Source organism: Mycolicibacter acidiphilus (assembly GCF_018455725.1).
Lineage (GTDB): Bacteria > Actinomycetota > Actinomycetes > Mycobacteriales > Mycobacteriaceae > Mycobacterium > Mycobacterium acidiphilum.
In genome coordinates, this window is sequence record NZ_JAHCLR010000010.1 from 1 (window position 1) to 100,695 (window position 100,695).

Genomic DNA, 100,695 nt, shown 5'->3' on the forward strand with positions numbered 1-100,695 from the left:
CGGGGGCGGCGTCGCCTCCGGCACCGGCGGGGACGGCGGCACCGGCGGCTCCAGCGGCACCGGCAACGGCGGGGTCGGCGGCACCGGCGGTACCGGCGGTGCCGGCGAGAACGGCGCGAACGGCGAGTCGAGCCTCCGGACCGGTGGCAACCCGACGAACGGCACCGCCGCCACCGGCACCGCGGGCACCGGCGGCAAGGGCGGAACCGGCGGCAGCAGCAGCACCGGGGTCGGCGGTGCGGGTGGCACCGGCGGCACCGGCGGTCAAGGCGGCACCGGCGGCAGCGGTGGGGACTCCAGCTTCCAGCTCGGAGGCACCGGCGCGGCGGGCGCCACCGGCGGCACCGGCGGCGACGGCGGGGCGGGCGGCACCGGTGGCGCCGGTCTCGGCAACAACGGCGACGGCGGCGCCGGCGGGCAGGGCGGCAGTGGTGGCGGTGGCGGACTCGGTCAAGCCGGCGGCACGGCCGGGAACGGCGGCACCGGCGGTGTCGGCGGCTCGCCCGGCACCGGTGGCCTTGTCGGCACCGGTCACGGTGGCGCCGGCGGCCAGGGCGGCACCGGCGGCGGCGGCGGAGACAGCACTGTCGGCACCGGCACCACCGGCGGCACCGGCGGGACCGGCGGGACCGGCGGGTCCGCCACGGCACCTGACGGCGGTGACGGCGGCCAGGGCGGCACCGGCGGAACCGGTGGCACAGGCGCCCTGGGCGACGGTGGCAACGGCGGGACCGGCGGCGACGGTGGAAACGGCGTCGCCGGCGGTACCGGCGGCAAGGGTGGCGACGGCGGCAGCCCCGGCATAGCCGGCCAGAGCGGGCCAGGCACTCCCGGCAAATCCGGTTCCCCCGGAACGCCCCCGCCCAGCCCGTAAGTTCGTCGGCTGATTACCGGCTTTCGGCTGGCCCACCGGCTATCGGTTGGGCCGGCTCACGCCGGTGTCACGCCAGGGTGACGCCGGCCTCCGCCTGCGGCTTGAGGTCGGGGAACCACAGTGCGATCTCGCGGGCCGCGGACTCCGGCGAATCCGAGCCGTGCACCAGGTTGAACTGGGTCTCCAGGCCGAAGTCGCCCCGGATGGTGCCCGGCGTGGCCTTGGCCACCGGGTCGGTCCCACCGGCGAGCTGGCGGAACGCCTCGATCGCCCGCGGGCCCTCCACCACCGCGGCCAGCACCGGCCCGGAGGTGATGAACTCCAGCAGCGACGCGAAGAACGCCTTGCCCTCGTGCTCGCCGTAGTGCTGCCGAGCCACCGCCTGCGGCACCGGCCGCAGCTCCAGGGCGGCCAGCGTCAGGCCCTTCTTCTCGATCCGGCTGATGATCTCGCCCACCAGCCGTCGCTCGACACCATCCGGCTTGATCAGCACCAAAGTCCGCTCAGTCACGGGCGACAGCGTACCTAACCCACTAGTGGGTCGGTGGACCCTGGCGGCGCAACACTTCGGAGCGGAAATAGGCGATCAGCGCCCACACCGCGGTGAACACCACGCCCATCACCCCGACACCCGGATAGACCAGGAATCCGGCGACCAGCACCAGCTGCAACCCCACGTTCGCCCAGATCGCCCAGGACCGGCCCTGCAAGCCCATCAGCAGCACCAACGCGACCACGAACCCGAGCAGGTAGATCAGGGCCGTCGGGGTCAACCCGCCGCCGACCCGGTCGACCACCGGCAGCGCCAGCAGCACGGTGATCGCCTCGAGGATCAGCGTCGCGGCCATCACGCCGCGGAAGCCGCGCCACGGGTCGGGCGCCGGGCCGCTCATGCGGGCTCCTTGCCGAACAGGCTGCGGGCCGCACCGGCGGTGACCACCGAGCCGGTGACCACGATGCCGGTGCCGGAGGACAGCTGCCCCTCCGTGCTGTCCGCATCGGCCTGGTCGACCAGTGCGGTCGCGGTGTCAATAGCGTCCTCCAGGGTCTCGGTGGTGATCACCCGATCCTCACCGAAGAAGCGCAGCGCCTTCGCAGTGAGGATTTCGACGTCCAGTGCGCGCGGAGAACCGTTGTGGGTGACCACGATTCGGTCGAACACCGGCTCCAGGGCGGACAGGATGCCGTCGACGTCCTTGTCGCCGAGGACGCTGACGACCCCGACCAGGAACCGGAAGCCGAACTCCTCGGTGAGCGCCTGCGCCAGTGCAGCCGCCCCGGCGGGGTTGTGCGCGGCGTCGATGAACACCGTCGGCGAGGACCGCATCCGCTCCAGCCGCCCGGGACTGCGCACCGCCGCGAAGCCGGCGCGCACCGTGTCGACGTCGAGTTGACGGTCCGCGCCGGCGCCGAAGAACGCTTCGACGGCCGCCAGCGCCAGCACCGCGTTGTGGGCCTGGTGTTCGCCGTGCAGCGGCAGGAAGACATCCGGGTAGACCCCGCCGAGCCCCTGCAGTTCCAGCAGTTGGCCGCCGATCGCCAGGCGCCGGTCCAGCACCGCGAACTCCGAGTTCTCCCGGGCCACCGCGGCGTCGGCGCGCACCGTCTCCGCGAGCAGCACCTCCATCGCCTCCGGTGCCTGAGCGGCGATCACCGCGACGGTGTCGGGCTGGCCCTCCTCGGCGCGGTGGATGATGCCGGCCTTCTCCGCGGCGATGCCGGCGAGGTCGGCGCCGAGGTATTCGACGTGGTCGATACCGATTCCGGTGATGACGGCGACCGGTGCGGCGACGACGTTGGTGGCGTCCCAGCGGCCGCCCATCCCGGTCTCGACGACGGCGACATCGACGGGGGCGTCGGCGAACGCCGCGAACGCCATTGCGGTCAGCACCTCGAACTTGCTCATCGCCGGGCCGCCGTCAGCTTGGGAGGACGCGTCGACCAGCTGCACGAACGGTTCGATCTCCCGGTAGGTCTCGACGTATTTCGCGGGGCTGAGCGGTTCGCCGTCGATCGCGATGCGCTCGGTCGCCGACTGCAGGTGCGGGCTGGTGGTGCGGCCGGTGCGGCGGCTGAACGCCGTCAGCAGCGCGTCGATCATCCGCACCACCGACGTCTTGCCGTTGGTGCCGGCGACGTGGATCGACGGGTAGCTGCGCTGCGGGGAGCCCAGCAGGTCCAGCAGCGCGACGATGCGGGTCAGGCTCGGTTCGATCTGGGTCTCACCCCAGCGGGCGTCGAGCAGGTGCTCGACCTGCAGCAGTGCCGCGATCTCGTCCGGCGTCGGCGGGGCGACGTCGACGGGTTCGTCGGTCATGCCAGGCCCGCAAGGCGTGCGGTGATCCGGGCCACCTCGTCGGTAGCCAACTGCTGACGGGCCCGGATCTTGGCGACGACGTCATCGGGCGCCTTGCCCAGGAACGCCTCGTTGCCGAGCTTCGCCGAGGTCGCGGTGAGTTCCTTCTCGGCAGCGGCCAGATCCTTCTCCAACCGGCGCCGCTCGGCGGCGACGTCGACGGTGCCGGAAGTGTCGAGTTCCACGACGACGGTGCCACCGGCCAGGCGCACCTCGACCGTCGCCGACGGCGTGAACTCCGGTCCCGGCTCGGTCAGCCACGCCTGCGAGGCCACCGCGGCCACCTGGGTGGTCAGGTCGGCGGCGTCGACGCCGGAGAGCCGCGCCGGGACCCGCTGCCGGTCCCGCAGGCCCTGGTCGCTGCGGAACCGGCGTACCTCGGTGACCAGTTTCTGCATGTCGGTGATCCGTTGCGCCGCAACCTGATCTGGGGCGAACCCAGACGGCACCGGCCAGTCGGCGATCACCAGCGACTCCGCCCCGGTGAGCTCCTGCCACAGGGTCTCGGTGACGAACGGGATGACCGGGTGCAGCAGCCGCAGCAGGGTGTCGAGCACCGCAGCCAGCACCGCGGTGGTGTGCTGCCTCCCCTCCCCCAGTTGCGTCTTCGCCAACTCGACGTACCAGTCGCAGAACTCATCCCAGGCGAAGTGGTACAGCGCCTCGCAGGCGCGGCCGAACTCGTAGCCGTCGAACGCCGAATCCACTTCGGCGCGAACCTGTTCCAGCCGACCCAGAATCCACCGGTCAGCGTCGGTCAGCTCGCCGGGCTCCGGCAGCGGCGCCGGCCGTGCCCCGTTCATCAGCGCGAACCGGGTGGCGTTGAACAGCTTGGTGACGAAGTTCCGCGACGCCCGGGCGTGGTCCTCGCCGATCGACAGGTCACCGCCGGGCGCAGCACCGCGGGCCAGGGTGAACCGCAGCGCGTCGGCGCCGAACGTCTCCACCCAGTCCAGCGGGTCGATGCCGTTACCGCGTGACTTGCTCATCTTGCGGCCGTGCTCGTCCCGGATCAGCCCGTGCAGGAAGACGTTGTCGAACGGCACCTTCCCGCCGTGCAGGACGGGATCGTCGGCCACGAAGGTGCCGAACATCATCATCCGGGCCACCCAGAAGAACAGGATGTCGTAGCCGGTCACCAAAACCGTGGTGGGATAGAACTTCTCCAGTTCCGGTGTGGCGTCCGGCCAGCCCATCGTGGAGAACGGCCACAGTGCCGAGGAGAACCAGGTGTCGAGCACATCCGGGTCCTGCTCCCAGCCCTGCGGCGGGGTCTCATCCGGTCCGACGCAGACCTTCTCACCGTCGGGGCCGTGCCAGATCGGGATGCGGTGCCCCCACCACAGCTGCCGGGAGATGCACCAGTCGTGCATGTCGTCGACCCAGGAGAACCAGCGCGGCTCCAGGCTTTTGGGGTGAATCACGGTGTCGCCGTCGCGCACCGCGTCACCGGCGGCCTTGGCCAGCGACTCGACGTTGACCCACCACTGCATCGACAGTCGCGGCTCGATCACCTCACCGCTGCGTTCGGAGTGCCCCACGCTGTGCAGATACGGCCGCTTCTCGGCGACGATGCGACCCTGCGCGGCCAGCGTCTCCCGAACCGCGACCCGGGCCTCGAAGCGGTCCATCCCGTCGAATTGCGTTCCGGTACCCACGATCCGGGCCTTGGTGTCGAGGATCGTCGGCATCGCCAACTGATGCCGCAACCCGATCTCGAAGTCGTTGGGGTCGTGCGCCGGCGTGACTTTGACTGCACCGGTGCCGAACTCGGGGTCGACGTGGGTGTCTGCGACGACGACGATCTCGCGGTCGCAGAACGGGTGCGGCAGACTCGTGCCGACCAGTGCCCGGTACCGCTCGTCATCGGGGTGCACCGCGATCGCGGTGTCGCCGAGCATGGTCTCCAGCCGGGTGGTGGCCACGACGATATGCGGTTCGGCGTCGTCCATCGAGCCGTACCGGAACGACACCAGCTCGCCTTCGATGTCCTCGTATTTCACCTCGAGGTCGCTGACGGCGGTCTCCAGCACCGGCGACCAGTTGACCAGGCGCTCGGCCTGGTAGATCAATCCGGCGTCGTAGAGGCGCTTGAAGATGGTGCGGACCGCCCGCGACAGGCCGTCGTCCATCGTGAACCGTTCACGGCTCCAGTCGACCCCGTCGCCGATCCGGCGCATCTGGGTGCCGATGGTGCCGCCGGACTCACGCTTCCAGTCCCACACCTGCTCGACGAAGCCCTCCCGGCCGAGGTCCTCCTTGGTCTGGCCCTCGGCGGCGAGTCGCCGTTCAACCACGCTCTGGGTGGCGATGCCGGCGTGATCCATGCCCGGCAGCCACAGCACCTCGTAGCCCTGCATCCGCTTGCGGCGGGTCAGGGCGTCCATCAGGGTGTGGTCGAGTGCGTGGCCCATGTGCAGGCTGCCCGTGACGTTGGGCGGCGGCAGCACGATCGAATAGCCGGGCTTGGCGCTGGTCGGGTCCGCGGTGAAGTAGCCGGCGTCAACCCAGCGCTGATAGATCGCGTCCTCGACCGCACCCGGCTCCCACGACTTGGGCAGGCTGTCGGCATTGGGGGCGCTGGGGGTGGCAGTCACCGGTCAATTCTAGGAACGCGCACCCCGGGAACGTGAAAGCCCCCGGACCGGAGGTCCGGGGGCGTCCACGCTATAGGTCCGACAGGGCCGGTCGGGGCTACTTCTTGCCGCCCAGCAGGCCGCCGAGGATCCCGCCGATCGCCTCGCCGGTCTTGCCGCCCAGTGCGTTGCCGAGGATGCTGCCCATCGACTTGTTGCCGCCGCCACCGCCGGACATCCCGCCAAGGATTCCGCCGAGGATGTCACCGAGGCCACCGCCGCCGGCCTGCTGCTGGGCGGGTTCGGAGCCGCCGCCGGACAGCTGCTTGCCGATGTAGGCCAGCACGATCGGCGCCAGGATCGGGAGCAGCTTCTTGACCAGGTCGTTGTTGCCGGCACCGGCGCCGGACAGCGCGGAGGCCACCTCACTGGTGTTGTTGCCGCCGAAGATCGTGGAGATCAGCTGCTGCCCCTCGGCGTTGTCGGCGGCGGGGGCGCTGTCCAGCAGCCCCTGGGCGGCGAAACCGCTGGCCGCGTTGCTGATCGTGTCGGCCTGGCCGGGGTCCTGAGCGTTGTGGCTCAGGCTGCCGAGCAGCACCGGCACCAGCGTCTGGATGGTGTTGGCGACCTCACCGGAGTCGGCGCCGAGCTGCTGTGCGATGTCCTGGATGGGGATCTGTGCGACGAGATCGTCAAAACCGGCCATGGTCTATTCGTCCACCTTCGTTGTGGGGATGCTGCCGGGGCAGCGGTCGAGGACGACATTAGTCGAAAACACCCCGACCGCACCGGCCGAATTCGTGCACCGATCAGCGCAGCCGGGAGACCTCGATCGTCACCCCGGCGGCGGGCAGTCGCGCCAGCAGCGCATCGCCCATCGCCGCGGCCGGGGTTAGTACGCCGTGCAGGTCGGACAGTTTGTCGCGGTCCAGCGCCAGCGTCAGCGCGCTCTCTCCCAGCAGCACCGAGGTCGCCTGGTAGCCGGGGTCGCCCTGCTGTGCGATCGTCGCCCGGTAGCGGGCGCCGGTCGTCGTCGTCGTGTAGGTCTCGGTGCGGTAGTAGCCGCGCTCGCGGCGGGTCTGGCTGGGGCCGGTTCCCGGTTTGGGCAGCACCTTCTCCACCAGCTGCTGCGGCAGCAGCCGGAAGAATCGGCCGCCGAGCCCGAAGACCACGTTGCCGACCCCGGTCACCAGGCCGGCCAGGGCCGGCGCGGCGGCCGACGACCCCATGCTCATGTACTCGCTGTAGCGGAAGTCGCGCCCGTACGCCCAGCCCAGCAGTCCGTTGCTGCGCCGCACGATGCGGGTGTTGTACGGGGCCATCACGAACCCGGCGGTCCAGACGCCGTCCAGTTCGGGGGCGATGTCCCGGCCGCGACGCCACGGCAGATCGGGTTGCGGGCCCAGGTCGGGCTCGGCGGGACGGTCGACGCTGAGGGTGTAGGGGTCGAGGATCTGACGGCGCGCCTCCGGGTCACTGGACGCCGTCCGCAGCACCTCGGTCATCGAGGCGATGGTGCCGCCGTAGAAGCCGCCGGAGAAGCTGCGCAGCACGAAGTCGGTGCCGACGAGTTCGCCGGCGTCCTCGTCGCGCGCCGTGCGGTACAGCACGTAGACGCTCAGGTCCGACGGAATGGAGTCGAAGCCGCAGGCATGCACGATCCGCGCACCGGTGTCGACGGCCTGCTTGTGGTGCAGGTCGGCGCTCTCCCGTACGAACATCGCCTCGCCGGCCAGGTCGACGTAGTCCGTGCCCGCCGCCGCACACGCCGCGACCAGTGGCAGCCCGTAGCGGGTATAGGGACCGACGGTGCTGATCACCACCCGGGTGCGCTCGGCCATCGCCGCCAGCGTCGCCGGCTGATCGGCGTCGGCGACCAGGATCGGCCAGTCCTGCGCGGCCGGGCCAAGCGTGTCGCGAACCGCCGTCAACCGGTCTGGTGAGCGGCCCGCCAATCCGATCCGGGCGCCGTTGCCGGCACGGGCCAGGTAGTGCGCGGTGAGCTTCCCGACGAATCCGGTTGCTCCGTACACCACGACGTCGAGTTCACGTGAGGGTTCGGCCATGGCGGTGACGCTACGCCGCAGACGACGAACGGCGCCGGGCTGATCGCCCGGCGCCGTCTCGTTGAGTGCTGAAGGTCAGCCGCGGCGACCGCAGACCGGCCACGCACCACGGCCCTGGCTGCGCAGGACGTTCTCGGCCACCCGGATCTGCTCCGACCGGCTGGCGTTGTGCGGCATGCCGCTGCCGCCGTTGGCCCGCCAGGTGCCCAGGTTGAACTGCAGACCGCCGTAGTACCCGTTACCGGTGTTGATCGCCCAGTTGCCGCCCGACTCGCAGGCCGCGACGGCGTCCCAGTTGATGCTGTCCGCGTTGGCGGTGGCGTCGGACAGTGCGACCGCACCGGTGACGACGGCGCCGGCGATCGCGGCCATGGTGAGGGTCTTGCGGACGTTCTTCAACGTTGTTCCTTTCGCTGTGCGCGCTCCGAAGTGCGCCCACAACGTGGGCTGGCGTTGCCTGGAGTCCAGGCGGGAGTGGTCTTCGAGACGTGCCCTCTAGGTCGGGCACGACAGCGGGAGCAGGATCTGCCAGCCGGGTCGACACCCGGCACCGCGAGGGCGATAGAGGCCGCCCGCGGCCCCGCTCACACGCGGTTCCGTGGATTCAATTTGTTTGCTCGATGTTCGAGCGATGCGAAACTTACGGAACCTTCAATGACGCGCGCAACCGCATGACGGACGCATATCACGGCGATCACGGAACGATTACAACGGCACTTTCTTGAATCTCAGCAGGTCAACAATAATGGTTAGCACAGCATCGTTTCACGGCCACCGCAGTCGTCCCGTGAGTCAGATCACCGGTATTTTGTGGCCTGGAGCACCTTTATCAATAGCGAAACGGGGGCGATCAATCCGATTCGCCGTACCGGATCACGTCATCCAAAAAGCAACACCAGTAACATCCGCCACGTAAACCCCAGGTCAAGCCTCATCGCATGCCTTGAGCTCAGTCAGCAGGACGGGTCGCGGCGACCACGCCGCATCCGCCCAAGCCACCCGCGATCGCCATCAGAAATTCCCCAACGTCCCACCCGAGCGTCGAACCGGAGAAATTAGTCGACAAATCAATCGGCCCGGCGGCGTCGATTATCGCCGGCGCACCGGCCGCGACCTCGTAGGCGACCGTGAATGTCCACCGCCACAACGTGTTTCGTGCCGTTCGTGGCATCCCGCGTCGCGAGCGCCCCCAACGACACCCGCATCGATGTCCATCCGATATCGCGGGAATATACGAATAGCCCGGAATTCAATTCGGACGCGATTACCTACGCAGGAACGTACCGATCAGAGATATTTGCTGACCACGAACGATTACCGGGTCAGGACAGACCGGCGAAACCGTCCGGCAGATCGTCCGGGAAGTTGAGGTTGGCCAGCGGCGCCGGATCCGTCAGCACGATCCGTTCGGTGTGGGCGGCGTCGACCAGCGCACCGACCCGGCGCTCACCGGCGGCGGCCAGTTCGGCAACGGTTTCGCCGAGGGCAGTGCGGTACACCCCGGCCAGGTAGTGGTCTCGGCCCGCATGGGGCAGCACGATGTCGGCGGTCGACTCCGCCAGGAGGTCGATCAACTCGGGTGTCAGAAACGGCATGTCGACGGCGCAGACGAAGGCCCGTGCCGCGCCCGCCCGGGCGGCGGCCCGCAGACCGAGCCCAAGCGCCGGCAGCGGTCCCAGCCCTGGCACCTCGTCGTACAGCACCTGCGCGGGCAGATCAGGCAGTTCCTGCCCGGGGGCGGCCACCACGAACAGCGGCGCACACCGCTGGCCCACGATCGCCACTAAGCGCTCGACCAGAGTCCGGCCGGCGATCCGCAGGGTGGCCTTGTCCCGGCCCATCCGGCGCGACGCGCCGCCGGCCAGGACTATCCCGGCCAGATTCCCGGCACGCATCGCACCGGAAGCCTCAGACGTCAGTCGACGGTCCAGGTGTCCTTGCCGCGCAGCAGCGCCTGCAGCGCGGCCATGTCGTGCGGCGCCGCGTCCCGAGCCTCGGCGAGCTGGGTGCGAGCCTGGTCGTCGTAGGTGGGCTTGCTGACCTTGCGGAAGATCCCCATCGGGAAGTGCGACAGGTCCTGCTCGGACAGCCGGGACAGCGCGAACGCGTACGACGAGTCCGCCAGCGTCGCGTCGTGCACGACGATCTGGTCGGTGCTCACGTTGGCCGTCTTGGCGACCTCCAGCCCGTGACCGGACCGGATCACGCAGTGCTCGCCCTCGGCGCCGAAGATGATCGGCTTGCCCTGCTCGACGTTGATGATGCGGTTCTCCTGGCCGTCCTTGCGGAGCAGGTCGAAGGAACCGTCGTTGAAGACCGGGCAGTCCTGCAGGATCTCGACCAGCGCGGACCCGCGGTGCTCCATCGCACCGCGCAGCACCTCAGTCAGCCCCTTGCGGTCGGAGTCCAGTGCCCGGCCGACGAACGTGGCCTCCGCACCGATCGCCAGTGACACCGGGTTGAACGGGTTGTCCAGCGAGCCGAACGGCGTCGACTTGGTGATCTTGCCGGTCTCCGACGTCGGCGAGTACTGCCCCTTGGTCAGGCCGTAGATCCGGTTGTTGAACAGCAGGATCGTGACGTTGAGGTTGCGGCGCAGGGTGTGGATCAGGTGGTTGCCGCCGATCGACAGCGCGTCGCCGTCACCGGTGATCAGGAACACCGACAGGTCCGGGCGGGCGGTCGCCAGTCCGGTCGCGAACGTCGGGCCGCGACCGTGGATCGAGTGCACCCCGTAGGTGTTCATGTAGTACGGGAACCGGCTGGAGCAGCCGATACCGCTGATGAACACCACGTTCTCCCGGCGAACGCCCAACTCCGGCAGGAAGTTGCGCATCGTGTTCAGGATCGCGTAGTCACCGCAGCCCGGGCACCAGCGCACCTCCTGGTTGGAGGTGAAGTCCTTGGCCTTCTGCGGCTCGTCGGTCTTCGGCACCTCGCTGATGGCGGTGAGGCCCAGATCCGTACCGACCAGAGAGTCGGCAACCGGTGTCGTCAGATCGGTCATGCGTTTGCTCCTGATTTACCGCCGATGATGGCTGCCGCGGCCCGGGCGAGGGTCGCCTTCTCGTTCTCCCGGTCGGCCAGGGTGCCGGCCAGCGCGTCGTCGATGATGCCCTCGACCTCGTCGGCCAGGAACGCCCGGCCGGCCACCTTGGTCACCGACTGGATGTCGACCAGGTACTTGCCGCGCAGCAGCAGCGCCAGCTGGCCCAGGTTCATCTCCGGCAGCACCACCTTCGGGTAGCGCCGCAGCACCTCACCGAGGTTCGCCGGGAACGGGTTGAGGTAGCGCAGGTGCGCCTGGGCGACCTTGACCCCGCCGCGGCGGGCCCGCCGGACCGCCTCAGCGATCGGGCCGTAGGAACTGCCCCAACCGAGCATCAGCAGCTCCGCGTCGCCGGTCGGGTCGTCGACCTCCAGGTCCGGGATCTCGATGCCGTCGATCTTGGCCTGCCGCAGCCGCACCATCAGGTCATGGTTGGCCGGCTCGTAGGAGATCTCGCCGGGGCCGTTGGACTTCTCCAGGCCGCCGATCCGGTGCTCCAGGCCGCGGGTGCCCGGGATGGCGAACTGGCGGGCCAGCGTCTCCGGGTCGCGCGCATACGGCTGGAACTCGCCCTCCGCCAAGTCCGCCGCCTCGGCGAGGTTGCGGTCGATGGGGGCGATCTCGCTGATGTCGGGGATCCGCCACGGCTCGGAGCCGTTGGCGATCGCACCGTCGGAGAGCACCAGCACCGGGGTCCGGTACTTCAGGGCGATCCGCGCGGCCTCGATGACGGTCCCGAAGCAGTCCGACGGGGTGCACGGTGCCAGCACCGCCACCGGTGACTCACCGTTGCGGCCGTACAGCGCCTGCATCAGGTCGGCCTGCTCGGTCTTGGTCGGCAGACCGGTCGACGGGCCGCCGCGCTGGACGTTGATCAGCAGCAGCGGCAGCTCGGTCATCACAGCCAGACCCAGGGCCTCGGCCTTCAGCGCCAGGCCCGGGCCCGAGGTGCTGGTGACGCCGAGCGCACCGCCGTAGGAGGCGCCGATCGCGGCACCGATGCCGGCGATCTCGTCCTCGGCCTGGATGCTCATGATGTTGAAGTTCTTGTGCTTGGACAGCTCGTGCAGGATGTCCGAGGCCGGCGTGATCGGGTACGTGCCGAGCACGACCTGGGTGTCGGCCAGCTGACCGGCGACGATGATCCCGTAGGCCATCGCGGTGTTCCCGGAGATCTGCCGGTACTCACCGGCCGGCAGCTTGGCCGGAGCGATCTCGTAAGTGGTGCCGAACGCCTCGGTCGTCTCGCCGTAGTTCCAGCCGGCCTTCAGCGCGAGCACGTTGGCGTCGGCGACATCGGGCTTCTTGGCGAACTTGGTGCGGATGAACTTCTCGCTCTGCTCGAGCTCACGGCCGTACATCCAGGACAGCAGGCCCAGCGCGAACATGTTCTTGGCCCGCGCGCCGTCCTTCTTGGTCGCGCCGATCGCCTCGACCGCGCCCAGCGTCAGCGACGTCATCGCCACCGGAACCACCTTGTAGTCCGAGAGCTCCTCGGTCTCCAGCGGGTTGGACTCGTAGCCGATCTTGGCCAGGTTGCGCTTGGTGAACTCGTCGGAGTTGACGATCAGCATCCCGCCGCGCGGCAGGTCGCCGATGTTGGCCTTCAGCGCGGCCGGGTTCATCGCCACCAGCACGTCCGGCCGGTCACCGGCGGTGAGGATGTCGAAGTCGGCGATCTGGATCTGGAACGACGAGACGCCCGGCAGGGTGCCCTGTGGTGCCCGGATCTCGGCCGGGTAGTTGGGCTGAGTGGCCAGGTCGTTGCCGAACAGCGCCGCCTCGGTGGTGAACCGGTCACCGGTGAGCTGCATACCGTCGCCGGAGTCCCCCGCGAAGCGGATGACGACCTTCTCAAGTTTCTGACGCTTGGCCGCCCCCGACCCGGCTCCGTTACCGCTCGGACCCACGTCTCCGCCTTCCATCGCTGTTGTCGCCCGGGGCCTCGCGCAGCGCGACTGGCACACCCGGAAGTTTTTCTGTCACTGGCGGTACCGATTATTGCATCGCTCTTAGGGTCTTTTTGACACCGGCCCGTACCAACTCATCGATGGCCGGCGGGAAAACACCTGGTTACGACTGCGATCACCACCGTACGCGACATCGAATGTGGTTTTCGTCACGTTTGGATCGCGCGAGTTTAAGAAAGTGAAGCCGCGCTAAGTGCGGGTCAGGCGCTCTTCTCGCGCCGCTCACCGCGGGCCGCCTTGCGCGGCACGATGGTCGGCAGCACGTTGTCCTGCACGGTCTCCTTGGTCACCACGACCTTGGCGACGTCGTTGCGGCTCGGGATGTCGTACATCACCGGCAGCAGGACCTCTTCCATGATCGCCCGCAGACCGCGCGCGCCGGTGCCCCGGTGGATGGCCTGGTCGGCGATGGCCTCCAGCGCATCGTCGGTGAACTCCAACTCCACGCCGTCCATCTCGAACAGCCGGGTGTACTGCTTGACCAGGGCGTTCTTCGGCTCGGACAGAATCTTCACCAGCGATTCCATGTCCAGGTTGGTCACCGAGGCCACCACCGGGAGCCGGCCGATGAACTCCGGGATCAGCCCGAACTTGATCAGGTCCTCCGGCATCACCTCGGCGAAGTGGTCGACGGTGTCGACCTCGGCCTTGGAGCGGACCTCGGCGCCGAAACCCAGACCGCGCTTGCCGACCCGGTCGGACACGATCTTCTCCAGCCCGGCGAACGCGCCGGCCACGATGAACAGCACGTTGGTGGTGTCGATCTGGATGAACTCCTGGTGCGGGTGCTTGCGGCCGCCCTGCGGTGGCACCGACGCCTGGGTGCCCTCCAGGATCTTCAGCAGCGCCTGCTGCACGCCCTCACCGGAGACGTCGCGGGTGATCGACGGGTTCTCGGACTTGCGGGCGATCTTGTCGACCTCGTCGATGTAGACGATGCCGGTCTCGGCGCGTTTGACGTCGTAGTCGGCGGCCTGGATCAGCTTGAGCAGGATGTTCTCGACGTCCTCGCCGACGTAGCCGGCTTCGGTGAGTGCCGTCGCATCCGCTATTGCAAACGGCACGTTGAGCATCTTCGCCAGCGTCTGGGCCAGGTAGGTCTTGCCGCAGCCGGTCGGGCCGAGCATCAGGATGTTCGACTTCATCAACTCGACCGACTCACCGGAGCGGGAGTCGCGGCTCTTCTCGCCGGCCTGGATCCGCTTGTAGTGGTTGTAGACGGCCACGGCCAGCGTGCGCTTGGCGGTGTCCTGGCCGATGACGTAGCCCTCCAGGAAGTCCCGGATCTCCATCGGCTTCGGCAGCTCGTCGAGCTTCACGTCGTCGGCGTCGGCGAGTTCCTCTTCGATGATCTCGTTGCACAGGTCGATGCACTCATCGCAGATGTAGACCCCGGGTCCCGCGATGAGCTTCTTGACCTGCTTCTGGCTCTTCCCGCAGAACGAGCACTTCAGCAGGTCCCCACCGTCTCCAATGCGCGCCATGTGCTGAGGACCTACTTCCTGTTCGCCGTCCGTCGCCGGGTGCCGGGATATCCCCCGACGCTACCTGTTCGCTTCGCTGCGAGGCGACCCTTAGGGCCGAATCGCGTTGTTGGTATTTGTTCTCCGGTGCTGGTGCCTGTCCGCCTCAGCAACATATCGCCTGACCATGCCGTACCCCCGCGTGACGCGCTGGCGCGGCTTCGGCGTGTTGTGACCGTTACCCGTGTTGCCGGCTCGCAGCCCTCTCGGAGCCCTACAGTTGCGGACGTGGGGTTTGCCGTGCCCGACGATACCGTGCCTGATGGGCCCGGAGCCGTGCTGATCAGCGATGGCGGTCTGGCCACCGAACTGGAGGCGCGCGGCTTCGATCTTTCCGATCCGCTGTGGTCGGCGCGCCTGCTCGTCGACGCACCCGAGGAGATCACCGCGGTGCACGCCGCGTTCTTCGCCGCCGGCGCCCAGATCGCCACCACGGCCAGCTATCAGGCGTCCTTCGACGGTTTCGCCGCCCGCGGGATCGGCCCGAGCACCGCCGCCGGACTGCTGTGCCGCAGTGTGGAACTGGCCCGCGCGGCCGTCCCGGTCGACGGCACCGAGTGCTGGGTGGCGGCCTCGATCGGCCCGTACGGCGCCGCCCGCACCGACGGCTCGGAGTACCGCGGCCGGTACGGGCTCTCGGTGCGGCAGTTGACGGACTGGCACCGCCCGCGGTTCGAGGTGCTGGCCGGCGCGGGCGCGGACGTGCTGGCCTGCGAGACCATCCCCGACGTCGACGAAGGGGCGGCGCTGGTGGAACTGATCGCCGGGCAGGACCTGCCGGCCTGGCTGAGTTACACCGTCCGCGGCACCGCGACCCGGGCGGGCCAGCCGCTGCGTGAGGCGTTCGCGGTGGCCGCCGAGGTGCCGCAGATCGTCGCGGTCGGGGTCAACTGCTGCGCTCCCCAGGATGTGCTGCCCGCGATCGAGATCGCCCGCGAGGTCACCGGTAAGCCGGTGGTCGTCTACCCCAACAGCGGGGAGGGCTGGCAGGGCGGGCACTGGGTCGGACCCAGGACATTCTCGGCGGCGCTGGTCACGGAGTGGATTGCCGCCGGTGCCCGCATCGTGGGCGGCTGCTGCCGGGTGTATCCGGCCGATATCGCCCGCATCGCCGAGCTGGTTTCGCCGAAGCTGTAGTCAGCGCGCAGAAGTGCGAGAAGGGTCCGCGCTAACTACAGGCTCGGCGGACCGATTCAGCTAGACCTGAGCCGACAGCTTCCGGTACTCCAGCACGGTGTCGATGATCCCGTACTCCTTGGCCTCGGCCGCGGTGAGGATCTTGTCCCGGTCGGTGTCCTTGCGGACCTGCTCGGGGTCCTTGCCGGTGTGACGGGCCAGCGTGCCCTCCATCAGGGTGCGCATCCGCTCGATCTCCGCGGCCTGGATCTCCAGGTCGGAGAACTGACCCTGGATCACCCCGGACAGCGACGGCTGGTGGATCAGCACCCGGGCGTTGGGCAGTGCCATCCGCTTGCCGGGCGTGCCGGCGGCCAGCAGGACCGCCGCGGCGGATGCGGCCTGGCCCAGGCAGACGGTCTGGATGTCGGCCCGGACGTACTGCATGGTGTCGTAGATCGCCATCAGCGAGGTGAAGCTGCCACCGGGCGAGTTGATGTACATGGTGATGTCGCGGTCCGGGTCCAGCGACTCCAGCACCAAAAGCTGCGCCATGATGTCGTTCGCCGAGGCGTCGTCGACCTGCACGCCGAGGAAGATGATGCGCTCCTCGAACAGCTTGTTGTAGGGGTTGGATTCCTTGACGCCCCAGCTGGAGTGCTCGACGAACGACGGCAGGATGTAGCGGGCCTGCGGTGCGGTTGCCCGCAAGATTTCCGGGGTCATTTTGCGGCTCCGTTGGTGTGGGCGCGGGTGATGATGTGGTCGACGAAGCCGTAGTCCAGTGCCTCGGGGGCGGTGAACCAGCGGTCCCGGTCGGAGTCGGCCTCGATGCGCTCGATGGTCTGGCCGGTGAACTCCGCGTTGAGCCGGAACATCTCCTTCTTGATGACCGCGAACTGCTCGGCCTGGATCGCGATGTCGGCGGCGCTGCCGGTCACCCCGCCGAGCGGCTGGTGCATCAGGATGCGGGCGTGCGGCAGGGCGTAACGCTTGCCCTTGGTGCCGGCGGCGAGCAGGAACTCGCCCATCGAGGCGGCCATGCCCATCGCGTAGGTGGCGATGTCGCACGGGGCCAGCACCATGGTGTCGTAGATCGCCATCCCGGCGCTGATCGAGCCGCCCGGGGAGTTGATGTACAGCGAGATGTCCTTGGTGGGGTCTTCGGCCGACAGCAGCAGGATCTGCGCGCAGAGCCGGTTGGCGATGTCGTCGTCGACCTGCGATCCCAGGAAGATGATCCGCTCTCGCAGTAGGCGCTCGTAGACCGAGTCGACGAGGTTCAGACCGGGTTGACTCATCAGTGGGACACCTGCTTTCTCAAAAGGTTCGTGTGCTGAGCTTCTTTTCCGTCGACCCTAGCCAACCGACGGCGCTGCGGGGGCTCCGCAGCGCCGTCGTTCGCTCACAGCGTCACTCGGCGTCGGCGTCGCCGCCCTCATCGCCCTCGTCGTCGCCCAGCGCCTCGGCGAGCTCCGCGGCCTCGTCCTCTACGGAGTCGTCACCGCCGCCGAAGAACTCGGCGGTGTCGATCTCGTTGCCGGCGGTGTCGGTGACCGTCGCCGCGCGCACCGCCGCCGCCAGCGACATGCCCCGGCGCACGTCGGCGAAGACCGCCGGCAGCTGGTTGTTCTGCTGCAGGAACTGCATCAGCTGCTGCGGCGCGATGCCGTACTGGCGGGCCATCAGCACCAGGTGCTGGGTGAGGTCGTTCTGGCCGACCTTGATCTCCAGGTCGTCGCCGAGCGCGTCCAGCAGCAGCTGGGTCTTCACCGACTTCTCGGCGTCGGCGCGGGTCTCGGTGTCGAACTGCGCACGCGACGAGCCCTGCTCCTCGAGCTGCTCGGCGAACTTGTTCTCGTCGTGGTCGACGGCGTGGATGGCGTTGTGCAGCGTGTTGTCGACGTGCGCCTGCACGACGGCCTCCGGCAGCGGCATCTCGACCTGCTCCAGCAGCGTCTCCAGCGCCGCCTCGCGGACCTTCTCGGCCTGCTGGATGCGCTTGATCCGGCCCACCTGCTCGGTGAGGTTCTCGCGCAGTTCGGCGATGGTGTCGAACTCGCTGGCGAGCTGGGCGAACTCGTCGTCGGCGTCGGGCAGTTCGCGCTCCTTGACCGACTGCACGACGACCGTCACCTCGGCGTCCTTGCCGGCGTGCGGCCCGGCGGCCAGCTTGGTGGTGAACACCTTGCTCTCGCCGGCGGACAGGCCGGTGATCGCCTCGTCGAGGCCGTCGATGAGCTGGCCGGAGCCGACCTCGTGGGACAGGCCCTCGGTGGCCGCCTCCGGGACCTCGTCGCCGTCGACGGTGGCGGACAGGTCGATCGAGACGAAGTCACCGTCGGCCGCGGCCCGCTCGACGCCCTTGAGGGTGCCGAACCGCGCCCGCAGCGCGTCCAGCTCGGAGTCGACCTCGTCGTCGCCGATCTCGATCGGGTCGACGCTGATCTTCAGCGCGGCCAGGTCGGGCAGCGTGATCTCCGGACGCACGTCGACCTCGGCGGTGAAGGTGATCTCCTGGCCGTCCTCGATCTTGGTGATCTCGATCTCGGGCTGGCCCAGCGGCTTGAGGTCCGAGCTGTTCACGGCCTCGCTGTAGCGGCCGGGCAGCACCTCGTTGACCATCTGCTCCAGCACCGCGGCACGACCCAGCCGTGCCTCGATCAGCTTGGCCGGGACCTTGCCGGGACGGAACCCGGGCATCCGGACCTGGCTGGCGAGCTGCTTGTAGGTCCGATCGAAGTCGGACTGCAGCTCGGTGAACGGCACCTCCACGTTGATGCGAACCCGGGTCGGGGTCAGCTGCTCGACGGTGCTCTTCACGGGCGTACTCCTCGGTGTCGTTAACTGCGGTCAGGCGTGCCGGTGCGACGCGCGCTGCTGGTCGGGGTGACAGGATTTGAACCTGCGGCCTTCCGCTCCCAAAGCGGATGCGCTACCAAGCTGCGCTACACCCCGCACGGACCAGGCGATCCTACGGCCCGCCGGCGACGGCGGGACAGCCGCCCGCACACCGCAGGCACTGAGGGGGTGCCAATTGGATTTGAGGTCAGCCGCGCCGGTACAGTCTGGCCTGGATATTGCGGGCGTAGCTCAATGGTAGAGCCCTAGTCTTCCAAACTAGCTACGCGGGTTCGATTCCCGTCGCCCGCTCAAATCGGGGGTTTTCCCTGGCAGGAAGGCATGCCATGGGCGGGATGCGCCACGTCCAGATCCATGGATCGTGCGCGCCCCGCTTCGACCGGGTTCGCCAGGAGTTCGAGCGGAACTTCACCGAACGCGGCGAGTTGGGTGCCGCCGTCGCGGTGTTCGTCGACGGCGAGCTCGTCGTCAATCTGTGGGGCGGCTGGGCCGACCCCGACGACGCCGCAAACCGGCGCCCCTGGGCCGAGGACACCCTCAGCACGGTGCTCTCCGGCAGCAAAGCCCTGACCAGCACCTGTGTACACCGCCTGGTCGAGGCCGGTGAACTGGACCTGCACGCGCCGGTGGCCCGCTACTGGCCGGAGTTCGGTCAGGCCGGCAAAGACGACATCACGCTCGCGATGGTGCTCACCCACCGCTCCGGGGTGATCGGACCGCGGCAGCCGATGCACTGGTGCGACGTCATGGACCGGGAACTGGTCCTGCAGCGGCTGGCGATCGCGGAACCCTGGTGGCAGCCCGGCAAGGCGCAGGGCTACCACATGACCACGTTCGGGTTCATCCTCGACGAGGTGTTCCGGCGGGCCACCGGCGGCAGCGTCGCCGACTACCTGCGCAGCGAGATCGCCGGCCCACTGGGCGCCGAGATCCACATCGGGGTGCCGCCCGATAAGCAGGCCCGGCAGTGCGCCGACCCGGTCGGCAAGCCGACGATCCGGGAGATGCTGGCCGAGGCCATCGCCCCCAAGCGGCCCACCTCACTGGAGGAGCACCCCAAGGCCGGCCTGGCGGTCGCGATGGGGTTCACCCCCGACGACGAGATCGCCACCAACGACCTGACGCTGTGGCGGCAGTTGGAGTTCCCCGGCACCAACGCGCAGGTGTCGGCGCTGGGGATGGCGACGTTCTACAACGCGCTGGCGCAGGAGAAGCTGCTCAGCCGCGCCCACATGGACAAGATCCGGGTGCTGCAGGGCGGCACCGAATCCGATCTGGTGCTCGGTCCGCGGGTGGCCGAGCACGGCTGGGGTATGGGCTACATGCTCAACGCACAGCGGGTCAACGGCCCCAACGCACGGATCTTCGGGCACGGCGGGCTGGGCGGGTCGTTCGCGTTCGTCGACCTGGAGCACCGGATCGGCTACGGGTACGTGATGAACCGGTTCGACCACTCCCAGGCCAACGCCGATCCGCGCAGCACCGTGCTGTCCAACGAGGTGTACCGGGCGCTCGGGGTGCGGGTGCGTAGCTAGCGCTGGCAGGACGGGCACCAGAACACGTTGCGGCCCTCCAACTCCGCGGTGTGCACGGTGGTCCCGCACAGCCGGCACGGGTCGCCGGCCCGGCGGTATACGTAGGTGCGCGGTTTACCGGGGGCGTACGCCGGGGCGCCGTGGTCGTCCTCCGAGCGGACGACGACGATGTTGCCGCGCTGCAGACCGACCTTCATCAGCGCCACCAGGTCGGTCCAGATCGCGGTGAAGTCGGCCTCGCTGAGTTTCGTGCCCGGCCGGTACGGGTCGATGCTGTGCCGGAACAGCACCTCGCTGCGGTAGATGTTGCCGGCACCGGCGATCACCTTCTGATCGAGGATCAGCGCGGCTATCGGCCTGCGGGACTTGATGATTCGCTGGTACGCCAAGCCCGGGTCGGCGTCGGCGCGCAGCGGGTCGGGCCCGAGACGCGCGATGACGTCGGCGACCTGCGCCTCGTCGAACACCTCGCACGCTGTCGGGCCGCGCAGGTCGGTGCCGAACTCGGTCCCGATCATCCGCATCCGCACCTGCCCCACCGGGTCGGGGGCGGCGCCGTCGTCGTCGGGCAGGAAGAACTCGGTGAAATGCCCGTAGATACCCAGGTGCACGTGCACGATCGGCCCGTCGGCGTAGCGGTGGAACAGGTGCTTACCCCAGGCGTCGGCCCGTTTGAGCACGAGTCCGTCGACGCGGGCCGCCTCGGTGGCGAACCGGCCCTGCGGGCTGGACACCGCGACCGGTGCCCCGGCGAAGCGGCGCTGATGCAACCGGGCCAGCCGGTGCAGGATGTGCCCCTCCGGCATGTCGGGTTGGGGTCAGGCGGGCGCGCCGGGCACCGGCGGCGCCTGGTGGGTGCGCTCGTAGTCCGCGAGGATGTCGATGCGCCGCTGGTGCCGCGGTGCCTCCGACCACGGGGTGGCCAGGAACGCGTCCACGATCGCCAGCGCCTCCTCGGTCGTGTGCATCCGCCCGCCGATGCCGATCAGCTGCGCGTTGTTGTGCTCGCGGGCCAGCTTGGCGGTCTCGACGCTCCATGCCAGCGCGCAGCGGGCCCCGGGGACTTTGTTCGCGGCGATCTGCTCGCCGTTACCCGACCCGCCCAGCACGATGCCCAGGCTGCCCGGGTCGGCCACCGTGCGCGCCGCCGCGGCGATGCAGAACGCCGGGTAGTCGTCGTCGGCGTCGTAGTCGTACGCCCCGCAGTCGATCGGCTCGTGGCCGGTCGCGGTGAGGTGTTCGATGATCTGCTTCTTGAATTCGTAGCCGGCGTGGTCGCCACCCAGGTAGACGCGCATGACCCCATCCTTTCATCCCGTTCAACCCGCCGGGCCCTCCCCCGTGACCTGGGGGTAGTCCCAGGTCACGGGGACTCCGGGTCAGTCGAACTCCGGGCCTTCGGTGCGGCCCCGCTTGAGCTCGAAGAAGTGCGGGTAGGACGCGAACGTCACCGAGGCATCCCAGAGCTTGCCGGCCTGCTCACCGCGCGGGATCCGGGACAGCACCGGCCCGAAGAACGCCACCCCGTTGACGTGGATGGTGGGGGTGCCGACGTCGGCGCCCACCGGGTCCATGCCCTCGTGGTGGCTCTTGCGCAGCGCGGCGTCGTAGGTGTCGACGTCGGCGGCGCCCGCCAGCTCGGCGGGCAGGCCCACCTCGGCGAGCGCGCCCTTGATGACGTCGGGGAAGTCCTTGTTGCCCTCGTTGTGGATGCGGGTGCCCATCGCGGTGTACAGCGGGGCGAGGACGTCGCTGCCGTGTGCCTGCTCGGCGGCGATCGCGACCCGCACCGGGCCCATCGCCTTCTTGAGTCCCTCGCGGTAGTCGTCGGAGAGATCGTCGCGACCCTCGTTGAGGACCGCCAGGCTCATCACATGGAAGCGGACCTCGATGTCACGGACCTTCTCCACCTCCAGAATCCAGCGCGAGGTGATCCAGCACCACGGGCACAGCGGGTCGAACCAGAAATCGGCGCGGGACTTCTCGGACATGGGGAATCCTCTCGATCGGTGATCGTCGTCGGGGGTCGTTGTCGGGGTCGTCGTCGAGGACAACTATGCCTGCTGACCCGATGTTCCCCGGCGGCTACTGTTGGCGGGCGTGGCCCTTCCTAACCTCACCCGCGACCAGGCCGCCGAGCGTGCCGCGCTGGTCACCGTCGACAACTACCGGATCGTCCTGGACCTGACCGACGGCGACGGCCGGCCCGGCGAGCGCACCTTCCGGTCCACCACGACGGTGACGTTCAGCGCGCTGCCCGGCGCCGACACCGTCATCGACATCGCCGCGGACGCCGTGCGCAGCGCGACCCTCAACGGCCGTGCCCTCGACGTGTCGGCGTACGACGAGTCGACCGGGATCGCGCTGACCGGACTGGCCGAGCGCAACGTCCTGGAGGTCGACGCCGACTGCCTGTACTCCAACACCGGTGAGGGTCTGCACCGGTTCGTCGACCCGGTCGACGACGAGGTGTATCTGTACTCGCAGTTCGAAACCGCCGACGCCAAGCGGATGTTCGCCTGTTTCGACCAGCCCGACCTCAAGGCCACCTTCGACGTCACCGTCACCGCGCCGCCGCACTGGCAGGTGATCTCCAACGGCGCCACGGCAAGTGCCGACGGCGGGGTGCACACCTTCGCCACCACCGCGAAGATGAGCACGTACCTGGTGGCGCTGATCGCCGGGCCGTACGCCCGCTGGGACGACGTCTACCGCGACGAGCACGGCGAGATTCCGCTGGGCCTGTTCTGCCGGGCGTCGCTGGCCGAGCACATGGACGCCGAGCGGCTGTTCACCGAAACCAAGCAGGGATTCGGCTTCTACCACAACAACTTCGGTGTGCCGTACGCCTTCGGCAAGTACGACCAATTGTTCGTCCCGGAGTTCAACGCCGGCGCGATGGAGAACGCCGGCGCGGTGACGTTCCTGGAGGACTACGTCTTCCGGTCCAAGGTGACCCGGGCGTCCTATGAGCGCCGCGCCGAGACCGTGCTGCACGAGATGGCGCACATGTGGTTCGGCGACCTGGTCACCATGCGGTGGTGGGACGACCTGTGGCTCAACGAGTCGTTCGCCACCTTCGCCTCGGTGCTGTGCCAAAGTGGCGCAACGGAATACACCAGTGCCTGGACGACGTTCGCCAACGCCGAGAAGTCCTGGGCATACCGGCAGGACCAGCTGCCGTCGACGCATCCGATCGCCGCGGACATTCCCGACCTGGCCGCCGTCGAGGTCAACTTCGACGGGATCACCTACGCCAAGGGCGCTTCGGTGCTCAAGCAGTTGGTGGCCTACGTCGGGCTGGAGCATTTCCTGGCCGGACTGCGGGACTACTTCGCCGCGCACGCGTTCGACAACGCCACCTTCGACGATCTGCTCGCAGCCCTGGAGAAGGCTTCGGGCCGTGACCTGTCCGGCTGGGGCCGGCAGTGGTTGAAGACGACCGGGCTGAACACGTTGCGGGCGGATTTCGACATCGACGACGACGGGCGTTTCACCCGGTTCGCGGTGGCACAGAGCGGCGCGGCGCCCGGTGCCGGCGAGACCCGCGTGCACCGGCTAGCCATCGGCGTCTACGACGACGACCCGGCCGGCTCCGGCCGGCTGGTCCGGGTACACCGCGAGGAGCTGGACGTCGACGGGCCGATGACGGATGTCCCTGCGCTGGTGGGGGTTCCACGCGGCAAGCTGATCCTGGTCAACGACGACGACCTGACGTATTGCGCACTGCGACTGGACCAAGATTCGCTGGCGACCGCCTTGGAGCGCATCGCCGACATCACCGAGTCGCTGCCGCGCACCCTGGTGTGGTCGGCGGCGTGGGAGATGACCCGCGAAGCCGAGTTGCGTGCCCGCGACTTCCTCGCGTTGATCTCGCGCGGGATCGGCGCCGAGAGCGAGGTCGGGGTAGCCCAGCGGCTGCTGCTGCAGGCGCAGACTGCACTGGGCTTCTACGCCGAGCCGTCGTGGGCCGCCGCTGAGGGGTGGCCGGCGTTCGCCGACCGACTGCTGGCGTTGGCCCGCGAGGCCGAGGCCGGTTCGGATCACCAGTTGGCGTTCGTCAACGCGCTGTGCACGTCGGTGCTGTCGGCGCGGCACACCGCGGTGCTGGCCGCGCTGCTGGACGGCGACCCGGCCGCGCAGGGGCTTTCCGGTCTTGCGGTCGACACCGACCTGCGCTGGCGGATCACGGTCGCGTTGGCGCGCAGCGGGATGCTCGACGCCGACGCGATCGGCGCCGAGGCGCAGCGCGACCAGACCGCCGCCGGTAAGCGCTCGGCCGCGCAGGCCGGTGCCGCGCGGCCGCACGCCGACGTCAAGGCCGCCGCATGGCGGCAGGTGCTCGAGGACGACACGCTGGCCAACATCACCGGCCGGGCGATCATCGGCGGCATCGTGCAACCCGGGCAGGGTGAGTTGTTGGCGCCGTTCACCGCCCGCTATTTCGCCGAGATCGCCGGGGTGTGGCAGCGTCGCTCCAGCGAGGTCGCCCAGACCGTGGTTGTGGGGCTCTACCCGGGTTGGGACGTCAGCCAGGCCGGACTGGACGCGGCCGACGCGTTCCTGGCCGACCCCGAGGTGCCGCCGGCGTTGCGCCGGTTGGTGGTGGAGGGCCGGGCCGGGGTGGAGCGGTCGCTGCGGGCCCGGGCGTTCGACGCAGGCTGATTCAGCCCGGGCGGTAGGCCGGATCAGGCGTGCAGGGAGCCGGTGATCACCTCACGCAGGTCGGTGACCCGCGCTCCGACCGCCGGCCGCGAGGACTCCACGTAGCCGCGTCGCAGGTGTGGATGCCGGTCGGCGTAGTGGAAGCACGCTGCGGTCACGGCGATCCAGCAGCCGAGCATGACCACCGCGATCGCCCATCCGCGTCGCCACCGGCGCGCCGGCAGTGCCATCGGCAGAACAACGGTGGCCGTTATCGCACAGATGAATCCGATCAGGGTTCCGAACATGATGACGTAGCCATGCGGGTCGGCGAAGGGATTGGTGTCCAGTACCGAGGTGATCACCGCCCACAACAGCATCAGGGTCAACAGCAACGCGCCTCCGCCGATCACACCGGCGATGATCCGGATGATCGGCAGACCGGAGAACCTCTCCTGCGGCGGTGGCGCCGGAAACGGTGGGTGCCCCCAATTGCCCGGATCAGGATGACTCATCGGTGACCTCGACCGAGGGTATCGGCTTCACAGCCGTTGACCCCGTTGCTGTTTCGCGGCGGGATCCTAGCGCCGATCATCACGGCCGGCGGTTCGCCGTTTTTGGGGTGCACAGGCCCAGGAAGGTCTTGCCGTCCTGAGCGGCGACATTGGCCGGGTTGAGCCAGCCGACATCTTGGAACCAGTAGGTGTCGGGCGGATGCTGACCGGATCCCTTGATGACCTCGGCGAGGTCAGTCATCGGCCCCCATTGGCTGGAACCACCGGTCAGCGACAGATGCATCGACTTCTCTGCGCGCCAATCGAATCCCTCAGGGAGCGGCTGGGATACCTGGAGCCCTGCCGGATAGGGACCGCCGAGCGTGAAGTGCTCGATCTCCGTGCCGCCCTCTGCCTGCGAACTCAACTCCAAGACGTCCCGTCCAGGCTCAAACGAGAGACTGAGTGCAGCAGCCGATCCAGGTGACGGCGGCCTGGGATTCGGTGCGCTCACCGGTATCCCCCGTCGGACAGCCCGGCGTCGACCTCGAATCGATTGTCCCCGCCGAGGATTCGCACCCGCGTCTCCTCCGCCAGGTAGCTGGTGCCCATCCGCACCGGCCCCAGCCGCGCCCACTGCTGAGCGTGCCGCTCCTCGTGGTGCAGCACCCGGTCCAGGCTCGGGCCGCCGTCGGCCAGGCAACCCGCTTCGATCACGGCGCGGAGCCCCCGGGTCGGGTCGACACCGCGACCACCGTTCAGCAGGAAGACATCTCCCCACATGGTTCCACCGCGACGACTGAGCTGAGTGTGAATCCAGTTGCCGCCCAAGCCCATCAGCACACCGTTGGGGGTCGCCGCCAAACACCCGCCGGTGCCGGTGATGACCCGAACCGCATCGTAGCTCCAGCGATTGGCCCGCTGGCGTCCGATGATGCGCCGAACCTCGTCGGCCCCGTAAGGCGTTTCGGGGAAATCGTTCCCCGCAGGACCGTAGCCGGTGCCGGCGTTGAGCAGATACGTCAGCAGCGCTGCGTCCCGAGCGTCACCACCGCCGGTACGGTTCGACAGCAGAAAATAGGACTTGCCGTCCGGGTCGTTGATCTCGACCAGCGAGTCGAGAACCCGGAACGTGTCCCGGGTGATGCCGTGCTGCCGAACGATGCCGGCGACGACCTTCGGGGCGACCGCTCGCCGCTCGACGTTGCCCAACCAGGTGCGGTGCGCCGCCGAAGCCGGTGACGCAGCAGCGTCAGCGTGCGCGGAAACGGATTTCCACGCGGTGTGTTGACCGGGGACACGCACGCTCGCGCCCGAAAGCGGGGGTTCCTACGCCGGGGAGATACCGGCGGAGATCAGCCGCACCGCGCTGACCAGGCCGTCGATCAGGTCACCATCGGCGAACGCCGCCGCGGCGGCGGCCACGCCCTGCGGTGCGGCGACGGGGGCGATGCGCCCGCTCAACCCGGCGCCGTAGACCACCTCGATGGCCCGCTGGTCCGGGGAGACGGCGACCAGCACCGCGTCGTTGGGGGTGGGCACCTTCGCCAGGATCTCGCGGGCCCGGGCAGCGGTGTCCCCGCCGAGATCACCGATGTAAGCGGCGAACCGCGCCTTGGACGCCCGCGACCCCATGGTCAGCGCGTCGTCGAGGGTCACCAGGTCCTTGATGGGGAACGGGTAGTTCACCGACAGCGTGCCGGGCTCGGTGACACCGGAAACGCGCCCGCTGTAAGTGATCACCGAGCCGTACGGCAGATCCGCCGGATCGATCGTCGCGACCTCACCACTTGCCACTGGCGCCACCTCCCACGCTGAACTCCGACTTGCCGTGACCGTGCCCGCCGCCGACGGCCTCGTCGGTGGCCGCCCACAGGATCGGCGGATGCGCCTGCGCCCAGGACTGCGACATCGCGTAGGTGGGCGCATGCGCACCCTTGCGCGACCAGATCCGCGAGGACAACAGCGCGACCAGCAATGCCGGAATACCGACGAAGTAGCCAAGGAATGACAACACGCTCACGCGAAAACCGTATCCCACCGTCGCCCGCCAGGTACACGCAGACACCGAATTGGATCCGGGTCTGCTCAGGCCGCGCCTTCCCCGAGGTAGCGCATCCACGTCGGATCCAGGTCCTTGAGCACCGCCAGCAGTCGCCAGTGCTGGCCCTTCGGCGAGGTTGGCACCAGGCGCAGCGTCCAGCCGATCTCGACCAGCAGCCGGTCCGCCTTGCGGTGGTTGCACGGCGCGCAGCAGGCCACGCAGTTCTCCCAGGAGTGATCCCCGCCCCGGCTGCGCGGCACCACATGATCGACGGTGTCGGCTTTGCCGCCGCAGTAGGCGCAGCTGAACCGGTCGCGGTGCATCAGCGCGGCGCGGGTCAGCGGGATACGGGCCCGGTAGGGCACCCGCACGAACGACCGGAGCCGGATCACCGAGGGCACCACCACGGCCCGGGTCGCCGAGTGGATCACCGGTCCGGCCGGGTCGTCGTGCACGACGTCGGCCTTGCCGCAGATCAGCATGACCACCGCGCGTCGCATCGGCAGCGCGGTCAGCGGTTCGTAGGTGGAGTTCAGCAGCAGCACGCGGCGACGGTTCCAGATCGAGCCGGAATCGGGGGTCTGATGCGCACAGGAAGCGGCGGCGAGCCCGGTCAGGCTCGTCGGGGTGACGGAGTTGCGGTGACTCCGCCTCTTCATGAGTGCTGTTCGGTGCAGGGTGTGAATTGCGCCATACGATCCTCCGCCGAACAGTTCACCATGACTGGGCACTGATCGCATAGCAATCTGCCGTGTGTTAGCTGGCCGTTTCACGGAACGCCACCACCGACGCAGCGCCGGCAGTCCGGTATTTTTGCCGTCGATGAACACCTTCAGCGGCGGGATGCTCAGATGACCCAGGGCGGCTGGGGCGGCAATCCGTTCGACACCAACACAGCCGGCCAGAATCCGTTCGCCCCGCCGGGCCCGCCGACCCCGGGTTACACACCACCCCCACCGCAGCCACCACCATCGGACAGCAGCGTCCTGGCCACCCTTTCAGTGGTGTTCGCGTTCTTCTTCGCACCCGCCGGCGCGGTGCTCGGCCACCTCGCCCTCGGCCAACACGACACACGATCCCGAGATCGCGCCTTGGTCGGCGTCACCCTGTCCTACACCTTCCTCGTCACCGCACTGGTCGCCACCGCCGTATGGGCCGTCCAGGGCCGGCTCGCCAGCGCCCCGCCAGTGGCTGCCACGCCGGTCACCACCACCGTCACGAGCACCACCAGCAGTCCCCCGCCACCGCCGCCTGCACCCACCGTGGCGCCGGCCGACCTGTCGAACCTGTTGCCCACCCTCGATGAAGTCCGGACGATCGTGAACGGGCCCGAGCTGAACACCACCTCTACATCGACCGAGTTGCCGTCGTCGCCGGAGGAAACCGACTCCGATCAGGCGATGGGTGACTGCGCCGGCGCGGTGAACGGCACGAGGAATCTGGTGTATATCGACAACCGGGCCGACGCCACATTCGTCCGGACCGACGCCACGAAGGCGATCTCGGTCAACATGGCGGTGACGTCGTTCCCCGACGTCGGGTCCGCGCAACTGTTCACCACGCAGACGATCGAGGTGTGGCGACGATGCGTCGGCCAACGGGTCGTCCAGGCCTTCCCGAATGGCCAGCACACCAGCTACGACATCGGCAACCCGTCCGAGGCCGACGGCATCACGACGCTGCGCAACACCGCCACCATGCCCAACAATGCAGTCGGCTCCGAGTTCCTCGTCACCGCAGCGAAAGCTAACGTCGCGGTCGAGCTGCTTATCTTGTCGCAGTTCGGCACCGCCGATCAGGCCACCGCACTCGCACGCCGGATCCTCGACCGCATCCCGTCCTGAATCAAGGGTTTCCCGCTGAGCCCAGGGTCGGGGCGGCAAAGAACGGTCACGGGGACAACGGCGATGGTCCGGTAGGTTCCTCTCCCGTGAGCATCCGAACCGCAGGGCCTCGTCGGTGACCTCCGGCGGTTGGGGCGGCAATCCGTTCGGCACCAACACGGCCGGCCAGAATCCGTTCGCCCCGCCGGGCCCGCCGACACCGGGGTTCACATCGCCCCCGCCGCAGCCGCCGCAATCGGACAGCAGCGTGTTGGCCACCCTGTCGGTGGTGTTCGCGTTCTTCTTCGCACCCGCCGGGGCGGTGCTCGGCCACCTCGCCCTCGGCCAGCACGACGCACGATCCCGGGATCGCGCCCTGGTCGGCGTCACCCTGTCCTACACATTCCTCGTCACCGCACTGGTCGCCGGCGCAGTGTGGGCCGTTCAAGGCCGTTCCGCGGGCACCCCGCCGGCAGTTGCCGCGCCGGTCACCACCACCGCCGCCACCACCTCCAGCAGCACTCCCCCGCCACCACCGCCGCCACCCACCGTGGCACCGGCCGACCTGTCGAACCTGTTCCCGAGCATCGACGAGGTCCGAAACAGCCTGAATGTCCCCGACATGTACACCTCAGAAACCCGCACCGACATTTGGACCGACGCGGAATTGAAGGCAACCTTCGACCCGGACGAATGCCGAAGTGTCACAGGTTCCATCCCCGAGCGAATCTTCCAAGAAAACGGTTACCAGGGTTTCTACGGCCGCTCCGACGAGACCTCGTCGTTGAGCAACCAGTTCGGCGGAGGTGTAGCCGCGTTTCCCGACGCATCATCCGCGCGACGATTCACGGCGACCGTGGTCGACCAATGGCATCAATGCGCAGGCAGACGGGTCACGCAGGTCTCGACCACCGATACCGGCGAAGGGTATTTCGACGCCGGCAACCCACTGCCGGAGAACGCAATCACGCTACTTCGCAACACACTCACGACGAACAGCGCACAGCACGGCATCCAGACTCTGGCAATCGCAGCCAAGTCCAACGTCATGGTTGTCTTCTACATCTTGGGGCCAGACGCGTCCGACCAGACCTCAGCGATCGCCCAGCGCATATTGGACCGCATCCCGTCCTGACCTGTGCAACCGCCCACACCGCGTGGGAACCGCGCCGGCGATACCCCACAATGGGTGGCGATGGAACAGCTACAGGAGCAGTCGTTTTACGACGCCGTCGGCGGTGCGGAGACCTTCCACAGAATCGTGTCGCGATTCTACGCGCTGGTGGCCGAGGACGAACTGCTGTACCCGATGTACCCCGAGTACGACATGGACGGCGCCGAGGATCGGCTGCGGATGTTCCTCGAGCAGTACTGGGGTGGACCCCGCACCTACTCCGATCAGCGCGGGCATCCCCGACTGCGCCTGCGCCACGTCGAGTTCCACATCGATGAGGAGGCCCGCGACGCCTGGCTGCGGAACATGCACATCGCGGTCGGTGAGATCGATGCCGAAACCCTCGACGACGCTCATCGCAAGGAACTGCTCAACTACTTCGATGCGGTCGCCGACTTCCTGATCAACGTGCCGTAGCGATGGGCGCACCGTGGTGGAGTGCGGGTGTCTTCTACCAGGTGTATCCGCGCTCGTTCGCCGACAGTGACGGCGACGGGGTCGGCGACCTCGACGGGGTGACCGCGCACCTGGATCACCTGCAGCGGTTGGGCGTTGACGCGATGTGGCTGAACCCGGTGACGGTGTCGCCGATGGCCGATCACGGCTACGACGTGGCCGACCCCCGCGCCGTCGACCCGCTCTTCGGTGACCTGGCAGCGCTGGACCGACTGGTGGCTGCGGCGCACACCCGCGGAATCCGGCTGCTGATGGATCTGGTTCCCAACCACACCAGTGTCGCGCACCCGTGGTTCGTCGCCGCATTGGCCGCCGACCCGGGCAGCCCGGAGAGAGGTCGCTACTTCTTCCGGGACGGCCGTGGCCCGGATGGGGAACTGCCGCCGAACAATTGGGTATCGGTGTTCGGCGGGCCGGCCTGGACGCGGGTATCCGACGGGCAGTGGTACCTGCACCTGTTCGCCCCCGAACAGCCGGACCTGAACTGGGACAACCCGGATGCGCCCGCCGATTTCGAGAAGACGCTGCGGTTCTGGCTGGATCGTGGTGTGGACGGCTTCCGCCTCGACGTGTCGCACGGGATGGCCAAACCGCCCGGCCTGCCGGACATGCCCGACACCGACATCGCCCTGCTCACCCACCGCGACGACGACCCCCGGTTCAACCGGCCCGGTGTGCACGCGATCCACCGGGCGATCCGTGCCGTCGTCGACGACTATCCCGGTGCGGTGACCGTCGGCGAGGTCTGGGTGCACGACAACGCGCAGTTCGCGCAGTACATCCGGCCCGACGAACTGCACCTGGCGTTCAATTTCCGTCTGCTGCAAGCGGATTTCGATGCCGTGGAGATCCGCAACGCGATTGACAACTCGCTGGCGGCGGTGGCCTCGGTGGGTTCGACGGAATCCGAAACGCACCGGCTCTCCTCGCGCAAGCGTTCGTCGACCGGCACGCCGACCTGGGCACTGGAGAACCACGACGTCACCCGGGCGGTCACCCGCTATGGCGGCGGCGCGGTCGGGCTGGCGCGAGCCCGGGCGATGACACTGGTGCTGCTGGCGTTGCCGGGTGCGGTGTTCGTCTACAACGGGCAGGAGTTAGGACTGCCGGAGGCCGAGCTGCCGGATGCGGTACTGCAGGATCCGGTGTGGGAACGTTCGGGGCACACCGTGCGCGGCCGCGACGGTTGCCGGGTACCGCTGCCGTGGTCGGGTGACGCACCGCCGTTCGGGTTCTCCGAACGCGCCGATACCTGGCTGCCGATGCCGCCGCAGTGGGCGTCGCTGACCGTCGAACACCAACTGGGCGATCCGGGGTCGACGTTGTCGCTGTATCGACAGGCACTCGAAATACGCCGGGAGCGAGCGGGATTCGATGGCGGCATCGAATGGCTTCTCACACCCGGTGGCGTCCTGACATTTCAACGCGACGGCCTGGTCTGCACGGTCAACACCGGTGCACAGCCGGTGGAACTACCGGCGGGGAAGCTACTGCTGGCCAGCGGGCCGATCAACGGGCACCAGCTGCCCCCGAACACCGCGGCGTGGCTGGCTTAACCTGCGGCGATATCGACCAACGATGTCCGCGATTTCACGAGCCGCATGATGTCGTCTGGTCGCTTCGTGAAATCCGCACGGTGATACCAAGTTATACTCGAGCCCATGAAGACCGCGATCTCGGTGCCGGACGCCACGTTCGAACGGGTTACCCGCCGTGCGGCCGAATTGGGCATGAGCCGGTCGGAGTTGTTCGCCCGCGCTGCCGATCACTACCTGGATGAACTCGACGCCGGATCGTTGACGGCACGCATCGACGACGCCCTTCGGCGGATCGGCGAAGATCCCGACGAGTCGGAAGTCGACGCGGCCATGGCCGGCCGTCGGGTCCTCGCCGCGACGGATGACGACTGGTGATCCGTCGCGCCGACATCCACTGGGCCGATCTAGGACCCGTCGAGGGCAGTCGGCCCGCCAAGCGCCGGCCGGTGCTGATCCTGCAGTCTGACCCCTACAACGACAGCCGACTCAATACCGTCCTCGTCGCGGTGATCACGTCCAACGTCGCGTTGGCCGCAATGCCCGGCAACGTGTTCATCCCCGCCGCCATGTCCGGCCTCCCCCGCGATTCGGTTGTCAACGTCACCGCGGTGGTCACTCTCAACAAATCGGACCTCACCGGCCGGGTAGGTCGGCTTGATGTCGACCTGATGTGCGAGGTCGATCTCGGCCTGCGACGCGTCCTCGGCCTATAGCCCGGCGGTCTCCGTTCGCGGCGGACGCGCCCTCAGCGCACGAACTTCTCCAGATACGCCCGGTGCTCCGGGGACAGCCGCACCAGCTTCTGCTCGTCGATGCTGAACGCGGCCAGCTGAGTCTCGGCGATCACCGCCGGCTTGGAGTCCGGGGCGGCGTGCACCGAACGCACCTCGTAGCCGATGGTGAAGTCACACGCCCGCATCCGCTTCACCCACATCGTCACCTGCAGCGGCGAATCCGTCAGTCGCAGTTGCCCCTTGTAGCCGATCTGCACCTCGGCGATCAGCAGGCCCACCGTGGTGATGTCGACCGCGAACGCCGGCGACAGGAACGGCACCCGGGCCTCTTCCAGGACGGTGACCATCACCGCGTGGTTGACGTGCTGGTACATGTCGATGTCCGACCAGCGCACCGGAACCGCCGCGACGAAACCGGGCTGGCTCACGCGGCCCCTCCACTGCCGCTGGACCGGGTCATGCTGCGAATCTGTCGCGCCGCCACCGACAGCGCGGCGAGATCCCGCTGGTCGGACTCGTAGATCTGCGTCAGCGTGCGCCGTGCTCGTTCCACCCGCGACCCGTTGGTCGTCTCCCACTCCGTGATCTTCTGCATCCCGTCCTCGTCCGGCTCACCGACCGCCAGCACGTCCAGGCACAGCGACCGCACCGAATTGTAGATGTCGTCCCGGATCGCCAACCGCGCCAACGCATGCCACCGGTCGTCACGGGGCAGATCGGCCACCGCCGTCAGCAGCCGGTCGGTGCTGAGCCGGTCCATCAGCGCGAAGTAGGTGTCGGCGACCTCGACGGCGTCCCGGTCGGCGATGTCGGCGATGTCGATGATGTCGAGCAGGCTGTAGCGGTACAGGCCGGTTGCGACATCGACCGCGAGGTCGCGCGACACACCCTGGGCGGCGAACTCGCCGACGTGCTGGGCGACGATGTCCGCGTCGTCGCCGCGCAGCCATTCGGACATCCGCGGCGCGAGCCGGCCCACCTGTTCGGCGAACCGGTTGATCTCGGCACCGACCGCCAGCGGCTGCGGCCGGTAGTTGAGCAGCCACCGCCCGGCACGGTCGATCAGGCGACGCAGATCCAGCGTCATCCGGTCGCAGACCGCGACCGGCAGCCCGTCGCGCTCACCGGCGTCCCGGATCCGCCGCCACAGCCGCCCCACCCCGAAGATCGCGTCGGTGGCGACGTAGGCCCGCACCGCGTCGACGAAGCCGACACCGGCGTCCTCGGTGATCCGGTAGGCGTAGGTGATGCCGGCGGTGTCCACCACGTCGTTGATCAGCATGGTGGTGACGATCTCCCGGCGCAGCTGGTGCGTACGGATCTCCGGGCCGAAACGCTGCTGCATGGCGACCGGGAAATACTGCGGCAGCCGGGCGGCGAACACATCCTGGTCGGGCAGGTCGGTGGCCAGCACCTCCGCCTTCAGGCTGAGTTTGACGTGCGCCATCAACGTCGCCAACTCCGGTGAGGTCAGCCCCAGTCCAACCCCGGCCCGTCGGTTGATCTCCTTCTCCGACGGCAGCGCCTCCAGTTCCCGGTTGAGGCCGCGGTCGATGATGAGGTGTTTGATCTGCTCGGCGTGCACCGGCAGCAGGCTGGCGGCGTTCGCCCGGCTGGTGCCCATCAGGTCGTTCTGGGCGACGTTGTCCTCGAGGACCAGCGCGCTGACCTCGTCGGTCATCGACGCCAGCAGATCCGCCCGGTCGGCGGCGTCCAGCTTGCCGACGGTGACCAGGGAGTCGATCAGGATCTTGATGTTCACCTCGTGGTCGGAGCAGTCCACACCGGCGGAGTTGTCCATCGCGTCGGTGTTGATCCGCCCACCGGACAGGTCGAACTCGACCCGCCCCAGCGGTGTCACCCCGAGGTTGCCGCCTTCGCCGACCACCTTGGCGCGCACCTGATTTCCGTTGACCCGCACCGCGTCGTTGGCGCGGTCGCCGACGTCGGCATCGGATTCGTTCTCCGCCTTGATGTAGGTGCCGATGCCGCCGTTGAACAGCAGATCGACCGGCGCCCGCAACACCGCCCGGATCAGCGCGGGCGGGGTCAGTTCGGTGACGTCGTCGCCGAGGTCGAGCACCTTGCGGACCTGCGGGCTGACCGGGATCGACTTCAACTCGCGGGAGTACACACCGCCGCCGGCGCTGATCAGCGACTTGTCGTAGTCGTCCCAACTGGACCGGGGCAGGTCGAACATCCGCTGGCGCTCCACGAACGACCGGGCCGGGTCGGGGTCGGGGTCTAAGAACACGTGCCGGTGGTCGAACGCGGCCAGCAGGCGGGTGTGTTCGCTGCGCAGCATTCCGTTGCCGAAGACGTCACCGCTCATGTCGCCGACGCCCACCGCGGTGAAGTCCTGGCTCTGGGTGTCGACGCCGATCTCGCGGAAGTGCCGCTTCACCGACTCCCATGCACCCTTGGCGGTGATGCCCATCTCCTTGTGGTCGTAGCCGACCGATCCGCCGGAGGCGAACGCGTCGCCCAGCCAGAACCCGTAGGACTTCGCGACCTCGTTGGCGATGTCGGAGAAACTGGCGGTGCCCTTGTCGGCGGCCACCACCAGGTACGCGTCATCGCCGTCACGGCGCACCACCTGCGCCGGTGTGCTGACGGTCCGGGTGACGTGATCGACGTTGTCGGTGACGTCCAGCAGCCCGGAGATCAGCAGCTTGTAGCAGGCGATGCCCTCGGCGCGGGTGGCCTCCCGGTCGACGGCCGGGTCCCCGGTGGGCAGCGGCGGCCGCTTCAGCACGAAGCCGCCCTTCGCCCCGCCCGGCACGATCACCGCGTTCTTGACCTCCTGGGCCTTCACCAGTCCCAGGATCTCGGTGCGGTAGTCCTCGCGGCGATCCGACCAGCGCAGTCCGCCGCGGGAGACGAAGCCGAAGCGCAGATGCACGCCCTCGACCCGCGGCGAGTAGACAAAGATCTCGAATTTCGGTCGGGGTAAAGGTAATTCGTCGATCATCTCGGCGTTCAGCTTGATCGCCAGCACATTCTGGCCGCGCGCGGAATCTCCCCGGGTGATGAAGTAATTGGTGCGCAGCGTGGCCTGGATCAGCGACGCGAACGCCCGCAGCACCCGGTCGGTGTCCAGGCTGACCACCGCGTCGATGTCGGCGGCGACGGCGCCCGCCGCCGCCTGCGCGTCACGGCTGCGGGTGGTACGGGCCGGGTCGAACAGTGCCTCGAAGAGCACCACCAGCGACCGCGCCGTACCCGAATGCTCGTTGAGCACCGCGGCGATGTGGTTCTGGCTGTACGGAAAACGGGCCTGCCGCAGGTATTTGGCGTACCCGCGCAGCACCACCACCTGCTGCCAGGTCAGTCCGGCGCGCAGCACCAGTTCGTTGAATCGGTCCGCTTCGACCCGGCCCTCCCAGATCGCGGTCACGCCATCGGCGAATCGCTGCTCGGCGTCGTCGCGTTCGGCGCCGGTCACCGGGATCGGGATGCTCTGGTGCGGTGAGACTTTGAACTTGTAGATCCACACCTTCAGGCCGTCGGCGCGGGTGACGGTGAACGGCTGCTCCTCGATCACCACCACACCCATGCACTGCAGCATCGGCAACAGCTGGCTCAGCGAAGCGCCGTGCCCGCCGAGGAACCAGGTCAGCTGGGCGGCGTCGCCGTCGCCGTAGTCGGAGAAGACCAGCTTCACCGAATCATCGGTCAGTCCTTCGATGATCGCGATGTCGCTGATCGCCTCGTCGGGCGTGACGGCCTGCTTGTAGGTTTCGGTGAACGCCGCCGCGTAGTGCTCCGCCTGGGCTGATCCGATGGCGCCGGCCCCGGCCAGTTCGGTCAGCCGGTCCGCCCAGGTGCGGGTCGCCTCGGTCAGCCTCGCCTGAATGCGCACCCGGTTGGCCTCGGAGACGTCGACCGGGTGAGCGTCCGGGGCGTCGGAGAGCCGGACCATGAAATGCAGCAGCGCCCACGGTGCTTCACTGACCCGCGCGCTGTACTCCAGACCGGTCCCGCCCAACTCGGTGAGCAGGATGTCCTCCATCTGCAGCCGGACCGGCGTGGTGTAGCGGTCCCGCGGCAGGTACACCAGGCAGGACACGAACCGCCCGGTCCGGTCGCCGCGCAGGAACAGCAGCGCCCCGCGCCGGGATCCGAGGTCGGAGACCGCCATCGCCATCGTCAGCAACTGTTCGGCGCTGATCGCGAAAAGCTCTGAGCGCGGCACCGTTTGGATGATGTCCAGCAGCAGCTGACCGGGATGACCCGGCTCGTGCTCAGCCAGCGTCAACGCCCGGCGCACCGTGCGGGAGATGACCGGGATCTCGAACACGTCGGCGCTCATCGCCCCGGCGGTGAACAGCCCGACAAAGCGGTGCGCGACGATGTCGGCGCCGGTGTCCTCCCTGATCACCACGACGTAGGTGTGCGAGCTGAACCGCATGTAGCTGGGAACCGTCGCCTGCGCCAGCGTCAGCAGCTTGTCACCGGTCAGTCGCGGCCGGGTTGACCGGCGCAACTGCAGCACCCCGAGCCGGGCGGCCGAATCCACCAGCACCTGGCCGTCGCGCACCACCCCGCGCTGATAGCCGAGCAGGATGAAGTGTCCGTCAGCCAGCCAGCGCAGCAGCGCCGCGACGTCCTCCCGGTCCGGTGCACTGAAGTGCCCGTCCCGGTCGGCCTGCACGTCGGCGGCGAGCGTGCTCAGCTGGGCGGTCATCGCGGCGGAGTCGACCGCGACCTGCCGCACGTCGGCCATCACGTCGGGCAGCAGCCGCTCGGCTTCGGCCAGCACGCTCGGGCTGATCGACGGCGACAGCTGAACGTGGATCCAGGCCTCCGAGTCGCCCTGCGGTTCCGCCGATTTCGGCTCGACGCTGAGCAGCTCCCCGGTCGCACTGCGCCGCACGGTGAACACCGGGGTCATGATCCCCTGATAGGCCACGCCGAGCCGGTGCAGCAGCACCGCGACGGAATCCATCAGCATGCCCGCGTGGCCTGTCACCACTTGCAGCGCCGGACCGAACCCACCGGGGTCATCCGCCGGGTAGACCGCGACCCGGGTCTCCCCCTCGGGCCGGTGCCGGGCCAACCGCGCATGGGCGGCCAGCAGCGCCGGCGCCGGTGCCGCGACGGCAGCGCCGGCCGGGCGGATCAGCTCGACGTCCGACTCGTCGTCCTCACCCAGCGAATCGCTGTGCGGGCCGCGATAGGTGTCGACGTATGCCGCAGCGACCCAGGCCGGGGCGCCGGGCGGTTCCGGATCGGTGAACGGACCCCACGAGTTGGCTCCGTGTGCACTGATGGATCCCGGATCGACCGTCATCCGACCCCTCCTGACCAACGCCAGTTCCGGCAGCAGCCGCTACCGGCCCAACACTAGTCGCGGGTGAGGCGGCGGTGGGTGACTCGATGAGGACGGGCCGCTTCGGCGCCGAGTCGCTCGATCTTGTTCTCCTCATAGGCACCGAAGTTGCCCTCGAACCAGAACCACTTGGCGTCGTTGTCGCCATCGCCCTCCCACGCCAGGATGTGCGTGCAGGTGCGGTCCAGGAACCACCGGTCGTGGGAGATCACCACGGCGCAGCCCGGGAACTGTTCGAGCGCGTTCTCCAGCGAGCTCAACGTCTCGACGTCCAGGTCGTTGGTCGGCTCGTCGAGCAGGATCAGGTTGCCGCCCTCTTTAAGGGTGAGCGCCAGGTTCAGCCGGTTGCGCTCACCACCGGAGAGCACGCCCGCGGGCTTCTGCTGGTCGGGCCCCTTGAACCCGAACGCCGAGACGTAGGCCCGCGACGGCATCTCGTTCTGCCCGACCACGATGTGGTCCAGCCCGTCGGAGACCACCTCCCAGACCGTCTTCTTCGGGTCGATGCCCCCGCGACTCTGGTCGACGTAGGACAGCTTGACCGTGTCCCCGACCTTGACGATGCCGCTGTCCGGCTCCTCGAGTCCGACGATGGTCTTGAACAGCGTGGTCTTGCCGACGCCGTTGGGCCCGATGACGCCGACGATGCCGTTGCGCGGCAGCGTGAACGAGAGATCCTTGATCAGCAGGCGCCCGCCGAAGCCCTTGTCCAGGTGCTCGACCTCGACGACCACGTTGCCCAGCCGCGGCGGGGTCGGGATCTGGATCTCCTCGAAGTCGAGCTTGCGGGTCTTCTCCGCCTCGGCGACCATCTCCTCGTACCGGCCCAGGCGAGCCTTGTTCTTCGCCTGCCGAGCCTTGGCTCCCGAGCGCACCCAGGCCAACTCATCCCTGAGCCGCTTCTGCAGCTTCTGGTCCTTCTTGCCCTGGACTTCGAGGCGCTCGGCCTTCTTCTCCAGGTAGGTCGAGTAGTTGCCCTCATACGGGTAGGCCCGGCCGCGGTCCAGCTCCAGAATCCATTCGGCCACGTTGTCGAGGAAGTAGCGGTCGTGGGTGACGGCCAGGATGGCGCCCTTGTAACTCGCCAGGTGCTGCTCGAGCCAGAGCACGCTCTCGGCGTCGAGGTGGTTGGTGGGCTCGTCGAGCAGCAGCAGATCCGGCTTGCTCAGCAACAGCTTGCACAGTGCGACCCGCCGACGCTCACCACCGGACAGGTGGGTGACGGGCTCGTCGGGCGGCGGGCAGCGCAGCGCGTCCATGGCCTGCTCGAGCTGGGAGTCGATATCCCACGCGTCGGCGGCGTCGAGCTCCTCCTGCAGGCGGCCCATCTCCTCCATGAGCTCATCGGTGTAGTCGGTGGCCATCAGCTCGGCGACCTCGTTGTACCGGTTGAGCTTGGCCTTGATCGCGACACCGGCCTCGACGTTCTCGCGGACCGTCTTGGTCTCGTCGAGCTCCGGCTCCTGCATCAGGATGCCGACGCTGGCGCCGGGCGTCAGCAGTGCGTCGCCGTTGTTCGGCTGGTCCAGGCCGGCCATGATCCGCAGCACGCTCGACTTGCCGGCGCCGTTGGGGCCGACGACGCCGATCTTGGCGCCCGGCAGGAAACTCAGCGTGACGTCGTCGAGGATGACCTTGTCACCGTGCGCCTTGCGGACCTTCCGCATCGTGTAGATGAACTCAGCCATGCCGCGATGTCGCCTTCCCAGGAACGGATTGTGTGCCGCCCATCCTAGGTAGTGCCGAAACCGCGTGGTCACGCGCATCTATCCCGGCCGCAGGGTGCCGCGCTGCCCTATGCTGAACCGGTCTCGGCGGTGTGTCCACCGCACCCGCGGGGCGACTGCACACGAAGCGGGAGAACGACACTGTGCCGATGCCCGACTCCGACGTCGCGACCGGCACCGATCCGTTCGTGCGACGACGCCCGCGGTCGCGGGTGTGGCGGGAGCGGCTGCCGACGGTCGCCGCGGTCAGCGTCGGCGGCGGGATCGGCGCCGCGGCCCGCTACGGGGTGCAGCTGCGCTGGCCGGCACCGGCCGGCACGTTTCCGTGGTCCACGCTGACGATCAACGTCACTGGGTGTGCGCTGATGGGCCTGCTGATGGTGGCGATCACCGAACTGTGGGTCGGGCACCGGCTGCTGCGACCACTGCTCGGCACCGGCATCCTCGGCGGGTACACCACGTTCTCGACGTTCGCCGGTGAGGTCGACACCCTCACCGACACCGGCCACCCGATCCTCGGCCTGCTGTATCTCGTCACCACCCCGATCGTCGCCCTGCTGGCGACCTGGACCGCTGCCGCCCTGGCCCGACGACTGCTCATCAGGAGGACGCCATGACCCACCTCACCGGACCCGCGCTGCGCCTGACCGTGTATGTCGGCGAGAGCGACACCTGGCACCGCAAGCCGCTCTACACCGAGATCGTGCACCGCGCCCAGCGGGCCGGGCTGGCCGGTGCGAGTGTGTTCCGCGGCGTCGAGGGCTACGGCGCCTCCTCCACCATCCACACCACCCGGCTGCTGTCGATGTCGGAGGACCTCCCGGTCTCCGTCGTCGTCATCGACTCCCCCGACCGCATCCGCGCCTTCCTGCCGCAGTTGGACGAACTGATCACCGAAGGGCTGATCACCCTCGACGAGGTCGAGGTCGTTCGTTACACCGGGCGCGGAGACGACCAACCGTGACGTGGCTGATGGTGATCGCCGGCGCGGCGGTGGGGGCACCACTGCGGTATCTGACCGATCAGTTCGTGCAGTCCCGGCACGGCACGGCCTTCGCGTGGGGCACGCTGACCGCGAACGTGCTCGGCAGCCTGGCACTGGGGCTGCTCACCGGCGCCGTCGCCGGGATCAAGGGTGCCGACCCGGTGCTCGCCGACCGGCTGGATCTGCTGATCGGCACCGGTCTGTGCGGGGCGTTGACCACCTACTCGACGTTCTCCTACGAGACCCTGCAGCTCACCCGCAGCGGCGCCCGGCTGTACGCGCTGGCCAACGTCGCGCTGACGCTCACCGCGGGGATGGGCGTCTACTACGCCGGGACCGCGCTGGGCCACGCCGGGTGGGCCTGACCCAGCCGGACCCTGCTCAGGCGGCGGACTCCGTCAACTCGTCGTCGGGCACCAGGCCGTCCTCCGGGTCGCCGGGCACGTCCTGCGACTGCTCGGCGGGGGTGACCGGCGCATCGGGCCCGGCCGGCACCAGCTTCTCCACCCGCGCCACGCAACGCGCCAGGTCCGGTCCGACGGCGGTGGCGCGCATCTCCAGCGCGGAACGCCGAACGCCGTCCCGGTCCTCGTAGTCCCGGCTGTGCACGTTCCCCGTGACGACCACCGGCGAACCCTTACGCAGCGACGCGCGGACCCCGGTGACCAGCCGGCCCCAGCAGCTGACGGAGACGAACAGCGAATTGCCCTGCTCCCAGTTGCCGTCGGCGCCACGGCGACGAGAGTTGCTGGCGACCCGGAAGTTCATCACCTCCTGCTGGCCGACGACGCGGCAGATCGGATCGTTAACGATGTTGCCGACCACGGTCAGCGCTGTCTCGAACATTGCTCATTCCTTCCCTGGCGGTACGTCGGTGTGCTCACCGGCGCAGCACCATTGCGCCGCACGCCGCCGACAATCCGGTCACGCGAGCAGGCCGCAGCAGCGGCAGTTGGGGAAGAACTCAGCTCTGGGGATAACCCACCGGTGATCGGCGCGCGGCGCGGATCAGGCGCCCGCCGGCTTGACGACGGTGACCGGCGCATTCCAGCCCGACAGCGTCATCTGCACCGCGTCCTCCTCGGTCGGCGCCAGGGTGGCCCGCACCAGTTGGTGGTCGCCGTTCTCCTGGATCCAGACCGTGGACGAGACCTTCTTGGTGGCGTCCAGCGGTGGCACGACCTTGTTCGCCGCATCCGCCGTCACCTTGCCGACGATCCGGATCGTCTGCTGGCCGTCGATCGTCTCCCGTGCCTCGGCCTTGGGGTCGACGAAATCGGTGAGCAGATTGGCCAGCCCGGTGTGCGGGTTGAGGATCGAGACCACGTCGGAAACCTTGGAGGCCGGGCCGTAGTCGTGCCAGGCACCGCCGGGCAGCAACGCGTAGAGGTGGCCGCCGAACACCACGAAGTCGATGTCGACGCTGGCGCCCATGATCATGATGGTGGCCTTGCCCTTGGCCGCGGTGCTCGGTTCGTTGGTCACGTCGCCATCGAGTGACTTGATCGACATCGCCTCGATCTTCCCGGTGACGCCGAGCACCAGGTGCACGCTTTTCAGGTTCTTGGTGGCAGTGCTGGACTGCTTGAGCAGTGCCGCGGAATCCGGCAGCGGCCGCCCGGCCAGGTTCGACGCCGAGGTCGACGGCGCCTGCGATGGCGAGCAGGCGGTGGCCGGGGCCGCAACGGCGCTCGTGAGAGCGATCACAGCCAGGAGCCTGCGCATGCCGAACATCGTAAAGGCACCGCCTCTCATCGAAATCACGGCAACCCCCGTGGGACCAGCGCCGCTGCGGGGTTGCGCTACGGTCGTCCGGTGGCCACCACCAGCCGACAGGCCGGCGATGAACCCACCCGCCGAGCCACCTGGGCACGCGAGGACATCCGGGTCACTGACCCTGTCGCGCTGCGTCGTTCGATCGTCGGCACCGCGATCGGCAACTTCATGGAGTGGTACGACTTCGGTATCTACGGCTTCCTGGCCACCACGATCGCGCAGGTCTTCTACCCTACGGACAGCTCCAGCGCGGTCGGCCTGATCGCCACCTTCGGCACGCTGGCCGCGGCATTCGCCGTGCGCCCGTTCGGCGGGGTGGTCTTCGGCGCACTCGGCGACCGGATCGGGCGCAAGAAGGTGCTGATCATGACGGTCACGCTGATGGCCGTCGGGACCACCGTCACCGGACTGCTGCCCGGCTACGAAAGCGTCGGGATCTGGGCGCCGGTGCTGCTGATCGTCACCCGGGTCCTGCAGGGCTTCTCCACCGGCGGCGAATACGTCAGCGCCATGACCTACGTCAGCGAGCACGCCCCGGACCGCAGCCGCGGCGCGGTGGCCGGGTGCCTGCCGCTGGGCACGCTGGGCGGATATCTGGTGGGCGCGGCGGTGGTGACCGTGGTCCAGACCCAACTGCCGGTCGCCGACATGCTCAGCTGGGGTTGGCGGATCCCCTACCTGCTGGGCGTCCCACTGGCGGTGGTCGCGCTGTACATGCGGTTGCGGATCGAGGAGTCCCCCGCCTACGAGCAGATGACCGAGAGCCGGCAGCCCGGCGACACCGAACTGAGCCCGTTCCGGCAGACGATCACCCGGCACCGCACGGCGTTGCTGATCACCATCGGCCTGGTGCTGGCGGAGAACGTCACCAATTACCTGCTCACCGGGTACCTGCCGACGTATTTCAAGCAGGTCGGGGCGATCAGCGGCGGTCAGGGGCTGACGATGATCGTGGTGGTGCTCGCCATGATGCTGCTGGCGGTCGTCTTCGTCGCGAAAGCATCCGACCGCGTCGGGCGCAAGCCGATCATGTGGCTGGGCTGTGTGCTGCTGATCGCGGGCTCGATCCCGGCGTTCCTGCTGATCCGGTACGGCGGCGGCTATCCGGTGAGTCTGCTCGGCGTGATGATCGTCGGGGCGGCACTGCTGTGCTTCAGCGCGACATCACCGTCGACGCTGCCGGCGCTGTTCCCCACCAACGTGCGCAACTTCGCCGTGGCGATCGCGTTCAACATCTCGGTTTCGCTGTTCGGCGGCACCACTCCGCTGATCGTCGAGACCCTGGTGGCCGGCACCGGGAACGTGATGGCCCCGGCGTACCTGCTGATGGCCGCCGGGCTGATCGGCGCGGTCACGGTGTGGTTCACCCCCGAGGTCGCCGGCAAGCCGCTCCCCGGTTCCGGTCCTTCGGTGGCGACGGAGCAGGAAGCGCTCAGCCTCGTCGACGTCGCGGGCTGACCTACCGGTTCAGCGCCGACGGCGGTTCAGCGGGATTGGTGCTGCCCGGCGGCGTCCCGGCGGGCCACCTCCGCCAGCATCGCGTTGTAGGCCGCCAGTTCGGCGTCGTGGTCACGGTCCGCGCCACGGTCGTAGCGTCGCGCGACCCGCCGGTCGGAGCGCGTCCACTGCACCAGCAGCGCGATCATCACCACCAGCAGCGGCAATTCGCCGGCCGCCCAGGTGATCCCGCCGCCGAGGTGCTGATCGCCGGCCAGGTCGGTGTGCCAGGGCAATCCCAGCGAACCGTAGAACCAGCCGCCGAGCACCTTGGGCATACCCATCAGGAACACCCCGAAGAAGCCGTGCAGTGGCAGCGACGCGAAGACGACGGCCAGTTTCGCCAGCGGTGAGATCGGCTTCGGTGTCGGGTCGATCCCGATCACCACCCAGTAGAACAGGTACCCGCTGAGCAGGAAGTGGACGTTCATCGCGACGTGGCCGGCATGGCTGCCGACGATCGAGTCGAAGATGGTCGAGAAGTACAGCCCGTAGAACCCGACGACGAAGATCACCGCGGCGACGATCGGGTTGGTGAGGACCTGCGACACCCGGCTGTGCAGCGCGGCCAGCAGCCACTCCCGCATGCCCGGCGGGTCGTCGTGGCCGGCCGCCGGCAGCGCCCGCAGCGCCAGGGTGGTCGGTGCGCCGAGCACCAGCAGGATCGGCACCAGCATCGACAGCATCATGTGCACGACCATGTGCATGCTGAACATCGCCGGCATGTAGCGTCCGGTCCCCGACGAAGTGGCGAACAGCAGCGTCGCGCAGCCCAGCAGCCAGGCCGCGGTGCGCCCCGCCGGCCAACCGTCGCCGCGGCGGCGCAGCCGCAGCACACCGGCGACGTACACGGCGGCCAGCACCAGCGCCGCGGTCCCGAAGATCACGTCGAAGCGCCAGTCGAACAGCACCCGGGCCACCGTCGGTGGGCCCGCGAAGTCGTAGCCGATCTTCACCATCGGGATCGACGGGTTCAGCACCGGCGGCGGTGGCGGCGGGGTGCGGCCCAGCCCGACCGCGATCCCGAACGTGATCCCGAAGACGACGGCCTCGACCAGGGCCACCCGGATCAGCGCACCGCGCGCTTCCGGGTCGGCCTGCAGCGCCGCGACCCCGCGCCGGCGTTGCTGCCAGCCGGCGACGCCCAGCAGGCCCAGCGCGACGGTCTTCGCGATCACCAGCCGGCCGTACGGGCTGGTGAACAGTTCGGCCGGGGTGATGCGCACCAGCGCGTTGAGCACCCCGGACAGCCCCATCGCCACGAAGCACCACAGCGCCACCGTCGAGAAGCGGCGCGCCGCCAGGTCGGCGTGCGCACCGCCGCGCAGGGCGTGCACCAGCAGCGCGAGCAGCCCGCCGGCCCACAGCGCCCCCGCCAGCAGGTGGATCAGCAGGCTGTTGGTGGCCAGGTCGTGGGATCCGCCGGCAGCCGAATGGCCCGTCAGCCCGAGCGGGATCAGGGTGAGCAGCGCGCCACCGAGCAGCACCGGGGTCCACGACCAGCGCAGCACCAGCCGGCTCACCAGCGTCACCACCGCCGCCAGGATCGCCGTCCACCGCCACGCCGAGGCGGTGTCGATGAGACCGGCCAACTGCCACGTCGACACCGGGTCCAGGTGCTCGATCAGCGAGTGGCCCGAGACGTCGGAGATCGTCAGCGGCACCAGCAGGGCCGCGCAGACCGCCCACGCGCCGGACGCCGCAGTGCCCAGGCGCAGTGCGCGATACCCGGCGGCGTCCAGCACCCCGCTGCGCTGCGGCGGCACCAGGAAGGCAGCGAACAGGAACGAACCGACGGCCAGCGCGGCCGCGATCTCCCCGGCGGCCCGCACGAACGGCAACCCCAGCGTCGTCACCGGGCCGGGATCGGGCAGGCCCGTCGCGGTCAGCGCCGAGGCCAGCGCCAGCGCACCGATCCCCGCAGCGGTGGCACCGGCCAGTGCGGCAACACCCACCAGCAGAGCCGGCGTCGCAGCGCGCCCACCGGGGGCCGAAGTCGACGTCATGTGCTCCAGCGTATGGTGCCCGCTTCAGCGACCGCCAGCACGCCCGACTCGGCGTCCGCGCTACCGGCCGCGGGCGCGCCGCCGCTCCTCGCGAGCCTCGGCCTCCCGCGTGTTGAACTCCCGACGCGCGATCCGGGCGATGTGGTCCGAGTCCTTCAGGATGCGCCGCAGTTCGTTGCGGAACTCCGCCCGGCGCTCCTGCAGGTGCGGCCCCGACTCCAGCAGGCCCTGATCGGCGACGACCTGCCGCGCGGTGGCGAACAGCAGGGTGGACACCGATTCGCTGCTGCGGATTCTGCCCTGCGCGACGTGCTGTCGCCCGACGCCGAGCGCCAACTGAGTCAGCTCGGTCTCACCGATCTGATCGGGCGCATCCCGCAGCACATCGGCGACGATCTCGTAGGCCTCGAAGAACACCCGCAGCATGACGTCCGACATCAGTAGGCGCTTCTGTGAGAGCAGCGTGTCGATCCCGGCTGGGCCCGCGGCGACGCGCGATTCCCAGTCCGGGAACCACGACATCTCCTCGGCGATGTTCTCCCGGAACGTGGCCGAGTCCGCGAAGTAGAAGTCGAACTTCAGCAGATCGCGCAGCCGCATCGCCTGATCCCAGAACGCCGCGACCCGGTCGCCTTCGGTGCGCCCGGCACAGGCCAGCGCGAGTTCGATGATCGACGCCTCCAGGAAGGCGTGGATCACCGAGTTCCGGTAGAACGACGCGGCGTGTTCGTTCTCCGGCGCGATCCGCCACACCGGTTGCCGGCCGCCGTCGACCCGCGTCACCGGATGCCCGTTGGACAGTGCGTCGACCGCGGCGCGCACCCCGTCGCGGGTGCGCAACCGCAGCGCGCTGTTGGAGATCGGGGTCTGCTTGCGTTCCAGGTAATCCAGGCCATCCTGCAGCGAGTGGTGAATCTGATCCAGCGTCAACGCAAGGCCGTGGGTGGTGAGCAGCAGCGCCGACACCAGCCCGGTGGCGTTGATCGGCGTGGCCCGCAGAATCCGCCAGGCGACTTCGAACGACATCTTCTGCAGCGCCAGCCTTTTCGCCGCCTCGTCCTGGGCCGCCTCGCCGTGCGGGGCGCCGAGGTACTGGCGCATCGACACCGCCTCCGGGAAACGCACGTAGATCTTGCCGTAGTTGCGTTCACCCTGCGCCTTGATGAACCGGTACAGCCAGCCGATGCCCTCGGGCGTCTTCTCGCCGCCGCGGGCGTAGTCGGCGTACTCGGTGGTCTCGTGCAGCTGGTCGAAGCTGATCGAAACGCCTTGCAGCAGAACGTCATCGCTTCGGCCGTCCAGGTAGGCGTCCGCGACGTAGCTCATCAGGCCGAGCTTGGGGGGCAGCATCTTCCCGGTGCGCGACCGGGTGCCCTCGATCGACCAGCTCAGGTTGAACCGCTTCTCCATGACGTAGCCGACGTACTCCCGGAGCACGTACTTGTACAGCGGGTTGTTGCCGATGCTGCGCCGGATGAAGATGACGCCGGAGCGGCGCAGCAGCGGCCCCATCAACCCGAACGACAGGTTGATGCCGGCGAAGACGTGGATCGGCGGCAGTCGGTTCTCGGCCATCGCGACCGGCATCACCGCACCGTCGATGTAGGAGCGGTGCGAGAACAGCAGCACCGCCGGGTGGTTCTCGAGCGCGGTGCGCAGCGCGGCGACCTGGTACTCGTCGTAGTCGATGTCCTGGTCGAAGCCGCGGCTGAGCATCCTGGTCAGCACACCGACCAGGTCCACCGAGGCCCGACTCCACCCGGTGGACAGTTCGTCGAGCATCTTGCCGGCCTCGTCGACGGTGGCGCCCGGGATGTTCTGCAGCCCGTCCCGGAACCGGGCGGACGCCAGGATCTCCGGCTTGACCAGCCGCGGCGACTTGTACTGCGGCCCCAGGATCCGGTATTCCGCACGCTCCAGCGCCAGCGCCGCGCGCCGGGTGACGTAGTGCGCGAAGTCGCGCGGGTTCTCACCGACGGTCTTCTCGCTCCACTGCCGGCGCAGGTCGGCGACCGTCGCCGGTTCGCCGGTCACCACCCGCGCCAGCGCCGGGTTCGTGCGGATGATCCGGCGCTGACGACGTTCGTTGGGCTGGTAGGGATTCCACCCGGGCAGCAGGGCGGCGATCCGGGACGGTATCGAGGCCTCGGCGGGCGGCATCCAGAACACCCGCAGCGGCATCACCAACCGGTTCTCATCGTGCTCGAGCGCGGCGACCAGTTGCGCCATCTCCGCCGGCGACGGATCCGCCGACGGCAGTTGCAGCACGTCGACGTGAGCGCCCGCGTGGTCGGCGCGGTAGCGATCCAGCCAGCCTCTGATCTGTCCGGTCTCCACCGACGACGACACGATCGCCAGCACCAGCAGGTCGCCGGCCGCGGTGTGCGGCGACGTGTCGGCGTTCGACGCGATGCTCACTGCCCCGCTTTCGAACCGGAGACGCCTTCCCGGGCGGCCCCTTTCGCAGGCGGCTTCTTTACGGGGGCCTTCTTCTTCGCCGGCGCCTTCTTCGCGGGCGCCTTCTTGGCCGTCGTCTTCTTCGCCGGCGCCTGCTTCGCGGGTTCCGGCAACCCGTCGACGGGCCAGTCGGCCAGGGTGTCGACGTACAGGTCGCGGATCTCCGCGATCCGCTCGTCGAGGTTCTCCACCGTCCAATCGTCGACCGAGATCGCCGGGAACACCGCGACATCCACGGTGCCGGGGTTGGCGATCATCGAGTCGCGGGCCGCGATCACCTCGGCGTTGCGGATCACGATCGGCACGATCGGGATACCCGCCGCCATCGCGATGCGGAACGGCCCCTTCTTGAACGGCCCCACCGTGGTGGTGTCGACCCGGGTGCCCTCCGGGGCGATCACGACCGAGAGTCCCTTCTTGGCGCGTTCCTCGACCTCGTGCAGCGACTCCACCGCCGCCGCGGGATCATCCCGGTCGATGAAGACCATCTCGGTGAGCTTGCCCAGCGGACCGGCGATCGGATCCTTCTCCAACTCCCGCTTGCCGACGCTGACCCAGTTGTCGCGCACCAGCGACGCCGCGATCAGCGGGTCCACCTGGTTGCGGTGGTTGAACAGGAACACCGCCGGCCGCTTCGCGGTCAGGTTCTCCCGCCCGATCACGTTGAGGTGCACGCCGTTGATGGTCAGCAGCAGGTGCGGGAACGTCGACGTGAAGAAGTTGACGCCGCGCCGGCGGCTGCCGCTGAGCAGACCCCAGCTGACCGCGCCGGCGCCGGCCGGCAGGATCGAGCCGAGTCCGGCCAGGTTACGCAGCTGCCCGACGATGCCGCTGCCCCGGCTGCTGAAGCGCAGGATCGGCCAGCCGCGCCGCCGCGCGACGGCGGCCATCTTGCCCTCCGGGTTGGTCGGCCGCGGATTGCCGACCAGATGCATCAGTGCGACGTCCTCGTCGCCGTCAGCGTAGAAGTAGCTGTCCTGCAGGTCGATTCCGTGTTCGGCGGCGAACTTCTGCACGGCCGCCGCCTTGCCCCTCCCCCACAGGATCGGCTCCACCACCTCGCCGGTGAGCACGCCGTCGGCGTCGGTCTGGAACGCATTGGTGAGCGTGTTGGTGATGCCCAGGAACCGGGCGACCGGTTCGACCTGAATCGTCAGCGCCGAGGAACTGAGCACCACGGTGTGCCCGCGGGCCTGATGGGCCCGCACCAGTTCGCGCATCTCCGGGTAGATGCGCCCGGCGATCTTCTGCACGAACAGTCGCTCCCCGATCTCATCCAGGTCGCTGAGCGAGCGGCCCCGCAGCGCCGACGAGGCCGTCGTGATCAGTTCCTCGAACTCGATGCGGCCGAGTTGGTGGTTGAGCCCGGCCTGGATCAGACCGACCAACTCCCCCAACCCCATGTCGCGGTTCCGGAACCGCTCCCGGGTGAGGATGATGCCGGTGAAGCCGGCCACCAGGGTGCCGTCCAGGTCGAAGAACGCGCCGATCTTCGGTCCGGGCGGGCTGGCGACGACCTCGGCCACCGAACCGGGCAGACGCATGTCGCGCGGCGGCGCCGGTCGTTTCTCGTCGGAGGTCTCAGCGGTCATTGTGCGTCGCTTTCTGCAGTGGCCCGCGCCGACGCGAACGACGCCGGAACACAGTGCGGTGCGGGGTCGCCGGCCAGTGCCAGCACTTCGTCGAACGCGCCGACCAGACATTCGGCGAACAGTTTCTCGTCGCGCACCGCGGCGCGGTCATAGCGCACGGTGATCGTGCACTCACCGCCCCGGGAGATCAGCACCACCATCATCGCCACCCCGGGCAGCGGGCCGATTCCGTAGTGCCGCAACACCTTCGCCCCGGCGATGTAGGTCTCACCCGGGTAGAACGCCACGTTGCTGGCCTGGACGTCGGCACCGACCACCGACCCGGTCAGTTGTTCCAGGACGGGCGTGGGGAACACGGTCAGAACCGGTGCGATGGAACCGATCAGATCCATCGCGGGCTCTTCACGCCGCTGGGTCATCTGGGTGCGGATCCGTTTGATCCGCTCCACCGGGTCGACGACCCCGACCGGGGCGGCCAGGTTCACGCCGGTGAACCGGTTGCCGCCGGCAGGGTCCGCCTCGGCGCGCAGGTTCACCGGCACCGCCATCGGCACGGTGGCGATCGGCACGCCGAGCGCCCGGTGGTAGCGGCCCAGCGCCCCGGACACCGCCGCCAGGTAGGCGTCGTTGATCGAGCCGCCCCCGGCCTTGGCGGCGCGGTGCAGGTCGGCCAGTCGGATGTCGAGCGCCTCGGTGCGGGTGCTGAGGCTGCGCCGTTTCAGCAGCGGCGACGGGTCGGCGGCCTGGCTGACCACCCGCGCACCCGAGCGCAGGTAGTCGATCGCCCCGGTCACCGTCGACAGCGGATCACGCACGGTGCGCGTCGCCATCCCGAGCACGCCGATCAGCGCGTCCCGGGTGCCCCCGAGCAGCGCCCCGGGCAGATGATTGATCCCGTCACGCATCAGGTCACCAGGTGACAGGTCCTGCGGCACCGGCTGCGGCGGCAGCTGCCGGGCCGGTGGGTTGCGCTCCAGGTCGTAGATCTGGCCGAACATCGCCGCACCGCCGACACCGTCGGTGACCGCGTGGCTCAGATGCAGCATGGTCGCGGCCCGGCCGCCGGCGAGCCCCTCGACCAGGGTCGCGGCCCACAGCGGGCGGGACACGTCCAGCGGCGACTGCAGGTTCACCTCGGCCAGGTCGAGCACCTCGCGCAGGCCCCCGGGCTCGGGGACGCGAATCCGGCGGACGTGGAAATCCAGGTTGAAGTCCGGGTCCACCACCCAGCGCGGCGCCGCGGTCGGCAGCGTCGGCACCACCACCTTCTGCCGCAGTCGCAGCACCCGGCGGGAGACGTTCTCGAAGACGGCGCGGAACCGTTCCCAGTCGGGGGTGGTGTCCAGCAGTTCCACGCCCATGATTCCGGAACGGGTGCGCGGGTTGGCCTCACCGCGATGCATCAGATAGTCGACGGCGCCGAGTTCGGTGGGCAGACCCGCGGCGTCGACGAGCTCACCCACGACTGCCACCCCGGCACGACCGGCGGCCCCCGCCCGCCCGATCCGTCGACACTGTCACCACTCGCGCCTCCTGTTCACAACCCGTCACGAGCACCATTCAACGCTAGTTGTTCGCCCGCGGTACCGCCTGTCGATTGTCCAGATCCGGACGCCGGTCGGCAAAACGAAATTGTCTGCTGGCCCGTCCAATTGGAAAGTGCCGGCGAAGCACCCGTGGGCGGCGCGCCGGACGCGGCGGTCGACGTTGCCCGGCCCCGGCTGTCACGCACCCGTCGGCGGATAAACTGAGCGGGCATTGCCTCCGTAGCTCAGGTGGATAGAGCACATGACTTCTAATCTTGTGGTCGCAGGTTCGAGTCCTGCCGGGGGCGCTCCGCATCACGCCGATAGCGTGACAATGCACTGAAGAACGACGAAGATATCGGGAACGTGGAAAGGTAACGGAATGAGTCACGAACGCACCATTCGCCTGTACATCGTCGGCATGATTGCGCTGCTCGTCATCTGTGCGGCCATCATCGCCTGGGTCGCCTGACAGCTGCGGGGAACACTGAACTTGCCGCGCGAACCGGTCCTGTTCGACGTCACCGACCGGGTGGCGCTGATCACCGTCAACGATCCCGACCGCCGCAACGCGGTCACCGGCGCGATGTCGGCCGCACTGCGCGCGGCGGTGCGATCCGCCGAATCCGATCCCGGCGTCCACGCGGTGGTGATCACCGGCGCGGGCCGGGCGTTCTGCGCAGGGGCCGACCTGTCGGCACTGGGAGTGGCCACCGAGGACGGCCTGCTCGCGCTGTATGACGGCTTCATGGCCGTCGCCGAGTGCGCCCTGCCCACGATCGCCGCGGTCAACGGCGCCGCGGTCGGCGCGGGCCTGAACCTCGCCCTGGCGGCTGACGTGCGGATCGCCGGACCCGCCGCGCTGTTCGACCCCCGCTTTCAGCAGCTCGGCATCCACCCCGGCGGCGGCGCCACCTGGATGCTGCACCGCGCGGTCGGACCGCAGGTCGCCCGCGCCGCCCTGCTGTTCGGGATGCGGTTCGACGCCGACGCCGCCGTGCGGCACGGCCTGGCGCTGCAGGTTGCCGACGACCCGGTGGCCGCGGCACTGACGCTGGCGGCGGGTCCGGCCGCCGCCCCGCGTGAGGTGGTCCTGGCGACCAAGGCGACGATGCGCCTGACCGCCAGCCCCGGGACCGTCGACACCGAGCAGCACGAATTCGCCAAGCGCACCGAGCTCACCCCGCAGGCCGCGACCATCGAATCCCCCGAGTTCGCCGCCAGACTGGCTGCGGCGCAACGCAGATAACCGGCCTACAGGTCCAGTAGCGCGCTGTCGGGGTGTTCGACCAGATTCCGCAGCCGGCACAGGAATTCGGCGACCTGCGCGCCGTCGGCGACCCGATGGTCGAACGCGCACGTCAGCGTCATCTGCGGGCGCACCACGATGGCGTCGTCGACGACCGCCGGCCGCGGCTTCAGTGAACCCATGCCCAGGATGGCGGCCTCCGGGTAGTTGATCACCGGCACGCCGTCGTCGAGGCCGAGGGCGCCGAAATTGGACACGGTGAACGTCGACCCCTGCAACTCGGCCGGCGACAGGCGGCCCGCCCGAGCCCCCTCGATCAACTGCGCGACGGCTGCGGCGAGTTCGCGGGTGGTCTTGCGCTGCGCGTCGAAGACCACCGGCACCAGCAGACCGCGGGGCGCGGCGACCCCGAAACCCAGATGAATCGACTGATGGGTGCGCACCCGCGGCCCGTCCGGCGCGTCGATCCAGGTGGAGTTCAGCACCGGCGACCGGGTCAGCGCGAGCACCAGCAGTCGCAGCGTCAGCACGAACGGGGTGATCCCGGGGGTTTCGGCGGCGAGCCGGTCCCGCAGCCGCAGCAGGTTGCCGCAGTCCACCTGCACGCTGGCGTGAGCGTCGGGGATCTTGCTGCGGGACAGTGTCATTCGTTCAGCCATCGTCGCCTGCACGAGACCGACGGGCCGGGCGTCGTCCGCCGCGGCGCGGACCGCCTCGGTCGTGATGACACCGCTGGAACCGGGTGCCACCGCGGCAAGGTCGACGCCCAACTCCGCGGCGAGCTTGCGGGCGGCGGGTTTGGCTTTGAGCCGGCCGTTGGGGGCGTCGGCGCGCCTGCTGGTGTCGAAGGTCTCGTCGGCACCGTACCCGACCAGCACCGGCTTGCGGTCCGCCGTCGGTTCGTCGACCGGCGCACCGTTGGGGTGCGGCGGGGAACCGTTGGGCCCGCCGGACTCCGAGTCGGTGGCGATGCGCACCAGCGGCGCGCCGACCGCGAGGACGTCGCCCTGGCCGCCGCCGAGTTCGACGATCCGCCCGCCGTACGGGCTGGGAATCTCCACCTCGGCTTTCGCAGTCTCCACCGAGCACAGCGGCTGGTTGAGTTCCACCCGGTCACCGACGGCGACGTTCCAGGCGGTCACCGTCACCTCGGCGAGCCCCTCACCGAGGTCGGGGACCGCGAAGGTCTGCACCGACCCGTCTGTCATGGCAACTCCAGGACGCGTTCGACGCAGTCGAGCAGGCGGTCCGGCCCGGGCAGCCACTGCCGCTCCAGCCGGGCCGGCGGGTAGGGCGTGTCGAATCCGGTGACGCGCAACACCGGAGCCTCCAGTTCGTAGAACAACTCCTCGGAGATCCGGGCTGCCAACTCGGCGCCGAAGCCGACGTTCCGCGGCCCCTCGTGCAGCACCACGCACCGACCGGTCCGCCGGATCGACGCCGTGACGGTGTCGAAGTCCAGCGGTACCAGGGAGCGCAGATCCACCACCTCGAGGCTCCAACCCTGCTGCTGCGCGGCGATCTCCGCGGCGGACAGCGCGGTGGCGACCCCGCCGCCGTAGGTCACGACCGTGACGTCGCGGCCCGAACGACGCACTGCCGCACGGCCGATGCCCGGCGCCGGGTTCCCGGTGTCGACGAGTCCGCGGGCCCAGTAACGCCGTTTCGGTTCCAGGAACATCACCGGATCCGGTGCGGCGATGGCGTGCCGCAGCAGCCAGTAGGCGTCGGACGGATCGGCGGGAACCACCACCTTCAACCCGGCGGTGTGCGCCCAGTAGGTTTCGGTGGATTCCGAATGATGTTCGGCCGCACCGATTCCGCCGAACGACGGAATACGCACGGTCACCGGCATCGACACCTCGCCGCGGGTTCGGCTGCGGTACTTCGCCAGGTGGCTGACGACCTGGTCCAGCGCCGGGTAGCTGAACCCGTCGAACTGGATCTCCGGCACCGGCGTGAACCCGCGGATCGCCAGCCCGATGGCCACCCCGATCACCGCGGACTCGGCCAGTGGGGTGTCGAAGCAGCGCTGTTCGCCGAACGTCGCCGTCAGTCCTTCGGTCACCCGGAACACGCCACCCTGCACCCCCACGTCGGTGCCGAACACCAGCACCTTCTCGTCGGCCGTCATCGCGTCGCGCAGTGCGAGGTTGAGCGCCTGCACCATGCTCAGGTCCTGCGCCGACGGCTGTCGGTTCGGCGGTTCGGCATCGTCCGCTGGTTCCGGCGCCGACCGGGTCGGTGGTTCGAGGATCTGGGTCATCTAACGCCCCCTGGCCAACTCGGCGCGCAGCATCGCACGCTGCTCTTGAAGTTCCGGGGTGATCTCGGCGTAGACCGCGGTGAACACCTCGTCGATGTCGACGTCGGCCGCCCCGACCGTCGCATCCCGCAGTTCGGTGCGCAATCGCTTGGCCCGGGCGATGACTCGCTCATCGAGACGGTCCGACCACACCCCGATGTTGCGGAGATAGGCGCGGTAGCGCGGGATCGGGTCCAGCGCCGCCCAGCGGTCGAGTTCAGCACTGCTGCGGTAGCGGGTCGGGTCGTCGGAGGTGGTGTGCGGACCGAGCCGATAGGTGACCGCCTCGATCAGGGTCGGGCCGCCACCGGACCTAGCCCGTTCCGCCGCCTCGGCCATCACCGCGTAGCAGGCCAGCGGGTCGTTGCCGTCGACCCGAACGCCGGGCATCCCGTAGCCGATCGCCTTGTGCGCCAACGTCGGCGCCGCGGTCTGCCGGCTCAGCGGGACGGAGATCGCCCACTGGTTGTTCTGCACGTAGAACACGCAGGGGGTGTTGAACACCGCGGCGAAGTTCAACGCCTCGTGCACATCGCCCTCACTGGTGGCACCGTCGCCGACGAACGCCACGGTGACGGAGTCCTCGTCCAGTCGCTGGGCCGCCATCGCGGCCCCGACCGCGTGCAGAGCCTGCGTGCCGATCGGAACCGATATCGGCGCACAGCATTTCGCGGTGAACTCCAGCCCACCGTTCCACGTTCCGCGCCAGGCGGCCGCGACATGCCAGGGCGGTATCCCGCGGGTGACGAACACCCCCAGCTCGCGGTACTGCGGGAACAGCCAGTCGGTCTTGCGCAGGCAGGCGGTCGCCCCGACCTGTGCCGCCTCCTGGCCACGGCAGGACGCGAACAGTGCCAGCTCACCCTGCCGCTGCAGGTTCACCAACTCGATGTCCAGCTCACGAGTGATGACCATCAATTCGTAGAGCCAGCACAGTGTTTCGTCCGGCAGATCCCGGGCGAAACGATCCTCACCGGTGGGTGTGCCGTCCGCTCCGATCAACTGCACGGGTTCCCAGTCCACACCGAACCCTTCACGACCCTCGAAGCCGGATGACTGGCCCATCTGAGCCTCCTTGCGACGCTTAACTCATTATGCCAGCGAAAACGGGCAGCCCCCGGGCGCCGCACCTCGGGACCCGGCCGCCGTGTCGGCGAACGAGATTACCCAGTGACCTCGAACATGCCGCGGGCGCCGTTCTCGGCGTGCCGCAGGTCGTGATCCATGATCATGTAATGCCCGGGCTCCGGGAACGTCATCTCGACGAACCCGCCCTGTGCGGGCGCCAGGTCCAGGGCCTGTGAGCCTCCCGAACCGCCCGGGCCGCCCGACTGCAGCAGCCAGGCACCCTCCTTGTAGACGGTGTCGAACTGGGTACCGACGACATGGAACGCGACCGTCTCGCCGGGACCGGCGTTGATCACCCAGACCCGCACCCGCTCACCGGCGCGGACCGTTAGCGGGGCGTGCTCGTACTGGTCGGCCATCCCGTTGAACATCCAGCCGTCGGGCTGATTGGCGCGGATTGCGGTGACCTTCTGTTCGCTGCCCGGATCGCCGGTGAACAGCTGGGCGCCGACCAACGCGTACTCGTGGTCGACCGCCGGCAGGCCGGGCGGGTCGATGATCACCGCCCCGTACATGCCGTTGGCGATGTGCAGCGACATCGGCTTGGTGCTGCAGTGGTACAGCCAGGCGCCGGCCCGCCGCGCGGTGAACTTGTAGACCAGCTTCTCCCCCGGCGCGATCGTGCGCATCGGCTGGTCGGGGGCCAGGGCACCGGCATGGAAATCCAGGCCGTGCCCCATTGACGTGTCGTTGATCAGGGTCAGCTCGAACTGGTCGCCGACCCGACCGTGCAGGATCGGGCCGGGTTCCGTGCCACCCCACGTCCAGCGGGTCTCCTTCTTGCCCGGGGCCACCTCCAGTTCCCGGTCCAGTGCGCGCAACTCCACCCGGTGCAGTTTCTCCGGGCCGACCAGGGCCAGCTCCGGGTTGTACGGCTGCCAGCCCGGGGAGGGGTCGCCGGTCAGGTTCAGCGGGGTTACCGCCGGCCCGTGGTCCATGTTCATGTCGTCGCCATGCTGGTGGGCGCGGGGCTTGCCGCCGATCGCGCGGATCTCCATCGTCATGCCGGCGGCACGGTGCCCGGGCACGTCGCACCACACGTCGTGGTCGGTGTCGACCACACCCAGGTCGACCACCGCGGTCTGCCCCAACCCGAGCCGCGGGGTGTGCTGGCCGGTGTCGACACGCAGGTCGTGCGGCAGCGCCTCGTCGTTGGTCACCCGCAGCACCAGGTGGGTGCCGGCCGGAACCGACACCACGGCCGGGCTGAATCGCATGTCCTTCAAGCCGACGTCGACGGTCTTGGCGTCGGCGGCGATCTTCACCCCGGCGTGCTGCGGCAGGCTGCCGCCCAGTGTGGTGGCCAGCACGACGCTGGCGGCGGCCGCCGTCGCAACCGCGCCGGTCATCGGCCAGCTGCGGGATTTCTCCACGGCTTCGGCGTTGATCTCGCCGCGCACCAGGACCGGGATGATCAGCGCCAGCGCCAGCCACAGGAAGCTGCCGACGCCGATCGCCGCGAGCGCCCAGCCGATGAGCTGCACCGGGAACCACCAGTGCCCGGCGACCAGCGGAACGGCGATGTTCAGTGCCAGCAGCCGGGCCTGCCAGCCGCGAGCCAGGTAGGCGATGACCGCTTTGCGCTGCGGCGGGCCGTGCGCGGTGAGCACCGGCACCATCTCGGTCAGGGCACCCATCAACACCTGCGCGACGAAACCGACGGCCAGCAGCGGCATCACGGTCGTCTCGATGAGGTTGGGCAGATAGCCCGCGGAGCGGGTCGCGATCAGCCCGATGATCTCGATCAGCACCGCCACGCCCAGCCACACCGTCGCCGCGGCCAGCATCCAGGCCGCCGGGCCGTTGGGCTGCCGGGTCGGCCGCAGCGCCACCACCGTGATGACGACACCGGCGAGGTAGACGGCGAATGCGACCGCGGTCAGCCAGACGCTGTCCATGAGCAGGCCGATGACCGCCAGCCCCAGCCCGACGGCCATCGTCGGCAGTGTGCGGTGCGCCAGGCTGTAGCTGCGCGGGGTGATCTTCTCCCGCATCGTCGTCGGCCAGAGCGTGAACAGCGTGCCGATCACGGTCAGGCCGATCCAGCCGTAGAGCATGACATGGACGTGGGTGGTCCACAGCCGGGCGTACCAGTGGTGCACGCCGAACGCCATGCTGGCACCGGCCAGCGCCCCGATCAGCAGCGCCACGATCGCCGCCAGGTAGAAGTCGACCAGGTAGTCGAAGCGCGCCGACAGCGCCTTCTTCTTCATCGCGATCAGCTCGGCGCCGTGCACCACGGCGACGATCGCGACCACCGCCCCGGCAACACCGGTGATGGTCTCGGCATTGATCCACACGCCGGTCAGTGCGGCGATGACCGCCACGTTGAGCACCGCGACCTTCGCGGCGAGATGCCACTCCGGCTGATCCGGCACCCGGCACAGCGTGGTGGTGAAGTGCCCCGACCAGATGATGATCGCGTTGGTGGCGGCGCCGAGCAGCAGCGCGTGCACAGCCAGCCAGATCGGGTGGTCGATGACGTCGTGGGCGATCAGCAGTGCCACCGTGACCAGCAGCCAGCCCAGCACCACCAGGTTCGACGCGATGAACACCGGCCCGCGGGCACCGCCGCGCCGCTTGCGGATCACCGGCGGCGGCGCCGCGGCCGCCGGTTTCGTCCCGGTCGGCGGGGTGGTCCCTTTCGGCGGCGGCGGCCCCAGCTGAATCATGCCCGTCAGGCTACGGGGGCCGGACCGCCGTCCGGAAGTGACTTCCGGCCCATGGTCGCTCGGCCGGCAGCGACCTGCGCCACACGAACAATCCGCGCGCCGGCATCATCCGGGAGCGCACCCCGGGAGGGTTGCACTGCTAATTCGCCCGCCGCAGAATCGCTTCGGCGTGCCGCAGCACCGGGGCGTCCACCATCTGCCCCTCGAAAGCGAACACCCCGCGCTCGGTCGCCGCGGTGGCCAGCACGCGCTGCGCCCAGTCCACCTGCTCGGCGGCCGGCCGGTAGGCGTCGCGCACCACCGCAAGCTGGCTCGGGTGGATGCACACGGTGGCGTCGAACCCCACCGCCACCGCATCGCACGCCTCGGCCCGCAGCCCGTCAAGGTCGGCGATGTCGAGGTGCACGGCGTCGAGTTTGACCCGGCCGAACGCCGCCGCCGCCAGCAGCACGGCCGAGCGGGCGTGCCGGGCCACGTCGCGGTAGCCGCCGTCCGGCCGCCGGCTGGACCCACCGCCCAGCCCGGCGACCAGATCCTCGGCGCCCCACATCATCGCCACGGTGTTGTCGGCGGCGGCGATCTCGGCGGCGAACACCACCCCGCGCGGGGTTTCGGCCAGCGCGATCACCTGCCGGGGGGCCAGCGCCACGACCTGGGCGGCGGACTCGGTTTTCGCCAGCATCACGGCGGTGTAGGCGGTGCCGGCCAGTGCTTCCAGGTCGGCGGCCTGGTCCGCGGTGCCCGCTGGGTTCACCCGCACCACGGTGCAGGCCGGGTCCAGCGGGGTCTGCCGCAGCGCTTGACGGGCGGCGGGCCGGTCGGCGGCGGCCACCCCGTCCTCCAGGTCGAGGATGACCACGTCGGCGACCGCGGCGGCTTTGGCGAACCGCTCCGGGCGGTCGGCCGGGCAGAACAGCCAGGCCGGGCCGGCGGCGGCTGTGTTGTTCATGCGACGGGCCGCTTGTGCACCAGGGTGGCGCGGGTGGCGCGGGCGACGACGTCACCGTGCTGGTTGCGGGCGATGTGCTCCAGGGTGACGATGCCCTCCCCGGGCCGGCTCTTCGATTCCCGCAGGCCGGTGCAGATGCTCTCCGCGTACAGCGTGTCGCCGTGGTAGACGGGGTTGGGGAACGACACATCGGTGAACCCCAGGTTGGCCACGATCGTGCCCTGCGTCAGCTGTGCCACCGACAGGCCGACCATCGTCGAGAGTGTGAACATCGAATTCACCAGCCGCTGACCGTGGAAGCCCGGCTGCTGCGAAGCCCACACCGCGTCCAGGTGCAGCGGCTGGATGTTCATCGTCAGCGTGGTGAACAGCACGTTGTCGGCCTCGGTCACGGTGCGGCCGGGCCGGTGCAGGTAGGTGGTGCCGACCTCGTACTCCTCGAACCACAGGCCGCGCTGCTCGACGACCTTGCCGGCGCCCGGTGCCGGTTCCGGGGTGCTCACGCCAGCCCCAGCGACCGGGCGATCAGCATCAGTTGCACCTCGGTGGTGCCCTCACCGATCTCCAGGATCTTGGAATCCCGGTAGTGCCGGGCCACCGGGTACTCGTTCATGAAGCCGTAGCCGCCGTGGATCTGGGTGGCGTCGCGGGCGTTATCCATCGCGGCCTCCGAGGAGATCATCTTCGCGATCGATGCCTCCTTCTTGAACGGCTTGCCCGCCAGCATCTTCGCGGCCGCGTCGTAGTAGGCGGTCCGGGCGACGTGGGCACGCGCCTCCATCCGGGCGATCTTGAAGCTGATCGCCTGATACTCCGCGATTTTCCGGCCGAACGACTCGCGTTCCTTGGCGTATTTGACGCTCTCGTCGACGCAGCCCTGGGCGACTCCGGTGGCCACCGCGGCGATCGCGATGCGGCCCTCGTCCAGGATGGACAGGAAGTTCGCGTAGCCCCGGCCCTCCTCGCCGAGCAGATTCTCCGCCGGGACGCGCGCGTCGGCGAACGTCAGACCGTGGGTGTCCGAGGCGTTCCAGCCGACCTTGTTGTAGGCCGGTTCGACGGTGAAGCCCGGGGTGCCGGCCGGGACGACGATCGACGAGATCTGCTTTCGGCCGTCGGCGCCGGTTCCGGTGACGGCGGTGACGGTGACCAGGCTGGTGATGTCGGTGCCGGAGTTGGTGATGAACTGCTTGGCGCCGTTGATCACCCACTCACCGTTGTCCAGTCGGGCGGTGGTGCGGGTGCCGCCGGCATCCGAGCCCGCCCCCGGTTCGGTGAGCCCGAAACCGGCCAGTGCCCGGCCCGACGTCAGCGCGGGCAGCCACCGCTGCTTCTGCTGCTCGCTGCCGAACCGGTAGATCGGCATCGCGCCCAGGCCCACCCCGGCTTCCAGGGTCATCGCCACCGACTGGTCGACCTTGCCGAGTTCCTCCAGCGCGAGCGCCAGCGCGAAGTAGTCGCCGCCCATGCCGCCGTACTCCTCGGGGAACGGCAGGCCGAACAGCCCCATCTCCCCCATCTTGGCGATCACCTCGTACGGGAAGCTGTGCTCCTCATCGTGTTTGGCGGCCACCGGGGCGACGACGGTGCGGGCGAACTCGCCGACCGTGTCCCGCAGGTCCTGGTATTCCTTGGGCAGTTCGGTTGCCACCGCTGTCGTCATTTCCCGTCCTCACTCTGCTCGGGTGCCACCCGCGCCAACACCTGATCGACCTTCACCTGATCGCCCACCGCCACCAGCACCGCCACTCGGCCGGCGGCCGGCGCGGTGAGCGTGTGTTCCATCTTCATCGCCTCGACGACCACCACCGGGTCGCCTTCTGCGACCACGTCATCGGACGCCACGTTGACGGCGATGACGCTGCCTGGCATCGGGCTGACGATCTCGGCGCTGCGCGGCCCGGCGGCTCGGTTCACCCGCTGCTCCTCGGCCTCCCGGAGTTGCCAGGTGCCGCGTTCGTCGGCGAGCCACAGGTGGCCGTCGGATTCGGCGAACATCAGCCGGCGTCGCCGCCCGTCCAGCGTCACGGTCAGCTGGTGCTGCCCGACCTCGATGGTGGCGTCGAGGGTGTCACCGTCACCGACCTGAACGCGCGCGGATTGCGGTGTGCCCCAGACCGAGACGGTCTCCGAGCGCAGCGGGGTGCGCAGTTCGGTGCGGACCGGCGCGGGTGTACCGACACGCCAGCCGCTGGGCTCCGCCCACAGCGATTTCAGCGCGTTTCGTCCCGCTGAGCGCGCATTTTCGCGCCGAAATCGCGCAACGAAGAGCGCACCGGCGGCGAGCACGTCGTCGGGGGCCGGTGTCGGGTGGAAGTCGGCGACCCGCAGGTCGAGCAGTTCGGTGTCCAGGTCACCGGCGACGACCCGTTCGTCGGCGAGCAGGAACCGCAGGAACTCGATGTTGGTCTGCACCCCGAGCACCGCGGTGTCGGCCAGCGCGGCGTCCAGCCGGGCCAGTGCCTGACCCCGGTCGGCGCCGTAGCCGATCACCTTGGACAGCATCGGGTCGTAATCGCTGCCGACGACGGTGCCCTGGCGCAGCGACGAGTCCACCCGCACCTCGGTCGGCTCGTGCAGCGCCAGCACGGTCCCGCCGGTGGGCAGGAAGCCGCGCGCCGGGTCCTCGGCGTACACCCGCGCCTCCACGGCGTGCCCGGTCAGCGTGATGTCGTCCTGGGCGAACCCCAGCTTCTCGCCGGCCGCGACCCGCAATTGCCACTCGACCAGGTCCAGCCCGGTGACCAATTCGGTGACCGGGTGCTCCACCTGCAGCCGGGTGTTCATCTCCATGAAGAAGAACTCGTCGGGCTCGTCGGCGGAGACGATGAACTCCACCGTCCCGGCCCCGGTGTAGTCGACGCTGCGGGCGGTGTTGCAAGCCGCGGTGCCGATCCGATCCCGGGTCACCGCATCCAGCAGCGGTGACGGCGCCTCCTCGATGACCTTCTGGTGACGGCGCTGCAGGCTGCATTCCCGCTCGCCGAGGTGCACCACGTTGCCGTGGGTGTCGGCGAGGATCTGCACCTCGATGTGGCGGGGCCGCAGCACGAACCGTTCCAGGAACAGCGTGTCGTCGCCGAACGCCGAGGCGGCCTCGCGCCGGGCGGTGACCAGTGCCGCGCGCAGGTCGGCCGGATCGTGCACCAGGTGCATGCCCTTGCCGCCGCCGCCGGCCGACGGTTTGATCAGCACCGGGTAGCCGATGTCGGCGGCCGCCGCGGCCAGGTCGTCGTCGGTCAGGCCGGGGCGGGCGATGCCCGGCACCACAGGTACATCAAACGCCGAGACGGTCCGTTTCGCGGCGATCTTGTCGCCCATCACCTCGATGGCGTGCGCCGGGGGGCCGACGAACGCGATCCCGGCCGCGGTGCAGGCGGCGGCGAATTCGGCGTTCTCGGAAAGGAACCCGTAGCCCGGGTGGATCGCTTGCGCGCCGGTGGTCAAGGCCGCTTCGACCACCGTGCGGATCGACAGGTAGCTGTCGACGGCCGGGGCCGGCCCGAGCCGCACCGCGGTGTCGGCCTCGGCCACGTGCCGCGCGTCGGCATCGGCGTCGCTGTAAACAGCCACCGAGCGGATGCCCAGTCGGCGCAGTGTGCGGATCACCCGAACCGCGATCTCGCCGCGGTTGGCCACCAGAACGGTTTCAAACATGCCCATCACATCCGGAATACGCCGTAGGAGACCGGTTCCAGCGGTGCGTTGGCGCACACCGAAAGCGCCAGGCCCAGAACGGTTCTGGTGTCGGCCGGGTCGATGATGCCGTCGTCCCACAGTCGGGCCGTCGAGTAGTAGGGGTTGCCTTGGTCCTCGTACTGGGCGCGGATCGGCGCCTTGAACGCCTCCTCCTCATCCGCCGACCAGGGTTTGCCCGCGGCGCTGAGCTGTTCGCCGCGCACGGTCGCCAGCACCGAGGCGGCCTGCTCACCGCCCATCACGGAGATGCGGGCGTTCGGCCACATCCACAGGAACCGCGGCGAATACGCCCGGCCGCACATCGAATAGTTCCCGGCGCCGTAGGAGCCGCCGATCACCACGGTGAGCTTGGGCACCCGTGCGCAGGCCACCGCGGTGACCATCTTGGCGCCGTGCTTGGCGATGCCGCTCGCCTCGTAGTCGCGCCCCACCATGAATCCGGCGATGTTCTGCAGGAACACCAGCGGGATCGACCGTTTGTCGCACAGTTCGATGAAATGCGCACCCTTGAGTGCGGATTCGCCGAACAGCACGCCGTTGTTGGCGACGATCCCGACCGGATGGCCGTGGATGCGGGCGAACGCCGTCACCAGGGTTTTGCCGTATTCGGCCTTGAACTCGCTGAACTCGCTGCCGTCGACCAGCCGGGTGATGACCTGCCGCACGTCGTAGGGGATGCGCGGATCGGGCGGCACCAGGTCGTACAGGTCGGTCTGCGGATGATCCGGCTCGACCGTTTCGCTGACTTCCCAGGGGATTTCGCTGCGCGGCCCGAACGTCGCGGCGATCTGCCGGACGATCCGCAGTGCGTGCTCGTCGTCGTCGGCCAGGTAGTCGGTGACCCCGGAGACCTTCGAATGCAGGTCGCCGCCCCCGAGTTCCTCGGCGGTGACGACCTCCCCGGTGGCGGCTTTGACCAGGGGCGGCCCGCCCAGGAAGATCGTGCCCTGTTCGCGGACGATGACGGCTTCGTCGCTCATCGCCGGCACGTAGGCGCCACCGGCCGTGCACGACCCGAGGACCGCGGCGATCTGCGGAATGCCCTTGGCGCTCATCGTCGCCTGGTTGAAGAAGATCCGGCCGAAGTGCTCACGGTCGGGGAACACCTCGTCCTGGCGGGGCAGGAACGCGCCACCGGAGTCCACCAGGTAGATGCAGGGCAACTGGTTGGCCAGCGCCACTTCCTGGGTGCGCAGATGCTTCTTCACCGAGATCGGGTAGTAGGTGCCGCCTTTGACGGTGGCGTCGTTGGCGACGACCGCGCATTCGCGGCCCGACACGCGTCCGATGCCGGCGATGATCCCGGCGCCCGGGCATTCGTCGTCGTACATGCCGTCGGCGGCGAGCGGGGCCAACTCCAGGAACGGGCTGCCCGGGTCGAGCAGCCGGTCCACCCGATCGCGCGGCAGCAGCTTGCCGCGGGCGACGTGCCGCTGGCGGGAGTGTTCGCTGCCGCCGAGGGCGGCGGTGGCCAGCTTGGCTTTCAGCTCGGCCACCAGCTGGCGGTGCTCATCGGCGAAGCCGCTCATGCCGGCACCGAGATCGTCAGCGGGGCCAGGGTTTTCGCGACCACCTCGGCGACGTCGACACCGGGAGCGGTTTCGATCAGGTGCAGCCCGTTGGCGCGGACGTCGATGACGGCCAGATCGGTGATGATGCGGTCGACGCAGCGCGCCCCGGTCAGCGGCAGCGTGCAGTGCTCGACGATCTTGGCGGTGCCGTCCCTGGCGGTGTGCTCCATCATCACGATCACCTGTCGTGCCCCGTGCACCAGATCCATGGCGCCGCCCATCCCCTTGATCATCTTGCCGGGGATCATCCAGTTGGCCAGGTCGCCGGCGGCCGAGACCTGCATCGCGCCCAGCACCGCGACGTCGAGGTGCCCGCCGCGGATGATCCCGAACGACGCCGACGACGGGAAGAACGAGGCGCCGGGCAGGACCGTCACGGTCTCTTTGCCGGCGTTGATCAGGTCGGCGTCGAGGTCTTCGCGCCGCGGGTACGGCCCGACCCCGAGGATGCCGTTCTCCGAGTGCAGGACGACGGTGACACCGTCGGGAATGTGGTTGGGGATCAGCGTGGGCAGGCCGATGCCCAGGTTGACGTACTGTCCGTCGCGCAGTTCGGCCGCGACCCGGGCGGCGAGTTCATCTCTGGTGAGCGCCATCAGCTTCGCACCGTCTCCCGTTCGATTCGCTTCACCGGGTCGGGCACATGCACCACGCGGTGCACATGGATACCCGGCGTGTGCACCCGGGCGGGATCGATCTCGCCCGGTTCGATCAGGTGCTCCACCTGCGCGATCGTCACCCGGCCCGCCGCCGCGCAGTCCGCGTTGAAGTTGCCCGCCGCCTCCCGGTAGACCAGGTTGCCGTGCCGGTCCCCCAGCCAGGCGTGCACCAGGGCGAAGTCGGTGCGGATCGCGGTCTCCAGCACGTAGCTGCGGCCGTCGAAGTCCCGAGTCTCCTTCGGCGGCGATGCCACCGCAACGCCGCCGGAACCGTCGTAGCGCCACGGCAGCCCGCCGTCGGCCACCTGGGTGCCCACGCCGGTCGGTGTGTAGAAGGCGGGAATGCCGGCGCCGCCGGCGCGCAGCCGCTCGGCCAGTGTGCCCTGCGGGGTCAGCTCCACCTCCAGCTCACCGGAGAGGAACTGTCGCGCGAACTCCTTGTTCTCCCCGACGTAGGAGCTGATCGTGCGCCGGATTCTCTTGTGCTCCAGCAGCAGTCCGAGTCCGATGCCGTCGACGCCGCAGTTGTTCGACACGGTTTCCAGGTCGCGGACGCCGAGTTCCAGCAGGGCGTCGATCAGCGCCTCGGGTATCCCGCACAGACCGAACCCGCCGACCGCCAACGAGCAGCCATCGGTCACGTCGGCGACGGCTGCCGCTGCCGATTCCACGACTTTGTCCACTGCGCAGCACCTCTCGATATCAGTTAATGCGCATTAACTGACGACGACGATACCACCAACCGGCGGTGCCGTCAGCCCTCCCGCAGGTAATCGGCCGCGCGACGGCGCATCTCGTCCTTGCGCACCTTGCCGGTGACCGTCATCGGGAACTCGTCGACCACCCGCACGTAGCGCGGCACCTTGAAATGCGCCAGCCGCCCGGCGCAGAACTCCCGCAGCCCATCGGCGGTGAGCCGCGGCGCGCCGTCACGCAGAATCACCACGGCCAGCAGCTCCTCGCCGTAGGACGCGTCGGGAACGCCGATGACCTGCACATCGCTGATATCGGGGTGGGTGTGCAGGAACTCCTCGATCTCCCGCGGGTAGATGTTCTCGCCGCCGCGGATCACCATGTCCTTGATGCGGCCGGTGATCCGCACGTACCCGTCGGGGTCCATCACCGCCAGATCCCCGCTGTGCATCCAGCCGTCGGCGTCGATGACCTCCGCGGTCTTCGCCGGGTCGTCCCAGTAGCCGATCATCACCGAATATCCCCGGGTGCAGAACTCACCGGTCTCCCCGCGTGGGACGACGGCACCGGTGGCCGGGTCGATGACCTTGATCTCCACGTGCGGGCAGACCCGGCCGACCGTGCCGACGCGGCGCTCCAGTGAGTCGTCGCGCCGGGTCTGGACGGACACCGGCGAGGTCTCGGTCATCCCGTAACAGATCGCCAGCTCGGGTATGTGCATGTCCTCGAGCACTCGCCGCATGATCTCCACCGGGCACGGCGAGCCCGCCATGATCCCGGTGCGCAGGCTGGTCAGGTCGTAGCCGGCGAAGTCGGCCAGGCCGAGTTCAGCGATGAACATCGTCGGCACCCCGTAGAGGCTGGTGCACCGTTCGTCGGCGACTGCGCGCAGCGTCGCGGCCGCGTCGAAGCCGGGCGCCGGGATCACGATCGCGGCGCCGTGACTGGTGGCGCCCAGATTCCCCATCACCATGCCGAAGCAGTGGTAGAACGGCACCGGCAGACAGATCCGGTCGGCCTCGGTGTAGCCGAGTAGCTCACCGACCAGGTATCCGTTGTTGAGGATGTTGCGGTGACTGAGCGTGACACCCTTCGGGTAACCGGTTGTCCCCGAGGTGTATTGGATGTTGATCGGATCCCGGTTGCACAGCGTCGCGGCGATGCCGGCCAACTCCGCGGCGTCGGCCTCGGCGCCGGTCAATTCCTGCCAGCGCGGCGTGTCGAGGAAGACCACCTCCCGCAGTCCGGGGCAGTGCGGGGCCACCTCCTCGAGCATCGCCCGGTAGTCGGAGGTTTTGAAACTCGGCGCGGAGACGACCATCGCCACCGCCGATTGCGTGAGCGCGTACCGCAACTCGTGCGACCGGTAGGCGGGGTTGATCGTGACCAGCACCGCGCCGATCTCGGCGGTCGCGTACTGCACCAGCACCCATTCCGGGCAGTTCGGAGCCCAGATCCCCACCCGGTCCCCGGTGCCGATCCCGGCACGGAGCAGACCGGTGGCGAGCGCGCGCACGTCCGCCAGAAACTCTGCGTAACTCCAGCGCCGCCCGGACGGAACGTCCACCAGGGCATCCCGATCCGGGAACGCGGCGGCGGTCGCCGCCAGATCCGCACCGATCGTCGCCTCCGACAGCGCGGGCTCCCGCTCCCCGCACGCATAGGAGAACTCGCGGGAAAGTTCGCGGCCACCAACGGGTTCCGCAACCGTCATCATGCCTCCACCGTCACCCGGGATTCGGTGCATCACGGCCAACGGATGCTACGTTAGTAACGATTAACTCAGGTGTCCACAGCAGACGGAGGCGGCATGACGGCATCCGCTCCCGGCGACGAGGACGAGAACGCCAACCGTCGCAGTCGCCTCAAATCCGACCGGCGCACCCAGTTGCTGACGGCCGCCGAGCGACTGTTCGCCGAACGCGGTTTCCTCGGGGTGCGCCTGGAGGACATCGGCGCCGCCGCCGGTGTCAGCGGGCCCGCCATCTACCGGCACTTCAGCGGCAAGGAAGCCCTGCTGGTCGAGTTGCTGGTCGGCATCAGCACCCGGCTGCTCACCGGCGCGCGCGACGTCGATTCGCGACAGCTCGGCCCGCTCGACACACTCAACGCACTCATCGACTTCCACCTGGACTTCACGCTGGGCGAACCGGATCTGATCCGCATCCAGGACCGCGACCTGGCGCAGCTGCCACCGGCCGCGCACCGCCAGGTGCGCAGCGCGCAGCGCCAGTACGTCGAGATCTGGGTGACCGTGCTACGTCGCGTGCATCCCGACCTGGCCGAACCCGACGCCCGGCTGATGGCCCACGCGGTCTTCGGCCTGCTCAACTCGACCCCGCACGGTTTGAAACGGACCGGTCCACTGCCGGCCGGGGTGACGCAGTCCCGTACGGTGCTGCGCGCGATGACCGTCGCAGCACTGGGTGCCGCAGGAGCATCCGCCGGCTGACCGGCGCAGGTACCCTGCAACCCATGAGGTGGGCATGACCGATCCGCATCGACCGGGCGACCCGGTTTCGCCGTGGCAGAACACGGGCGCAACCGACCCGTCGACGATTGGTTACCCGGTGTCCGGTGACCCGGCCTACGCCGGCCAGTTGCCGACGTACCCGTCCGGCTACCCGCCGCCGAACCCGACCGCCCCGATCCCGTCGTCGCCCTGGAGCACGGGTCAGCCACCTCCGCAGACCCCGCCGCCGACCCCGCCGGGTGGCTCAGGCGGTTCAGGCGGTGAGGGCCCCGGCAAACCGCCGCGGTTCCCCACCTGGCTCTGGCTGCTGACCGGCGCCGCGGTGCTGCTGGTCGTCGGCCTGGTGATCGCGCTGGCGATCGTCAACGGGTCGACGCAGCGCTCGGCCACGGTCACACCGATCCCCCCGCTGCCCTCGGCGTCGGGCACCACGACGGCACCCACCCGGACCCCGACCACGACGACCCCCGCCCCGAGCACCGGGCCGTCGACGACACCGCCGTCGACCTCCACGACCAGCCCCGGGGTTCCCGAGACCGTGGTCTACAGCGTGACCGGTGAGGGCCGGGCGCTGAGCATCGCCTACATCGACACCGGGGGTGCGCTGCAGACCGAGTTCAACGTCGCGCTGCCGTGGACCAAGCAGGTGACCCTGACCCAGCCGGCGTCGAAGATCGCATCGGTCACGGTGGTCAACGTCGGCGCCCAGGTCGGCTGCTCAGTGACGGTGGACGGCGCCCAGATCAGTCAGCGCACCGGCGCGATCTTCGTGGTCTGCACCGCCGTCGGCTAATCCGCAGGCCGGCGGTCGGGGACCCGCACCGCCAGCATCGCCAGCAGGCCGAGCACCAGGACCGTGCACAGTCCGCCCATCCCGGCCCGGTCGGAACCGAACACGTCGACGAAGACCGAGAACAGCCACGGCGCCAGGAACGACACGGCCCGACCGGTCATCGTGTACAGGCCGAACGCCACCCCCTCCTTGCCCTCGTGGGCCAGTTGCAGCATCAGCGTGCGTGCCGAGGACTGGGCCGGGCCGATGAACAGGCTCAACGTCAGGCCGCACACCCAGAACGCGGTCGGGCCGGACAGCACGAGCAGGGCCAGCCCGGCGGTGATGATGGCCGTCAGTGCAGCGACGATGACCCGCTTGGACCCGATCCGATGATCGAGCAGTCCCCCACCGGCCGCGCCGACGGCGGCGACCACGCAGGCCGCCACCCCGAAGATCAGCACGTCGGCCTTGGAGATTCCGTACACACTGACCCCGAGCACCGCGCCGAAGGTGAACACCCCGGTCAGGCCGTCCCGGAAGATCGCGCTGGCAACCAGGTAGTAGACCAGGTTGTGGTCGCGCCGCCATTCGGCGCGCAGGTCGGTGAAGAGCCGGCGGTAACCGTCCAGCAGCCCGCTGACCGGGCGCGGTTCCCCGGCCGGCGCCGGCAGCCGGTGCGCACTCAGCAGCAGCGGCAGCGCGAACCCCGCCAGCCACAGCGCGGTCAGCAGCATCGCCATCCGGACGTTGACGCCGTCATGCACCGGCAGGCCGAGCAGGCCGCGGGTGTCACCGGTCCCGGCCATGAAACCCAGGTAGACCACCAGCAGCAGCACCACGTTGCCGACGTAGCCGGCGGCGTAACCGAAGCCGGAGACCCGACCGGAGGTGGCCGGTGTCGACACCTGGCTGAGCATCGCGTTGTAGGGCACCGCGGCCAGGTCGGTGCTGGCGGCGGTCGCCGCGAGCAGCACCAGGCCGACGGCCAGGTAACCGGGGTCGGCGCGGATCAGGCTCATCGCGGCAGTCAGGGTGACCGCGCATGCCGTCAGCACCGCCAGCGTCACCCGCCGGCGATGCGACGAGTCCACCCACACCCCGACGACCGGCGCCAACAGTGCCACGGTCAACCCGGCCAGCGCCAGCGTGCGCCCCAGCCAGCTCGCGGGTGAGGTGCCGTCGGGCAGCCCGGCGCCGACCGTGCTGGTCAGATACACCGAGAACACGAACGTGACGACGATCGCACCGACCCCGCTGGCGCCGCAATCCCACAGCGCCCAGGCCAGCACCGGCCTTGGGCTGCGCACGCCCGCCACCCGGTCAGCCATGCCTGGCACTCTACGATTGGCCCATGCCAGTTCCTGCGCCCAGCCCGGATGCCCGCGCCGTCGTCACCGGAGCCTCCCAGGGCATCGGCGAGGCGTTGGCCACCGAACTCGCCGCCCGCGGCCACGGTCTGATCATCACCGCCCGCCGCGAAGACGTGCTCAACGACGTGGCCGCCCGGCTGCGCGACAAGTACCGGGTCGCGGTCGAGGTGCGCGCCGTCGACCTGGCCGACCCGCCCGCCCGCGACGCGTTCTGCGCGGAACTGGCCGGGCGGGAGATCTCGATCCTGTGCGCCAACGCCGGCACCGCGACGTTCGGCCCGATCGCCGAACTCGACCCGGCCGCCGAGAAGGCCCAGGTGCAGTTGAACGCGGTCGCCGTGCACGACCTGGTGCTCGCGGTGCTGCCCGGGATGCTCGAGCGCCGGGCGGGCGGCATCCTGATCTCCGGTTCGGCGGCGGGCAACTCCCCGATCCCGAATAACGCGACCTACGCGGCGACCAAGGCGTTCGCCAACACCTTCAGCGAATCGCTGCGCGGCGAACTGCTCAAGACCGGGGTGCACGTGACGCTGCTGGCGCCGGGACCGGTGCGCGCCGAGATGCCCGACGACACCGAGGCGTCGCTGATCGACAGGCTGATCCCGGACTTCCTGTGGATCTCGACCGCGCACACCGCGAAGCTGTCACTGGATGGGCTGGCGCACAACAAGATGCGCGTGGTTCCCGGCGTCACGTCGAAGGCGATGTCGGTAGCCAGCGGCTACACCCCGCGGGCCATCGTCACCCCGATCGTGGGGGCGGTGTACAAGAAGCTCGGCGGCGGCTAACCTTTCGGCTCTACCGCCGACGGCGGCCGGTGCCCATCACGCCGCGGGTGATCTCCCGGCCCATCGCGGTCCCGGCCGAACGGGCGAAACTCTTCGCCGCCGGGCTGGCGAACAGCCCCTTGATCCACCGCCCGAGCCTGGTCCACCAGTGCACGCGCTGCTCGGCCGGCAGCGAGTCGGGGTAGTCATCACCGGCCCGCGGCACCGGCGGCGCGGTGGCCTGCCCGGAAGTCAGCTTGCCGGAGAGGATTTCGTACGCCGATTCGCGGTCCACGGTCTCGCCGTAGTCCTTCCACAGCGGGCTTGCCTGCGCCGCAGCACGAATCCCGTCGTCACCGATCGCACCCATCAGCGACCGAGGTGCCCGCAGCCTGGTCCACGCGACCGGGGTCGGGGCCCCGTGTTCGGAGAGCACGGTGACGATCGCCTCACCGATGCCCAGTGAGGTCAGCGCCGACTCCAGGTCGTAGACAGCGGTTTTCGGGTAGGTCCGCACCGTCTTGCTCAGTGCCTTCTGGTCGTCGGGGGTGAACGCGCGCAGCGCGTGCTGGATGCGGGCGCCCAGCTGCGACAGCACCGAATTGGGCACATCGGTGGGCAGCTGGGTGCAGAAGAAGACCCCGACGCCCTTGGAGCGGATCAGTTTGACCGTCTGCTCGACCTGCTCCAGGAACGCCTTCGAGGCGTCGGTGAACAGCAGGTGCGCCTCATCGAAGAAGAAAACCAGCTTCGGCTTGTCGATGTCGCCGACCTCGGGCAGCAGCGTGAACAGGTCGGCGAGCACCCACATCAGAAATGTCGAGAACAGCACCGGCCGGGCCGCCTGATCGCCCAGTTCCAGCAGCGAGATCATGCCGCGGCCCTGAGCGTCGGTGCGCAGCAGGTGTTCCGGGCGGAGTTCGGGTTCCCCGAAGAACGTGTCGCCGCCCTCGGCTTCGAGGTTGACCAGGGCGCGCAGGATCACCCCGGCCGTCGGCGCCGACACCCCGCCGATGTTCTTCAACGCCGGCTTGCCCTCATCGCTGATGAGGTAGGTGATGACCGAGCGCAGATCCTTCAGGTCCAGCAGCAGGTAGCCGTTCTGGTCGGCCCAGTGGAAAATAAGCCCGAGCGTCGACTCCTGGGTTGCGTTGAGCCCCAGCACTTTCGACAGCAGGATCGGGCCGAAGCTGGAGATCGTGGCACGCACCGGCACACCGGTTCCGGCGGTGCCGAGCGACAGGAACTCCGTCGGGAATGCGCTCGGCGACCAGTCGTCCCCGGTTTCGGCGGCGCGCTTGGTCACCTTGTCGTTCGGCTCACCCGGCCGCGACAGCCCCGACAGGTCACCCTTGACGTCGGCCATCAACACCGGCACGCCGTTGGCGGACAGTTGCTCGGCGAGCGCCTGCAGGGTCTTGGTCTTGCCGGTGCCCGTCGCGCCGGCCACCAGGCCGTGCCGGTTGATCATCGCCAGTGGGATGCGGACCCACGCGTCGGCGTCCGCGACACCGTCGACGACGACGGCGCCCAACTCCAGGGCCTGGCCGTCGACCGCGTAGCCGGAGGCGATCTGCTGCGCGGCCGTAGCCGCCGAATCAGGGCTCACGAGCCAAGACACTACTTGCCCAGGGCGTACCGCGACGCGGCTACACAGCGATGACCGGCTAACGTGGACCCACTGTGAGCGCTGCACGAGACGAACTGGTCTGGATCGACTGCGAGATGACCGGGCTGGACCTGGGTTCGGACAAACTGATCGAAATCGCCGCCCTGGTGACCGACGGCGACCTGAACATCCTCGGCGACGGCATCGACGTGGTGATCCACGCCGACGACGCCGCCCTGGCCGCGATGCAGCCCGTGGTGCGCGACATGCACGCCCGCTCCGGCCTGACCGAGGAGGTCAGGGCCTCCACGATCGACCTGGCCACCGCCGAGGCGATGGTGCTCGACTACATCCGCAGCCACGTCAAGCAGGCCCGCACCGCGCCGCTGGCGGGCAACTCGATCGGCACCGACCGCGGATTCCTGGCCCGCGACATGACCACGCTCAACGACTACCTGCACTACCGGATGATCGACGTCAGCTCGATCAAGGAGTTGTGCCGGCGCTGGTATCCGCGGATCTACTTCGGCCAGCCGGAGAAGGGGCTCGCGCACCGCGCACTGGCCGACATCCACGAGTCGATCCGGGAGCTGAAGTTCTACCGGTCCACCGCGTTCGTGCCCGCGCCCGGGCCGTCTACCAGCGACATCGCCGCCGTCGCCGCGGAGCTGGGGCCGCCGCAGGACGCCGATTCGGCTGCCGGGCAACCCAACGGCTAGTATTTACGACGCTGCCCGTTCGACCGGCAGCGATGGTGGCTGTAGTTCAGTTGGTAGAGCACCAGGTTGTGATCCTGGGTGTCGCGGGTTCGAGTCCCGTCAGCCACCCCGATGCGGACCAGCGCAGATGCGCTGGTCCGCTTTAGTTTGAACAGTCTGCACACCACCGCGCCAGGCCAACCACACACACCAACCCCGGCTCTCACCATCCGAAGACGGCCACGTTTCCGCCGGCGTCGCCGTGCGGCCCGACACGGTGGATGACGTGCCGAACCATGTCGACGAACGTCGGATCGTACGAGTCGTGGGTGAGCTGCCACGTGCCATCGTGCTCGACGAACACCAATGGCTGGGTGACCGGGAACGGCTCACGCGGCCCGGTGAGCGCCACGGTGACGCCGGCGAGGTTGTTGATCGCCGGTTGGATATCGGTCACGTCGAAGTTGAACGGCAGCGCGTTGTGCCGGACCAGTTTCGCCAGTCCCTGGTCGTTCTGACCCAACTCATCCGGCGACAGCCCACCATCGACGAGTTTCGCCTTGTCCCCGTCAGGGACGTTCGGGTCGGTCAGCTGACTCAGAACCGCCGACACCTGCTCCGGCGTGGGCACCGGCGCCCCGGGCGGCGGCGCCGGGTCACCGGGGTCGGCGTTCGTCACCGGAGCGCCGGTCAGTGCGACGACAAGCAGTGCTGCACCGGCAACCAGTTGGCCCGCACGATGATTCGCAAACATTTTTCAATCGTATTGCGATATGCCAATCGTCGCACGGTGATTGGAGTCGCGGGCGCGCACCGCCGTCCGATCCGGCGTTCCCGTGCGCGCCCGCGCGGTCGTCCTAGCCCGGAGCCTGCGTGCAGAGAATGCCGCGCGCCGCGTTCACGACCGCCTCGCTGGTGGCGTTGACCGCAGCCTCCCGGCCCTTCCCGGTGTAGAGCATGTTGCAGGCCCGGTAGCCCTGCGTCAGCAGTGCGTCATCGCTGCCCGGTGCGCCGGCCCCGCGAGCGGTGTCGATGTAGTTCTGCATCTCCCCCGTGACGGGCGTCGGCCAGGCGTTGGCCACCGCGGGCGCGGCAATGCTGCCGAGGGTCACTACGGTCAACGCCAGCAACAGGTTACGAGGCGATCGCACGAGGGGGTTCTCCTTATCGTCGCGGCGACGAAGGAATCCGTCGCTCGGGACTCTGTTATAGCCCGTCGTCAGGACGAGGCGTTACCGGACTGCCACTGATCCCACGGGACGTTCCAGTCGCCCAGCCCCTCGGAGCCCGGCAGGATCGGGCCGATCGTGTTGTTGATGACCACCACGTCGCCGCGCTTGACGTGGTCGTAGAACCACAGCGCGTTGTTGGGGCTGACGTTGATGCAGCCGTGGCTGGTGTTGCTGTAGCCCTGCGCCCCGACCGACCACGGCGCCGAGTGCACGAAGATCCCGCTGTAGGAGATCTGGGTGGCCCAGTCCACGTCGGTGCGGTAGCCGTTCGGCGAGTTGACCGGCACCCCGTAGGTCGAGGAGTCCATCACGATGTGCTGGAAACGCTCCCCGACGATGTAGGTGCCGTTGTTGGTCGGGGTGCTGTCCTTGCCCATCGAGACCGGCATGGTCTTGGCGATCTGACCGTTGATCCGCACCACCATCGACTTGGTGTCGTCGTCGACGGTGGCGATCACCTCGTCGCCGATGGTGAAGCGGGCGGCGGCGCTGTCCTGGCCGAACACCCCGTTGCCCAGATCCACCCCGTAGGTGTTGACGGCCACGTCGACGCTGGTGCCGGGCTTCCAGAACGCCTGCGGGCGCCAGCGCACCTCGCGGTTGTTCAGCCAGTAGAACGCGCCCTCGACGGGCGGATCGGTGATCACCTTGATCGATTTCTCGGCTGCCGCACGGTCGGCGATGTTCTCGTCGAACCGGACCGCGATCGGCTGGCCGACACCGACCACCTCACCGTCGCGGGGCATCACGTAGGGCATGGTCAGGTTGTTCGGTGAATGCGTCTGGAACGTCATCTGCCGCGAGGTGACTCCGCCCAGGCCCAGCGACTTCGCGGTGATCGTGTAGCGCTTGTTGTAGCCCAGCGGCTCCGTCGTCGACCAGGTCAGGCTGTCCGGGCTGAGCTTGCCGTCGACGACGGTCCCGTACTCGGTGACCATCGTCACCGAGTCGAGCACCCCGTCCTCGGCGCTGACCGTCACCGGGGAGTCCACCGCCACCCCGACCGCCTTGTCGGTGACGGTCGCGGCGAGCTTGGGCACCAGCAGATCGGCGTAGGGCGTGCCTTTGTCGACGATCGTATTCACCGACGCCTCATCGGAGTTTCCGCCGCAGGCGCTGAGACCGGCCACCGTCGCGGGCAGGACCAGCAGGGCGATCAACCAGGACCGATTAGCGCGAGACCGCGACATCGAACCAACCTGCGCCATACCCCGTCCTTACTGACTTCCCGCCCGTGAACTGCTCGCCTGCAGTCTAGTGGGTGATCTGATACCCCACCCCGCTACGCCGGACGACCGCCGCCGACCTCGGGATTCGCCTCGCGGCGCAACGCCTGTTATTGTTCCTCTCGCGGTTACGACCGCTAAGCGCCGTTAGCTCAGTTGGTAGAGCAGCTGACTCTTAATCAGCGGGTCCGGGGTTCGAAACCCTGACGGCGCACCAGCATTGCCGTTCCGTTCGCGCAGCGGACCGAACATTCGCCCCGTCCACCGGGCGGGCTGCATCAGCGGCCCGCCGGCGCGGAACGGAATCGGGCACAGCATCGAATCACCACACCCATCGAGCATGCTCATTCAACAACCGTGATCACTGTCACCGCCGCGCCGGCCGGGGCGCTGACGCCATCCGGCCGGCGGCGCCGCGGTCAGCGCCGGCGGATCCGGCGGACCGCCAGGATGACGAGCAGCCCGCCGACCCCGGCCAGCGACGCCAGCACCGCCGGCTGGGTGACGAACCCGACCGCACGGGCCTTCGCCTGATCGGCCAGCCGACGGGGGTTGGCCCGCTCGGCGAGGATGTCCACCGTCGACGCCAGCTGTTCGCGCGCCTGGTCGATGTCCTTCTTGATCCTGTCGGGATCGCGCTCCGCCACTGTCGTCCTCCCTGTTCGCCCGATGCCGGCCCTGCCGCACTACCCTAGAGCAGCCGGCGCGGCACAGTGGCTCCGGCGAGCAGAAAGGGGCTGTGGATGGCCGACAACACCCGGCTGGCACCAGGCGATGAGGCGCCCGCGTTCAGTCTTCCCGACGCGGACGGCAACACGGTGTCGCTGGCCGACTACCGGGGCCGCAAGGTCGTCGTCTACTTCTACCCGGCCGCAATGACGCCCGGTTGCACCAAGCAGGCCTGCGACTTCCGTGACAACCTGCGTGAGTTCGGCGACGCCGGACTCGACGTCGTCGGCATCTCCCCCGATAAGCCGGAGAAGCTGGCCAAGTTCCGCGACCGCGACGAGCTGACGTTCCCGCTGCTGTCCGACCCGGACCGCGCCGTGCTGACGGCCTGGGGCGCCTACGGCGAGAAGACGATGTACGGCAAGAAGGTGCAGGGCGTGATCCGGTCGACGTTCGTCGTCGACGAGCAGGGCCGGATCGCGGTGGCGCAGTACAACGTGCGGGCCACCGGGCACGTCGCCAAACTGCGCCGGGATCTAGCCGTGTAGATCACCGACCGTGCACGTTCTGTGCGCGATCTCGTCGGTTTGGCGACCACAACCTACACAGTCGACGCACCCAACATGCCCAGCAGCAGCGCCTCGGCGGTGGCGGCCCGCTCCAGCACACCCAGGTGCAGGCTCTCGTTGATACTGTGCGCCTGGGTGCCCGGATCCTCCACCCCGGTAACCAGGATGGTGGCCTGCGGGTAGGCGGCGGCGAACTCGGCGATGAACGGGATCGAGCCGCCCATCCCCATGTCGACCGGTTCGACGCCCCACGCCTGCGCGAACGCCTCCCGGGCTGCGTCGTACACCGGGCCGCTGGCGTCGATGGCGTAGGGCTGCCCGACGTCGCCGGGACTGACGGTCAGCTGCGCTCCCCACGGGATGTGCTGCTCCAGATGGGTTTTCAGGGCGTCCAGGTGCGCGTCGGCGTCACCGCCGGGTGCGACGCGCATGCTGATCTTGGCGCGCGCCCGCGGGATCAACGTGTTCGACGACGCCGCAACGCTGGTGGTGTCGATGCCGATGACGGTGACCGCCGGCTTCGCCCAGAGCCGTTGCGGCACCGAGCCGGAACCGATCTCGCGGACACCGTCGAGCAGGCCGGTGTCGGCGCGCACCCGCTCCGGCGGGTAATCGACCGGGGCCGCCGTGCTTTCGTACAGACCGGCGACGGCGACGTTGCCGTCGTCGTCGTGCAGACTCGCCAGCAAGCGCACCAGCACGCTCAGCGCGTCGGGCACCGCCCCGCCCCAGATCCCGGAGTGCAGCCCGTGGTCCAGCGTGGCGACCTCCACCACGCAGTCGACCAGACCGCGCAGCGACACCGTCAGCGCGGGAACGTCGGTGCTCCAGTTGTCGGAGTCGGCGATGACGATGACGTCGGCCTTGAGCGCGTCGCGGTGTTCGGCCAGCAGCGCCGGCAGTGACGGGGAGCCGGACTCCTCCTCGCCCTCCACGAAGACGGTCACCCCGACCGGCGGCGTGCCGTCGTGCGCCCGGAACGCCGCCAAATGCGTTGCGATACCGGCCTTGTCGTCGGCGGTGCCGCGGCCGTAGAGCCGGCCGTCGCGCTCGGTCGGCTCAAACGGCGCCGACGCCCACTGATTGCGATCCCCCTCGGGTTGCACGTCGTGGTGGGCGTAAAGCAGCACCGTCGGTGCCCCCGCCGGCGGCGGGTAGTGCGCGATCACCGCCGGCGCACCGCCCTCGGCGACGATCTGCACCTCTGGAAACCCGGCCTGACGCAACAGGTCCGCGGTCAACTCGGCGCTGCGCTGCACCTCGGGTCGGCGTGCCGGGTCGGCCCACACCGATTCGATGCGCACCAGAGCCTCCAGGTCGGCCCGCACCGCCGGCAGGACTTCGCGCACCCGCTGAATCAGATCCACTGTGGGTTCCCCTTTTCACCGCGAGCAGACATAAAATCGCACAAGCCACGACAGGCTCGTGCGATTTTATGTCTGCTCGGCGTCAGTCGGTCTCCAGGATGGCGACGGCGGCGGCGGTGTCGCCCTCATGGGTGAGCGACACATGGATGGTCACCTCGGCCAGGTGCTGCGCGATCTCCCCGGACAGCCGCACCTTCGGCCGGCCCCACATATCGGTGATCACCTCGATATCGCGGTGGATCGCCTCCGGCAGCACCGGCTTCTGGGCGAACCGCGACCCCGACCAGGCCTTGATCACCGCTTCCTTGGCCGCCCAGCGCGCCGCCAGGTGCCGGGCCGCCGACGAACTCTTGTCGCTGGCATCCCGACGCTCACCGGGGGTGAACGTCTCGGCGAACACCGTCCCGGGCCGGTCGACCTGTTCGGCGAAATCCGGGATCGAGACCAGGTCGATCCCGACGCCAACGATGCTCATGGGCCGTAATCTATCGAACTCGGGTGATCAGCTGGCATCACGGGCATGACCGGCGATGATCCCAATCAACGGGCCGGTGATCGCCGGGGCCAGATCGTGGCCCATCCCGGCGATGGTGAGGTGCCGGGCGCCGCGGATCGCGGCAGCTGTGGCGAGTCCCCACTCGGATGTACGATGCGGTCTCGGTCGCCGTGGATCACCAGCGTCGGCGCGGTGATACCACGCAGCTCCGCGGTGCGATCACCGGATTTCAGGATCGCATTGACCTGCCGGGCAACCCCCTGTTTCGCGATCGGACCGGGACCCCGGTCCCACGCTCGGAGCGCATAGGCGGCAGCCGCGGTTTCGTCGAGCGGCATCTCCCGGCCGGCAATATGGCGCATGAGTTCCAGGTGGTCCGCAACAAACCGTTCACGGGTGTGCGGCCCGGGCTTGGCCAGCAGCCGCAGTGTCGAGAACGCCGGCTGCCCTACCCGCACCGCCCCGGTCGTGGAGAAAATAGACGTCAACGACCACGCGCGCTGCGGATACCGGGCCGCAACGGTCTGGGCGATCATGCCGCCCATGGACATACCGACCAGGTGCGCCCGCCCAATCCCGAGGTGATCGAGGAGACCCACGACGTCGTCGGCCATGTCGCCCAGGTCGTAGCCGTCGCGGAGGGGCCGGCGCGACAGCTGCCGCAATGTCCCCGGCGGTTTGGTGGTCGCCCACGTGGAGCGTCCCACGTCGCGGTTGTCCGGGCGGATCACAAGGAAGCCGCTCTCGACGAGGCCGTCGACCAATGCCACCGGCCACGATGTCAGGTCGAGGGTGAGGCCGGCGATCAGCACCAAGGGAACATTGGCCGGATCGCCATCGGTGCGGTAGCACACCCGGTTGCCGTTGCTCAGCAGGCAGAAGTTGTCCGGGGCGGTGGTCACGGCGGTCATGCGCTGACCACCGTGACCACCTTTGGAGCCGGCATTGCCTGTGCAGTGTGGAACCGCAGGCTGGAGTCGACGACGGGCCGGTTACGCATGAGCTTGACGTCGGTGTGATAGCTCATCGACGTCAGCCATGGCTCCGTCGCCCCTTGCCGCGGCAAATGGCTGACGGCACGCTGCACGTAGCCGGCGGCGAAGTCCAGCAGTGGCCTGGTCGGCATGTTCGGGTCGTCGAGTTCGACCTGCGCCGTCGTGTAGCCGTGGGCGTCCATGTGGGTGAGCAGGCGGCAGAAGTGCTCGCAGAGCAGTCCGATCTTCAGCGTCCATGACGAGTTGGTGTACCCGATGGCGAACGCGAAATTCGGTACGCCGGTGAGCATCATGCCCTTGTAGGCGATGGTGTCGGGCAGATGCACCGGGTTCCCGTCCACCGTCAGTGACATGCCGCCGAAGGCTTGCATGTTCAACCCGGTGGCCGTGACGACGATGTCGGCGCTCAGTTCGTGGCCGGACTCCAATCGAATGCCGGTCTCGGTGAAGGCGGCGATGTGGTCGGTGACCACCGATGCGCTTCCGTTGCTGATGGCCTGGAATAGATCGGCGTCGGGAACTGTGCACAGCCGCTGATCCCAGGGGCTGTAGGTCGGGTTGAAGTGCTGCTCGACCGGATAACCCTCGGGCAGCTGCCGGGCGTTCAGGTAGCGGAGGACGCGTCGCGCCGCACCCGGGTAACGCTGGCACAGCCCGTAGACGGCGCGCTGCCGCAGGATGTTCTTGCGCCGGGTGAGCGCATACCCGCGCTCGTCGCCGAGCAACCTTTTTGCCGTGTTGGCGAACAGATCCTTGGACGGCACCGGCAGCACGTAAGTCGGCGAGCGCTGCAGCATCGTCACATGCCCGGCCTTGCCGGCCATGGCGGGCACCAAGGTGACCGCGGTAGCACCGCTACCGATCACCACCACCTTCTTGCCGGTGTAGTCGAGGTCCTCGGGCCAGTGCTGCGGGTGGACGATCTGACCGGTGAACCGGTCGCGCCCCTCGAAGTTCGGGGTGAATCCCTCGTCGTAGCGGTAGTAGCCGCCCGCGCAGAAGATCCAGTTCGCGCTGATCTGCACCAGTTCTTCGGTGTCGGTGCGCTCGATATCGACAACCCAGCGAGCATCGGCGCTGGACCACGCCGCACCCAACACCTTGTGGTGAAACCGCACCCGGGCGTCGATGCCGTTCTCCGCGGCGGTCTCCCGCAGGTAGGCCAGGATCTTGTCGGCGGTGGCGATCGCATCGTCGTCGCGCCACGGCTTGAATTCGTAGCCGAAGGTGTGCAGGTCGGAGTCCGAGCGAATTCCTGGATAGCGGAACAGATCCCAGGTTCCGCCGGTGGCTCCCCGGGCCTCCAGGATGGCAAAAGACTTGTCCGCATGCCCCTGTTGCAGGTAGTAGGCCGCACCGATGCCGGAGATGCCGGCGCCGACGATGATCACATCGACATGTTCGCTTCGGTTCTGCACGGTGGTGACCATCACGTCGACTCCTAAATGTCGGGGAGTTACTGCCTCAATGATCGGCGTATGCACAACACCAAGACGAGGTCAAACCGTCGCCAATCACCCGTTAAAATGCGTCATAACGTAGCGTCGAACCACCGCCGGCTGTAGCGCGAGCAGACCCTGCCTGTCCGGGGTAATCGACGGCGAATTGAATCGCGAACGCGTCCCGGCAGGGTAGGTCGTCGCGAATGCTGATTGACGTCCACCTCGTCAATTACCGTGGCACGCGTGGATGACGCAGTGAAGGCATATCTGTACACCTATCCGCTGGTGTCCGTGGAGGTGACACGTCGGCAGTCGACGAACTGCCCGGCCCTTGTCCCGTCGATCGGCGCGGCGCCCATGAACCAGTTGGCCCCACTGGATTTCCTGCCGGACGCGAACTTCACCGGCGTCGTGCGCCCCAACGTCGACACCCTCTACACCTCGATGTTCTTCGACGTGTCCACCGAACCGTTGCTGGTCAGCGTGCCCGATATGGGCGGGCGCTATCACCTGTTCCCAATCCTGGACATGTGGACCAACGTCAGCGCCTCCCCCGGACCGCGCACCCTCGGCGACCAGCACGGCTATCGGTTTGCCATCGTCGGCCCGAACTTCCGCGGCACCCTGCCCGGCGGCGTGCACGAGTACCGGCTACCCACCGACGCGGGCTGGATGGTTGGACGCATCCAGGTCAACGGGCCCGAGGACGTCCCCAACGTTATCGCCATCCAGAACCAGATGACCGCGGTCCCGTTGCACGCCTACGGCACGCCTTACACCCCGCCGCTCAACACGGACCTGCAGGCAGACTGGCCCAAGGACCAGCAAGTCGCCGAGTACATCCGCAACTTGACCCCACAGCAGTACTGGGACCTGTTCTACTCGAGCCTGTCGCACAGCCAAACCCGTCCCCGCGACAAAGCCCTGCTCGACCAACTAGCCGGCATCGGCTGGAGCCCGGACAAGAAACTCGATCTCAGCACCCTCCCGGATGTCGAACGCGCCCGGTGGGAGGAGTCATGGCCGAAGGCGTTGTCGCAAATCGAAGTCGACCTGGGCAACACCGAAGTCAACGGCTGGAAGATCGCGCGCAGCGACATCGGCGATTATGGCATCAACTACGCCGCCCGCGCCGTCGTCGCTCACGGTGGTCTCGGGGCGAACACGCCGCAGGACGCGCTCTACCCGGCCACCCGCGTCGATGATCAAGGCGCGCAGCTGCGGGCCGACCGCACCTACGTGCTGCACTTCGCCGCAGATCAGACTCCGCCGGTCAACGGCTTCTGGTCACTGACCATGTACGACGAACGTGGCTTCTTCGTCGAAAACCCGGTCAACCGTTACGCCGTACGCGGTGATGACCTCACCCGGAATCCCGACGGCTCCATCGACATCTACATTCAACGCGAGAATCCTGGCCCGGCGATGGAAGCCAACTGGCTGCCGACACCCGCTGCCGGTGACTTCAACCTGATGCTGCGCATCTATTGGCCTGACCAGACAATCACCGACGGCACCTGGAACCCACCCCCGGTCACCAAGTCCGACTGACACATTACGGCGCCAGATCACCGAGCAGATAGCTGAACCCCGCCGAGAGCATCTCCGAGACCGATTGGCCGGACTGGGCCAGCTGATCCCATGCGGAGCTGAAGTCGCTGGCGGAAAGTGTGTAGCTGTCGGCATGCATGATCGCCACCGACAGGTCGTCGCGGGCGTTGAGAATACCGGCGGTGATACTGCTGGCCGGGTCGGTGAAGGTGTCCTTGAGCAGCGTGTCCAGTCCCAGTGCGTGACCGCCACTGCCCAGCGCGAGGTCGAGGCGCAACACCGCCAAAACCATCGGCATCTCGATGTCTTTGACCGCCAGGGGCAGGTTGTTGATCAGCGCCGACAGGCTGCCGGCGGGATTGGCAAAGACAACGTGGCTGAGGGCGCTCATATCGGGAACCAGCGTCGAATCCGTCAGCCGGTCGAGCACCGAGGGAACATCGAGTTGTCCGCCGAATATCTGGTTGAACTCGTCGGCACCGATTGCGTTCTTGATCTGATCGAGTTCGAGGTGGGCCGTCACCCAGCCGGGGCCGAGGAATTGGTCCTGGCTGTAGCCGTATTCGAACAACCGCAGTTGGAGGTCCGCAGCGCGCTCTGCTGCGGTGACCGTCGGCATGTCATCCGGCAGCGCGTTGTGGACGTCGGCGATGTTCACCACCTCGGTGTGTACGCCAGCGGCCGGCCCGTTGCCGGTAACGCCTTGCCAACGCAGCAGGACGTTTCCGTCCGGCGCCCCGGAGTTGTCGATCCAGTTCGCCACCCCCGGGTCTTGGCTACTGATGACGTAGTAGGTGAAGCCGTCCGCGCCCTGGAAGGTGTTGGTGCTATTAAGGGAGCCCTGAGCGATCACCGACGGGTAGTCGTTCGCCCAGGCGTCGTTGCTCTGGATCGCCGAATAGGCGGCGTCGATGTTGGGCACCTTGACGATGAGCGCCTGATCGGGCCCGAGTTCGAAGTGGCCGAAGCTGGCGAGCTGGCCGGGCAGGATCGGCCCGCCGGCGATCTGGCCGAGGGTGCTCGTGATGGGCGTGAACGAGTTGTCCGGAAGAGTGTTCTGTAGGTGCTGAATCCCGAAATTGGTCGGCGCACCATTGTCGTGAACCATCGCCTCCGCCAGTGCGTTCAACGTCGTGGTGATCTGACCGTCAGAGAGCACCGGCATTTTGAATGCCGATTCGTAGGTGATGTTGTCGTGCAGCAGGCCCCAGTCGCCGAGCGTGTCGCGGGTGATCAAGGTCTGGGCTCCCGAGGTGTCCACCCAGTTGCCGGGCTGCTCGGTGGGACTGAGGGTGATCGTGTACGTACCGTCGGCGTTGGGAGTGAACTGCGAGAGGTCGTAGCCGCGCAGCGACACGAAATCCTGTGTCAGGCCGTTGCCCGCCATCGGGGTGAAGGTGACGTCCTTGGTGCCCGGGCCGGGGTCGATGGTGACCGTTTGGGTCTGATTCCCGATGTTGGTGAATTGGTAGTAGGTGTCCGGGTTCGGGTCGTTGTTGAAGCTCTGCGGCTCCGCGGCGTTGGCGTTCGTCAGGTATCGGAAAACGCCCCCGTTCAGATCGTAGGAGTTGTCCGAGTTGACCTGATTGAGCTGAAGGCGGAGGCCGGCCATCGCGGTGTTCTGAATGTATTGCGGCAGCCGGGTCAGATCGAACGCCGTGACGAACGGGTAGGCACTGTTGGTCGCCGAGATCTGCTGCGCTGCGTGATGCAGCGCGTCGACCGCCGATTGCAGCTCCGATGAGCCGGCCGTCAGATGCACCGCGCGCACCAGGGCGTCGGGAGCGGAGGATGCCGCCGGGGTGGCAACGATGACACTGGCACCAACCAGGGCGATGCCGGTGGTCACGTAGGGACGAAGCGCTGCATTCATGAGTTGTACCTCAGATATCGTTGAGCGAGAGTTGCATCACTGTAACGACGACCTGACCGCATGCGACTAGCGCAAAACGTCGCAAATATCGATAAATAACGGTACATACTGTGCCATTGGCCTACCGTGAACCAATGACATGGATCACTCCGTCACCGCAAGTCCGTGAGCTCATGAAGCAGGGCGCCCACGCTGTCATCAACGCTCCCATGGAGTGGCTCGATGAGCTTGATCGGGCCACCGTTGCCTCCAACCCGGTGCTCGCCGCCGACCCGGTCTTGGCCGCCGCGATCGGCCGCACCAACCGCGCCAACCTCATGTACTGGGCAACGGCCAACGTCCGTGATCCCGGCGCGCCGGTACCCGCCAACCTTGGCGCCGAGCCTCTCGGCATTGCCAGAGATCTCGTGCGCCGGGGGCTCGACGCCGCGGAGCTGGACGCTTATCGCGTCGCAGAAGGGGTGGCGTGGCGGCGATGGATGGACATCGCCTTCCGGATGACCACCGATCCAGAGCATCTGCGCGAACTACTCGATGTGTCTTCGCGGTCGATCAGCGCTTTCATTGACTCCACACTGGCCGGTATCGCCGCCCAGATCGAACTGGAGCGCGACGAGCTAACCCGCGGCACCCACGCAGAACGCCGAGAGGTGGTCACGCTGCTCCTCGATGGGGCGCCCATCAGCCTGCAGCGCGCTGAAGCCCGGCTCGGCTACCCGCTGCAGCGGCCGCATACCGCTGCGATCATCTGGACCGATGACACCGCGGGCGATCTGAGCCACCTCGACCGCACCGCCGAAGCGTTCGCCCACGCCGCGGGATCGTCACGCCCCCTGAGCATCCTGGCCAGCACCGCCAGCCGTTGGGCCTGGGTGGCCGGCAGCACCGACCTGGACACCGATGGGCTGCGTACGGCGATCGACGCCACACCGGACGTCCGGATCACGATCGGCCCGACCGGCACCGGTGTGGAGGGGTTCCGCCGCAGCCACCTCGCTGCGCTCACCGCGCAACGGATGCTCACCCGACTCAACTCACCCCAGCGACTGGTGTTCTACACCGACGTTCAGGTGGTCGCGTTGATCACCCAGGACCCGCAGGCCGCCAGCGAGTTCATCAGCGATGTGCTCGGCGACTTCCGTTCGGCCAACACCCAACTGCACACCGCCGTCCTGACGTTCATCCACGAGCAGTGCAATGCCTCACAGACGGCCGCACGTCTCTACACCCACCGCAGCACGCTGTTGCGCCACCTTGTACGGGCGGACCAGCTGCTGCCAAAACCACTGGCCCAGAACATCGTTCAGGTGGCCGTCGCGCTCGAAGCACTGCGTTGGCATGGAGCTACCGCGACCACCTGAACACCGCCCCGCTAACCGATGTAGACGTCGCCGTCGCCGAGACGGGCGGCCGGGTTGAGCAGCATCGCCGCCTCCTGCCGCTTCTCCGACGTCTCGTGGTCGAAACGCCGGCCGTCGGGCCGCTCGTACATCGGCTTGCCGCCGGCGATCGCCGACGCCAGGCGCCGCTGCCCGGCCAGCAACCGGCCGTTGGCCTGCGCCAGGTACGCCGCCCGCTGCTCCGGGTCCAGAGCGGCCAGGAAGGCCTGCGGGTGCACCAGCGCGATCAGCCCGGAGACGTGACCGAAGCCGAGGCTGGTGACCAGACCGGCCTTCAGCGGGAACTTCTCGCCCAGGTGCAGCGTCTCACGCACCCAGACGAAGTGCCCGGCAGTCGCCAACTCGTCGTCGACGCAGTCCAGGCTGCGGTTCGGCGGGATCACCCCGTCGCGCAGCATCTGGCACAGCCCCATCATCTGGAAGACCGCCGCGCCGCCCTTCGAGTGCCCGGTCAGCGTCTTCTGGCTGACCACGAACAGCGGGGCGCCGTCGGACCTGCCCAGCGAATCCGCAAGCCGCTCATGCAGTTCGGTCTCATTGGGGTCGTTGGCCAGCGTGGAGGTGTCGTGCTTGGACACCACCGCGATGTCGTCGGCCCCGACGCCGAGCTTGGCCAGTGAGCGAGCCAGCATCGAGTCCCGACCACCCCGGCCGGCACCGAGGGCACCCAGGCCCGGAGCCGGGATCGAGGTGTGCACGCCGTCGCCGAAGCTCTGCGCGTAGCCCACCACCGCCAGCACCGGCAGGCCCATCTTGACCGCGAGGTCGCCGCGGGCCAGCAGGATGGTCCCGCCGCCCTGCGCCTCGACGAAGCCCAGCCGGCGCCGGTCGTTGGCCCGGGAGAACTTCGAGTCACTGATGCCCTTGGCCCGCATCATCTCGGTGTCGGCGGTGGCCGCCATGTCACCGAAGCCGATGATGGCCTCCAGGGTCAGGTCGTCGTAGCCGCCGGTGACGACCAGTTCGGCCTTGCCGAGGCGGATCTTGTCGACGCCCTCCTCGACCGAGACCGCCGCGGTGGCGCATGCCGCCACCGGGTGGATCATCGCGCCGTAGGAGCCGACGTAGCTCTGAACCACGTGGGCGGCAACGACGTTCGGCAGCACCTCCTGCAGGATGTCGTTCGGCTTGGCCCGCCCCAGCAGGTTGCCGTGGTACATGGTCTGCATCGAGGTCATGCCGCCCATGCCGGTGCCCTGCGTGCTGGCGACCAGGCTCGGGTGCACCCAGCGCATCAGCTCGGCCGGGCTGAAGCCGGCGGACAGGAACGCGTCCACGGTCGCGACCAGGTTCCACAGCGCCACCCGGTCGATCGAGGTGGCCATGTCCTGGCTGATCCCCCACACCGTCGGGTCGAACCCGGTCGGGATCTGCGCGCCGACGGTCCGCGACAGCTTGCTCTTGCGCGGCACCCGAATCTCGGTGCCCGCCTTGCGGATCACCTGCCAGTCACCGGAGTCCGGCACCGGCCGCACCACGGTGTGCTCCGGGTCGAACTCGACGAACGCCCGCGCGTCGGCCTCGGACGAGACCACGAACGAGAAGTCCTTGTCCAGGAAGACACTGACCAGCAGCGGCGAGGCGTGGTCGGGGTCGATCGCCCCGTCGTCCACGAACTCACGCACACCGACCCGCTCCACCACGGTGTCGTGGTAGCGCTCCACCAGTTCGGCCTCGTCGACCAGTTCACCGGTGGCGGTGTCGTACCAGCCGGGCTGCGGGTCGTCCTCCCACTTGACCAGCCCAGTGGTCCAGGCCAGTTCGAGCACGCCGGCCGCCGACAGCTCGCCGGAGACCTCCATCTCGAAGCGGGTGCGCGACGAGCCGATCGGACCAAGCTCGGCACCGCCGACGATCACGACTAGGTCGGCCGGGTCGACGTCGAGGTCGGCCCACTCCGGCGCCGGCGCCGGGGTGTAGCCCCGCGGCGGCGACGGCAGGGCGGCGATGGTGCCGTCGGCGTCGTCCTCGTCGGCAGCCGATTCGGCGGTCATCTCCTCGCGGGCCTTGGCGGCCAACTCGGCCATGTCCAGGTCCGCTTCACCCAGCCCACCGGTCAGGTCGGCCTCGATCGGCGCGTTGGCCGCGGCCACCTTCGACTCGACATCGCAGAGTCGCAGCAGCATCCCGGCCATCTCGGCGGTGGAATACGTTGTCACACCGGCCTCTTCGACGGCGTCGACGATCACGTCGTTGGCGCCCATCAGCCCGGTGCCGCGGGTCCAGCCGATCAGCGCGTGCGCCAGGCTGACCCGAGCCGCCCACGACGACTCGGCCTTCCACCGGTTGACCAGGGCGTCCAGCGCGGCCTTGGCCTCGCCGTAGGCGCCGTCACCGCCGAACGTGCCGCGGTTCGGCGAACCGGGCAGCACCACGTGCAGCCGGGAGGCGATGTCACGCTCGGCGCCGATCTTCGACAGCCCGGCGATCAGCCGCTGCACCGACCACAGCAGAACCTTCATCTCCATCTCGGCGCGCGCACCGACCTCGGAGAGGTCCCCGGCCACCCGGGGTGCGGCGAACGGGAACAGCAGCGTCGGGGTCTGCGCGTCCTTGAGGTGAATCGAGGCCGGCCCGAGGTTTTCGGACTGTTCGGACCCGACCCACTCGACGAGCGCGTCGATGTCGGAGTACGACGCCATGTTCGCCGGCACCACCCACAGCGCCGCACCGAACCGGGCGTGGGCACGGTAGAGGTTCTTGTAAAAGCCCAGCCGCTCGTCGTCCAGCCGTGAGGTGGTCGCGATGACGGTGGCCCCGCCGTCGAGCAGTCGCCCGACGACCGAGGCGGCGATCGACCCCTTCGACGCGCCGGTCACCACCGCGACCTCGTCGCTGTAGCGGCCGCGGCCCGGATTCTCCGCGCCGGCGGCGATCCGCGCGTACAGCGACGCGTGGATCTTGCGGCCCTCGGACAGCGCACGGCCCTGCCACCAGGTCGCCTGGGTGGCGACGGTGTGCCCGGTGCCTTCGAAGCGCTCGGACAGCCGCAGCCAGTCGGCGTCGACGTCGGCGTCGTCGGTCAGCCAGATCCGGACCAGATCCTCCCGGGCACTGGCCCACCGGTCGTCGAACAGCACGGCCTTGCGGCCGTCGAACGCCGGCGCCACCAGGCGCGGCCAGTCCGATCCCAGCTCGGCGGTGACCAGGTCGATCAGCTCACTGTCGGTGGTGCCCGCGGGAGCGCTCACCGTCTCGTCGAAGCCGAGTTGCCCCAGCACCAGTCGGGCCGCCGAGGCCAGCACGCCGTCACGTCCGGTGATCTGCGCGGTGAACTCGCCGAGTGCGGCGGCGTCCACCGTGGCACCGCCCCCACCGCCAGCCGACGGCAGGCTCACCGCGACACCGCGGCGCGCGGCAACCGCGGCGACGGCGGCGTCGATGGCCTTGTCGACCGCGGCGGCGTCGGCCAGGGCGCCGTCGTGCAGACCGCCCATGGCGCCACCGCGCACACTGGTGCCCTCACGGGTACCCAGCGCCACCTCGACGGTGACGTGCTTGGCCCAGCCGTCACCGAGCTCCCAGGTCTTCTTGACCCGCTCGGTGATGGCCGCCGGCCGCTTGCCGGACGGGCCGAGGATGGTGCGCAGCTGGTCGTTGATGGCGTCGGTCAGCACCGGGCCGTACGGCTTGTAGGTGCGGGCCAGCTTGGTCACCTGCGACTTCAACCCGGCCAGGTCGGCCTCGGCCGCGCCGTCGATGGCGCCCAGGTTCAGCTCGGAACCCAGGTCCACCAGCAGCTGGTTGCGCCGCGACGACGCACCGTCGGTGATCGACTCGATGGAGTCCAGCGCCTCGATCTGGTCGATGCGCATCTTGGCGCTCAGGGCGATCAACGCCAGGGTGGCGTCGGCCGCGTCGAACGCGATGTCCTCGGGGCGCGGGCCTCCCGACGGAGCCGCCGGGGCGGCCGGCGCCGGTGCGGCGGACTCGGCCGACACGGCGTCCGTCGAAACCTCAACGGGAGCTTCGTCTTCGGGCTCCGGCTCCGGGTCCTCATCGGTGGCGAACAGCACCGCGGCGTCACGCTCGGCGTTGAGCACCTCCACCGTGGAGTGCGCGTACTCGGGCAGCTTCAGGGTGTTGGTGGCCAGCCCGGCGACGGTCGGCGCGGTCTTCACACCGATCTCGACGAACCGCTCCACCCCGAGCCCGCCGGCGGCCTCCTCGATGAACAGCAGGTCCTGGGTCTCGATCCAGCGCACCGGGCTGGCGAACTGCCAGGCCAGCAGCTCGATGACGATCTTGCGGCACAGCTCGGCCGGCCGCTCGTTCCGCCAGTTGTCGTAGTCGGCGAGGATCTCGTCGAGCGGCTCGGCCGGCACCAGGTCGCGGATCTCCTGAATGAACTCGCGGTCCAGCGTGAACGGCTTGGGCACCAGGTTGGGGATGTAGCGCCCGATGATCAGCTCGGGGTCCTTGTCGCGCGGCATCACCCGCTCCAGCGAGCGGCGGAAGTCATCGACGCCGATCCGCAGCACCTCGGAGTGGAACGGCACGTCGATGCCGGGCACCAGGATGAACGACCGCTTGCCGCCGCTGATCTCGCGGCGCCGCTCGACCTCCTCCTCCAGCGCCTCCAGGCCGGCGACCGTGCCGGCGATCGCGTACTGCGAACCGCGCAGGTTGAAGTTCACGATCTGCAGGAATTCGCCGGTGCGCTCGGCGATCTCGGCGACGAACGCAGTGACGTCGGCGTCGTCGAGGTCGATCTGCGACGGGCGGATCGCGGCCAGCCGGTAGTTGGACCGGCCCATCGCGTCGCGCGGCACGATGTCGTGCATCTTCGAGCCGCGGTGGAACACCACCTCCAGCAGGCCCTCCAGCTCGTACACGCCGGAGACGCAGGCCAGGGCGGTGTACTCGCCGACGGAGTGACCGCAGGCGATGGCGCCTTCGACGAACGCCCCCTGCTCGCGCATCTCGGCGACCTGGGCGGCGGCGACGGTGGCCATCGCGACCTGGGTGAACTGGGTGAGGTACAGCACGCCCTCGGGGTGCTGGTAGTGCACGCCGGACGCGATCAGCGACGTCGGGTTGTCCCGCACCACGTGCAGCACGGAGAAGCCGAGGGTGTCGCGGGTGAACTTGTCCGCGGAGTCCCACACCTTGCGGGCGGCCTTGGACCGGGCGCGAACCTCCATGCCCATGCCCTTGTGCTGAATCCCCTGACCGGGGAAGGCGTAGACGGTCTTCGGCGCAGCCAGCCGGGCCGTCGCCGACATGACCAGATCCCCGCCGACCTTGGCGCTGATCTCCAAAACCTCTGCGCCCAGGTCGATCCCGACCCGGTCGACCCGGAAGTCGACCTCGTCGCCGGGCTTCACCATGCCCAGGAACCGGGCGGTCCAGCCGAGCAGCTTCGCCGGCGGGCGCTTCTCCCCATCGGTGGCGGTGACGACGTGCTGCGCGGCGGCCGACAGCCACATGCCGTGCACGATCGGGGATTCCAGTCCGGCCAGCAGCGCGGCGGCGCGGTCGGTGTGGATCGGGTTGTGGTCACCGGAGACCACCGCGAACGGCCGCATGTCGACCGGCGCGGTCATCGCGACGTCGCGACGCCGGCGCCGCGGGGTGTCGGTGGCGTTGTCGGACACCGCCCCGCCGGCCCGAACCGGGTCGGTGAGCTCAGCGGCACCGGTGCGCCCGCGGATCGCGAACCGCTCCTCGAGGGTGGCCAGCACCGTTCCGTCGGCGTCGGCCACCGTGACCGACACCGGGACGACGCGGCCGACCTCGGTGTCGAACGCTGCGGAAGCCGTTGCGGTGACGGTCAATTCAGCCGGCTCGGCCGGTAGTGCAGTGAGCAGCTGCGCGGCGTGGTCCAGGTGCACCAGCGACAGCAGGCCCTCGACCACCGGGAAGCCGGTATCGGTGACGGCCGAACCGATCACCGAGAACACCGCCGGCCAGCAGCTGCCGACCAGTGCGTCGGGCACCGTCGTCAAGCCGGGTGCCAGGGCGGCGCTGAAGGTGGCGGTGACGCCGGTGTGGTCGGCGACCCGCTCGGGGTCCCACGCCACGGTGACCTGCGCGGTGCCGTCCTGCACGGCGGGCAGCGCGTCGGGCCCGTCGACGCCGGCGGCGATCGCCAGCACCGAGCGCATCGCGGCGGCGGCGTCGTCGGTGGAGACCACCGGGGCGCCGCCGTCGACCACGGTCGACGGCAGGGTGAAGCGGATGTCGATCCAGACACCGGACAGCGGCACGCTCAGCACCACGGTGTCGTCGGAACCGGCCTCCAGCCGGGCACCGGTGGACGGGTGGGTGGCGCTGCGGTTGCCGTTCACCTGCCACTCGGCGGGAGCGGCGATCCGGTGCACCGGGTTGGTCGCGGTACGCCCGGCCCACAGCACGTCGGGCGCGTCCAGCAGCACGGCCAGCGGGCCGGTGACGTCGGTGCGGCCCTGGCGGCGCGACGACACGGACGCCGGCTGGGCACCGGTCGCCAGCACCTGGTCGACCGCGGCCTGCTCGAAGCGGTCCAGCAGCTCACCGACCGGCTCGTCGACCCGGGTGATGCCGGCCACCGCGGTGATGCCGGGGATGATGCAGACCTGGTCGGCGGTGTAGCGGGCGTCGTGCGCCTGCCACAGTGAGTCCGACCGCCACCAGCGGCGGACGTCCTTGTCGACCACCGGCACGAAGTTGACCGGCTTGCCCGGCGTCTTGCACAGCTGGGCGAAGAACGGCGAGTCGGCGGGGTGCAGTTGCACGGTCGCCGCGTCGGGGTAGCTCGCCAGCAGCGCCGCGATGGCCTCCTCGGGCCGGTTCAGCAGCGGCTCGTCGGCGAACAGCGTCTCGATCGGGCCGGACTCGCTGATGTGCAGGCGGGCCTCGGCACGCTGCAGCATCGAGCCGAACCGGTCCCGCCAGGTGTCGGCGACCCACGGGCTGCCCGGCCGCAGCGTGTCGGCGGTGGAGTCGCCGGCGCCGATCGACAGTTCGACGTAGCGGCGCAGCCACTGCTCGTAGGTCATCTCGGTGATGTCGCCGAAGTACGGCTTGGCGGTGTTCGCCAGCGCGGCGATGATCTCGTCGCGGCGGGCGGCGACGGCGTCGGCGTCACCGGCGACCTCGTCGAGCAGCCGGCCGCAGCGCGACGCGGTGTTGTCGATCTCGTGGATGTCGGCACCGAGCTGGCTGCGGCTGGATGCCATGCCGTTCTCGGCTTTTCCGGCGCCGATCCAGTGGTCGACGCCGGTGGTGTCGACGAGCATCTGCTTCACCGCCGGCGAGGTGGTGGCCTCCAGGGTGGCCATCGCCGCGGTACCGATCAGGATGCCGTCGACCGGCATCGACGGGAACCCGTAGGCCTGCGCCCACGCCCCGGACAGGTATTCGGCGGCCCGCTCGGGGGTGCCGATGCCGCCGCCGACGCAGACGGTGATGTTGGGCTGCGAGCGCAGCTCGGAGTAGGTGGCCAGCAGCAGGTCGTCGAGGTCCTCCCAGGAGTGGTGCCCCCCGGCGCGGCCGCCTTCGACGTGCGCGATCACCGGTGTGGTGGGCACCTCGGCGGCGATCCGGATCACCGACCGGATCTGCTCGATGGTGCCGGGCTTGAACACGACGTGGGCGATGCCGACCTCGTTCAGCTCACCGATGAGGTCGACGGCCTCCTCCAGGTCCGGGATGCCGGCGGTGACGACGACGCCGTCGATCGGGGCGCCGGACTGGCGGGCCTTCTGCACCAGCCGCTTCCCGCCGACCTGCAGCTTCCACAGGTACGGGTCGAGGAACAGCGAGTTGAACTCGATCGTGCGGCCCGGCTCCAGCAGGGTGGTCAACTCGGCGATGCGGTCGTCGAAGATCTCCTCGGTGACCTGTCCGCCACCGGCCAGCTCGGCCCAGTGGCCGGCGTTGGCGGCGGCCGCGACGATCTTGGCGTCGACGGTGGTCGGCGTCATGCCGGCCAGCAGCATCGGGGACCGGCCGGTGAGCCGGGTGAACTTGGTGGACAGCTTCACCCGGCCGTCGGGCAGCGTCACCACCGTCGGGGCGTAGCTCGACCAGGGCTTGGCCACCTCCGGCACCGCGCCGACCGTGAACAGGTTGCGCTGGCCGCCGCGGGTGGCCGCCGGGACGATGCCGACGCCCAGCCCGCGGATCACCGGCGCCGTGAGCCGGGTGAGGATGTCGCCCGGACCCAGGTCGAGGATCCAGCGGGCGCCGGCGTCGTGCAGTTCGGTGATCTCGTCGACCCAGTCGACCTGGTCCACGAGGATCGCCTTGGCCATCTGACGAGCCAGGGCCACACCCTCAGCGTCCATGCCGATCTTCGCCGCCCACCCGCCGACGATGTCGATGCCGTCGGCCAGCCGCGGCGAATGGAACCCGACCTCGACGGCCACCGGCTCGAAGACCGGCGCGAACACCGCACCACCGCGGACCTTGTTCTTGCGCTCGGCGGCCTCGGACTCGGCGATCTGCTCGCAGTACAGCTCGAAGCGGGACAGCTGCTCGGGGGTTCCGGTGATGACGACGGCACGGCGGCCGTTGCGGATCGACAGCACCGGCGGCAGCACGGTGCGCACGTCGGTGGCGAACTCCTCCAGCAGTGCCTGAATCCGCTCGGGGTCGACGTTGTTCACCGCGACCATCGGCGGGCGGTCACCGAGGACCGAGATGCCGCGGCGCCGCGCCACCAGCGTTCCGGCCGCGCCCACCAGTTGGGCGATCGCGAGCAGCTGCACGTCGGCGGCGCCGCCGGCCTTGACGGACTCGACGCCCAACACGCCCTGGGAGTGCCCGGCCAGCGCGACCGGCGGGGTCGCCGTCAGGTCCAGACCCTGGCGGGCCAGCGCGCGCACCGCGGCGATCTGGGTGAGTAGCACACCCGGCACCGACACCGCGGCCGACGTCAGCTGCTTGGCCGACGGGATCGGGTCCTCGGCGGCCAGCGCCCGCACCCAGGCCAGCGGTTCGAAACCGATCGGGCGGACCACGACCAGTTCCTGGGCGACCGGCTCCAGCAGCAGGTCGGCCTCACCGGCCAGGGTCGCCAGTTCGGTTTCGATCCCGGCGGAGGCCACCAGTTCCTCCAGCGTCTCCAGCCAGGCACTGCCCTGACCGCCGAAGGCGACGGCGTAGGGCTCACCACCGGTGAGACGATCCACCAGAGCGGACGACGTGCTGGCGTACTGCCGGGTGCCTCCGGCGGTGCTGTCGGCGGATACCTGGTCGTCTTCGTGGATCGTCACGCTGTATTTCTCCCTGCTCTGTGTGATCGCGTCTTGTCGCGGATCGGCCCTGCCGATCCAGGTCGTGTGCTCACGCGTTCGCCGCGGGTCCGACCTGCGCAACAGCAGTAAGAGTGTCATAAGAACCTGTGCCGTTTCCGCAGCTAGTTGGTTACTCGTGAGTTCTACGCTCGGGTAACCCCACCCCGGCGTAACACCCGGCCGGATACCCTCCGGAGCCTTCCGGGACAAACGTCCTGCTGACGCGGGGTTACGGTCGAGTAGCTACAACGGCGCAGATCAAACATGCATTGTTATCAAATCGTTATCATCCGCCCGGTTCGCGAAGTCGGATGACGCAGTCGAGCGCGACCGGACGTTCACGACACCGGGCGGCGACACCCACTCCGAGCGGCAGACCGGGCCCACACTCCGACATCCCCGACGCGCGCCCGACGCCGATGTCGCGTCCATTTCGTCGCACTTGATGTCAGACCCCGATCGTATCGTCCACTTCACGGAACTTTCCGACACGATTTGGGGGGCAATGAAGACCACTGTGGTCACGACGATGCTGACGGTTGCGGTCGCCGCCACCACCTCCGATGCGGTCATGCCGGAGGCGGTCTCGGCCCGAACCGATGCGACCACGCTGACCGGCGTCACGCTGATCATGGGCGGCACCGGTCAGCCGACGATGCCGTTCGACCTCGTCGAGCGGATCATCAGCGAGTACACCGACCACCTGCACCCGGGCCGGTACACCGATCCGGTGGCGCTGACCACCCCGGAGGAGTTCTCCGGCGAGTCATACCGCGTCGGCGAGCGGATCCTCGCCGATGCCCTCGCCACCCACCGGGATGAGGACGTGCTGGTGTTCGGGGTCTCGCAGTCAGCCGGCATCCAGGGCATGCTGCTCAACGACGGCATCGCCGGCATCGACGCCGATCCCGACCGGTTGGCCTTCGTGGCGCTGGCACCACCGACCTGGCCGGAGCACGGACTGTTCGAAGGCGCCAACCACGCCGCGATGACGCTGCTGTTCGGGTCCGACGTGACGGCGTCGTTCCCGGTCGACGCCGACATCCCGGTGGATGTGTACTGCGGGGAATACGACCCGATCTGCGATACCCCGACGAATCTCGGGAACGCCCTGGCGACCTGGAACGCGATGGCCGCACTGGGCACCGTGCACGCCGGTTACGTCGACCTGACCTCCGGTGACATCGACGCCGCGGTCCCCGTCGACATGGGCGGGTCGGTGCAGTTCTGGATGATCCCCACCGAGCACCTGCCGATGCTGGCCGGCGTGTGGGGCACCCCGTTGGAGGACGTGCTCGACCCGATCCTGCGGCCGATGATCGACGCGGCCTACGACACCCCGACGCACGGCCTCGAAGCCGCCAGCGCTGCGGCCGATCTGCTCAGCGCCTTCTAGACCCACTGCCCGAACTGCGGCATCAGGATGTGGTTGACGTCCACCCCCACCGCGCCGACCTTGCGGCTGTCGATCTCCACCTGGTGCAGGTTGGCCGCCGGGTGGGCGATCCCGCCGGGCGACCCCCAGTTGTGCTGCCAGAAGTAGGAGCCGATGCCGTCGTCCAGCGCCCAGCCGATGGTTCGTGAGTTGGCGTACACCCCGGTCCGCTCGTGGCCGATCGTCGACTCCCAGGACCGCAGGTAGGGGGCGACCTGCTGGGTGTACTCCTCGAACGACGGGTTGTCGTCGATCGAGACGTAGATCGGGGCGCCGTCCGGGCCGCCTGCCGCGGTGTGCAGTTCCGAACCGCGCCGGGCGTGCTGAACGCCGGCTTCCCGGCCGCCGCGCCAGTCCGCGGTGGCCGCCTTGCCGAACTGGTAGTTCGACACGATCTTCAGACCACTGTCCTGCAGGTCACGCGCCTCGGCCAGCTGGAGCGGCTTGCCGAGCATCCACTCCGCACCGGGCCGGCGATCCGAGACGTACCGGATCGCACCGGCGGCGCCGGCGGCCCGCAGCTCACTCGCCGGGATCACCCCGGCCGCGTAATCCAGCAGGATCCCCAGCGGGGCCGCCGTCGCCGCGGTCGGCCGCAGTGTCGCCGTCGCCACACCAAGGCCCACCGCCGCGGGCACCGTCGCAGTTGCTTTGAGCAGGTCACGACGGGAAATCAGCACGCGTCACACGATACGACAGCTGCCCGGTCGATGACGGCGCCGTGCACCGCACCGGGCAGGATGGGAGCACGCACGCAGGGAAGGGGGTCGGACATTGCGTCCCTGGATCGTGTGGGGCACCGGTCTGCTCGCCTACATCGTCGCCGTACTGGACCGCACCACGTTCGGGGTGTCCGGACTCGACGCCGCCCATCGGTTCGGGGCCGGGCCCAGCGTGCTGTCGTCGTTCGTGATGCTGCAGATCGTCGTCTACGCGAGCATGCAGATCCCGGCGGGTGTGCTGCTGGACCGGTTCGGGCCGCGGGCGATGATCGCGATCGGCATGACCGTGATCTCACTGGGCCAGTTGGTGCTCGGCCTGACCCGCGTGCTGCCGGTGGCGATCAGCGCGTACGGCCTGGTCGGTCTCGGCGACGCGCTGATCTTCATCTCAGCCATCCGGCTGATTCCGAACTGGTTCGCACCGCCGCGTGTTCCGCTGCTGACCCAGCTGACCGGCATCTGCGGGCAATTCGGCCAGGTGCTCTCGGCGGTGCCGTTCCTGGCGATCCTGCTGCACCACGGCTGGACCCCGGCGTACGTGTCGGCCGCTGCCCTGGGCGCGCTCGCCGCGATGCTGACACTGGCGGTATGCCGGGATGCGCCGGCCACCGCTCCGCGTGACACCGCGTCGCGAACACTGCGTTCCGCCCTCGGTGAGGTCCGGGCGGTGTGGTCGCGCCCGGGCACCAAGCTGGGGTTCTTCACCCACCTGGGGGCGCCGTTCGCGGCGAACGTCTTCGCGCTGATGTGGGGGGTGCCCTACCTGACCACCGCGCAGGGACTGCCCCGTGGTGTCGCCGGCGCCCTGCTGACGATCCCGGTGGCCGTCTTCGTCGTCGTCGGCCTGCTGGTCGGGGCCGTCTCGGCGCGCCGCCCGCAGCACCGGCCGGTGATGGTGCTGGTGACGATCGGGGTGGTCGCGGCGGCCTGGACGGTGGTGCTGGCGCTCCCGCACCGCGCGCCGTTCTGGCTGCTGATCCTGCTGATCGTGGCCGTCGCCGTCGGGCAGCCGGTCTCGATGCTGGCCTTCGACTTCGCCCGGACCTACAACCCGCCGGCGGCGCTGGGTACCGCGCAGGGCACCGTCAACACCGGCGGCTTCATCGGCACCCTGCTGGTCATGGAGGCGATGGGCCTGATCATCGGTGCCCACGGCGGCTACTCGTTCGCCGCGTTCCGGCTGGCCTGGACCGTGCAGTACGCCATCTGGGCGGTCGCCGCCGTCGGGATCGTCGTCACCAGTCGGGCGGCACGGCACTCGGCGCGCCTCGGTGAGGGGCCGGTCAGTGTGCCGGCGAGTACGGATCCGGGGCCTGCGGACAATACGCATGCCGCGAGGCGGCGATAAACTTCGCCGCTCGATCCGGTGACACGTCGAGGTACTCGATCACCGAGATCGGCACCAGTGGCGCCGCACCGCTGTCCAGTCCGGTGCAGATCGCGTGCCCCTCCGCCACCACCAGGTCCCGCAGCGGCTCGCATTTGATGCTGCCGCAGATCTGCTTGTCGTAGTCGGGCTGGAAGCCTTCCTTGGCGAGTTCGTCGAAGAAGGACTGGTCCTCGGTCGGCGGCTCGGCTGCGGCGATGGGCGTTGCGACGGCGGCGAACCCTACGACCACCGCAGCCGCTATCGCTCTCAGTGAGTTGTTCATCGCTGCACCAATCAGGGACGACTGCCCTCCATTCTGGCACCGGGACTCGGGTGCGGATGTGTCGTTCGGGTGCTCCGATCAGAATTCCTCCACACGCATGTGCGGCCGGGTCGATGGCGCCCCCTGCACGGCATACCGTGCGCTGACCTGGCTCACCCTCTCGCCTGATCTTCCGGCCTGAAGTTCGTCACCGGCACTGCTCTTCGCGGTGGTCGCGACGACGATTCATGGAAAATCCGGCTGATTGTCGAACTGCGTGTTGTGCGGGCGAAGGGACTCGAACCCTCACGCTCTTTCGAGCAATGGCACCTAAAGCCATCGTGTATGCCAGTTTCACCACGCCCGCAAGCTCACCGATCGTACCGCCCGGCCTCCCCCGGAGATATCGGCCGCGCGCCCTGCCGTGAGGCTCAGCACGAGAGGGGCGGTGGATGCGGACCTCGGAACCGTCCGACACTGTGTCAGCGGTCACGTATTTCCCCAGGTTTGAGGGGTT

Annotated in this window: 81 protein-coding genes, 6 tRNA genes and 1 pseudogene; 28 read left to right on the forward strand and 60 right to left on the reverse strand. The window is 68.9% G+C overall.

The window, feature by feature from the left end; genetic code table 11:
* A pseudogene (locus KIH27_RS07325) lies at window positions 1-874 on the forward strand (hypothetical protein); the annotation flags it as partial.
* Window positions 875-941: 67 nt separating this feature from the next.
* Here the strand turns inward: KIH27_RS07325 and ndk are convergent.
* From ndk to clpX, 11 genes are all read right to left on the reverse strand, one after another.
* Window positions 942-1,385, reverse strand: coding sequence for a nucleoside-diphosphate kinase (ndk, locus tag KIH27_RS07330; protein WP_214092289.1), 444 nt, complete (start codon window positions 1,383-1,385; stop codon window positions 942-944).
* A 22-nt stretch (window positions 1,386-1,407) separates the two neighbouring features.
* Complete coding sequence (locus tag KIH27_RS07335; protein WP_214092290.1) at window positions 1,408-1,767, reverse strand: DUF4233 domain-containing protein; 360 nt, start codon at window positions 1,765-1,767, stop codon at window positions 1,408-1,410.
* Window positions 1,764-3,191, reverse strand: a complete 1,428-nt coding sequence (folC, locus tag KIH27_RS07340; RefSeq protein WP_214092291.1) for a bifunctional tetrahydrofolate synthase/dihydrofolate synthase — start codon at window positions 3,189-3,191, stop codon at window positions 1,764-1,766. The genes KIH27_RS07335 and folC overlap by 4 nt, the downstream gene beginning before the upstream one ends.
* Window positions 3,188-5,827: a valine--tRNA ligase gene (locus KIH27_RS07345; protein WP_214092292.1), complete on the reverse strand. Its 2,640-nt coding sequence runs from the start codon at window positions 5,825-5,827 to the stop codon at window positions 3,188-3,190. Before KIH27_RS07345 ends, folC begins: the two co-directional genes overlap by 4 nt.
* 97 nt (window positions 5,828-5,924) lie before the next feature.
* The gene (locus KIH27_RS07350) at window positions 5,925-6,512 is read right to left on the reverse strand and encodes a DUF937 domain-containing protein (protein ID WP_214092293.1); all 588 of its coding nucleotides are present in this window, start codon (window positions 6,510-6,512) and stop codon (window positions 5,925-5,927) included.
* Window positions 6,513-6,615: 103 nt separating this feature from the next.
* On the reverse strand, window positions 6,616-7,872 hold the full coding sequence (locus KIH27_RS07355; protein WP_214092294.1) for a saccharopine dehydrogenase family protein: 1,257 nt from the start codon (window positions 7,870-7,872) through the stop codon (window positions 6,616-6,618).
* Window positions 7,873-7,947: 75 nt separating this feature from the next.
* Window positions 7,948-8,271: a transglycosylase family protein gene (locus KIH27_RS07360; RefSeq protein ID WP_214092295.1), complete on the reverse strand. Its 324-nt coding sequence runs from the start codon at window positions 8,269-8,271 to the stop codon at window positions 7,948-7,950.
* A 923-nt stretch (window positions 8,272-9,194) separates the two neighbouring features.
* Window positions 9,195-9,767 carry a molybdenum cofactor guanylyltransferase gene (gene mobA / locus KIH27_RS07365; protein WP_214092296.1) on the reverse strand — a complete coding sequence of 191 codons (573 nt, stop codon included), beginning with the start codon at window positions 9,765-9,767 and terminating at the stop codon, window positions 9,195-9,197.
* A 20-nt stretch (window positions 9,768-9,787) separates the two neighbouring features.
* Window positions 9,788-10,879: a 2-oxoacid:ferredoxin oxidoreductase subunit beta gene (locus tag KIH27_RS07370; protein WP_214092297.1), complete on the reverse strand. Its 1,092-nt coding sequence runs from the start codon at window positions 10,877-10,879 to the stop codon at window positions 9,788-9,790.
* Complete coding sequence (locus KIH27_RS07375) at window positions 10,876-12,846, reverse strand: 2-oxoacid:acceptor oxidoreductase subunit alpha (protein WP_372451321.1); 1,971 nt, start codon at window positions 12,844-12,846, stop codon at window positions 10,876-10,878. The genes KIH27_RS07370 and KIH27_RS07375 overlap by 4 nt, the downstream gene beginning before the upstream one ends.
* Window positions 12,847-13,091: 245 nt before the next feature.
* The gene (gene clpX / locus KIH27_RS07380) at window positions 13,092-14,375 is read right to left on the reverse strand and encodes an ATP-dependent Clp protease ATP-binding subunit ClpX (protein WP_214092299.1); all 1,284 of its coding nucleotides are present in this window, start codon (window positions 14,373-14,375) and stop codon (window positions 13,092-13,094) included.
* A gap of 318 nt (window positions 14,376-14,693) precedes the next feature.
* Between clpX and mmuM the strand changes: the two genes are divergently transcribed.
* Window positions 14,694-15,551, forward strand: a complete 858-nt coding sequence (gene mmuM / locus KIH27_RS07385) for a homocysteine S-methyltransferase (protein WP_214092360.1) — start codon at window positions 14,694-14,696, stop codon at window positions 15,549-15,551.
* Window positions 15,552-15,611: 60 nt separating this feature from the next.
* Here the strand turns inward: mmuM and clpP2 are convergent, their stop codons facing one another.
* The 4 genes from clpP2 to KIH27_RS07405 all read right to left on the reverse strand — a co-directional run bounded on the left by clpP2 (window position 15,612) and on the right by KIH27_RS07405 (window position 18,488).
* A complete protein-coding gene (gene clpP2 / locus KIH27_RS07390; protein ID WP_214092300.1) occupies window positions 15,612-16,256 on the reverse strand; it encodes an ATP-dependent CLP protease proteolytic subunit ClpP2 in 645 nt (214 codons plus the stop codon).
* On the reverse strand, window positions 16,253-16,831 hold the full coding sequence (locus tag KIH27_RS07395) for an ATP-dependent Clp protease proteolytic subunit (RefSeq protein ID WP_214092301.1): 579 nt from the start codon (window positions 16,829-16,831) through the stop codon (window positions 16,253-16,255). Before KIH27_RS07395 ends, clpP2 begins: the two co-directional genes overlap by 4 nt.
* A gap of 112 nt (window positions 16,832-16,943) precedes the next feature.
* Complete coding sequence (gene tig / locus KIH27_RS07400; protein ID WP_214092302.1) at window positions 16,944-18,353, reverse strand: trigger factor; 1,410 nt, start codon at window positions 18,351-18,353, stop codon at window positions 16,944-16,946.
* Window positions 18,354-18,411: 58 nt separating this feature from the next.
* Window positions 18,412-18,488: transfer RNA gene (locus KIH27_RS07405), tRNA-Pro, on the reverse strand.
* A gap of 124 nt (window positions 18,489-18,612) precedes the next feature.
* Here KIH27_RS07405 and KIH27_RS07410 point away from each other — a divergent pair.
* Window positions 18,613-18,683 (forward strand) — tRNA-Gly (locus KIH27_RS07410).
* A 44-nt stretch (window positions 18,684-18,727) separates the two neighbouring features.
* A complete protein-coding gene (locus tag KIH27_RS07415; protein ID WP_214092361.1) occupies window positions 18,728-19,927 on the forward strand; it encodes a serine hydrolase domain-containing protein in 1,200 nt (399 codons plus the stop codon).
* Here KIH27_RS07415 and KIH27_RS07420 read toward each other — a convergent pair.
* The 3 genes from KIH27_RS07420 to KIH27_RS07430 form a co-directional block, all read right to left on the reverse strand.
* Window positions 19,924-20,733, reverse strand: a complete 810-nt coding sequence (locus tag KIH27_RS07420) for an Fpg/Nei family DNA glycosylase (protein WP_214092303.1) — start codon at window positions 20,731-20,733, stop codon at window positions 19,924-19,926. The two genes, KIH27_RS07415 and KIH27_RS07420, sit on opposite strands and share 4 nt — an antisense overlap.
* Window positions 20,734-20,745: 12 nt before the next feature.
* Complete coding sequence (locus KIH27_RS07425; protein ID WP_214092304.1) at window positions 20,746-21,225, reverse strand: ribose-5-phosphate isomerase; 480 nt, start codon at window positions 21,223-21,225, stop codon at window positions 20,746-20,748.
* 81 nt (window positions 21,226-21,306) lie between these two features.
* Window positions 21,307-21,918 (reverse strand): mycothiol-dependent nitroreductase Rv2466c family protein, encoded by a 612-nt coding sequence (locus KIH27_RS07430; protein WP_214092305.1) that lies wholly within the window; start codon window positions 21,916-21,918, stop codon window positions 21,307-21,309.
* A 109-nt stretch (window positions 21,919-22,027) separates the two neighbouring features.
* Here KIH27_RS07430 and pepN point away from each other — a divergent pair, with 109 nt between their 5' ends.
* The gene (pepN, locus tag KIH27_RS07435; RefSeq protein ID WP_214092306.1) at window positions 22,028-24,592 is read left to right on the forward strand and encodes an aminopeptidase N; all 2,565 of its coding nucleotides are present in this window, start codon (window positions 22,028-22,030) and stop codon (window positions 24,590-24,592) included.
* Window positions 24,593-24,615: 23 nt separating this feature from the next.
* Here pepN and KIH27_RS07440 read toward each other — a convergent pair whose 3' ends face one another.
* The 6 genes from KIH27_RS07440 to KIH27_RS07465 all read right to left on the reverse strand — a co-directional run bounded on the left by KIH27_RS07440 (window position 24,616) and on the right by KIH27_RS07465 (window position 27,768).
* Window positions 24,616-25,086 (reverse strand): hypothetical protein, encoded by a 471-nt coding sequence (locus KIH27_RS07440; RefSeq protein WP_214092307.1) that lies wholly within the window; start codon window positions 25,084-25,086, stop codon window positions 24,616-24,618.
* 79 nt (window positions 25,087-25,165) lie between these two features.
* Window positions 25,166-25,498 (reverse strand): hypothetical protein, encoded by a 333-nt coding sequence (locus KIH27_RS07445; protein WP_214092308.1) that lies wholly within the window; start codon window positions 25,496-25,498, stop codon window positions 25,166-25,168.
* A gap of 77 nt (window positions 25,499-25,575) precedes the next feature.
* Complete coding sequence (locus tag KIH27_RS07450; RefSeq protein ID WP_214092309.1) at window positions 25,576-26,277, reverse strand: hypothetical protein; 702 nt, start codon at window positions 26,275-26,277, stop codon at window positions 25,576-25,578.
* A 117-nt stretch (window positions 26,278-26,394) separates the two neighbouring features.
* Window positions 26,395-26,862 carry a DUF5130 family protein gene (locus KIH27_RS07455; RefSeq protein ID WP_214092310.1) on the reverse strand — a complete coding sequence of 156 codons (468 nt, stop codon included), beginning with the start codon at window positions 26,860-26,862 and terminating at the stop codon, window positions 26,395-26,397.
* Window positions 26,849-27,088: an aa3-type cytochrome oxidase subunit CtaJ gene (gene ctaJ / locus KIH27_RS07460; protein WP_214092311.1), complete on the reverse strand. Its 240-nt coding sequence runs from the start codon at window positions 27,086-27,088 to the stop codon at window positions 26,849-26,851. Before ctaJ ends, KIH27_RS07455 begins: the two co-directional genes overlap by 14 nt.
* 65 nt (window positions 27,089-27,153) lie before the next feature.
* Window positions 27,154-27,768, reverse strand: a complete 615-nt coding sequence (locus KIH27_RS07465; RefSeq protein ID WP_214092312.1) for an HNH endonuclease — start codon at window positions 27,766-27,768, stop codon at window positions 27,154-27,156.
* A 192-nt stretch (window positions 27,769-27,960) separates the two neighbouring features.
* On the opposite strand from KIH27_RS07465, the gene KIH27_RS07470 reads away from it, so the two are divergent.
* The 6 genes from KIH27_RS07470 (at window position 27,961) to KIH27_RS07495 (ending at window position 32,813) form a co-directional block, all read left to right on the forward strand.
* The gene (locus KIH27_RS07470) at window positions 27,961-28,953 is read left to right on the forward strand and encodes a sensor domain-containing protein (protein ID WP_214092313.1); all 993 of its coding nucleotides are present in this window, start codon (window positions 27,961-27,963) and stop codon (window positions 28,951-28,953) included.
* Between the two features lie 268 nt (window positions 28,954-29,221).
* The gene (locus KIH27_RS07475; protein ID WP_214092314.1) at window positions 29,222-30,067 is read left to right on the forward strand and encodes a sensor domain-containing protein; all 846 of its coding nucleotides are present in this window, start codon (window positions 29,222-29,224) and stop codon (window positions 30,065-30,067) included.
* A 60-nt stretch (window positions 30,068-30,127) separates the two neighbouring features.
* Window positions 30,128-30,523, forward strand: coding sequence for a globin (locus KIH27_RS07480; protein ID WP_214092315.1), 396 nt, complete (start codon window positions 30,128-30,130; stop codon window positions 30,521-30,523).
* A gap of 2 nt (window positions 30,524-30,525) precedes the next feature.
* Window positions 30,526-32,118 (forward strand): glycoside hydrolase family 13 protein, encoded by a 1,593-nt coding sequence (locus tag KIH27_RS07485; RefSeq protein ID WP_214092316.1) that lies wholly within the window; start codon window positions 30,526-30,528, stop codon window positions 32,116-32,118.
* A gap of 105 nt (window positions 32,119-32,223) precedes the next feature.
* Window positions 32,224-32,475 (forward strand): ribbon-helix-helix protein, CopG family, encoded by a 252-nt coding sequence (locus KIH27_RS07490; protein ID WP_214092317.1) that lies wholly within the window; start codon window positions 32,224-32,226, stop codon window positions 32,473-32,475.
* Window positions 32,469-32,813, forward strand: coding sequence for a type II toxin-antitoxin system PemK/MazF family toxin (locus tag KIH27_RS07495; RefSeq protein ID WP_214092362.1), 345 nt, complete (start codon window positions 32,469-32,471; stop codon window positions 32,811-32,813). The genes KIH27_RS07490 and KIH27_RS07495 overlap by 7 nt, the downstream gene beginning before the upstream one ends.
* Window positions 32,814-32,845: 32 nt before the next feature.
* On the opposite strand, the gene KIH27_RS07500 is transcribed toward KIH27_RS07495, so the two are convergent.
* The 3 genes from KIH27_RS07500 to ettA are packed head-to-tail and all read right to left on the reverse strand — an operon-like array spanning window position 32,846 to window position 39,854.
* Window positions 32,846-33,262, reverse strand: coding sequence for an acyl-CoA thioesterase (locus KIH27_RS07500; protein WP_307856809.1), 417 nt, complete (start codon window positions 33,260-33,262; stop codon window positions 32,846-32,848).
* Complete coding sequence (locus KIH27_RS07505) at window positions 33,259-38,127, reverse strand: NAD-glutamate dehydrogenase (protein ID WP_214092318.1); 4,869 nt, start codon at window positions 38,125-38,127, stop codon at window positions 33,259-33,261. The genes KIH27_RS07500 and KIH27_RS07505 overlap by 4 nt, the downstream gene beginning before the upstream one ends.
* A 53-nt stretch (window positions 38,128-38,180) precedes the next feature.
* On the reverse strand, window positions 38,181-39,854 hold the full coding sequence (gene ettA / locus KIH27_RS07510) for an energy-dependent translational throttle protein EttA (protein ID WP_214092319.1): 1,674 nt from the start codon (window positions 39,852-39,854) through the stop codon (window positions 38,181-38,183).
* Window positions 39,855-40,042: 188 nt separating this feature from the next.
* On the opposite strand from ettA, the gene KIH27_RS07515 reads away from it, so the two are divergent.
* From KIH27_RS07515 to KIH27_RS07525, 3 genes are read left to right on the forward strand one after another with little or no spacing between them, the layout of a single operon-like run.
* Window positions 40,043-40,510, forward strand: a complete 468-nt coding sequence (locus KIH27_RS07515; protein WP_214092320.1) for a fluoride efflux transporter FluC — start codon at window positions 40,043-40,045, stop codon at window positions 40,508-40,510.
* A complete protein-coding gene (locus tag KIH27_RS07520) occupies window positions 40,507-40,857 on the forward strand; it encodes a DUF190 domain-containing protein (RefSeq protein WP_214092321.1) in 351 nt (116 codons plus the stop codon). Before KIH27_RS07515 ends, KIH27_RS07520 begins: the two co-directional genes overlap by 4 nt.
* Window positions 40,854-41,243 (forward strand): fluoride efflux transporter FluC, encoded by a 390-nt coding sequence (locus tag KIH27_RS07525; RefSeq protein ID WP_214092322.1) that lies wholly within the window; start codon window positions 40,854-40,856, stop codon window positions 41,241-41,243. The genes KIH27_RS07520 and KIH27_RS07525 overlap by 4 nt, the downstream gene beginning before the upstream one ends.
* Before the next feature lie 16 nt (window positions 41,244-41,259).
* On the opposite strand, the gene ssb is transcribed toward KIH27_RS07525, so the two are convergent.
* Together ssb and KIH27_RS07535 are read right to left on the reverse strand one after the other, a co-directional pair.
* Window positions 41,260-41,724: a single-stranded DNA-binding protein gene (ssb, locus tag KIH27_RS07530; protein WP_214092323.1), complete on the reverse strand. Its 465-nt coding sequence runs from the start codon at window positions 41,722-41,724 to the stop codon at window positions 41,260-41,262.
* Between the two features lie 162 nt (window positions 41,725-41,886).
* Window positions 41,887-42,603, reverse strand: a complete 717-nt coding sequence (locus KIH27_RS07535; protein WP_372451322.1) for an LppX_LprAFG lipoprotein — start codon at window positions 42,601-42,603, stop codon at window positions 41,887-41,889.
* 180 nt (window positions 42,604-42,783) lie between these two features.
* Here KIH27_RS07535 and KIH27_RS07540 point away from each other — a divergent pair, with 180 nt between their 5' ends.
* A complete protein-coding gene (locus tag KIH27_RS07540) occupies window positions 42,784-44,112 on the forward strand; it encodes an MFS transporter (RefSeq protein WP_214092364.1) in 1,329 nt (442 codons plus the stop codon).
* 26 nt (window positions 44,113-44,138) lie between these two features.
* On the opposite strand, the gene KIH27_RS07545 is transcribed toward KIH27_RS07540, so the two are convergent.
* From KIH27_RS07545 to KIH27_RS07560, 4 genes are read right to left on the reverse strand one after another with little or no spacing between them, the layout of a single operon-like run.
* Complete coding sequence (locus KIH27_RS07545; protein WP_214092325.1) at window positions 44,139-46,157, reverse strand: bifunctional copper resistance protein CopD/cytochrome c oxidase assembly protein; 2,019 nt, start codon at window positions 46,155-46,157, stop codon at window positions 44,139-44,141.
* 60 nt (window positions 46,158-46,217) lie between these two features.
* Complete coding sequence (locus KIH27_RS07550) at window positions 46,218-48,569, reverse strand: glycerol-3-phosphate 1-O-acyltransferase (RefSeq protein ID WP_214092365.1); 2,352 nt, start codon at window positions 48,567-48,569, stop codon at window positions 46,218-46,220.
* Between the two features lie 2 nt (window positions 48,570-48,571).
* Window positions 48,572-50,206 (reverse strand): HAD-IB family hydrolase/lysophospholipid acyltransferase family protein, encoded by a 1,635-nt coding sequence (locus KIH27_RS07555; protein ID WP_214092326.1) that lies wholly within the window; start codon window positions 50,204-50,206, stop codon window positions 48,572-48,574.
* Window positions 50,203-51,669, reverse strand: coding sequence for a wax ester/triacylglycerol synthase family O-acyltransferase (locus tag KIH27_RS07560; protein ID WP_214092327.1), 1,467 nt, complete (start codon window positions 51,667-51,669; stop codon window positions 50,203-50,205). Before KIH27_RS07560 ends, KIH27_RS07555 begins: the two co-directional genes overlap by 4 nt.
* 297 nt (window positions 51,670-51,966) lie before the next feature.
* On the opposite strand from KIH27_RS07560, the gene KIH27_RS07565 reads away from it, so the two are divergent.
* Window positions 51,967-52,040, forward strand: a tRNA-Arg gene (locus KIH27_RS07565).
* 185 nt (window positions 52,041-52,225) lie between these two features.
* Window positions 52,226-52,981, forward strand: coding sequence for an enoyl-CoA hydratase (locus KIH27_RS07570; protein ID WP_214092328.1), 756 nt, complete (start codon window positions 52,226-52,228; stop codon window positions 52,979-52,981).
* A gap of 5 nt (window positions 52,982-52,986) precedes the next feature.
* Here KIH27_RS07570 and KIH27_RS07575 read toward each other — a convergent pair whose 3' ends face one another.
* From KIH27_RS07575 to KIH27_RS07630, 12 genes are all read right to left on the reverse strand, one after another.
* Complete coding sequence (locus KIH27_RS07575) at window positions 52,987-54,189, reverse strand: dihydrolipoamide acetyltransferase family protein (protein ID WP_214092329.1); 1,203 nt, start codon at window positions 54,187-54,189, stop codon at window positions 52,987-52,989.
* A complete protein-coding gene (locus KIH27_RS07580; protein WP_214092330.1) occupies window positions 54,186-55,247 on the reverse strand; it encodes an alpha-ketoacid dehydrogenase subunit beta in 1,062 nt (353 codons plus the stop codon). The genes KIH27_RS07575 and KIH27_RS07580 overlap by 4 nt, the downstream gene beginning before the upstream one ends.
* On the reverse strand, window positions 55,248-56,351 hold the full coding sequence (gene pdhA, locus KIH27_RS07585) for a pyruvate dehydrogenase (acetyl-transferring) E1 component subunit alpha (RefSeq protein ID WP_214092331.1): 1,104 nt from the start codon (window positions 56,349-56,351) through the stop codon (window positions 55,248-55,250). It lies immediately after the preceding gene.
* Between the two features lie 98 nt (window positions 56,352-56,449).
* Window positions 56,450-59,086 carry a multicopper oxidase domain-containing protein gene (locus tag KIH27_RS07590; RefSeq protein ID WP_214092332.1) on the reverse strand — a complete coding sequence of 879 codons (2,637 nt, stop codon included), beginning with the start codon at window positions 59,084-59,086 and terminating at the stop codon, window positions 56,450-56,452.
* 139 nt (window positions 59,087-59,225) lie between these two features.
* Window positions 59,226-60,035, reverse strand: a complete 810-nt coding sequence (locus KIH27_RS07595; RefSeq protein ID WP_214092333.1) for an HpcH/HpaI aldolase/citrate lyase family protein — start codon at window positions 60,033-60,035, stop codon at window positions 59,226-59,228.
* A complete protein-coding gene (locus KIH27_RS07600; protein ID WP_214092334.1) occupies window positions 60,032-60,538 on the reverse strand; it encodes a MaoC family dehydratase in 507 nt (168 codons plus the stop codon). The genes KIH27_RS07595 and KIH27_RS07600 overlap by 4 nt, the downstream gene beginning before the upstream one ends.
* A complete protein-coding gene (locus KIH27_RS07605; RefSeq protein WP_214092335.1) occupies window positions 60,535-61,698 on the reverse strand; it encodes an acyl-CoA dehydrogenase family protein in 1,164 nt (387 codons plus the stop codon). Before KIH27_RS07605 ends, KIH27_RS07600 begins: the two co-directional genes overlap by 4 nt.
* Window positions 61,695-63,692, reverse strand: coding sequence for an acetyl-CoA carboxylase biotin carboxylase subunit (locus KIH27_RS07610; RefSeq protein ID WP_214092336.1), 1,998 nt, complete (start codon window positions 63,690-63,692; stop codon window positions 61,695-61,697). Before KIH27_RS07610 ends, KIH27_RS07605 begins: the two co-directional genes overlap by 4 nt.
* Before the next feature lie 5 nt (window positions 63,693-63,697).
* A complete protein-coding gene (locus KIH27_RS07615) occupies window positions 63,698-65,263 on the reverse strand; it encodes a carboxyl transferase domain-containing protein (RefSeq protein ID WP_214092337.1) in 1,566 nt (521 codons plus the stop codon).
* Entirely contained in the window at window positions 65,260-65,901 is a 642-nt protein-coding gene (locus KIH27_RS07620) for a 3-oxoacid CoA-transferase subunit B (protein WP_214092338.1), read from the reverse strand. The genes KIH27_RS07615 and KIH27_RS07620 overlap by 4 nt, the downstream gene beginning before the upstream one ends.
* Window positions 65,901-66,647 carry a CoA transferase subunit A gene (locus tag KIH27_RS07625; protein WP_214092339.1) on the reverse strand — a complete coding sequence of 249 codons (747 nt, stop codon included), beginning with the start codon at window positions 66,645-66,647 and terminating at the stop codon, window positions 65,901-65,903. Before KIH27_RS07625 ends, KIH27_RS07620 begins: the two co-directional genes overlap by 1 nt.
* Before the next feature lie 71 nt (window positions 66,648-66,718).
* Window positions 66,719-68,371, reverse strand: coding sequence for an AMP-binding protein (locus KIH27_RS07630; protein ID WP_214092366.1), 1,653 nt, complete (start codon window positions 68,369-68,371; stop codon window positions 66,719-66,721).
* Window positions 68,372-68,467: 96 nt separating this feature from the next.
* On the opposite strand from KIH27_RS07630, the gene KIH27_RS07635 reads away from it, so the two are divergent.
* Together KIH27_RS07635 and KIH27_RS07640 are read left to right on the forward strand one after the other, a co-directional pair.
* Complete coding sequence (locus KIH27_RS07635) at window positions 68,468-69,109, forward strand: SACE_7040 family transcriptional regulator (RefSeq protein ID WP_214092340.1); 642 nt, start codon at window positions 68,468-68,470, stop codon at window positions 69,107-69,109.
* 34 nt (window positions 69,110-69,143) lie between these two features.
* Complete coding sequence (locus KIH27_RS07640; protein ID WP_214092341.1) at window positions 69,144-69,923, forward strand: MmpS family transport accessory protein; 780 nt, start codon at window positions 69,144-69,146, stop codon at window positions 69,921-69,923.
* On the opposite strand, the gene KIH27_RS07645 is transcribed toward KIH27_RS07640, so the two are convergent.
* A complete protein-coding gene (locus KIH27_RS07645) occupies window positions 69,920-71,233 on the reverse strand; it encodes an MFS transporter (RefSeq protein WP_214092342.1) in 1,314 nt (437 codons plus the stop codon). The genes KIH27_RS07640 and KIH27_RS07645 overlap by 4 nt on opposite strands.
* 23 nt (window positions 71,234-71,256) lie before the next feature.
* Here KIH27_RS07645 and cmrA point away from each other — a divergent pair, with 23 nt between their 5' ends.
* A complete protein-coding gene (gene cmrA, locus KIH27_RS07650) occupies window positions 71,257-72,063 on the forward strand; it encodes a mycolate reductase (RefSeq protein WP_214092343.1) in 807 nt (268 codons plus the stop codon).
* 10 nt (window positions 72,064-72,073) lie between these two features.
* Here the strand turns inward: cmrA and KIH27_RS07655 are convergent, their stop codons facing one another.
* Entirely contained in the window at window positions 72,074-73,651 is a 1,578-nt protein-coding gene (locus KIH27_RS07655) for a helicase HerA-like domain-containing protein (RefSeq protein WP_214092344.1), read from the reverse strand.
* Window positions 73,652-73,725: 74 nt separating this feature from the next.
* On the opposite strand from KIH27_RS07655, the gene orn reads away from it, so the two are divergent.
* Complete coding sequence (gene orn, locus KIH27_RS07660) at window positions 73,726-74,370, forward strand: oligoribonuclease (RefSeq protein ID WP_214092345.1); 645 nt, start codon at window positions 73,726-73,728, stop codon at window positions 74,368-74,370.
* Between the two features lie 35 nt (window positions 74,371-74,405).
* Window positions 74,406-74,478 (forward strand) — tRNA-His (locus KIH27_RS07665).
* Between the two features lie 94 nt (window positions 74,479-74,572).
* Here the strand turns inward: KIH27_RS07665 and KIH27_RS07670 are convergent.
* The 3 genes from KIH27_RS07670 to KIH27_RS07680 form a co-directional block, all read right to left on the reverse strand.
* A complete protein-coding gene (locus KIH27_RS07670) occupies window positions 74,573-75,103 on the reverse strand; it encodes an MTB12 C-terminal domain-containing protein (RefSeq protein WP_214092346.1) in 531 nt (176 codons plus the stop codon).
* A gap of 103 nt (window positions 75,104-75,206) precedes the next feature.
* Window positions 75,207-75,470 (reverse strand): DUF732 domain-containing protein, encoded by a 264-nt coding sequence (locus tag KIH27_RS07675; protein WP_214092347.1) that lies wholly within the window; start codon window positions 75,468-75,470, stop codon window positions 75,207-75,209.
* A 98-nt stretch (window positions 75,471-75,568) separates the two neighbouring features.
* Entirely contained in the window at window positions 75,569-76,789 is a 1,221-nt protein-coding gene (locus KIH27_RS07680; protein WP_214092348.1) for a L,D-transpeptidase, read from the reverse strand.
* Between the two features lie 159 nt (window positions 76,790-76,948).
* Between KIH27_RS07680 and KIH27_RS07685 the strand changes: the two genes are divergently transcribed.
* Window positions 76,949-77,024 (forward strand) — tRNA-Lys (locus KIH27_RS07685).
* A gap of 202 nt (window positions 77,025-77,226) precedes the next feature.
* On the opposite strand, the gene KIH27_RS07690 is transcribed toward KIH27_RS07685, so the two are convergent.
* Complete coding sequence (locus tag KIH27_RS07690; protein ID WP_214092349.1) at window positions 77,227-77,454, reverse strand: DUF3618 domain-containing protein; 228 nt, start codon at window positions 77,452-77,454, stop codon at window positions 77,227-77,229.
* 96 nt (window positions 77,455-77,550) lie between these two features.
* Between KIH27_RS07690 and bcp the strand changes: the two genes are divergently transcribed.
* Window positions 77,551-78,024 carry a thioredoxin-dependent thiol peroxidase gene (gene bcp, locus KIH27_RS07695; RefSeq protein ID WP_214092350.1) on the forward strand — a complete coding sequence of 158 codons (474 nt, stop codon included), beginning with the start codon at window positions 77,551-77,553 and terminating at the stop codon, window positions 78,022-78,024.
* 53 nt (window positions 78,025-78,077) lie between these two features.
* Here bcp and KIH27_RS07700 read toward each other — a convergent pair whose 3' ends face one another.
* From KIH27_RS07700 to KIH27_RS07715, 4 genes are all read right to left on the reverse strand, one after another.
* The gene (locus tag KIH27_RS07700; RefSeq protein ID WP_214092351.1) at window positions 78,078-79,412 is read right to left on the reverse strand and encodes a dipeptidase; all 1,335 of its coding nucleotides are present in this window, start codon (window positions 79,410-79,412) and stop codon (window positions 78,078-78,080) included.
* Window positions 79,413-79,494: 82 nt separating this feature from the next.
* Entirely contained in the window at window positions 79,495-79,887 is a 393-nt protein-coding gene (acpS, locus tag KIH27_RS07705) for a holo-ACP synthase AcpS (RefSeq protein ID WP_214092352.1), read from the reverse strand.
* A 65-nt stretch (window positions 79,888-79,952) separates the two neighbouring features.
* Window positions 79,953-80,819, reverse strand: a complete 867-nt coding sequence (locus KIH27_RS07710) for an alpha/beta fold hydrolase (RefSeq protein WP_250149748.1) — start codon at window positions 80,817-80,819, stop codon at window positions 79,953-79,955.
* Window positions 80,816-82,333, reverse strand: a complete 1,518-nt coding sequence (locus KIH27_RS07715; protein ID WP_214092367.1) for a flavin-containing monooxygenase — start codon at window positions 82,331-82,333, stop codon at window positions 80,816-80,818. Before KIH27_RS07715 ends, KIH27_RS07710 begins: the two co-directional genes overlap by 4 nt.
* Window positions 82,334-82,555: 222 nt before the next feature.
* On the opposite strand from KIH27_RS07715, the gene KIH27_RS07720 reads away from it, so the two are divergent.
* Window positions 82,556-83,896: a DUF1254 domain-containing protein gene (locus tag KIH27_RS07720; RefSeq protein WP_214092353.1), complete on the forward strand. Its 1,341-nt coding sequence runs from the start codon at window positions 82,556-82,558 to the stop codon at window positions 83,894-83,896.
* A gap of 4 nt (window positions 83,897-83,900) precedes the next feature.
* Here KIH27_RS07720 and KIH27_RS07725 read toward each other — a convergent pair whose 3' ends face one another.
* Window positions 83,901-85,769 carry a hypothetical protein gene (locus tag KIH27_RS07725; RefSeq protein ID WP_214092354.1) on the reverse strand — a complete coding sequence of 623 codons (1,869 nt, stop codon included), beginning with the start codon at window positions 85,767-85,769 and terminating at the stop codon, window positions 83,901-83,903.
* 134 nt (window positions 85,770-85,903) lie between these two features.
* Between KIH27_RS07725 and KIH27_RS07730 the strand changes: the two genes are divergently transcribed.
* The gene (locus KIH27_RS07730; protein ID WP_214092368.1) at window positions 85,904-87,130 is read left to right on the forward strand and encodes an Rv1453 family transcriptional regulator; all 1,227 of its coding nucleotides are present in this window, start codon (window positions 85,904-85,906) and stop codon (window positions 87,128-87,130) included.
* An 11-nt stretch (window positions 87,131-87,141) separates the two neighbouring features.
* Here KIH27_RS07730 and KIH27_RS07735 read toward each other — a convergent pair whose 3' ends face one another.
* Complete coding sequence (locus KIH27_RS07735; protein ID WP_214092355.1) at window positions 87,142-96,369, reverse strand: type I polyketide synthase; 9,228 nt, start codon at window positions 96,367-96,369, stop codon at window positions 87,142-87,144.
* A 526-nt stretch (window positions 96,370-96,895) separates the two neighbouring features.
* Between KIH27_RS07735 and KIH27_RS07740 the strand changes: the two genes are divergently transcribed.
* Entirely contained in the window at window positions 96,896-97,786 is an 891-nt protein-coding gene (locus tag KIH27_RS07740; protein WP_214092356.1) for a PE-PPE domain-containing protein, read from the forward strand.
* On the opposite strand, the gene KIH27_RS07745 is transcribed toward KIH27_RS07740, so the two are convergent.
* Complete coding sequence (locus KIH27_RS07745; RefSeq protein ID WP_214092357.1) at window positions 97,783-98,505, reverse strand: DUF1906 domain-containing protein; 723 nt, start codon at window positions 98,503-98,505, stop codon at window positions 97,783-97,785. The genes KIH27_RS07740 and KIH27_RS07745 overlap by 4 nt on opposite strands.
* Window positions 98,506-98,599: 94 nt before the next feature.
* Between KIH27_RS07745 and KIH27_RS07750 the strand changes: the two genes are divergently transcribed.
* On the forward strand, window positions 98,600-99,895 hold the full coding sequence (locus tag KIH27_RS07750) for an MFS transporter (protein WP_214092358.1): 1,296 nt from the start codon (window positions 98,600-98,602) through the stop codon (window positions 99,893-99,895).
* Here KIH27_RS07750 and KIH27_RS07755 read toward each other — a convergent pair.
* Together KIH27_RS07755 and KIH27_RS07760 are read right to left on the reverse strand one after the other, a co-directional pair.
* On the reverse strand, window positions 99,831-100,199 hold the full coding sequence (locus KIH27_RS07755; RefSeq protein WP_214092359.1) for a DUF732 domain-containing protein: 369 nt from the start codon (window positions 100,197-100,199) through the stop codon (window positions 99,831-99,833). The two genes, KIH27_RS07750 and KIH27_RS07755, sit on opposite strands and share 65 nt — an antisense overlap.
* Window positions 100,200-100,461: 262 nt before the next feature.
* Window positions 100,462-100,545, reverse strand: a tRNA-Leu gene (locus KIH27_RS07760).
* Window positions 100,546-100,695: the final 150 nt, after the last annotated feature.

Excerpts from the sequence above, each read along its gene's own strand:
- KIH27_RS07335 (WP_214092290.1), bottom strand. The coding sequence starts at position 1,767 with ATGAGCGGCCCGGCGCCCGACCCGTGGCGCGGCTTCCGCGGCGTGATG.
- folC (WP_214092291.1), bottom strand. The coding sequence starts at position 3,191 with ATGACCGACGAACCCGTCGACGTCGCCCCGCCGACGCCGGACGAGATC.
- KIH27_RS07350 (WP_214092293.1), bottom strand. The coding sequence starts at position 6,512 with ATGGCCGGTTTTGACGATCTCGTCGCACAGATCCCCATCCAGGACATC.
- KIH27_RS07355 (WP_214092294.1), bottom strand. The coding sequence starts at position 7,872 with ATGGCCGAACCCTCACGTGAACTCGACGTCGTGGTGTACGGAGCAACC.
- mobA (WP_214092296.1), bottom strand. The coding sequence starts at position 9,767 with ATGCGTGCCGGGAATCTGGCCGGGATAGTCCTGGCCGGCGGCGCGTCG.
- KIH27_RS07370 (WP_214092297.1), bottom strand. The coding sequence starts at position 10,879 with ATGACCGATCTGACGACACCGGTTGCCGACTCTCTGGTCGGTACGGAT.
- KIH27_RS07375 (WP_372451321.1), bottom strand. The coding sequence starts at position 12,846 with ATGGAAGGCGGAGACGTGGGTCCGAGCGGTAACGGAGCCGGGTCGGGG.
- clpX (WP_214092299.1), bottom strand. The coding sequence starts at position 14,375 with ATGGCGCGCATTGGAGACGGTGGGGACCTGCTGAAGTGCTCGTTCTGC.
- clpP2 (WP_214092300.1), bottom strand. The coding sequence starts at position 16,256 with ATGACCCCGGAAATCTTGCGGGCAACCGCACCGCAGGCCCGCTACATC.
- KIH27_RS07395 (WP_214092301.1), bottom strand. The coding sequence starts at position 16,831 with ATGAGTCAACCCGGTCTGAACCTCGTCGACTCGGTCTACGAGCGCCTA.
- KIH27_RS07415 (WP_214092361.1), top strand. The coding sequence starts at position 18,728 with ATGCGCCACGTCCAGATCCATGGATCGTGCGCGCCCCGCTTCGACCGG.
- KIH27_RS07420 (WP_214092303.1), bottom strand. The coding sequence starts at position 20,733 with ATGCCGGAGGGGCACATCCTGCACCGGCTGGCCCGGTTGCATCAGCGC.
- KIH27_RS07425 (WP_214092304.1), bottom strand. The coding sequence starts at position 21,225 with ATGCGCGTCTACCTGGGTGGCGACCACGCCGGCTACGAATTCAAGAAG.
- KIH27_RS07430 (WP_214092305.1), bottom strand. The coding sequence starts at position 21,918 with ATGTCCGAGAAGTCCCGCGCCGATTTCTGGTTCGACCCGCTGTGCCCG.
- KIH27_RS07440 (WP_214092307.1), bottom strand. The coding sequence starts at position 25,086 with ATGAGTCATCCTGATCCGGGCAATTGGGGGCACCCACCGTTTCCGGCG.
- KIH27_RS07465 (WP_214092312.1), bottom strand. The coding sequence starts at position 27,768 with ATGAAGAGGCGGAGTCACCGCAACTCCGTCACCCCGACGAGCCTGACC.
- KIH27_RS07470 (WP_214092313.1), top strand. The coding sequence starts at position 27,961 with ATGACCCAGGGCGGCTGGGGCGGCAATCCGTTCGACACCAACACAGCC.
- KIH27_RS07480 (WP_214092315.1), top strand. The coding sequence starts at position 30,128 with ATGGAACAGCTACAGGAGCAGTCGTTTTACGACGCCGTCGGCGGTGCG.
- KIH27_RS07485 (WP_214092316.1), top strand. The coding sequence starts at position 30,526 with ATGGGCGCACCGTGGTGGAGTGCGGGTGTCTTCTACCAGGTGTATCCG.
- KIH27_RS07490 (WP_214092317.1), top strand. The coding sequence starts at position 32,224 with ATGAAGACCGCGATCTCGGTGCCGGACGCCACGTTCGAACGGGTTACC.
- KIH27_RS07505 (WP_214092318.1), bottom strand. The coding sequence starts at position 38,127 with ATGACGGTCGATCCGGGATCCATCAGTGCACACGGAGCCAACTCGTGG.
- ettA (WP_214092319.1), bottom strand. The coding sequence starts at position 39,854 with ATGGCTGAGTTCATCTACACGATGCGGAAGGTCCGCAAGGCGCACGGT.
- KIH27_RS07515 (WP_214092320.1), top strand. The coding sequence starts at position 40,043 with ATGCCCGACTCCGACGTCGCGACCGGCACCGATCCGTTCGTGCGACGA.
- KIH27_RS07520 (WP_214092321.1), top strand. The coding sequence starts at position 40,507 with ATGACCCACCTCACCGGACCCGCGCTGCGCCTGACCGTGTATGTCGGC.
- ssb (WP_214092323.1), bottom strand. The coding sequence starts at position 41,724 with ATGTTCGAGACAGCGCTGACCGTGGTCGGCAACATCGTTAACGATCCG.
- KIH27_RS07535 (WP_372451322.1), bottom strand. The coding sequence starts at position 42,603 with ATGCGCAGGCTCCTGGCTGTGATCGCTCTCACGAGCGCCGTTGCGGCC.
- KIH27_RS07545 (WP_214092325.1), bottom strand. The coding sequence starts at position 46,157 with ATGACGTCGACTTCGGCCCCCGGTGGGCGCGCTGCGACGCCGGCTCTG.
- KIH27_RS07555 (WP_214092326.1), bottom strand. The coding sequence starts at position 50,206 with ATGACCGCTGAGACCTCCGACGAGAAACGACCGGCGCCGCCGCGCGAC.
- KIH27_RS07575 (WP_214092329.1), bottom strand. The coding sequence starts at position 54,189 with ATGACAGACGGGTCGGTGCAGACCTTCGCGGTCCCCGACCTCGGTGAG.
- KIH27_RS07580 (WP_214092330.1), bottom strand. The coding sequence starts at position 55,247 with ATGACCCAGATCCTCGAACCACCGACCCGGTCGGCGCCGGAACCAGCG.
- pdhA (WP_214092331.1), bottom strand. The coding sequence starts at position 56,351 with ATGGGCCAGTCATCCGGCTTCGAGGGTCGTGAAGGGTTCGGTGTGGAC.
- KIH27_RS07590 (WP_214092332.1), bottom strand. The coding sequence starts at position 59,086 with ATGATTCAGCTGGGGCCGCCGCCGCCGAAAGGGACCACCCCGCCGACC.
- KIH27_RS07595 (WP_214092333.1), bottom strand. The coding sequence starts at position 60,035 with ATGAACAACACAGCCGCCGCCGGCCCGGCCTGGCTGTTCTGCCCGGCC.
- KIH27_RS07605 (WP_214092335.1), bottom strand. The coding sequence starts at position 61,698 with ATGACGACAGCGGTGGCAACCGAACTGCCCAAGGAATACCAGGACCTG.
- KIH27_RS07610 (WP_214092336.1), bottom strand. The coding sequence starts at position 63,692 with ATGTTTGAAACCGTTCTGGTGGCCAACCGCGGCGAGATCGCGGTTCGG.
- KIH27_RS07615 (WP_214092337.1), bottom strand. The coding sequence starts at position 65,263 with ATGAGCGGCTTCGCCGATGAGCACCGCCAGCTGGTGGCCGAGCTGAAA.
- KIH27_RS07620 (WP_214092338.1), bottom strand. The coding sequence starts at position 65,901 with ATGGCGCTCACCAGAGATGAACTCGCCGCCCGGGTCGCGGCCGAACTG.
- KIH27_RS07630 (WP_214092366.1), bottom strand. The coding sequence starts at position 68,371 with ATGACGGTTGCGGAACCCGTTGGTGGCCGCGAACTTTCCCGCGAGTTC.
- KIH27_RS07635 (WP_214092340.1), top strand. The coding sequence starts at position 68,468 with ATGACGGCATCCGCTCCCGGCGACGAGGACGAGAACGCCAACCGTCGC.
- KIH27_RS07640 (WP_214092341.1), top strand. The coding sequence starts at position 69,144 with ATGACCGATCCGCATCGACCGGGCGACCCGGTTTCGCCGTGGCAGAAC.
- KIH27_RS07645 (WP_214092342.1), bottom strand. The coding sequence starts at position 71,233 with ATGGCTGACCGGGTGGCGGGCGTGCGCAGCCCAAGGCCGGTGCTGGCC.
- cmrA (WP_214092343.1), top strand. The coding sequence starts at position 71,257 with ATGCCAGTTCCTGCGCCCAGCCCGGATGCCCGCGCCGTCGTCACCGGA.
- KIH27_RS07670 (WP_214092346.1), bottom strand. The coding sequence starts at position 75,103 with ATGTTTGCGAATCATCGTGCGGGCCAACTGGTTGCCGGTGCAGCACTG.
- KIH27_RS07680 (WP_214092348.1), bottom strand. The coding sequence starts at position 76,789 with ATGGCGCAGGTTGGTTCGATGTCGCGGTCTCGCGCTAATCGGTCCTGG.
- bcp (WP_214092350.1), top strand. The coding sequence starts at position 77,551 with ATGGCCGACAACACCCGGCTGGCACCAGGCGATGAGGCGCCCGCGTTC.
- acpS (WP_214092352.1), bottom strand. The coding sequence starts at position 79,887 with ATGAGCATCGTTGGCGTCGGGATCGACCTGGTCTCGATCCCGGATTTC.
- KIH27_RS07710 (WP_250149748.1), bottom strand. The coding sequence starts at position 80,819 with ATGACCGCCGTGACCACCGCCCCGGACAACTTCTGCCTGCTGAGCAAC.
- KIH27_RS07715 (WP_214092367.1), bottom strand. The coding sequence starts at position 82,333 with ATGGTCACCACCGTGCAGAACCGAAGCGAACATGTCGATGTGATCATC.
- KIH27_RS07725 (WP_214092354.1), bottom strand. The coding sequence starts at position 85,769 with ATGAATGCAGCGCTTCGTCCCTACGTGACCACCGGCATCGCCCTGGTT.
- KIH27_RS07730 (WP_214092368.1), top strand. The coding sequence starts at position 85,904 with ATGACATGGATCACTCCGTCACCGCAAGTCCGTGAGCTCATGAAGCAG.
- KIH27_RS07740 (WP_214092356.1), top strand. The coding sequence starts at position 96,896 with ATGAAGACCACTGTGGTCACGACGATGCTGACGGTTGCGGTCGCCGCC.
- KIH27_RS07755 (WP_214092359.1), bottom strand. The coding sequence starts at position 100,199 with ATGAACAACTCACTGAGAGCGATAGCGGCTGCGGTGGTCGTAGGGTTC.